Annotated in this window: 94 protein-coding genes, 1 tRNA gene and 3 pseudogenes (2 of these 98 running past the window's edge); 57 read left to right on the forward strand and 41 right to left on the reverse strand. The window is 63.4% G+C overall.

Features of this window, described 5'->3' with window-relative positions:
• The 3 genes from CJD35_RS11575 to CJD35_RS11585 form a co-directional block, all read left to right on the forward strand.
• Window positions 1–351 carry the final stretch of a phage Gp37/Gp68 family protein gene (locus CJD35_RS11575; RefSeq protein WP_095687077.1) on the forward strand. 795 nt of this gene lie to the left of the window's left edge, so only the last 351 of its 1,146 coding nucleotides appear in the window; the start codon falls outside the window, past its left edge; the stop codon is at window positions 349–351.
• Window positions 348–716: a hypothetical protein gene (locus CJD35_RS11580; RefSeq protein ID WP_095687078.1), complete on the forward strand. Its 369-nt coding sequence runs from the start codon at window positions 348–350 to the stop codon at window positions 714–716. The genes CJD35_RS11575 and CJD35_RS11580 overlap by 4 nt, the downstream gene beginning before the upstream one ends.
• Window positions 717–860: 144 nt before the next feature.
• Window positions 861–2,450 carry a recombinase family protein gene (locus CJD35_RS11585; protein WP_244917185.1) on the forward strand — a complete coding sequence of 530 codons (1,590 nt, stop codon included), beginning with the start codon at window positions 861–863 and terminating at the stop codon, window positions 2,448–2,450.
• A gap of 6 nt (window positions 2,451–2,456) precedes the next feature.
• On the opposite strand, the pseudogene CJD35_RS11590 reads toward CJD35_RS11585, so the two are convergent.
• Window positions 2,457–3,134: pseudogene (locus CJD35_RS11590) on the reverse strand (glycosyltransferase); the annotation flags it as partial.
• Window positions 3,135–3,232: 98 nt separating this feature from the next.
• Between CJD35_RS11590 and nhaA the strand changes: the two are divergent.
• Both nhaA and CJD35_RS22425 read left to right on the forward strand, forming a co-directional pair.
• The gene (nhaA, locus tag CJD35_RS11595) at window positions 3,233–4,429 is read left to right on the forward strand and encodes a Na+/H+ antiporter NhaA (protein ID WP_095687079.1); all 1,197 of its coding nucleotides are present in this window, start codon (window positions 3,233–3,235) and stop codon (window positions 4,427–4,429) included.
• Between the two features lie 121 nt (window positions 4,430–4,550).
• The gene (locus CJD35_RS22425; protein ID WP_140159554.1) at window positions 4,551–4,730 is read left to right on the forward strand and encodes a hypothetical protein; all 180 of its coding nucleotides are present in this window, start codon (window positions 4,551–4,553) and stop codon (window positions 4,728–4,730) included.
• A gap of 11 nt (window positions 4,731–4,741) precedes the next feature.
• Here CJD35_RS22425 and CJD35_RS11600 read toward each other — a convergent pair whose 3' ends face one another.
• Window positions 4,742–5,140, reverse strand: a complete 399-nt coding sequence (locus CJD35_RS11600) for a low affinity iron permease family protein (protein ID WP_026002083.1) — start codon at window positions 5,138–5,140, stop codon at window positions 4,742–4,744.
• A 74-nt stretch (window positions 5,141–5,214) separates the two neighbouring features.
• Here CJD35_RS11600 and CJD35_RS11605 point away from each other — a divergent pair, with 74 nt between their 5' ends.
• The 4 genes from CJD35_RS11605 (at window position 5,215) to CJD35_RS11620 (ending at window position 8,656) form a co-directional block, all read left to right on the forward strand.
• Window positions 5,215–5,538, forward strand: coding sequence for a hypothetical protein (locus tag CJD35_RS11605; RefSeq protein ID WP_017181340.1), 324 nt, complete (start codon window positions 5,215–5,217; stop codon window positions 5,536–5,538).
• Between the two features lie 146 nt (window positions 5,539–5,684).
• Complete coding sequence (gene sucC, locus CJD35_RS11610) at window positions 5,685–6,884, forward strand: ADP-forming succinate--CoA ligase subunit beta (RefSeq protein WP_017181339.1); 1,200 nt, start codon at window positions 5,685–5,687, stop codon at window positions 6,882–6,884.
• Between the two features lie 96 nt (window positions 6,885–6,980).
• Complete coding sequence (locus CJD35_RS11615) at window positions 6,981–7,730, forward strand: electron transfer flavoprotein subunit beta/FixA family protein (protein ID WP_026002082.1); 750 nt, start codon at window positions 6,981–6,983, stop codon at window positions 7,728–7,730.
• Window positions 7,727–8,656: an electron transfer flavoprotein subunit alpha/FixB family protein gene (locus CJD35_RS11620; RefSeq protein ID WP_017181337.1), complete on the forward strand. Its 930-nt coding sequence runs from the start codon at window positions 7,727–7,729 to the stop codon at window positions 8,654–8,656. The genes CJD35_RS11615 and CJD35_RS11620 overlap by 4 nt, the downstream gene beginning before the upstream one ends.
• A 60-nt stretch (window positions 8,657–8,716) precedes the next feature.
• On the opposite strand, the gene CJD35_RS11625 is transcribed toward CJD35_RS11620, so the two are convergent.
• The 6 genes from CJD35_RS11625 to CJD35_RS11650 form a co-directional block, all read right to left on the reverse strand.
• Window positions 8,717–9,076: a glycine zipper 2TM domain-containing protein gene (locus CJD35_RS11625; protein WP_017181336.1), complete on the reverse strand. Its 360-nt coding sequence runs from the start codon at window positions 9,074–9,076 to the stop codon at window positions 8,717–8,719.
• A complete protein-coding gene (locus CJD35_RS11630) occupies window positions 9,076–9,273 on the reverse strand; it encodes a hypothetical protein (protein ID WP_017181335.1) in 198 nt (65 codons plus the stop codon). The genes CJD35_RS11625 and CJD35_RS11630 overlap by 1 nt, the downstream gene beginning before the upstream one ends.
• Window positions 9,274–9,369: 96 nt before the next feature.
• Window positions 9,370–9,582, reverse strand: a complete 213-nt coding sequence (locus tag CJD35_RS11635; protein ID WP_017181334.1) for a hypothetical protein — start codon at window positions 9,580–9,582, stop codon at window positions 9,370–9,372.
• Between the two features lie 77 nt (window positions 9,583–9,659).
• Window positions 9,660–9,875 carry a cold-shock protein gene (locus tag CJD35_RS11640; RefSeq protein WP_006948571.1) on the reverse strand — a complete coding sequence of 72 codons (216 nt, stop codon included), beginning with the start codon at window positions 9,873–9,875 and terminating at the stop codon, window positions 9,660–9,662.
• 298 nt (window positions 9,876–10,173) lie between these two features.
• Window positions 10,174–10,250 (reverse strand) — tRNA-Met (locus CJD35_RS11645).
• Between the two features lie 97 nt (window positions 10,251–10,347).
• A complete protein-coding gene (locus CJD35_RS11650; RefSeq protein ID WP_241763572.1) occupies window positions 10,348–11,184 on the reverse strand; it encodes an alpha/beta hydrolase in 837 nt (278 codons plus the stop codon).
• Between the two features lie 139 nt (window positions 11,185–11,323).
• Between CJD35_RS11650 and CJD35_RS11655 the strand changes: the two genes are divergently transcribed.
• The 5 genes from CJD35_RS11655 to trxB all read left to right on the forward strand — a co-directional run bounded on the left by CJD35_RS11655 (window position 11,324) and on the right by trxB (window position 16,613).
• The gene (locus CJD35_RS11655; RefSeq protein WP_026002081.1) at window positions 11,324–12,733 is read left to right on the forward strand and encodes a circularly permuted type 2 ATP-grasp protein; all 1,410 of its coding nucleotides are present in this window, start codon (window positions 11,324–11,326) and stop codon (window positions 12,731–12,733) included.
• Window positions 12,734–12,878: 145 nt separating this feature from the next.
• Window positions 12,879–13,811: an alpha-E domain-containing protein gene (locus tag CJD35_RS11660; protein WP_017181331.1), complete on the forward strand. Its 933-nt coding sequence runs from the start codon at window positions 12,879–12,881 to the stop codon at window positions 13,809–13,811.
• Between the two features lie 21 nt (window positions 13,812–13,832).
• On the forward strand, window positions 13,833–14,705 hold the full coding sequence (locus tag CJD35_RS11665; RefSeq protein ID WP_017181330.1) for a transglutaminase family protein: 873 nt from the start codon (window positions 13,833–13,835) through the stop codon (window positions 14,703–14,705).
• Between the two features lie 24 nt (window positions 14,706–14,729).
• On the forward strand, window positions 14,730–15,467 hold the full coding sequence (locus tag CJD35_RS11670) for a proteasome-type protease (protein WP_017181329.1): 738 nt from the start codon (window positions 14,730–14,732) through the stop codon (window positions 15,465–15,467).
• 183 nt (window positions 15,468–15,650) lie between these two features.
• Window positions 15,651–16,613 carry a thioredoxin-disulfide reductase gene (trxB, locus tag CJD35_RS11675; protein ID WP_017181328.1) on the forward strand — a complete coding sequence of 321 codons (963 nt, stop codon included), beginning with the start codon at window positions 15,651–15,653 and terminating at the stop codon, window positions 16,611–16,613.
• 107 nt (window positions 16,614–16,720) lie between these two features.
• Here the strand turns inward: trxB and CJD35_RS11680 are convergent, their stop codons facing one another.
• Together CJD35_RS11680 and CJD35_RS11685 are read right to left on the reverse strand one after the other, a co-directional pair.
• Window positions 16,721–17,011 (reverse strand): phosphopantetheine-binding protein, encoded by a 291-nt coding sequence (locus CJD35_RS11680; RefSeq protein ID WP_017181327.1) that lies wholly within the window; start codon window positions 17,009–17,011, stop codon window positions 16,721–16,723.
• A gap of 28 nt (window positions 17,012–17,039) precedes the next feature.
• Window positions 17,040–18,056 (reverse strand): GNAT family N-acetyltransferase, encoded by a 1,017-nt coding sequence (locus CJD35_RS11685; protein ID WP_026002080.1) that lies wholly within the window; start codon window positions 18,054–18,056, stop codon window positions 17,040–17,042.
• A gap of 62 nt (window positions 18,057–18,118) precedes the next feature.
• On the opposite strand from CJD35_RS11685, the gene CJD35_RS11690 reads away from it, so the two are divergent.
• The 20 genes from CJD35_RS11690 to CJD35_RS11785 all read left to right on the forward strand — a co-directional run bounded on the left by CJD35_RS11690 (window position 18,119) and on the right by CJD35_RS11785 (window position 43,291).
• The gene (locus CJD35_RS11690) at window positions 18,119–19,639 is read left to right on the forward strand and encodes an acyl-CoA ligase (AMP-forming), exosortase A system-associated (protein ID WP_017181325.1); all 1,521 of its coding nucleotides are present in this window, start codon (window positions 18,119–18,121) and stop codon (window positions 19,637–19,639) included.
• On the forward strand, window positions 19,636–20,868 hold the full coding sequence (locus CJD35_RS11695; RefSeq protein ID WP_026002079.1) for a pyridoxal-dependent decarboxylase, exosortase A system-associated: 1,233 nt from the start codon (window positions 19,636–19,638) through the stop codon (window positions 20,866–20,868). Before CJD35_RS11690 ends, CJD35_RS11695 begins: the two co-directional genes overlap by 4 nt.
• 133 nt (window positions 20,869–21,001) lie before the next feature.
• The gene (locus CJD35_RS11700; protein WP_017181323.1) at window positions 21,002–21,649 is read left to right on the forward strand and encodes an XrtA/PEP-CTERM system exopolysaccharide export protein; all 648 of its coding nucleotides are present in this window, start codon (window positions 21,002–21,004) and stop codon (window positions 21,647–21,649) included.
• 2 nt (window positions 21,650–21,651) lie between these two features.
• The gene (locus CJD35_RS11705; protein ID WP_017181322.1) at window positions 21,652–23,172 is read left to right on the forward strand and encodes an XrtA system polysaccharide chain length determinant; all 1,521 of its coding nucleotides are present in this window, start codon (window positions 21,652–21,654) and stop codon (window positions 23,170–23,172) included.
• A gap of 14 nt (window positions 23,173–23,186) precedes the next feature.
• The gene (locus CJD35_RS11710) at window positions 23,187–24,101 is read left to right on the forward strand and encodes an AAA family ATPase (RefSeq protein WP_095687080.1); all 915 of its coding nucleotides are present in this window, start codon (window positions 23,187–23,189) and stop codon (window positions 24,099–24,101) included.
• On the forward strand, window positions 24,098–25,699 hold the full coding sequence (locus CJD35_RS11715; protein WP_086485472.1) for a hypothetical protein: 1,602 nt from the start codon (window positions 24,098–24,100) through the stop codon (window positions 25,697–25,699). The genes CJD35_RS11710 and CJD35_RS11715 overlap by 4 nt, the downstream gene beginning before the upstream one ends.
• Before the next feature lie 21 nt (window positions 25,700–25,720).
• Window positions 25,721–27,208, forward strand: a complete 1,488-nt coding sequence (locus CJD35_RS11720) for an XrtA/PEP-CTERM system-associated ATPase (protein WP_017181319.1) — start codon at window positions 25,721–25,723, stop codon at window positions 27,206–27,208.
• A 44-nt stretch (window positions 27,209–27,252) separates the two neighbouring features.
• Window positions 27,253–28,101 (forward strand): XrtA system polysaccharide deacetylase, encoded by an 849-nt coding sequence (locus tag CJD35_RS11725; protein ID WP_017181318.1) that lies wholly within the window; start codon window positions 27,253–27,255, stop codon window positions 28,099–28,101.
• Complete coding sequence (locus CJD35_RS11730) at window positions 28,098–29,168, forward strand: FemAB family XrtA/PEP-CTERM system-associated protein (protein WP_017181317.1); 1,071 nt, start codon at window positions 28,098–28,100, stop codon at window positions 29,166–29,168. Before CJD35_RS11725 ends, CJD35_RS11730 begins: the two co-directional genes overlap by 4 nt.
• Before the next feature lie 66 nt (window positions 29,169–29,234).
• Entirely contained in the window at window positions 29,235–30,308 is a 1,074-nt protein-coding gene (locus CJD35_RS11735; protein WP_086485473.1) for a FemAB family XrtA/PEP-CTERM system-associated protein, read from the forward strand.
• A complete protein-coding gene (locus CJD35_RS11740; RefSeq protein ID WP_017181315.1) occupies window positions 30,305–31,528 on the forward strand; it encodes a TIGR03087 family PEP-CTERM/XrtA system glycosyltransferase in 1,224 nt (407 codons plus the stop codon). Before CJD35_RS11735 ends, CJD35_RS11740 begins: the two co-directional genes overlap by 4 nt.
• Entirely contained in the window at window positions 31,525–33,060 is a 1,536-nt protein-coding gene (xrtA, locus tag CJD35_RS11745; protein ID WP_017181314.1) for an exosortase A, read from the forward strand. Before CJD35_RS11740 ends, xrtA begins: the two co-directional genes overlap by 4 nt.
• Window positions 33,061–33,070: 10 nt before the next feature.
• A complete protein-coding gene (locus CJD35_RS11750; RefSeq protein ID WP_017182552.1) occupies window positions 33,071–34,966 on the forward strand; it encodes an XrtA/PEP-CTERM system amidotransferase in 1,896 nt (631 codons plus the stop codon).
• A 123-nt stretch (window positions 34,967–35,089) separates the two neighbouring features.
• Window positions 35,090–36,421, forward strand: coding sequence for a sugar transferase (locus CJD35_RS11755; protein ID WP_174703657.1), 1,332 nt, complete (start codon window positions 35,090–35,092; stop codon window positions 36,419–36,421).
• Window positions 36,422–36,423: 2 nt separating this feature from the next.
• A complete protein-coding gene (locus CJD35_RS11760) occupies window positions 36,424–37,551 on the forward strand; it encodes a glycosyltransferase family 2 protein (protein WP_017182550.1) in 1,128 nt (375 codons plus the stop codon).
• A 62-nt stretch (window positions 37,552–37,613) separates the two neighbouring features.
• Entirely contained in the window at window positions 37,614–38,366 is a 753-nt protein-coding gene (locus tag CJD35_RS11765; protein WP_026002287.1) for a class I SAM-dependent methyltransferase, read from the forward strand.
• Between the two features lie 14 nt (window positions 38,367–38,380).
• Window positions 38,381–39,661 carry a hypothetical protein gene (locus tag CJD35_RS11770; protein ID WP_037514363.1) on the forward strand — a complete coding sequence of 427 codons (1,281 nt, stop codon included), beginning with the start codon at window positions 38,381–38,383 and terminating at the stop codon, window positions 39,659–39,661.
• Window positions 39,658–40,803 carry a glycosyltransferase family 4 protein gene (locus tag CJD35_RS11775; RefSeq protein WP_017182547.1) on the forward strand — a complete coding sequence of 382 codons (1,146 nt, stop codon included), beginning with the start codon at window positions 39,658–39,660 and terminating at the stop codon, window positions 40,801–40,803. Before CJD35_RS11770 ends, CJD35_RS11775 begins: the two co-directional genes overlap by 4 nt.
• Window positions 40,800–41,546, forward strand: coding sequence for an FkbM family methyltransferase (locus CJD35_RS11780; protein ID WP_017182546.1), 747 nt, complete (start codon window positions 40,800–40,802; stop codon window positions 41,544–41,546). The genes CJD35_RS11775 and CJD35_RS11780 overlap by 4 nt, the downstream gene beginning before the upstream one ends.
• Window positions 41,547–41,548: 2 nt before the next feature.
• Window positions 41,549–43,291, forward strand: coding sequence for a hypothetical protein (locus CJD35_RS11785; RefSeq protein ID WP_026002286.1), 1,743 nt, complete (start codon window positions 41,549–41,551; stop codon window positions 43,289–43,291).
• A 6-nt stretch (window positions 43,292–43,297) separates the two neighbouring features.
• Here the strand turns inward: CJD35_RS11785 and CJD35_RS11790 are convergent, their stop codons facing one another.
• Entirely contained in the window at window positions 43,298–45,019 is a 1,722-nt protein-coding gene (locus CJD35_RS11790) for an amidohydrolase (RefSeq protein ID WP_380823571.1), read from the reverse strand.
• Between the two features lie 14 nt (window positions 45,020–45,033).
• A complete protein-coding gene (locus CJD35_RS11795; RefSeq protein ID WP_026002285.1) occupies window positions 45,034–45,903 on the reverse strand; it encodes an NAD(P)-dependent oxidoreductase in 870 nt (289 codons plus the stop codon).
• A 96-nt stretch (window positions 45,904–45,999) separates the two neighbouring features.
• Between CJD35_RS11795 and CJD35_RS11800 the strand changes: the two genes are divergently transcribed.
• The 3 genes and pseudogenes from CJD35_RS11800 to CJD35_RS11810 all read left to right on the forward strand — a co-directional run bounded on the left by CJD35_RS11800 (window position 46,000) and on the right by CJD35_RS11810 (window position 50,825).
• A complete protein-coding gene (locus tag CJD35_RS11800) occupies window positions 46,000–47,247 on the forward strand; it encodes a threonine ammonia-lyase (protein WP_017182542.1) in 1,248 nt (415 codons plus the stop codon).
• 114 nt (window positions 47,248–47,361) lie between these two features.
• Window positions 47,362–48,180, forward strand: a complete 819-nt coding sequence (locus CJD35_RS11805; protein ID WP_017182541.1) for an arginyltransferase — start codon at window positions 47,362–47,364, stop codon at window positions 48,178–48,180.
• Window positions 48,181–48,327: 147 nt separating this feature from the next.
• Window positions 48,328–50,825, forward strand: a pseudogene (locus tag CJD35_RS11810) (sensor domain-containing protein).
• A gap of 51 nt (window positions 50,826–50,876) precedes the next feature.
• On the opposite strand, the gene CJD35_RS11815 reads toward CJD35_RS11810, so the two are convergent.
• Together CJD35_RS11815 and CJD35_RS11820 are read right to left on the reverse strand one after the other, a co-directional pair.
• Window positions 50,877–51,968 (reverse strand): RcnB family protein, encoded by a 1,092-nt coding sequence (locus tag CJD35_RS11815; RefSeq protein ID WP_095687081.1) that lies wholly within the window; start codon window positions 51,966–51,968, stop codon window positions 50,877–50,879.
• A gap of 165 nt (window positions 51,969–52,133) precedes the next feature.
• A complete protein-coding gene (locus CJD35_RS11820) occupies window positions 52,134–52,619 on the reverse strand; it encodes a GAF domain-containing protein (RefSeq protein ID WP_017182538.1) in 486 nt (161 codons plus the stop codon).
• A 100-nt stretch (window positions 52,620–52,719) separates the two neighbouring features.
• Between CJD35_RS11820 and CJD35_RS11825 the strand changes: the two genes are divergently transcribed.
• Window positions 52,720–53,685, forward strand: coding sequence for a phosphatase PAP2 family protein (locus CJD35_RS11825; RefSeq protein WP_216628942.1), 966 nt, complete (start codon window positions 52,720–52,722; stop codon window positions 53,683–53,685).
• On the opposite strand, the gene arfB is transcribed toward CJD35_RS11825, so the two are convergent.
• Window positions 53,682–54,107, reverse strand: coding sequence for an alternative ribosome rescue aminoacyl-tRNA hydrolase ArfB (gene arfB / locus CJD35_RS11830; protein ID WP_017182536.1), 426 nt, complete (start codon window positions 54,105–54,107; stop codon window positions 53,682–53,684). The genes CJD35_RS11825 and arfB overlap by 4 nt on opposite strands.
• Window positions 54,108–54,137: 30 nt before the next feature.
• Window positions 54,138–54,815 carry an RluA family pseudouridine synthase gene (locus CJD35_RS11835; protein ID WP_017182535.1) on the reverse strand — a complete coding sequence of 226 codons (678 nt, stop codon included), beginning with the start codon at window positions 54,813–54,815 and terminating at the stop codon, window positions 54,138–54,140.
• A gap of 73 nt (window positions 54,816–54,888) precedes the next feature.
• Between CJD35_RS11835 and CJD35_RS11840 the strand changes: the two genes are divergently transcribed.
• On the forward strand, window positions 54,889–55,857 hold the full coding sequence (locus tag CJD35_RS11840) for an acyltransferase family protein (protein WP_017182534.1): 969 nt from the start codon (window positions 54,889–54,891) through the stop codon (window positions 55,855–55,857).
• A gap of 3 nt (window positions 55,858–55,860) precedes the next feature.
• Here CJD35_RS11840 and aguB read toward each other — a convergent pair whose 3' ends face one another.
• Complete coding sequence (gene aguB, locus CJD35_RS11845; protein WP_019053233.1) at window positions 55,861–56,709, reverse strand: N-carbamoylputrescine amidase; 849 nt, start codon at window positions 56,707–56,709, stop codon at window positions 55,861–55,863.
• Window positions 56,710–56,826: 117 nt separating this feature from the next.
• The gene (locus tag CJD35_RS11850) at window positions 56,827–57,810 is read right to left on the reverse strand and encodes an agmatine deiminase family protein (protein WP_026002284.1); all 984 of its coding nucleotides are present in this window, start codon (window positions 57,808–57,810) and stop codon (window positions 56,827–56,829) included.
• Window positions 57,811–57,926: 116 nt separating this feature from the next.
• Here CJD35_RS11850 and CJD35_RS11855 point away from each other — a divergent pair, with 116 nt between their 5' ends.
• Window positions 57,927–58,361 (forward strand): DUF6265 family protein, encoded by a 435-nt coding sequence (locus CJD35_RS11855; RefSeq protein WP_017182531.1) that lies wholly within the window; start codon window positions 57,927–57,929, stop codon window positions 58,359–58,361.
• Window positions 58,362–58,458: 97 nt separating this feature from the next.
• Here CJD35_RS11855 and CJD35_RS11860 read toward each other — a convergent pair whose 3' ends face one another.
• On the reverse strand, window positions 58,459–60,147 hold the full coding sequence (locus CJD35_RS11860) for a M28 family peptidase (RefSeq protein ID WP_017182530.1): 1,689 nt from the start codon (window positions 60,145–60,147) through the stop codon (window positions 58,459–58,461).
• A gap of 173 nt (window positions 60,148–60,320) precedes the next feature.
• Here CJD35_RS11860 and CJD35_RS11865 point away from each other — a divergent pair, with 173 nt between their 5' ends.
• On the forward strand, window positions 60,321–62,279 hold the full coding sequence (locus tag CJD35_RS11865; RefSeq protein ID WP_095687082.1) for a S9 family peptidase: 1,959 nt from the start codon (window positions 60,321–60,323) through the stop codon (window positions 62,277–62,279).
• 123 nt (window positions 62,280–62,402) lie between these two features.
• Here the strand turns inward: CJD35_RS11865 and wrbA are convergent, their stop codons facing one another.
• Both wrbA and CJD35_RS11875 read right to left on the reverse strand, forming a co-directional pair.
• Window positions 62,403–63,002 (reverse strand): NAD(P)H:quinone oxidoreductase, encoded by a 600-nt coding sequence (gene wrbA, locus CJD35_RS11870; RefSeq protein ID WP_017182528.1) that lies wholly within the window; start codon window positions 63,000–63,002, stop codon window positions 62,403–62,405.
• 108 nt (window positions 63,003–63,110) lie between these two features.
• Window positions 63,111–63,830, reverse strand: coding sequence for a pirin family protein (locus tag CJD35_RS11875; RefSeq protein WP_017182527.1), 720 nt, complete (start codon window positions 63,828–63,830; stop codon window positions 63,111–63,113).
• 105 nt (window positions 63,831–63,935) lie between these two features.
• On the opposite strand from CJD35_RS11875, the gene CJD35_RS11880 reads away from it, so the two are divergent.
• The 3 genes from CJD35_RS11880 (at window position 63,936) to CJD35_RS11890 (ending at window position 66,829) form a co-directional block, all read left to right on the forward strand.
• Complete coding sequence (locus tag CJD35_RS11880) at window positions 63,936–64,829, forward strand: LysR family transcriptional regulator (RefSeq protein ID WP_026002282.1); 894 nt, start codon at window positions 63,936–63,938, stop codon at window positions 64,827–64,829.
• A gap of 208 nt (window positions 64,830–65,037) precedes the next feature.
• Window positions 65,038–65,745 carry a response regulator transcription factor CtrA gene (gene ctrA / locus CJD35_RS11885; RefSeq protein WP_017182525.1) on the forward strand — a complete coding sequence of 236 codons (708 nt, stop codon included), beginning with the start codon at window positions 65,038–65,040 and terminating at the stop codon, window positions 65,743–65,745.
• Window positions 65,746–65,881: 136 nt separating this feature from the next.
• Window positions 65,882–66,829: an alpha/beta hydrolase gene (locus CJD35_RS11890; protein WP_017182524.1), complete on the forward strand. Its 948-nt coding sequence runs from the start codon at window positions 65,882–65,884 to the stop codon at window positions 66,827–66,829.
• Between the two features lie 106 nt (window positions 66,830–66,935).
• Here CJD35_RS11890 and CJD35_RS11895 read toward each other — a convergent pair whose 3' ends face one another.
• A complete protein-coding gene (locus tag CJD35_RS11895; RefSeq protein ID WP_017182523.1) occupies window positions 66,936–67,562 on the reverse strand; it encodes a hypothetical protein in 627 nt (208 codons plus the stop codon).
• Window positions 67,563–67,661: 99 nt separating this feature from the next.
• The gene (locus tag CJD35_RS11900) at window positions 67,662–68,945 is read right to left on the reverse strand and encodes a S8 family serine peptidase (protein WP_017182522.1); all 1,284 of its coding nucleotides are present in this window, start codon (window positions 68,943–68,945) and stop codon (window positions 67,662–67,664) included.
• Between the two features lie 88 nt (window positions 68,946–69,033).
• On the opposite strand from CJD35_RS11900, the gene CJD35_RS11905 reads away from it, so the two are divergent.
• Together CJD35_RS11905 and CJD35_RS11910 are read left to right on the forward strand one after the other, a co-directional pair.
• On the forward strand, window positions 69,034–69,522 hold the full coding sequence (locus tag CJD35_RS11905) for an RNA polymerase sigma factor (protein ID WP_017182521.1): 489 nt from the start codon (window positions 69,034–69,036) through the stop codon (window positions 69,520–69,522).
• Window positions 69,519–70,208, forward strand: a complete 690-nt coding sequence (locus CJD35_RS11910; RefSeq protein WP_017182520.1) for an anti-sigma factor family protein — start codon at window positions 69,519–69,521, stop codon at window positions 70,206–70,208. The genes CJD35_RS11905 and CJD35_RS11910 overlap by 4 nt, the downstream gene beginning before the upstream one ends.
• Window positions 70,209–70,270: 62 nt before the next feature.
• Here the strand turns inward: CJD35_RS11910 and CJD35_RS11915 are convergent, their stop codons facing one another.
• The 7 genes from CJD35_RS11915 to CJD35_RS11945 form a co-directional block, all read right to left on the reverse strand.
• A complete protein-coding gene (locus CJD35_RS11915) occupies window positions 70,271–73,414 on the reverse strand; it encodes an amidohydrolase family protein (protein WP_017182519.1) in 3,144 nt (1,047 codons plus the stop codon).
• Between the two features lie 2 nt (window positions 73,415–73,416).
• Window positions 73,417–76,173 carry a TonB-dependent receptor gene (locus CJD35_RS11920; RefSeq protein WP_017182518.1) on the reverse strand — a complete coding sequence of 919 codons (2,757 nt, stop codon included), beginning with the start codon at window positions 76,171–76,173 and terminating at the stop codon, window positions 73,417–73,419.
• A 264-nt stretch (window positions 76,174–76,437) separates the two neighbouring features.
• Window positions 76,438–77,208 carry a metallophosphoesterase gene (locus tag CJD35_RS11925; protein ID WP_017182517.1) on the reverse strand — a complete coding sequence of 257 codons (771 nt, stop codon included), beginning with the start codon at window positions 77,206–77,208 and terminating at the stop codon, window positions 76,438–76,440.
• 21 nt (window positions 77,209–77,229) lie between these two features.
• Window positions 77,230–77,784 carry a dCTP deaminase gene (gene dcd / locus CJD35_RS11930; RefSeq protein ID WP_017182516.1) on the reverse strand — a complete coding sequence of 185 codons (555 nt, stop codon included), beginning with the start codon at window positions 77,782–77,784 and terminating at the stop codon, window positions 77,230–77,232.
• Window positions 77,785–77,791: 7 nt separating this feature from the next.
• Window positions 77,792–78,250 (reverse strand): cytidine deaminase, encoded by a 459-nt coding sequence (locus CJD35_RS11935; RefSeq protein ID WP_017182515.1) that lies wholly within the window; start codon window positions 78,248–78,250, stop codon window positions 77,792–77,794.
• Entirely contained in the window at window positions 78,247–78,915 is a 669-nt protein-coding gene (locus CJD35_RS11940) for a GH25 family lysozyme (RefSeq protein ID WP_017182514.1), read from the reverse strand. The genes CJD35_RS11935 and CJD35_RS11940 overlap by 4 nt, the downstream gene beginning before the upstream one ends.
• Window positions 78,916–78,944: 29 nt before the next feature.
• On the reverse strand, window positions 78,945–79,427 hold the full coding sequence (locus CJD35_RS11945) for a UPF0262 family protein (protein WP_026002280.1): 483 nt from the start codon (window positions 79,425–79,427) through the stop codon (window positions 78,945–78,947).
• A 169-nt stretch (window positions 79,428–79,596) separates the two neighbouring features.
• Here CJD35_RS11945 and CJD35_RS11950 point away from each other — a divergent pair, with 169 nt between their 5' ends.
• Window positions 79,597–81,084 carry a replicative DNA helicase gene (locus CJD35_RS11950; protein WP_017182512.1) on the forward strand — a complete coding sequence of 496 codons (1,488 nt, stop codon included), beginning with the start codon at window positions 79,597–79,599 and terminating at the stop codon, window positions 81,082–81,084.
• A 131-nt stretch (window positions 81,085–81,215) separates the two neighbouring features.
• Here the strand turns inward: CJD35_RS11950 and CJD35_RS11955 are convergent.
• The 8 genes and pseudogenes from CJD35_RS11955 to CJD35_RS11990 form a co-directional block, all read right to left on the reverse strand.
• Window positions 81,216–83,011, reverse strand: a pseudogene (locus tag CJD35_RS11955) (DUF885 domain-containing protein).
• A gap of 111 nt (window positions 83,012–83,122) precedes the next feature.
• Window positions 83,123–83,908 carry a phosphoadenylyl-sulfate reductase gene (locus CJD35_RS11960; RefSeq protein WP_017182510.1) on the reverse strand — a complete coding sequence of 262 codons (786 nt, stop codon included), beginning with the start codon at window positions 83,906–83,908 and terminating at the stop codon, window positions 83,123–83,125.
• Complete coding sequence (locus CJD35_RS11965) at window positions 83,901–84,341, reverse strand: DUF934 domain-containing protein (protein WP_017182509.1); 441 nt, start codon at window positions 84,339–84,341, stop codon at window positions 83,901–83,903. The genes CJD35_RS11960 and CJD35_RS11965 overlap by 8 nt, the downstream gene beginning before the upstream one ends.
• 119 nt (window positions 84,342–84,460) lie before the next feature.
• Window positions 84,461–86,092: a nitrite/sulfite reductase gene (locus CJD35_RS11970; protein ID WP_017182508.1), complete on the reverse strand. Its 1,632-nt coding sequence runs from the start codon at window positions 86,090–86,092 to the stop codon at window positions 84,461–84,463.
• 3 nt (window positions 86,093–86,095) lie between these two features.
• Window positions 86,096–86,392, reverse strand: coding sequence for a DUF2849 domain-containing protein (locus CJD35_RS11975; RefSeq protein WP_017182507.1), 297 nt, complete (start codon window positions 86,390–86,392; stop codon window positions 86,096–86,098).
• A complete protein-coding gene (gene cobA, locus CJD35_RS11980; RefSeq protein ID WP_017182506.1) occupies window positions 86,389–87,201 on the reverse strand; it encodes a uroporphyrinogen-III C-methyltransferase in 813 nt (270 codons plus the stop codon). The genes CJD35_RS11975 and cobA overlap by 4 nt, the downstream gene beginning before the upstream one ends.
• 72 nt (window positions 87,202–87,273) lie before the next feature.
• Entirely contained in the window at window positions 87,274–88,707 is a 1,434-nt protein-coding gene (astD, locus tag CJD35_RS11985) for a succinylglutamate-semialdehyde dehydrogenase (RefSeq protein ID WP_017182505.1), read from the reverse strand.
• Between the two features lie 45 nt (window positions 88,708–88,752).
• On the reverse strand, window positions 88,753–90,177 hold the full coding sequence (locus tag CJD35_RS11990; RefSeq protein ID WP_017182504.1) for a protein adenylyltransferase SelO family protein: 1,425 nt from the start codon (window positions 90,175–90,177) through the stop codon (window positions 88,753–88,755).
• A 37-nt stretch (window positions 90,178–90,214) separates the two neighbouring features.
• On the opposite strand from CJD35_RS11990, the gene CJD35_RS11995 reads away from it, so the two are divergent.
• From CJD35_RS11995 to CJD35_RS12015, 5 genes are all read left to right on the forward strand, one after another.
• Complete coding sequence (locus CJD35_RS11995; RefSeq protein WP_019053257.1) at window positions 90,215–91,084, forward strand: alpha/beta fold hydrolase; 870 nt, start codon at window positions 90,215–90,217, stop codon at window positions 91,082–91,084.
• Window positions 91,077–92,210: a glycosyltransferase gene (locus CJD35_RS12000; RefSeq protein WP_017182502.1), complete on the forward strand. Its 1,134-nt coding sequence runs from the start codon at window positions 91,077–91,079 to the stop codon at window positions 92,208–92,210. The genes CJD35_RS11995 and CJD35_RS12000 overlap by 8 nt, the downstream gene beginning before the upstream one ends.
• A gap of 93 nt (window positions 92,211–92,303) precedes the next feature.
• Entirely contained in the window at window positions 92,304–93,707 is a 1,404-nt protein-coding gene (locus tag CJD35_RS12005) for an NAD(P)H-dependent flavin oxidoreductase (protein ID WP_026002278.1), read from the forward strand.
• The gene (locus tag CJD35_RS12010; RefSeq protein WP_017182500.1) at window positions 93,707–93,919 is read left to right on the forward strand and encodes a DUF2093 domain-containing protein; all 213 of its coding nucleotides are present in this window, start codon (window positions 93,707–93,709) and stop codon (window positions 93,917–93,919) included. Before CJD35_RS12005 ends, CJD35_RS12010 begins: the two co-directional genes overlap by 1 nt.
• A gap of 359 nt (window positions 93,920–94,278) precedes the next feature.
• Entirely contained in the window at window positions 94,279–94,659 is a 381-nt protein-coding gene (locus CJD35_RS12015; RefSeq protein ID WP_017182498.1) for a VOC family protein, read from the forward strand.
• Window positions 94,660–94,729: 70 nt separating this feature from the next.
• Here the strand turns inward: CJD35_RS12015 and astD (CJD35_RS12020) are convergent, their stop codons facing one another.
• Together astD (CJD35_RS12020) and CJD35_RS12025 are read right to left on the reverse strand one after the other, a co-directional pair.
• A complete protein-coding gene (astD, locus tag CJD35_RS12020; RefSeq protein WP_017182497.1) occupies window positions 94,730–96,130 on the reverse strand; it encodes a succinylglutamate-semialdehyde dehydrogenase in 1,401 nt (466 codons plus the stop codon).
• Window positions 96,127–97,149, reverse strand: coding sequence for a 2-oxoadipate dioxygenase/decarboxylase family protein (locus CJD35_RS12025; RefSeq protein ID WP_017182496.1), 1,023 nt, complete (start codon window positions 97,147–97,149; stop codon window positions 96,127–96,129). The genes astD (CJD35_RS12020) and CJD35_RS12025 overlap by 4 nt, the downstream gene beginning before the upstream one ends.
• An 86-nt stretch (window positions 97,150–97,235) precedes the next feature.
• On the opposite strand from CJD35_RS12025, the gene CJD35_RS12030 reads away from it, so the two are divergent.
• Window positions 97,236–98,135 (forward strand): LysR substrate-binding domain-containing protein, encoded by a 900-nt coding sequence (locus tag CJD35_RS12030; protein ID WP_017182495.1) that lies wholly within the window; start codon window positions 97,236–97,238, stop codon window positions 98,133–98,135.
• A gap of 3 nt (window positions 98,136–98,138) precedes the next feature.
• On the opposite strand, the gene CJD35_RS12035 is transcribed toward CJD35_RS12030, so the two are convergent.
• Entirely contained in the window at window positions 98,139–99,167 is a 1,029-nt protein-coding gene (locus CJD35_RS12035; RefSeq protein ID WP_174703646.1) for an SPOR domain-containing protein, read from the reverse strand.
• Window positions 99,168–99,365: 198 nt separating this feature from the next.
• Between CJD35_RS12035 and CJD35_RS12040 the strand changes: the two genes are divergently transcribed.
• From CJD35_RS12040 to CJD35_RS12055, 4 genes are all read left to right on the forward strand, one after another.
• Window positions 99,366–100,085 carry a ParA family protein gene (locus CJD35_RS12040; RefSeq protein ID WP_017182493.1) on the forward strand — a complete coding sequence of 240 codons (720 nt, stop codon included), beginning with the start codon at window positions 99,366–99,368 and terminating at the stop codon, window positions 100,083–100,085.
• A gap of 11 nt (window positions 100,086–100,096) precedes the next feature.
• Complete coding sequence (locus CJD35_RS12045) at window positions 100,097–100,630, forward strand: hypothetical protein (protein WP_017182492.1); 534 nt, start codon at window positions 100,097–100,099, stop codon at window positions 100,628–100,630.
• A 19-nt stretch (window positions 100,631–100,649) separates the two neighbouring features.
• The gene (locus CJD35_RS12050; protein WP_017182491.1) at window positions 100,650–102,002 is read left to right on the forward strand and encodes an SPOR domain-containing protein; all 1,353 of its coding nucleotides are present in this window, start codon (window positions 100,650–100,652) and stop codon (window positions 102,000–102,002) included.
• Between the two features lie 574 nt (window positions 102,003–102,576).
• Window positions 102,577–115,343: the 5' portion of a putative Ig domain-containing protein gene (locus tag CJD35_RS12055; protein ID WP_095687083.1), read on the forward strand. 24,334 nt of this gene lie beyond the right edge of the window; the window shows 12,767 of its 37,101 coding nt (coding positions 1–12,767); its start codon is at window positions 102,577–102,579; its stop codon lies beyond the right edge, outside the window.

Raw genomic sequence — 115,343 nt, forward strand, 5'->3', positions numbered from 1 at the left:
GACGGTACGCTGACACGCAAAATAGATTGGGTCGTGGTCGGCGGCGAAAGCGGCCCCGGCGCGCGGCCGATGCACCCGGATTGGGCGCGCGATCTGCGCGACCAGTGCGCCGCTGCCGATGTGCCCTTCTTCTTCAAGCAATGGGGTGACTGGACGCCGGGCGAGAACGTGAAGCGACAGTCCGGTTGGGTGAACGGCGCGCACTGGTTCGATAACAGATGGCTATATGAGGAGCAGAATCTATCTGCAACAGACGGTCACGTTGATGACGAGCCTGACGTTTACCGCATCGGCAAGCGCGCCGCTGGTCGCCTGCTCGACGGCGTGCGCCATGACGGGATGCCGGGATGAACGCCGACCCCGCCCTGCTGTTCGCCACCGCGCGCGACGAACGCGCCCGCCGCAAGGCGGCGTGGAAGGCAGCGGGGCAGGGGCTGTCCGATCGGGCGGCATGGGACGACGCCGTCTGGTCGAACATAGAACAGCGCACCGGACTCGCGGCGGCTGACCCGGCCTGCCGCCAGCGCCAGCCGCAGTCCTGGCACCCCCCTGCCATGATCATGATGGCGCGCAGCGCATGGGCGACCGCGGTCAAGGCAGAAACCAGCCTGGACGCTACCGACCCCGCCAATGTCGCCAAGATCACGGCCCTCTGGACCCTCTTTCGCTGGCTGAAGCCCGCAGGCTGGTCCCCTTATTTCGAGGCAAAGGCATGAACGCCCCGGCCCGCATCACGAAGGCGTCCGACCCGGCGATGATTGCTTTTGCGCAAGCCCTTGCGCGTGCGCACGTTGCAAGAGACATTGCCGCCCTCCGTGCCGCGCGCCAGCAACCGGCCGCGCGCGGTCCGAATGGAGAAAATGATGCGGACGGTCATCTACGCCCGGTTCAGCAAGGAAAGCCAGAACCCCAGGTCCACCGCTGACCAGATCAGCCTGTGCCGCAAGCGGGCGGAGCAGGAAGGCTGGACGATCGTCGGCACGTTCGAGGATGCCGCCATATCCGGCGCGGCGGGTATCGGCGAAGATCAGCGCCCCGGCCTTAATGCGATGATGCGCATGGTCGAAGGGGGCGGCGTCGACCAGGTACTGGCCGAATCGACCGACCGCATCGCCCGCCATGTCGCCGACGCCCACAATCTGCGCGAACGCATGGAATTTGCCGGCGCGCGTCTCTTCACTCTCTTTGACGGCACCGTGACGCCCATGGTCAGCCTGGTCAAAGGCTTCATGGATGCGCAGTTCCGCACCGATCTGGCCCAGCGCGTCAGGCGCGGGCAGATCGGCACGGTCCAGCAGGGCAGGGCGTCGGGCGGCATCCCCTACGGCTATGTCCAGGCCAACAGGCTGGACGAAAAGGGCGGACTGGTGCGCGGCCTGCGCGATATCGATCCTGAAAAGGCGCAGATCGTCCAGCGGATCTTCACTGAATATGCCGGCGGCAAAAGCCCCTTCGCGATCGTCAGCGACCTCAACCGCGACGGCATCCCCGGCCCGCGCGGCAAGCTGTGGTACAGCACCTCGCTCCATGGGGAAAAGAACCACAAGCGCGGCATTCTGCGCAATGAAATTTATATCGGCGTCCTGACCTATGGCCGCAGCCGCCAGGTGGTCAATCCGCAGACCCGCCGGCGCCTGATGCGCTACAATGGGGAAGAGGAAGTCATGCGCGTGCCGGTGCCCGCCATGCGCATCATCGACGACGATCTCTGGCACCGGGTCCAGGCGATGCTGGAGGAAAAAAGCACGACTCAGCCGCATCGCGCGCGCCGGCCCAAACATATCCTGTCGCAACTGGCGACCTGTGGCGTCTGCGGCGCTGATTTCGTGCGGACGACGGGCTTTCACTGGGGATGCAGCGTCAGGCGCTATGGCGGGGCATGCGACAATAACCGGCTCATCCGCACGGACGATTTTGAACGGCGCGTCCTGGCCGATCTGAAAACGGGCATGCTCGCCCCGGACGTCGTCAGCGCCTATGTGCGCGAATACCATCGCGACTTCGCCCGCGCCTCCGCCGATCTCGGCCGCGATCGCGCCAGGATCGAGCGCAAGCTGGAGGAAACCGAAAGGCGGAAGGAACGGCTGCTGAAGGCGTTCGCCGATGGCGGCAGCGAATTCGAAGAGATACGCGACATGCTGACCAGCGCGCGAAAGACCGTCGATCAGCTGAGCCGCGAACTGGCGAACATGGACGCGGTGCCAACCGTGCTGACCCTCCACCCGCATATGGAGGAAGTCTATCGCCGCCAGGTCGAGGATCTAGAACAGGCCCTGGCAGCGCCCGAAGCGAAGCTGGAGGCCATCCCCCGCCTGCGCGCCATGATCGCCCGCATCATCGTAAGCCCGAACCCGGAAAAGAAGCGCGGCGTCATTGTGGAAGTGGTCCGCCAGATGGACGAAATCCTCGCCATGGCAACCCGAACGGACAAGGCCGCACAATTACGCTAATGCCCGATGAGTTTCTGCGAACTCGTCGCAATAGTGATTGGCGATGGCGCGGGAGAGCCAGTTGCCTTGGCCCGGCAGCGGCAGCATGGGCAATTGCACCAGTTGGAACCTGTCGATCATCACGTCGAACAGACGAATCTCATCGGCATGGACGACATCCTCTGCATCGTGGAGCACTATCGCCTTGTAACGGAATCCTTCGCGCGTCTCTTCGTCCAGCATCGCCTGCCATAGAAGATTGAGGCAATCGGCCTTGGTCGTGGGACCGGGATGGGGGGTGATGCCCAGCAGGATGCGCGGATCGCCCTGCGCAACGGCGGCGATGGCGTCGATCGTCGCGGGGTCGTTGGGATAGGCGCCGACGAAAATGCGATAATCCGCATCGCCCCAGCGCCCCAACGCATGGCGCAGCATCGGGCCGATCACGTCCGCTTCGCGCCAGGCGGGAACGAAAATGGCGATACGGCCGGGATTGGGCGATGGTGGCAGGGTTGCCGTCGTCATACGGTCATGGCGACCATATATGAACAGATCGCGCCATGCCTTGCGCGCCAGGAACAGCAGGTCGATCAGAAAATCGTCCACACCGCCGATGGCCAGTCCAACGGCGGCAAATAGCAGGATTTCATGATGAAGGAGCGCAAGGCCAGCGACCAAAATGTCCCCCAAAGCCTTGACCCCCATGCCTCGACAGGGGAGAGGATGGCATTGGTGTCAGCCGCTTCCAAGTCTTTTGCGCAAATTGCGCAAAAGGGAGGCAAAAAAACAGGAAGATCGAAAGAATGACAAAGCCACGCCCATCAGTATTACGCGAATTCCTTGCCAGTCAGGCGGGCAGCGCTGTGTTGCTGATGATCGCGGCGACGCTGGCCATGGTTCTGGCCAATCTGCCGGGTGGCGGCGGTCATCTCTATCACGACCTGATTCATGCGCAGCTTGGACCGGAACTGACCCCGAAGCTGGGGCCGATGACCTTTCATCTGTGGATCAACGATGGGCTGATGGCGATTTTCTTCCTGCTCGTCGGACTGGAGATCAAGCGGGAGTTTCTGGATGGCGGGCTGTCGACATGGGAGCGGCGGCGGCTGCCGATCATCGCCGCCGTTGCGGGCATGGTCGTGCCAGCGCTCGTCTATCTCTTGGTAACAGGTGGACAGCCGGAACTGGCCAATGGCTGGGCGATCCCTGCCGCGACCGACATTGCCTTTGCGATCGGCGTGCTGGCGCTGCTGGGTAATCGCGCGCCCGCCTCTCTCAAGCTGTTCCTGACGGCGGTGGCGATCGTTGATGATATGGGCGCGGTGGCGATTATCGCGCTGATCTATACGCAGGGTCTCGATATGGCCGCGCTTGCCGGGGCGGCTGCGGTGCTGGTTGTGATGTTCGGGTTGAACCGGGCAGGGGTGAAGTCGCTGATCCCCTATCTCATCGGGTTCGTGCTGTTGTGGTATTTGATGCTGCTGTCGGGCGTTCATGCGACGGTCGCTGGCGTCCTGGCCGCCATGACGGTCCCGATCCGCTGCACGCCGGGCGCGCCCGATGCGGAGGACAGCCCGCTGCACAAGCTGGAACATGGCGTGCATCCCTGGAGCGCCTATCTGATCGTACCGCTGTTCGGCTTTGCCAATGCCGGGCTGGCGTTGAACGCGCAGGTGTTCAGCGCGTTGCTGGACCCCTTGCCGATGGGCGTGGCGCTGGGCCTGTTTCTGGGCAAGCAGCTCGGCATATTTGGCAGCGTCTGGGCCGCGGCGCGACTGGGCATAGCGGAACGGCCGAACGGCGCGAACTGGGCGCAGATCTATGGCATGGCGATGCTGTGCGGGATTGGCTTTACCATGAGCCTGTTCATCGGCGCGCTTGCCTTCCCCGGATCGGCGCTGCTGGTCGAAGAGGCCAAGGGCGGCATCTTGATGGGGTCGATCGCCTCGGCTCTTGGTGGCTATGCCCTGTTGCGTTGGGCTGCGCCATCGCTGCGCTAGGTCGGTTCGCCAAGCCGATGTTCCTGTGCTATACCCATACTCGCTGCATGGCTGCGCGCGTCGCGCCATGCCGCCAATAATCGACCAATTCTTCTAGTCGCGATACCGGAGGAGGGCGAATATGAGTATGGAGACGGACATCAATTATCTGCTGCACCGTCAGCAGATCTCGCTGATCAAGGCGCAGGCCAGCCCGTCACGCGAAGGACGCATCGCCTATGAAGATATGGCGCAGCGCTACATCGAACAGGTCGATGCCTATCGGCAGGAAAATGAAAGGCTGATCGTCCGCGCCCATTGATGGTGCGGACGTCAGCGACGCTCCAGCAATCGCTCGATCGCGAGATGATGAGTCGCGTCGTCGCCACATTCCTTTTCCAGCACTGCCTTGATCCGCTGCAATTCGGCTTCGGTCAGATGTTCGATGCCGATAAAATCGTTGCGCGCATTGTCCACGGCGCGGATCAATTCGTCCAGCTTCGCCTGGATCGCTGATCCGTCCCGATTTTGCGCGTTCTGGATCAGGAACACCATCAGGAATGTGACGATGGTGGTGCCGGTGTTGATGACCAGTTGCCAAGTGTCGGAATAATTGAAGATCGGACCCGTGGCGACCCAGACCAGCACGACGGCGCTCGCCAGAATGAAGGCCAATGGTTGTCCGGCCCAGCTGGCGACCCGGTGCGACAGGGCGGCGAAAAATCTGTCCATCATGCTCTATTCCTTGGCGCGCCGCGCGGCGTGCATTTATGCTGCGTTCAGGCGCTAGTTGCCATGAAGCGCGCATGACAGCCATCGCTTTTCGCGCGCTTGCCTGCGCTCTCACCGCATCCCTGCTGGCGTCCTGTGCCACTGTTTCGCCCGAATCACGTCTGCGTGCCGGGCTGGTGGAAGCCGGATTGTCGCCCCGGATGGCGGGCTGCATGGCCGAACGCATGGTCGACCGGCTCAGCCTGACGCAGTTGCGCCGGCTCCAGTCGCTCGCATCGCTCCGCAAGTCTCACATGGGCGAAATGAGCGTGGATCGGTTCCTCTATAAGGTACGCGCGCTGGAGGATCCGGAGATTTTTCTGGTCACTAGCAAGGCAGCGATCAACTGCGCCCTCTAGGCGTTATTTTGCAATAATCCGCGCTGACGCTTCGCAAAGGTTTTGCAATTTTGCAAAGTCGTTTTGCGAAATCACTCTGGCCCTGCAATCCTGTCTGTGCTTTAGCCGTCGCCATCACGGTTCGATGGAAAAGGACGGCACGCTCCATGAATATTCATGAATATCAGGCGAAGGAACTGCTCGCGAAATATGGCGCGCCGATCGCCGCCGGTTATGCCGCTTTCTCGGTCGAGGAAGCTGTCGAGGCCGCCAAGAAGCTGCCCGGACCGCTTTATGTCGTAAAGTCGCAGATCCATGCCGGTGGCCGCGGCAAGGGCAAGTTCAAGGAACTGCCCGCCGAAGCCAAGGGCGGCGTTCGCCTCGCCTTCAATCTGGATGAGGTCAAGGCGCACTCGGCCGACATGCTGGGCAACACGCTGGTGACGATCCAGACCGGCGACGCGGGCAAGCAGGTCAACCGCCTCTACATCACCGACGGCGCCGACATCGACAAGGAATTCTACCTTGCCCTGCTGGTCGATCGCGCCAGCAGCAGGATCGCGTTCGTCGTATCGACCGAAGGCGGCATGGATATTGAGGAAGTCGCCCATTCGACCCCTGAAAAAATCCACAGCTTCTCCGTCGATCCGGCGACCGGCTTCATGCCGCATCATGGCCGTTCGGTGGCTGCCGCGCTGGGCCTGACCGGTGATCTGGCCAAGCAGGCGTCCAAGGTTGCAGGCTCGCTCTATGCCGCCTTCCTGGACACCGATGCCGAGCAGATCGAAGTCAATCCGCTGGCGCTGACCAAGCAGGGCAACCTGCTGGTGCTCGATGCCAAGGTCGGTTTCGATGGTAACGCCATGTTCCGTCACAAGGACATCGCCGAATTGCGCGACCTGACCGAGGAAGATGCGGCCGAAGTCGAAGCATCCGAATATGACCTCGCCTATATCAAGCTGGACGGCAATATCGGCTGCATGGTCAACGGCGCTGGCCTGGCGATGGCGACGATGGACATCATCAAGCTGAACGGCGAATTCCCCGCCAACTTCCTGGACGTCGGCGGTGGCGCTTCGAAGGAAAAGGTAACCGCAGCGTTCAAGATCATTCTGAAGGACCCGGCGGTCAAGGGTATCCTGGTCAACATTTTCGGCGGCATCATGAAGTGCGACATCATCGCCGATGGTATCGTGGCTGCAGCCAAGGAAGTTGACCTGTCGGTCCCACTGGTGGTTCGCCTGGAAGGCACCAATGTGCAGCAGGGCAAGGACATTCTCGCGGCTTCGGGCCTGGCCATCGTCCCGGCGGACGATCTGGGCGACGCAGCACGCAAGATCGTCGCAGAAGTGAGGAAGGCAGCCTGAGGCCGCTTTTCACCTGAACTGACACCATTTGGGTGCGGGTAGTCCGGTTTCGGGCTGCCCGCGCCCGTGTTGGCATTTATAATGGAGGATGTTGAAATGAAGATCCTTGTCCCCGTGAAGCGGGTGATCGACTATAACGTAAAACCGCGCGTCAAGGCGGACGGGACGGGTGTTGATCTGGCGAACGTCAAGATGAGCATGAACCCGTTTGACGAGATCGCGGTCGAAGAAGCCATCCGTCTGAAGGAAAAGGGCGTGGCGACCGAGGTGATCGCGGTGTCGATCGGCGTTGCCAAGGCGCAGGAAACGCTGCGCACGTCGCTCGCCATGGGCGCCGACCGGGCGATCCTGATCCAGACCGATGACGAGGTCGAGCCGCTGGGCGTGGCCAAGCTGCTCGCCAAGGTGCAGGAAGAGGAAGGCGCTGGCCTGATCATCCTGGGCAAGCAGGCGATCGACGATGACAGCAACCAGACCGGCCAGATGCTGGCGGCGCTGCTGAACCTGCCGCAGGGCACTTTTGCATCGAAGGTAGAGGTTGAAGGCGACAGCGTGTCGGTAACCCGCGAAGTCGATGGTGGGCTGGAGACGGTCAAGCTGTCCACCCCCGCGATCGTCACCACCGACCTGCGTCTGAACGAGCCGCGCTATGCGTCGCTGCCCAACATCATGAAGGCGAAGAGCAAGCCGCTCGCGCAGAAAACACCGGCCGATTATGGCGTCGACATCGGCGCACGGCTGGAAACGCTCAAGGTCGTCGAACCGCCCAAGCGCACCGCGGGCGTCAAGGTCGCCGATGTCGATGAACTGGTTGCCAAGCTCAAGGCTATGGGAGTTGCCGCATGAAAACGCTCGTTTGGGTCGAACATGACGGCGGTGCCGTCAAGGATGCCACGCTTTCCGCCGTCACGGCAGCGGCAAAGCTGGGCGAAGTGCATTTGCTGGTCGCTGGCGAAGGCGTCAGCGCGGTTGCCGAGGAGGCCGCGAAGATTGCGGGCGTTGGCAAGGTTCATGTCGCTGATGACGCGGCCTTTGGCCATGCACTCCCCGAAAATATCGCGCCGCTGATCGTGGAACTGATGGGGCATCATGATGCCTTCGTTGCGCCCGCCACCAGCAATGGCAAGAATATCGCGCCGCGCGTTGCCGCTCTGCTCGACGTCATGCAGATCAGCGACATATTGTCGGTCGAGAGCGAAGACACGTTCACCCGGCCAATCTATGCGGGCAACGCGATCGCGACGGTCAAGTCGAAGGACGCCAAGAAGGTGATAACCGTGCGTGGCACGGCGTTCGACAAGGCGTCGCGGGATGGCGGATCGGGAACGGTGGAAGCCGTGAGCTCGACTGGCGACAAGGGCATGTCGTCCTTCGTGGGTGCGGAAATCGCCAAGCTGGAGCGTCCTGAACTGACCAGCGCCAAGATCATCGTGTCGGGTGGCCGCGCGCTCAAGGATGGGCCGACGTTCGAGGAAGTTATCTTCCCGCTGGCGGACAAGCTGGGCGCGGCTGTCGGCGCGTCGCGCGCGGCGGTCGATGCAGGCTATGTGCCCAACGACTATCAGGTCGGGCAGACCGGCAAGATCGTCGCCCCGGAAGTCTATGTCGCGGTCGGCATTTCCGGAGCGATCCAGCATCTGGCCGGCATGAAGGACAGCAAGACCATCATCGCGATCAATAAGGATGAAGACGCGCCGATCTTCCAGGTGGCCGACATCGGCCTGGTCGGTGATCTCTTTAAGGTGGTGCCGGAACTGACCGGCAAGCTGTAATCGGGCAAACGCCAATGAAAAAAAAGGGCGCGGGTGGAAAATCCCGCGCCCTTTTTGATGTTATTCGCAGCTTACGTCGTTCCGATCGATGGCCCGTCCGGCAAGGGCGCCTGCGCCGCCGCCAAGGATCGTGCCGAGCGTCTTGGAACCGCCCGGAGCAATGACATTGCCCAACACGCCGCCGGCAATCGCACCGACTATCGTGCCGGTCGTGCCGTCGTCGCGCTTGCAATAATAGCGGCCATCGCGATCACGGTAAATCTGTTCGTCATCGCGGATCGGACGGCGCTGGTAACGGGGCGGACCGCGGCGATCGCCGGGGCGGTCATAACCATAGCCTCGGTTTCCGCCACCATCCGATACGCATGCGCCCAGCGGCAGCATCGCGACCATGGCTATGGCCAGGAGGGGTTTGCGCATCACGACACCAGCGGACTGGTGTTGTGGTTCACCTGCGTCACCGGCTTGCTGTCGGCGACGCGCTGGTCGGACAGGTCGGCCTTGGCCTGATTGTAGCGGGCGACGAGATCGTCGCGGAACTGGTCAAGCTTGCCGTCGTCATACAGCTTCTTGCCGACATAGCCGGCGATAGCGCCGAAAATCAGGGTGCGGATCATGGAGTGGCTCCTTTGTTGGTGTCCAAGATGTCGGCCGATCAACGGGCGGCGACGCCATGGGTTCCGGCGGTGCGGGCAACAAAGAGAGCGGGAAAGTTACTCGGCCTCGTCGGACAGCCGTTCGGCGCGAGCGTCGGCAGCGGCGGCTTCCCGGCGGGCGCGGGCCGTGTCGGTCAGATCCTGACGTTTGGCCATTGCCAGCCAGGCGGCTTCGGCGCGAAGGCAGCGGTCGCGGACATTGCTGAGCGTCGCGGCGTCAGCATCGGAGCGGGCTTGCGCGGCGAGGCTATGATAGTCGGTAACGGCCATTTGGCTCTCCTTGATGTCAAAGGATGAATGGGCCGGGCGCGAAGGAAGACCCCCGCGCCCGATCCGGGCCGTCTGAATTATTCAGCGTGGGCGATGTTCACCGCAGCCATCTTGCCGCGCTTGTCCTGCTCCAGGTCATAGGACACGCGGTCCTTTTCACGCAGGGTAGCCAGGCCAGCGCGCTCGACGGCGCTGATGTGAACGAATGCGTCTGCGCCGCCATTGTCGGGGGCGATGAAGCCATAGCCCTTGTCGGCGTTGAAGAATTTGACGACGCCAGTGATGCTGCTCATGTGGTATTCCTTCTTTCTGTGCGGCGAACCCCGTGTGGACGCGCCGGGTTGCTAAGGGGCAGGGAAAGAAGGAAGTAGGTGCCGCAAAGCGCCGAAGACCGTCGATTTGCGACTGTAGCAGCGCCCATGTAGGGCAGGCGACGGCAAATAGCAAATCACGCAACGATCCGCGGCCTTCCGCGCAACCCGATTCACCCGATCGGTCATCCGGCTTGACCGGCACGTCCTCCCGGCAATCGCGACAATTGATGCAGCGACGCTGCAACTGGGCGCTCGCGAATAATAAATGTTTGGAAAATGGTAGCGGAGGAGGGACTTGAACCCCCGACACGCGGATTATGATTCCGCTGCTCTAACCAGCTGAGCTACTCCGCCCCATGGGGCCGCGCGGGGCGTGTGGCCCTGCGGTGAGGCGGCGCTATACGCAGCAGGGACGGGTCGGTCAACGGGGGTAATGCGGGTAGAACGCAACTTATTTGCGACGCACGCTCCAGCCTGGCGGCAGCGTCGCGGGATAAGCCGCGATCGTGCCCGAATCGATCGCGCCGACGGCTTCGTTCACCAGCGGGCCAAGCTGGCTCATGTCGGGATTATGGCCCGCGCCCGGCATGGTCAGCAAGGTAGCGGGGGTGCCCGCGGCATCGAACAGCGCGTCGGCCTGGCTCAATTCCACCCGGTCGTCGGCAGTGCCCAGCATCATCACCAGCGGTGCATGGATCTTGGTCGCGGCATCCAGATTGTTCCATTTGTCTGGCAGCAGCAGGCCGACTGCGCCCGGTGCCGATTCCGCCAGCTTGTCGAAGGTCGACAGGGTGACCACACCCGTTACCGGCGCTGTCGCCCCGACATGCAGCGCCACCGCGCCGCCCAGCGAATGGCCGACCAGAAAGACATGGGCGTCCGTTCCGACAAGTTGCCGCGCCCGCGCGACGAAAGCGCGGCCATCGGCCACCAGTCCTGCCTGTGTCGGGCTGCCCGGATTGCCGCCAAAGCCGCGATAGGACACGACGATGACATGATCGCCATGCCCGGTCAGATGTTCGGCATAGCGCGCGGCGACCCCCTGGTTCGATCCGCGCCCGTGGAAGAAGAGGATGACGTCATGATCGCCGGGATCACCCGGCCAATAATAGCCGGTCAGTGACAAACCGTCCTCGGTCCGTACCGGCAAAGGCTGGGGCGGCGCCTTGGTCCATTGGGCGACGCTGATGGGCGTGGCGTCGGCCTTGTATATCTGTTCGCGTATGCCCGAAGCGCAGGACGCCAGCATCAATGCCGCCGCGACCAGCCATGTTTTTCTGCCCTGCATCATCATTCCCATGCCGTTTGGAGGCGGGAATAGCGTAATGGCGGGCGTCTGCGCGATTTTTCTGTTGCAATCTTTTTTGCGCCACGTCCTAATGTTGCAACGCACAACCAGCCATATTGGCTGAGGGAGGATCGACAACTTGCCCTTCCATGAAATGTTTGAGCCTGATGGTTCGATACGCCCCTGCTACGCTGAAGTGCAGAAATGGGTGGAGCGAACGGGCATTTCCGGGCTTAACCGTCGACTGGACGAGGCAGAGGCGATCTTCCGCCGCATCGGCATCACCTTCGCCGTCTATGGGGAGGGGGGCGATCCTGAACGACTGATCCCCTTCGACCTGCTGCCGCGCATCTTTACCGCGCAGGAATGGCGTGTGCTGGACAAGGGCATTCGCCAGCGCGCCCGTGCGCTCAACGCCTTCCTGCACGACGTCTATCATCGCGGGGAGATTGTGAAGGCCGGCATCATGCCTGCCGACATCATCTACCAGAACAGCGCCTATCTGGCCGAAATGGCCGACTTTTCGCCCCCCGGCAAAGTCTATAGCCATATCGTGGGCATCGACATCGTTCGCACCGGGCCGGGCAGTTTCGAAGTGCTGGAGGATAATTGCCGCACCCCGTCGGGCGTGTCCTACATGCTTGAAAATCGCGACATCATGACGCGCATGTTCCCTGAACTGTTCGCGCAGGGAATTGTCGCGCCGGTCGACGACTATCCCGCCGAGCTGTTGAAGAGCCTGAAAGAAGTCGCGCCACCCGCCTGCACCGGCGATCCGGTCGTCGTCGTGCTGACGCCTGGATCGCTTAACAGCGCCTATTATGAGCATAGTTTCCTCGCCGACCTGATGGGCGTCGAACTGGTCGAGCCGGCGGACCTGTTCGTCGATGAAGGCCGGGTGTGGATGAAAACCACGCTGGGACCGAAGGCCGTCGACGTCATCTATCGCCGTATCGACGACGAATATCTCGACCCGCTGGTGTTCCGCCCGGACAGCCTGCTGGGCGTGCCGGGCATTTTCAACGTCTATCGCAATGGCGGCGTGACGCTGGCTTCGGCACCCGGATCGGGCATCGCCGATGACAAGGCGGTCTATATCTACGTGCCCGAAATGATCCGCTTCTATCTGGGCGAGGTGCCGATCCTGGACAATATCCAGACCTGGCAATGCAGCAAGCCGGACGAATGCGCCTATGTGCTGGAAAATCTGCACGATCTGGTGGCCAAGGAAGTTCATGGATCGGGCGGGTACGGCATGTTGATCGGGCCGAAATCGTCGAAAGACGAAGTGGAGGCCTATGCCGCGCGCATCCGCGCCGATCCGGGAAAGTTCATTGCGCAACCGACGCTGGACCTGTCCACCGTCCCCACGCTCGGCCCCGCCAGCGTCGTGGGTCGCCACGCCGATTTCCGTCCCTATTGCCTGGTCGGCAAGCAATTGCGGCTGGTGCCGGGCGGCCTGACCCGCGTTGCGCTGACCGAAGGATCGCTGGTTGTCAATTCCAGCCAGGGCGGCGGCGTGAAGGACACATGGGTCATGCAGGATTGATGATGGCTCGTCACACACACCTACATCCGTTCGGGCTGAGCTTGTCGAAGCCCTGCACGTCTCTTGAAGAAAGAACAGCCGCCTTCGGCGAAGCTCAGGACAGGCTTCGACAGGCTCAGGGCGAATGGGGAAGGGGGTATCCCACATGCTGAGCCGGACCGCCGAAAATCTCTACTGGATGGCGCGCTATATGGAGCGGGCCGAAGCCACCGCCCGGCTGCTGACCATGGGGCAGCGCATGGCGATATTGCCCGGCGCGCATCATCGCGACGAATGGCGTTCCGTCGTGCGCGCGACTGGCAGCGGCCACCAGTTTCCCGAAGGGGTGCAGGTGACGGAAAGCGATGTCGTCTCCTTCCTGATGCTGGACCTCGACAATCCCAGCTCGATCCGCTCCTGCCTGCTCAAAGCCCGGTCCAACGCCAAATCGGCGCGCACCATGCTAACGCAAGATATGTGGGAAGCGCTCAACGACGGCTGGCGTAAGCTCGACAGCTATGATGTGTCCGAAGCGCGGCAGCAACTTCCGGCCCTTATCGACTGGGTCAAGACCCGCGTCATGACCTTTCGCGGCGCTACCCATTCGGGCCAGCTGCGCAATGAAGGCCATGATTTCCTGCGCTGCGGTTCCGCGCTGGAACGGGCGCAGATGACGCTACGGTTGCTTGACGTCAAATATTATGTCCTGCTGCCGGAAACCGAAGTCATCGGCGGCAATCGCGACCATTATCAATGGACATCGGTGCTGCATGCACTGTCAGGCAGCCGTGCCTATCATCATGTCTATGGCGGCACTTATACGCCCTGGCAGATCACCGATTTCCTGATGCTCAACCGCATGTTTCCGCGCAGCGTAGCCTATTGCTACGACCAGCTGGCCTATCGCCTGCACCGGCTGGAAGGGTGGCACGGCACGCGCAACCCCTGCCATGAAACGGTGCAGCAGATGGTGACTGCGCTCGAACAGCTCGACAGTGGGGAAATCTTCCGCTTCGGCCTGCATGAAACGGTGCAGCATGGCCTGCAAATGACCAACCAACTGGGCATGGAAATCGCCCAGGCCTATCATTTCGGCTAGAAGGGGGAAGGGGGGCCTTTCATGAAATTGCTTGTCCGCCACCAGACCGTCTATCGCTATGACGCATCGGCCGGGCGCGTGGCGATGCGGCTGAAGCTGATGCCGGTCGATACCCCGGCGCAGACCGTGCTGGATTGGCAGGTCAGCGTGAATGGCGATGTGCTGACGGATTTTCGCCCCAACAGCTATGGCGAGATGGAAACGATCTGGATTCGCCATGATCGGCAGGACAATGCCGTCATCGTCGCCGAAGGGCTGGTCGAAACCCGCGAGACTCATGGCGTCGTCGGTGCGCCGGTCAGCCGGGTCAATCCGCGCTATTTCCTGCGCGAAACGCCGCTCACCCGCGCGTCGGACGGTATCGCCGCCATGGCCCGCGCCACGCCAGAAGGCGACGGCCCGCTCGCCCGGCTGCACGCGCTGTCCGCCGCCGTTATCGATGCGGTAGGCTATCGCGCGGGCGTCACGACATCGGCCACCACCGCCGCGCAGGCCTTTGCGCTGGGGGCAGGGGTGTGTCAGGACCATGCCCAGATTTTCATTGCCGGGGCGCGATCGCTCGGCATCCCGGCGCGCTATGTGTCGGGCTATCTGCTGGCGGGTGACGGCAGCGAATTGCATGAAACCCATGGCTGGGCCGAAGCATTGGTGCCCGAACTGGGCTGGGTAGGCTTCGATCCGTCCAACCGCGTCTGCGTGACCGAACGCTATCTGCGCGTCGCCAGCGGGCTGGACGCGGATGAGGCCGCGCCGATCCGGGGCACGATCACGGTTGCGGGCGATATCTCGATTGACGCGGACGTCCGTATCGCGCAGGCGGTTGATGGCGTCGAGGAACGGCAGTTGCAGCGGCAACAGCAGCAGTCTATCCCGCCGTCCAACGCGCAGCTTTGATTCAGCTTTCGGGGACGGGGACGAATGACCTATTGTGTGGCGGTGCGGGTTGACCAGGGGCTGGTCATGCTGTCCGACACCCGCACCAATGCGGGCATGGACAATATCGCCCGCTTTCGTAAGAGCTTCACCTATCTGGTCGAGGGCGAACGGGCGATCACCCTGCTTTGTTCAGGTAACCTGTCGATCACGCAGGGGGTGAAGGCCACGCTCAGCAAGGCGATCAAGGACGCCAAGCTCGACCCCGACATCGAAACCATCCTCAATTGCAGCACCATGCACCGCGTCGCGCAGATCGTGGGCGATGCGATGCGCGCCATGCAGACGCGATACCGCGAAAGCATCGAAATGGGCGGTTCGGGCGCCAGCGCCTCAATCATGATCGCGGGCCAGCGCCGGGGCGGCAAGCCGCGACTTTACCTCGTCTACAGCGCGGGCAATTTCATCGAAGCGACCGAGGACACGCCTTTCTTCCAGATCGGCGAGCATAAATATGGCAAGCCGATTCTGGACCGCATCATCACGCGCGACACCACGCTGGAAGACGCGACGAAGGCGGTGCTGGTGTCGATGGATTCGACCCTGCGCTCCAACCTGTCCGTCGGCATGCCGCTCGACCTGACGGTCATCCCGACCGACAGGTTCGACTTCCGCGTCCGCACCCGCATCGAAGCCGACAATGAAGAATTCGCCATGATCTCCCAGGGCTGGAGCGCCGCGCTGCGCAAGGGCTTCGAGGATTTGCCCAACGTATTGGATTGAGCAGGGCCGGAGGGGGAGGCGACGCGGCCCCGTTTGCGCCACAGGGCTGCGCCGATCGACGGCGGCGGATCCCTTGCGCTACCCACACCCCCGCTTCGCACCGCCCAAGCAAATCCTTCGCTTGCCTGCGCGCCGTCACCGCCTATCTCTCCCATCAACACGAATCGCATCTGAAAGCCTGATATGACCGCCACCCATTCGACCCGTATGCTCATCCTCGGTTCCGGCCCTGCTGGCCTGTCCGCCGCCATTTATGGCGCGCGTGCGGGACTGGCGCCGATCGTGGTGCAGGGGATGCAGCCGGGCGGGCAACTCACCATCACCACCGACGTCGAAAATTACCCCGGTTTCAAGGATGTGATCCAGGGGCCATGGCTGATGGAGCAGATGCAGGCGCAGGCCGAGCATGTCGGCGCGCAGATGATGTATGACCAGATTGTCGATGTGGACCTGTCGCAGCGGCCCTTTCGCCTGACCGGGGACGGCGGTGTCGTCTATGTCGCCGATACGCTGGTCATCTGCACCGGCGCGCAGGCCAAATGGCTGGGCGTAGAAGGGGAAGAGCATTTGCAGGGCAAGGGCGTCAGCGCCTGTGCCACCTGCGACGGCTTTTTCTATCGCGGCAAGAAGGTGGTGGTCATCGGCGGCGGCAATACTGCGGTCGAGGAAGCGCTGTACCTCACCAACCACAGCCATGACGTCACCCTGATCCATCGCCGCGACACGCTGCGCGCCGAAAAGATTTTGCAGGAACGGCTCCACGCCCATCCGAATATCAAGGTGCTGTGGAACAAGGCGGTCGATAAATTTGTCGGCGGCGGCACGCCTGAAGGGCTGGTCGGCGTGGACCTTGTCGACACGGTAACCGGCGAAAAGTCGCATGAGCCTACCGACGGCGGCTTCGTTGCGATCGGCCATCATCCCGCAACCGAACTCTTCACCGGCAAGCTGCCGATGGATGAGGGCTATCTGCTGGTCGAAAAGGGCACCACCCGCACCTCGATCCCCGGTGTGTTCGCGGCAGGCGACGTGACCGACAAAATCTATCGCCAGGCGGTGACCGCGGCCGGCATGGGCTGCATGGCGGCGCTGGACGTGGAGAAATTCCTGGCCGAGGCGGATTTCGAGGCGATGGTCGAGACGTGACTACTTGCCGTTCGGGCTGAGCGAAGTCGAAGCCTTCCACTGAGCGGAGCGAAGTGCCATCACTACGTTCAGGCGGACCCTTCGACTTCGCTCAGGGCGAACGGATATTACTGCGCCACCTTGCTCCGCGCAAAGGCGACCAGCGACCCGAACGTCTCGAACGTGTCGCCGTCGATGTCGTCATCCTCGATCAATATGTCGAAACGATCTTCCATCTCGGTCAGCAAGCCAGCAACCGCCATCGAATCCAGCTCCGGCAGCGCGCCGAACAAGGGCGTGTCAGCCGCAAACCCGTCGACCTGATCCTGCGAAAGGCCCAGCACGTCGCGCAACAGCGCCCGCGTCAGAAGCTCGATGTCATCGGTCCGGTCGACCGGCTGAGGAGATTGCGCCCGCATGATGGGCGTCGTCCTAGTCATTCCCGCCCTATCCGACAAGCGCGGAAATGGCTGTCCGGGCCGCAGGCAGCCAGTTGGACGCATGGCGCGGGTTGAAGGCGTCGATGCGGTGGAGCGGTACTCGCTCCTCCATCCAGTCGCTCTTGTAGGGATTGTCGCCCGTGCCATAGTCTATCGTCGCGACCCGATCGCCATCGATCGCTTGGGCAAACATCGCATGGCTCAGCAGCGTGCCGGGCGATCCCGCGTCGTGGGCGCGATCATGGGACAGTTTGTGGATGAGCGCGACGCCATTTTCCACCGTCCATAATTGGGTGGCGACCGCGCGGCCCCTGTTCCCCTCGGCCTCCCGCGCAAAGCCCAACCGCAACGTCCCGGCATCACTTTCCTGCTCGACCAGCGCGCGCAGGAAATTCAGACCGGGTTCCGCCTCCTTCCAGCTGCGCCCATGCACATCGACATAATCGCGCCACAGATCGTCGGTCAGCCGGTCGCTGATCGACAGGTCATAGCGGTTGGCCCGCGCCCGGCGCCTGACGAGCGTGCGCAGCCGACCGGGGCGGCTGGCCCAATAGGTCGCGAAATTCCGCCCGGCGACCGCCAGAATATGCCGCCCGCCCATTGGCCGCGACAGCGCAAACCATCCGGTCCGGCGCAGGCTGGCCAGCAGTTCGACGCTCGATTCGACCGGATAGAGGTCGATCTGGCTGGCGGTGCGCAACAGGTGGCGGCTCAGCGTGTCGAGCAGGTGCGCCCGCTGCACAGCATCGGGGTCGCCCGTGAACAGCGGCGACCAGTCGAAACTATACCAGTTGGCCAGCGCAGACAGACGACGGCTTTCATGTTCCAGCAGGAACAGCCAGGCCTGTGCGCCATTATCCTCTGACATGACCACCCGAACCGGGACATCGGCCAGACAATGACGATGCAGCAGATCGAACCAGTCGAACCGGCCAAACAGGCCGGGCACGGCGTCGCGATCAAGACCGCCTTGCAGCGCGTCCCGCACTTGCGCGAGGCTGTGATATTCCCTTGTCGTCGGCAACCGACTATCTCCGCATGCGTGAAGGTGAGGCTTAGGGGCAAAGTCTGGAAATGGAGTTAAGCATGCGCCAGACAGACCAGACCATGGCGATCCTGCCGATCGACCATCTGCTGCTGCGTGGCGATCGGGACCGGGCGGCGCTGGACGGGCGGTCGGGCAGCTATAATTTTGCCGAGCTGGAAGAAACGCTGGGGCGGCTTGCAGGCTGGCTGGCGGGGTTTGGACTGGAACCGGGCGCACGGGTGGCGAGCTGGATCGCAAAAGGGCCGGTGGCGGCGCTGATGCCGCTCGCCGCGCCGCGTGCGGGTTTTGTCCATGTCCCGGTCAATCCGCTGCTCAAACATGCGCAGGTGGCGCATATTCTGGCCGATAGCGGCGCGGCGCTGCTGATCGGCACGACGGCGCGACTCGCGACGCTGGCACCGGGCGATGTGCCGCAGGGGTGCCAGTTGCATCGGGAGGATGACGCCGCCTGCGCCATGAGCGGGGGGGCGGCGCTTGCACCATCGACCGCGGCCCCGGACGATCTCGCCGCCATCCTCTACACCAGCGGATCGACCGGGCGGCCCAAGGGAGTGATGCTCAGCCACGCCAATCTCTGGCTGGGCGCGGTCGCGGTGGCCGACTATCTGGGTCTGACGCCGCAGGACCGCACAGCCTGCGTCCTGCCGTTCAGCTTCGATTATGGCCAGAATCAGCTGCTCTCAACCTGGTTTGCCGGCGGCTGCGTTTATCCGCTCGACTATCTGACGGCCCGTGACGTCATGAAGCTGGTCGACCGGCGCGACATCACGACGCTGGCGGGTGTGCCGCCGCTGTGGGGGCAACTGACCGAACTGGATTGGCCGCCGGAGGTCGCGGCCAAGCTCAAACGCCTGACCAACAGTGGCGGCGCGCTGACCCGACCTTTGGTATCCCGGCTGCGCGCGCTGTTTCCCAAGGCCGATCTTTATCCCATGTACGGCCTGACCGAAGCTTTTCGCTCCACCTACCTGCCGCCCGCCCTGGTTGAGAGCCACCCCGACTCGATGGGGTCGGCGATCCCCTTTGCCGAGATATTGGTGGTCCGTCCCGATGGCAGCATCACTGACGATGACGAACCGGGCGAACTGGTCCATTGCGGCCCCCTCGTCGCCCAGGGCTATTGGCGCGACGTGGCCCGTACCGCCGAGCGCTTCAAGCCCGCGCCATCCGCGTCCCGCTATGGCGGCATGGCGGTCTGGTCCGGCGACACGGTGCGGCGCGATGCCGATGGCCTGCTCTATTTCGTCGGGCGCGACGATGCGATGATCAAGTCGGCGGGCAACCGGATCAGCCCGACCGAGATAGAGGAGGCTGCGGTGGCGGTGCCGGGCGTCGCCGAAGCGGTGGCACTGGGGGTGAAGGATGAACGGCTGGGGCAGGCGGTCAAATTGCTGATCCGCTCCGCCGACCCGGACGTTGCCCAGGCGGTCGCCACGCACATCAAGGCGGAACTGCCCAATTTCATGCAACCGCGCGAAATCCTTGTGCTGGCGGCATTTCCCCGCAATCCCAACGGCAAGATTGATCGAGTCGCGCTGGCGCGGGAGTATGGCATTTGAAACCGATGGGACCAATCCCGGCGTGGTTTGCGGGCGAAGAGGGGATGCTGCTGATCGGCGGCTATGGCGCGGCGAGTCTGGTCGACGAAGTGGGCGATACGCCGCTCTTTGCCTATGACATGGACATTGTCCGGGCGCAGATCCGCCGTTTTCGCGAAGCCATGCCACAGGCGCTTCACCTCCATTATGCGATCAAGGCGAACCCCTATGCGCCGCTGCTGACGGCGATGGCGGAGCAGGTGGACGGCTTCGACATTGCGTCGGGCGGTGAACTGGAGATGGCGCTGGCGGCGGGCATGGACCCGGCACGGATCAGCTTTGCCGGGCCGGGCAAGCGCAATGACGAACTGGAAGCGGCGATCTTTGCCGGGGTCACGCTGAACCTTGAATCCGAAGGGGAGGGGCGGCGCGCGCTCGCCATCGGCCAGCGGATAGGCAAGACCCCGCGCGTCGCCGTGCGGGTGAACCCGGACTTTGATCTCAAAGGATCAGGGATGCGGATGGGTGGCGGGGCCAAACCCTTTGGCGTCGATGCCGATCGCGCCGCCGCGCTCGCGCGCGCAATGATCGATGGCGGTGCGGACTGGCGCGGCTGGCATATCTTTGCCGGCAGCCAGAATCTCGATGCGATGGCGATCATCGAAACGCAGGCGGCGACGATCGCGCTGGCCGCCCGCCTGTCCGAAGCGGTGGGCGTCACGCCGCCGCTGGTCAATCTGGGCGGCGGCTTTGGCCTTGCCTATTTCCCCGGCGACGTGCCGCTCGACATCCGCCCCATCGGCGTCGCGCTCGACACAGCGTTCGAATCGCTGCCGGATATTCTCAAGGGCAGCGCCTTTGCGATCGAACTGGGCCGCTGGCTGGTCGGGGAGGCGGGCGTCTATCTGACCCGCGTGATCGATGTGAAGATCAGCCAGGGCGAAACCTTCGTTATCGTCGATGGCGGGCTGCATCATCAACTGGCGGCCAGCGGTAATTTCGGCACGGTGGTTCGCCGCAACTATCCGATCGCGCTCGCCAACCATTTCGGCGCGCCGCCAGCCGCCGATCCCGCGACGGTTGTTGGCTGCCTCTGCACGCCCATCGACCGGCTGGGTGACAGGATTGCGCTGCCACCAGTGCAGGAAGGCGACCTGATCGCCATTTTCCTTGCCGGTGCCTATGGCGCATCAGCCAGTCCGGCGGCATTTCTTGGTCATCCAAGTCCTCGCGAAGTTTTACTTGGCTGAGTTGTTGGTGACTTAACTCCTAACGGTATCTTTACCCTTTCCCGGCAAGAAGAGCTCGGAAGCCCTGTGCTGACCGGCCCGCCTTGCCCTCTTTGGCGGCTGGTCGCGCATGGCCGCACAAAGAGGTGAGATTATGCGTTTCGTGTCGGTTTCCAGGCTCCTGATCGGTGCATCGCTGCCCGCGCTTGTCCTGTCGGGCTGCGCTGCGGGTGGCGCCAGCGGACCGCAATTGCCGCCAGCCTCTTTCGTGTCGACCCGCGAAGGGCCGGGCGAGGAATATGTGATCGGCCCGCTCGATGATCTCACCATCTTCGTGTGGCGCAACCCCGAACTGGGGGCAAAGGTTCAGGTGCGCCCGGATGGCCGCATCACCACGCCGCTGATCACCGACATGCCGGCGGTGGGCAAGACACCCAAAATGCTGGCCGATGACATCAAGCTGGCGCTGACCCAATATATCGAAAACCCTCTGGTTTCGGTGATCGTCAACAATTTCAGCGGTACGTTCAGCCAGCAGGTGCGGATCGTGGGCGCGACGGAAAAGCCCGCCTCCATCCCCTATCGCGCCAATATGACGCTGCTCGATGCGATGATCTCTGTCGGCGGCCTGTCGGAATTTGCAGCGGGCAACCGCGCGCGGCTGGTCCGCTTCAACAAGAATACCGGCAAGCAGCAGGAATATCAGGTCCGCATCAACGACCTGCTGAAGAAGGGCGATACGAAGGCGAACGTCATGCTCGCGCCCGGCGACGTCATCATCATCCCTGAAAGCATGTTCTGATCATGGCCGGTCTCTACGAAGAATTGCTGCTGCTGCTCCACGGCGTCTGGAGCCGACGCTGGATCGCGCTCGGCGTGGCCTGGGGCGTATGCATGCTGGGCTGGCTGGGCGTCGCCCTGATCCCCAACAGCTACCAGTCGAAGGCGCGGGTCTATGTAAACACCCAGTCGCTGCTGGAGGACAAGGTGGGCATCACCCAGGTCCAGTCGCAGCAGGATCTAGACCGGGTCCGCAATACGCTGGCCAGCGCGGAAAATCTGGAAAAGGTCGTGCGTAACACCGACCTGTCGCAGAGCGTGTCCGGCCCCCGCGACATCGCGGCCAAGATCACGAAGCTGCGCGAGAATATCACGGTGATGGCGCAGGCTGACCCCAGCATGATCGACATCAGCGCGATTTCCGCGGACAGCAGCCTGTCGGACGGCGCGAATGCGCGGATTTCGCAGCAGATCGTGCAAAAGCTGATCGATATTTTCCAGGAGGAAAATCTCTCCGGCGACCGCAATGAAACCAAGCAGAGCCTTGCCTTCCTGGATCAGCAGATCGCAGCGCGGGGCAAGCAGCTGGAAGCCGCCGACCAGCGCCGCGTTGAATTTGCGCAGCGCTATGTCGGCCTCTTGCCCGGTGCTGGCTCGATCAGCCAGCGGATGGATGCCGCGCGGCAGGAAATCAACACGATCGATTCGCAACTGGTCCAGGCGCAAAGCGCGCTCAGTGCCATGAACGGCCAGTTGGCGGGCACGCCGCAAAGCCTGCCGGGCGTCGGCCCTTCGGGCGGCCCTTCGGCGCTGGGTCAGGCGCAGGCCAATCTGGCCGCAATGCGCGCGCGCGGCTGGACCGCGCAACACCCCGACGTGATCGCTGCCCAGCGTGAAGTGGACGCCCTGCGCAAGTCCGGCGGCGGCGCCAGTTCGGGCGGTGGCGGCACACCCAATCCTGCCTATCTGTCGATCAAGTCGATGCAGGCTGAACGCGCCGCCACGGTGCAGGCGCTTTCGACCCGCAAGGCGCAGCTACAGGCCGATCTCAACACGATGATGGCCAAGCAGGTCGATGAACCGGGCATCGCGTCGGAGCAGGAAAAGCTGGACCGCGACTATGAGGTTCTGAAAACCCAATATGACAAGCTGCTGGCCGATCGGGAGGAGATCCGCCTGCGTGGCGAGGTAAAGACCGAGACCGGCTCCGTCCAGTTCCGCGTCATCAACCCGCCCAGCATGCCGACCGCGCCTGCCGCGCCCAACCGGCCGCTGCTGTTGCTGGCTGTGCTGGTCCTGGGGATCGGTGCAGGCGTCGGCGTGGCTTTCGCCATGGGGCAGCTCAAGGGCACATTCCCCACCGCCGCGCGGCTGGAGCGGGCGATCGGCCTGCCGGTCGCAGGCTCCATCAGCCAGACGATCAGCGCCGCGCAGGTCGCCATCGACAAACAGCGGATGAAATGGTTCGCAGGCGCCAGCGGTGGTCTGGCCGCTGTCTGCCTGCTGCTGATCGTCGTCGAATTCGTCCAGCGCGGTATGGCGTGAAGGAGCCAGGAACCATGAACCAGCATAGCTCCATCCAGGGTGGATCGCTGATCGAGCGGGCGACGGAGATTTACGATTTCTCGGCTGCCCTGCGCGGTCGTGCCGCCCCGGCCGTCGACGTTCCGGCGGACCTGCCACCAGCGCCGGTCATGGCCGACCCTGTGTCGCCTTCACCGTCGGCCTTTCGCGCCCTGCCCTGGACCGGCCCGGTCCAGCCGATCGATCGCATCAAGCTGGAGGAGGCCGGTTTCCTGCGCCCCGACGGCGCAGTCACCGCGATGAGCGAGGAGTTCCGGCTGCTCAAGCGCGACCTGCTCGCCCAGTTACAGGGGCAGGAGCGCGGCAATCGCATCCTCATCTGTTCGGCCCATAGCGGCGATGGCAAGACATTCTGCGCCATCAATCTGGCGCTCAGCCTGGCGGCGGAGAAAGACCGCGAAATCCTGCTGGTGGATGCGGATTTCGGCAAGCCCGGCATCCCCGAAACGCTGGGTCTGGAAAGCGGCCCCGGCCTGATGGACGCGCTCGCCGATCCGATGATCGCGATAGAGGATATCATCATCCGCACGGACCTGCCGTCGCTGTCAGTGCTGCCTGCCGGGCAACGCAGCAATGCCGACACGGAATATCTTGCGTCCGCGCGCACCGAACAATTGCTGTCGCGGCTGACCGAAGGACGGCCCGAACGCATCATCATTTTCGATTCGCCGCCGTTGCTGGCGGCATCGCCCTCCGCCGTGCTGGCCAGCCATGTCGCGATCGCGCTGCTGGTCGTGCGCGCCGACAGCACATCGGAAAGCGCGCTGCGCGATGCTGCCGGGATGCTCAAGGGCGGCGCACAGGTTCAGCTTCTGCTCAACGCGGTCCGCTTCAACGGCGGCGGTCGCCGGTTCGGCAGCTATTATGCCAAGGGGAAGAGTTCGTCATGACTGTCCGTCAGTGGATCAGCGGCGCATCGCTCGCCGTGCTGGCCGCGGGGAGTGCGCCTGCGCTCGCCCAGACGACCAGCGCGGACCGGCGCGTCAATGTCACGCCCTATCTGGGCGTTGATCAGGTGGTGATGGCGCCGCTCAAGGGCGATGGCGATGTGCTGACCTACACCAATGTCACCGCAGGCGTGACGGCGCAGGTCCAGACCCGCCGGGTCGAAGCCGCCGTCGATCTGCAATATAATCACAGCTTCAGCTGGAGCAACCAGATCGGTGACCAGGATGTGCTGAGCGGCATCGCCAACGCGACCGTCAATGTCGCGCGCGGCCTGTCTATCCATACCGGCGGGCTGGCATCGCGGGTGCGGACGGATGGACTTTCGGGCGCATCGACGCTCAACGACAGCTACACCAGTCAGGTCTATGCCGGTTATATCGGTCCGGCCTACACGACGCAGATCGGTGACATCACCGTCAACGCGTCCTATCGGCTCGGCTATGCGCGGGTCGAGGACGATCTGGACTCCAACCTCTCCAACGCTCCTGTCAGCGGATCTTTCGCGGACAGCTGGACGCATAATCTGATGGGATCGGTGGGCTTTGGCCCCGGCACCTTGCTGCCTGTCGGCTTGACCGCCAGCGCAGGTTATGACCGTGAGGATGCCAGCCAGCTCGATCAGCGGTTCGAGGACAAATGGGGCCGCGTCGACGCCACGCTGCCGGTATCGCGCACCGTCGCGCTGATCGGTGGTCTTGGATATGAGCAGATCGAAATCAGCCAGCGTTCGCCGCTGCTGGATTCAACGGGTGTGCCCGTCATCCGCAACGGTCGCTATGTCACTGACAAAAGCTCGCCGCGCGCGCTGGTCTATGAATTTGACGATATTATCTGGGACGCGGGCGTGTTGTGGCGGCCCAGCCGTCGCACGTCGCTTCAGGCGCAGGTCGGTCAGCGCTATGGCGGCATGACCTATCAGGGCAGCTTTACCTGGCAGGGCGCGAACAGCAGCTTTGCCGTCATCCTGTTCGACGGTATCGACAGCTTCGGTCGTCTGATCACCGCCAATGCCGCCGCGCTGTCGGGCAGCAGCTTCGACGTGGCGCGCAACCCCTTCACCGGCGACATTACCGGTTGCGCCTTCTCCACCACCGGCGGCGGGCAATGTTTCAATGATGCGCTGTCGGGCATCACCGACGCCAATTTCCGTTATCGCGGCGTTTCGGCGCAATATTCGCTGCGCCGCGGCCAGTGGGGCTGGGGCGTGGGCGCCGGTTATTCGCAGCGCAAGTTTGTCACGCCGCAGGGACAGACTGTCCTGGTGCGCGGGTCGAAGGACGAGAACTGGTATGGCAATGCGTCGATGACCTATATGTTGGGCAATCGCGACAGCATCGATACCGTTGTTTACGTCAATTATTTCGACGCCAGCGACGCGCGCCCAGATGTTCTCAACTATGGCGGGTTCACCAGCTATTACAAGGGTTTGACCCGTCGTCTTTCGGCGTCGGCGTCGGTCGGTGTGGACGGCGTTAAGGCGGATGATCTCGACACGGTGATCAGCGCGATGGGGCAGGTCGGCCTGCGTTACAGTTTCTAACGGGTCGGTTGGAGAATTTTGATGTACGATCAATATTATGGATTGCAGAGCCGCCCGTTCCAGCTGACGCCGGACCCGCATTATTATTTTGAAAGCGCCACCCATCGCAAGGCCTTGTCCTATCTGGGCTATGGCTTGGCGCAGGGCGAAGGCTTCATCGTCATTACCGGCGACATCGGCGCGGGCAAGACGACGCTGGTCGGCCATCTGATGCAGACGATCGACCCGGCGCGGCTGACGGCGGTCAAGATCGTGTCGACCCAGGTGGGCGGCGATGACATGCTGCGCCTCGCCGCGCAGAGCTTCGGTCTGGCGACCGATGGCTTGTCCAAGGCCGTGACGCTGCAAAAGGTCGAAGCCTTCCTCCATGGCCAGGCGCGCGCCGGACGGCGCACGCTGCTGATCGTGGACGAGGCGCAGAACCTGCCGGTGTCCGCGATCGAGGAATTGCGGATGCTGTCCAATTTTCAGCTTGGCGGACAGTCGCTGCTCCAGATTTTTCTGCTGGGCCAGCCGGAATTTCGCGACCTGCTCAAATCGCACCAGCTTGAACAATTGCGCCAGCGCGTCATTGCCACCCATCATCTCGAACCGATGATGGCCAAGGAGGTCGAGCCTTACATCATCCATCGCCTGACGGTCGCGGGATGGGTGGGCAACCCGACATTCACCCCCGCCGCCTTCGACGCGCTCTACGCTGCGACAGGTGGCGTACCGCGCCGCCTGAACGCTTTGGTGAGCCGCGTGCTGCTGATGGGCGCGATCGACCAGTTGCGCGAGATTGACGCGGATGTAGTGCAGGCTGTCGTGGCCGATATGGGGCTGGACGTCGATGTCGCACCCGAACCGGTCGCGCCGTCGCCGCTCGATAGCGTTGCGGAGGTAGAGGAGGCACCCGCCGCTGAGATCGCAGATGAGGCCGACAGCGAGGCTGTCGTCGAGCAGGAAGAGGCGGAAGCTACCGCGCCTGCGCCTTTCGCGGCACCCTTTGCCGCGCCGCAGGTCGATGAGTCGCCGGTGGCAGAGGCATCCCCGGACGCTGTAATCGGCGAACCCTTCTACACGGCATTCGATGCTGTCGAGGAGCCGGTCGAAGCTTGGGACGCGCAGGAAGCGGAGGAGGAGCCAGAGATAATGGAACCAGAGATGGTGGAATCGGCGACCTTCGAACAGTCACAGCCTGAACAGATCGAGCCGCAACCCGTCGCCACGATCGACGCGGATCAGGTCGACGCCCTGCGCCACGACATGCTGGCCGAGATTGAAGCGCTGCGCGCGGAAATTTCCTCGCTGCGGGCAGTGCAGGCGCATGTGCCTTTCACGCCGGCACAGACAGTCGATCCCGAAGCGCTCAAGGATTGCTTCACCCTGATCGAGGAGCGGTTGCAATCGCTGGAATTTCGCGCCGAGGAACAGGACACGGCGCTGCGCCGGGTGCTGACCCTGCTGGTCGATTGGGTCGAGCGGGAAGAACGAATGGCGGCGCCGCGCGACAGCGCTGCTGCCTGACACATGGCTTGCCCCGTGCGGGCAGCCCGGCCAAGGTGCGCCATATGATACAGAACGCCCTGTCCGTCGATGTCGAGGACTGGTTTCAGGTCGGCGCGTTCGAGCGCACGATCCGGCGCGCCGACTGGGACGGCCTGACGCACCGTGTCGAGCGCAATACCGATGCGGTGCTGGACCTGTTCGCCCAAGCGGGTGTGACCGGCACCTTCTTCACGCTTGGCTGGGTCGCCGAACGTTATCCCGCATTGATGCGCCGCATTGCCGACGCGGGGCATGAGGTCGCCAGCCACGGCTATGATCATGCGCGGGTGTTCACCTTCACGCCCGATCAGTTCCGCGCCGACCTGCGCAAATCGCGCGCGATTTTGGAGGATGCCAGCGGGCAGGCGGTCACCGGCTATCGCGCGCCCAGCTTCTCCATCGACCCACGCACGCCATGGGCGCATACCATATTGGCGGAGGAGGGCTATCGCTACTCCTCCAGCGTCGCGCCGATCCGGCACGATCATTATGGCTGGCCCGATTCGCCGCGCTTTGCATGGAAGCCGGTGACCGGGTCCGATCTGGTCGAGCTGCCCGTGACGACCGCAAAGCTTGGCAAGCGGACTCTGGCGGCGGGGGGCGGGGGCTTTTTCCGGCTGCTGCCCTATCAATTTTCCCGCTGGGCGATCCGGCAGGTCAATGAGCAAGCCGGGCGACCCGCGATCATCTATTTCCATCCATGGGAGATCGATCCCGGCCAGCCGCGCCGCGCCGACGCGCCGCTGCGCTCACGGCTGCGCCATTATACCAACCTGTCGGTCATGGCGGCCAAGTTGCGCCGCCTGACCCGCGATTTCGCCTGGACACGGGTGGATGCGCTGGCTGACGCGCAGGCGGCGCTCGCGCCATGATGCTGGGTAATGGGGCTGACCTGGCCGTCATCCTGATGGACCTGAATGATCCGGCGCAGGCGCGCGCGGTCGATGTCTTCGTGCTCGCGCATGCCGACGGATTGCCTTTCCATCGTCCCGCCTGGCTGCACGCGACCGAGCAGGCGACCGGCAATCGCGCGCTCCTGCTGGCAGCGGTCGGGCCATCGGGCCAGATCAGGGGCATCCTGCCTCTGCATCATGTGCGCAGCCGCCTGTTCGGCGCCGCGCTCGTGTCCACGGCTTTCGCGGTCGGTGGCGGCATATTGGCGGAGGATGATCGCGCCATCGCCGTGCTGGCGGCGGCGGCGCAGGGGCTGGCGGGCGAACGCGGCGGCCTGTCGCTGGAACTGCGGGGCGGTCCCGCGCCCGGCGACAGTTGGCAAAGGCTGGATGGAGCGCATGTCGGCTTCGTGCGCCCGCTGGCCGTGGACGATGATGCGGAACTCCTCGCCGTCCCGCGCAAGCATCGCGCGGAACTGCGCAAGGCGCTCGCCAATCCGGCGCTCAGCGTAGAGATCGGTCGTGATGCGCGCCATTTGCGGGACCATTATCATATTTACGCCACGAGCGTCCGCAACCTTGGCACGCCGGTTTTCCCGCGACGCCTGTTCCGCGCCGTGCTGGACCAGTTTGGCGCGGATGCCGATATTCTGATCGTCCGGGAAGGCGACCGACCCGTTTCCGCGGTGCTGACGCTTTACCATCAGGGGCGGGTCATGCCCTATTGGGGCGGTGGGCTTGCCGATGCACGGCGGCTGCGCTCCAATGAACTCATGTATTATCGCCTTATGACCCATGGCCGAGCGCGCGGCATGACACTGTTCGACTTCGGCCGGTCGAAGGCGGGCAGCGGGCAGGCGGCGTGGAAAAAGAGTTTCGGCTTTTATCCCTTGCCCCTCGTCTATCACGCCTGGTCGGCGGATGGCGCGCAGCGCGACATCGATCCGGGCAGCGCCCGGTATCAGCGCCGCGTCGCGCTCTGGAAAAAATTGCCGCTACCGATCGCCAATTTCATCGGCCCGTTCATTTCGCGCGGACTGGGTTGAAACGGATACGAAATGTTCAGCCTCCACGCGTAGATCGGTGGCGGGGCGACAATAGGAATAACGTCGATGAATATGATGAGCGGACTGACAGTCATCGTCGAGCAGGCGCGGCTCACGGATGCAGCCTGCGTCGCCGAACTGGACGCATGGGTCTGTGCGCATCCCGATTCGACGCCCTTTCAACGCCCCGCCTGGATCATGGGCGTAGAGGCCGGGACGGGCCAGAAGGCGAAGATGCTGGTGGCGCGCCGGGCGGGCGGCGACATTGTCGGCGTGCTGCCGCTCACCTATATCCGTTCCGCCCTGTTTGGTCGTGCGCTGGTCGGCAGTGGCTTTGCGGTCGATGGCGGACTGCTGACCACGCATCGCAAGGCTGGCCCCGCGCTTGCCGACGCGGCCTGGACGCTGGCGGAACAACTGGGCTGTTCCACGCTGGAACTGCGTGGGGGCGAAGCGCCCGATGGCGCGGTGTGGCAGGAAAAGGCCGACGCCTATCTGGGCTTCTCCCGACCGCTCGCCGCCGATGACGAAGCGGAGTTGAAGGCCGTGCCCAAGCGTCATCGCGCCGAAATCCGCAAAGGGCTGGGCAACGACCTGACCTTTGAATGTGGCCGGGACAAAAGGCTGCGCGACATTCATTACCGCCTCTATGCGCACAGCGTGCATAATCTGGGCACGCCGGTATTTCCCCGTGGGCTGTTCGACGCCATGCTCGACCATATGGGGAAGGATGCCGACATCGCGATCGTATCGAAGGACGGCAAGCCGCTGTCGGCCGTCATTAGCCTCTATCATCACGGCGCCTGCATGCCCTATTGGCATGGCGCGGCGGAGGGCGCACGGGCGATGCGCTCCAACGAAGTCCTCTATTTCCTGCTGATGCGGCAATCGCGCGAACGTGGCCTGACGACATTCGATTTTGGCCGATCAAAGGTCGGCACTGGCCCGGCGGCCTGGAAAAAGACCTGGGGCTTTGCCGGTGAACCGCTCGGCTATTATTTGCGCACGGCGCCCGGCAAGGAGACGCGCGATGTCAATCCGCTCTCGCCGCAATATCGGCGCAAGGTGGAGCTTTGGAAGAAGCTGCCCGAAGCGATCGCGACCTTGATCGGCCCGCACATCGCGCGGGGGCTGGGATGACCGGCGACATATTGTTCCTGTGTCACCGTATCCCGTTCCCGCCGGATCGCGGCGACAAGATCCGTTCCTATCATTTGCTTCAGCGTCTGGCCCAGATTGCGCCGGTCCATGTCGGCTGCTTTGGCGATGACGATCGCGACATGGACTATGGGGGCGATCTGGCGCAGCTGGCCGCCAGCCAGTGCCTGTTGCGGCGCGATCGGTCGAAAGTCGTGGCCGGGCTGACCGGCCTCGCCAAAGGCCAGTCGTTGCTGGTCTCCCTGTTCGACCATCCCGGCCTGCATCAATGGGTGGCGCAGACATTGTCGCAGAGGCCGATCGCGGCGGTGGTCGCCTATTCGGCGCAGATGGCGCATTTCGTGCCCCAACTTGCCCCCCAGACCCGTTTTCTGATGGATTTTGTCGATTTCGATTCGGCCAAATATGCCGCCTATGGCGCGGAAGGCGCTGGCCCCATGGCCTGGATCAACCGGCGCGAGGGGCGGGTGCTGCTCGATTTCGAACGCGCCATAGCCGCTCGCGCCGACGCCTGCTCCTTCGTCAGCGAAGCCGAAGCCGCGCTGTTCCGCACTGCGTCCGGGCTGGGACCGGACCGTATCGTGGCACTCGAAAATGGCGTGGCGCTCGATTATTTCGATCCCGCCGCCGCCTTTCCCGCCATTGACCATGGCGCTGGCCCGCTGCTCGTCTTTACAGGGCAGATGGATTATCGCCCCAATATCGAGGCGGTGGAAAGTTTCGCGCGCCAGACCTTGCCTGCCATCCAGACCGTCCACCCGCAGGCGCGCTTCGCCATTGTCGGGCGTAACCCGACCAAAGCGGTCGAATCGCTGGCTGATCGGCCCGGCGTTATCGTCACCGGCGGCGTGCCCGATGTGCGCGGCTGGCTGGCGGCGGCCGATATTGTCGTCGCCCCGCTACGGATCGCGCGCGGTATCCAGAACAAGGTGCTGGAAGCCATGGCGATGGCCCGGCCGGTCGTGGCCTCGCCACAGGCTGCGGAGGGGATCGACGCAGCCGACGACACCGAATTTCTGATTGCCGCCAACCCGGCTGAAGAGGCCGCGAAGGTCATCGCCCTGCTTGCCGACCCCGCCCGCGCCGCCCGGATCGGTCTGGCTGGCCGCGCCCGGATGGAGGCGCGCTACCGCTGGTCGGCAACACTTGCCGGATTGCCCGATCTGCTGTTCGGCCACGACGCGGGGTCGCAGGCGGCATGAGCGTTCGGGCGCTTTCGCTTGGCCGGGTGCCGCTGATCGACCGGACCGGATGGCGCGGCCATCTGACCGCGCTGGGCATCGTTGCCTCTGCCATATTGGCGCTGTTCCATGCCGATCTCTGGTCGATGGTCACCATCTGGTGGACGGCCTCCACCTTTGGCCATTGCCTCTTCATCCCTTTGCTCGTCGCCTGGCTGGTGCAGCAACGTCTGCCCGGCCTGCGCCAACTGGAGCCGGTGGCATGGCCGCCGGGGCTGGTCTGGCTGGCGCTGGGAGCGCTGGCCTGGCTGGTTGGCGCGGCGGCTGGCGTGGCGATGGTTCGCCATGGCGCGCTCGTCATGATGTTGCAGGGCGTGACGATCGCGCTGCTCGGCCCGGCGGTCGCGCGCGCGCTCATCTTCCCGCTCTTCTATGCCTTCTTCATGGTCCCCTTTGGTGAGGAGATCGTTCCGCCGCTTCAGCTGGTGACGGCCCGCCTTGCTATGTTCTTCCTCGACCTGTCGGGGGTGCCTGCCCATATGGAGGGCATCTTCATCACGACGCCGACAGGCTATTTCGAGGTGGCCGAGGCCTGTTCCGGGGCAAAATTTCTGATCGCGATGACGGCCTATGGCGTGCTGGTGTGCAATGTCTGCTTCCGCACATGGCCGCGCCGCATCATCTTCATGACCGGCGCGCTGGGCCTGTCGGTGCTGGCCAATGGCGTGCGCGCCTTCGCCACCATCCTCGTCGCCCATCTGACTAGCGTGGACGCGGCGGTCGGTTTCGACCATGTTGTCTATGGCTGGATATTCTTCGCGATCATCATGATTGTCGTGATGGCCACCGCCTGGCCCTTTTTCGATCGAAAGCCGGGCGATCCATGGTTTGATCCGGCGCAGTTGCAGGGGGCGGTGCGGCATCGGACGTCGGCTGGCACCGTGGCCGGCATCGCCCTGGTGCTGATTATCGCTGCGCCGCTCTGGCTCGCCGCAACCGCCGCCACCGCCGATCCGCTGCCTTCGCGAATCGATCTGCCGCTGGTCGATGGCTGGACCCGCACCGCTTCTGACCAAAGCTATCCCTGGACACCCCGTTTCGACGGTGCGGATCATCGCGTCACTGGCCATTATCGCAATGACAAGGGGCAGGTCGTCGACCTGACCATCATTGCCTATGCCCGGCAGGATGAAGGCCGCGAACTGGTCGGCTTTGGTCAGGGCGCGGCGGACCCGGACAGCCAATGGGTCTGGTCCTCGCCCGCCCGCGCACCCGCCAATGCGCGCGGCGAACAGATCACGGCGCCCGGCCCTGTGGTCCGTCATGTCGTAAGCTTCTATGTCGTGGGGGCAGGAAACCCCACGGGCAGCCGCCCTGCGGTCAAGATCGAAACGATGAAAGCGCGCCTGTTGGGACAGGATCAGCGCGCCGTCGCCATCCTCATTTCCGCGCAAGAGGGCGAAGGCCAGTCCGCCGACGCTGCCATCAATGCTTTCCTGGACGATATGGGTGACGTGAAGCTTTTGGCTGACCGCGCGATGGGCTTGCGCTAGGGCGGTCACCATGTGCGGCATAGCAGGTATCTTTCATCTCGAAACGGCCAAGCCGGTCGATCCCGCGCGCGTGCGCGCCATGCTCGACGCGATGCCGCATCGCGGGCCGGACGGCAGCGGCATCTGGACCGCGCCCGGCGTGGGCCTTGGCCATCTGCGCCTGTCGATCATCGACCTGGAGGCCGGTGCGCAACCCATGCTGACCGAGGATAAAAGCCTGGCGGTCATATTCAACGGCGAAATCTATAATTTCGGCGAAGTCCGCGCGGAACTGGAGGCCAAGGGCCACATCTTCCGCACCCATAGCGACACCGAAGTCATCCTCCACGGCTATCGCCAATGGGGCGAGGATTGCGTCCACCGCTTCAACGGCATGTTCGCCTTCGCCCTGTTCGATGCGCGGGCGCAATCGCTCTGGCTGGTACGCGACCGGCTGGGAGTCAAACCGCTCCATTATGCCCTGCTGTCCGACGGCAGCCTGATCTTCGGATCGGAACTGAAAAGCCTGCTCGCCCATCCGTTGCTGCGCCGCGCGCCGGATCTGAGCGCGGTCGAGGATTATATGGCCTATGGCTATGTCCCCGACGACGCCTGCATGGTCGCTGGCGTGCGCAAGCTGGGCGCAGGCGAAACGCTGCGGCTGGTGCGCGGTCGCCCTTTGCCCCAGCCCCAACGCTATTGGGACGTCAGCTTCGCCGATCGGACCAAGGCGAAACCGCAGGAACTGGAGGAAGAACTGGTCGCCCTGATGCGGCAGGCCGTCCGGTCCCGCATGGTCGCGGACGTGCCGCTGGGCGCCTTCCTGTCGGGCGGGGTGGACAGTAGCAGCGTGGTCGCGCTGATGGCGGAAGCTTCGTCCCAGGCGGTCAAGACCTGCACCATCGGCTTCGATGTCGCCTCGCTCGACGAAACCGCCTTTGCCGATCGCATCGCCCGCCGCTTTGCGACCGACCATCGCACCCGTATCGTGTCGCCAGACGACTACGGCCTGATCGACCGGCTTGCCTTCCATTTTGACGAACCCTTTGCCGACGCCTCCGCCTTGCCGACCTTTCGCGTGTGCGAACTGGCGCGGGAACAGGTCACAGTGGCGCTGTCGGGCGATGGCGCGGATGAAGCATTTGCAGGCTATCGCCGCCATCGCTTCCAGATGCAGGGGGAGCGGATACGCGGCCTCATCCCGGCTTCCGTCCGTCAGCCCCTGTTCGGCGCGCTCGGCAAATATTATCCCAAGGCGGACTGGGCGCCGCGCGCGCTGCGGGCCAAATCGACCTTCCTTGAACTGGCGGGGGAGGGCGGGGCTGCCTATGCCGCGTCGGTCGGAGTCACGCCGCATGCGCTGCGCCACCGGCTCTACGATCAGGACATGAAAAGCCGTTTGGGCGCCTATCGCGCCGAAGATCGCTACATCAAGGCAATGGCCGATGCCCCTGCTCGCGATCCGCTCGACCGCGCCCAATATGCCGACATCCGCATCTGGCTGCCCGGCGACATCCTCACCAAGACCGACCGGATGAGCATGGCCGTCAGCCTGGAGGCACGCGAACCATTGCTCGACCATCGCCTCGTCGAATTTGCCGCGCGCCTGCCGGTCAATCAGCGGATCAGGGGCAATAGCGGCAAATATCTGCTGAAAAAGGCGATGGAACCCTATTTGCCGCAGGACATACTCTATCGCCAGAAAATGGGCTTCGTCACCCCCATCAGCGCCTGGTTCCGTGGCGCGCTTGCGGGCGAGGCGACGGCGATCGCAGGCGGATCGTCGCTGGCGCGCACGGGATGGTTCGATCCCAAGGCTTTGGCCAAAATCGCGGCGGACCATAAATCCGGCATGGCCGATCATGGGCGGCTGCTCTGGCAATTGCTGATGCTCGACAAGTCGCTGGAACGGCTGTTCGGGATTTAACCCGAATAGTGCATGTCTTACGAACGGATGGGGTGCTGACTCTCCCCCTTGCAACCGATCGCGCCCGGTGCCAACGGGGCACATGGCGATAAGCAGGGCGCATCAGTGACAGTCTCCAAGGAAATGGTCCGGCTGCGGCTCTATGCCCTGAGCCTGGCTGGCGACATGGCAGGGCTGGTGTGTGCGTTTCTCGCGGCCAACTGGTTCGTGCTGGGCGCGCTTTGGGGGGAACCGGGCAAGCCGCACGGCCTCGTCATGTTCGCGATGATCGCGCCGCTCTATGCGCTGCTTGGCGTGCAGGGCGGCGGCTATGGCATCCACAGCCTGGAAAATGTCCGGCGCGGCATTTCGCGCGCGCTGCTGGCGCTGGCGCAGGCGGCCTTGCTGATGCTGCTGATCGTCTATCTGGGCAAGATCGCCGAACAGCTTTCGCGCCTGACCTTCATTGTCGGGCTGGGATTGGGCGCAATAGCGGTCGTGCTGGTGCGGCTTCTGGTTGTGCGGCTTGCCAAGCGCTTGCTGGGCGAAGTGCCGCACCTGACCGCCGTCATCATGGACGGCGTCGCTGTGGAAACCGGCCCCCACATGCTGATCATCGAAGCGGCCGCCGCCGATCTGCGCCCCGAACGGCATGACGCCGACATGGCGGCGCGGCTGGCGCAAGCGGTCGGCATGGCCGAACGGGTCATCGTCGCCTGTCCGCTCGACCGGATGGATGGATGGTCAGCGGCGCTCAAATCCCTGTCGGCGCGGGGCGAAATCATCGTGCCCGAACTGCTCCGCTTCGCGCCTGCGCGGGTCGATGAATTTGACGGCCAGCCGACCATCATCGTCGCGGGCGGCCCGCTCCAGTTCCGCGACCGCCTGATCAAGCGCCTGTTTGACGTCATCGTCGCGGGCGCGGCGGCGATCATCCTGTCGCCAATTCTCGTCGTCGCTGCGCTGGCGGTGAAGCTGACCAGCCCCGGCCCCGTCATCTTCCGCCAGCCGCGCATCGGCAAGGACGGGCGGTCCTTCCAGATCTACAAATTTCGCTCGATGCGCGCCGAGGCGAGCGACAGCAGGGCGGAGACTTTGACCGCGCGCGACGACAATCGGGTTACCCGCGTCGGTGCCTTCCTGCGCAAGTCCAGCATCGATGAACTTCCCCAGCTTTTCAATGTATTGAACGGCGACATGAGCATTGTCGGCCCGCGTCCTCATGCCGCAGCGGCGAAGGCAGGCGACACGCTCTATTGGGAAGTCGATGCCCGCTACTGGGCGCGTCATTGCATCAAGCCGGGTATGACCGGCCTGGCGCAGGTGCGCGGCCATCGCGGATCGACCGATCATCATCAGGATCTGATCGACCGGCTGCAATCGGACCTTGAATATGTCACCGCCTGGTCGGTCTGGCGCGACCTGCGGATCATCGTCGCGACGCTGGGCGTGCTCTTCCATCACAAGGCCTATTGAGCATGACCGACCTCTGGCTTGGCGCGCTCCTTCTCGTCTCGCTGGTCGCTGTGCTGTGGCCGTTCCTCTTCTATCCGCTCGTGTTGCGCGCATTGCCGACACAGCCCGAACGGCCCGTCGCGGGACCGACGCCCAGCGCCTCGCTGCTGTTCTGCGCCTATAACGAGGCGGATGCGATGCCCGAAAAGCTCGCCAATCTGGCCATGCTCAAACGCCAGCACCCCAGCCTGGAACTGCTGGCCTTCGATGACGGATCGTCCGACGGCACGGGCGATCTGATCGCGGCGCAGGGCGATCTCGTCACGCTGATCCGTGGCCCCGGTCGCAGCGGCAAGGCCCATGGCATGAAGCAGCTCGCGGCGCGTGCGCGCGGCGACATATTGATCTTCACCGACGCCAATGTGCTGCTCGATTCCGAAGCGATCGACAATCTGCTCGCCCGCTATGCTGACCCGGACATTGGCGGCGTGCTGGGGTCGCTCCATTATGTCGGACAGGGCGAAAGTGCGACCGCTTCGGTCGGATCGCTCTACTGGCGGATCGAGGAGCGGTTGAAGGACGAGGAATCGCGCACCGGCAATGTGCTGGGGGCGGACGGCTCGATCTTCTCGATCCGCCGCAGCCTCTATCCCGATTTCCCCGACAGCGTGCTCGACGACCTCACCGTCTCCATGGCGGTGGTGTTCGCGGGAAAACGGTTGGTGAAGGCAAAGGATGTGATCGCGCGCGAACGGCTGGTCACGGCTCGCAAGGACGAATATCGGCGCAAGGTACGCATCGCTGCCCGCGCCTGGCACACGCACAGCCATCTTGGCCCGCAATTGCGCCGCATGGCCGCGATCGACCGCTTCAAATATGCCTCTCGCAAGATTGTCCGCTGGTTCGGCGGGCTGTTCATCCTGACCGGCGCGATCGCGGCGGGCGCATTGGCGCTGCGCATATCGCCGATGCTCTATCTGATCGGCGCGCTGGTCGTCGCCTTGGTCATCTGGCGCGGCATCCGTGCCCGAAGCGGCCCCTTCGCCGCACTGGTCGACGTGCTGATCGCCTATGCCGCGACCCTGCAAGGCGTGGCCAAGGCGATGACCGGACGCACCGTCACCATCTGGAATCCGGCCAAGTCGCGCTGACCCTCTCGTCAAAGCCGTGCGATCTTGTATAGCGCCAATGCTGTTCCCCATCGGAGAATGACGTGATTACTGTTCAGCGGGTGGCCAAGGCTGTCGGCAAGCATCTGACCCGAACCGCGCTGAAACTGCGCAAGGCGCTGGGCGCGCGGGCTAACCGCGGCTGTCCGGCCTGTGGCGCGACGGTCGTCGGTTTCTTTCGCTATGGCGACAATGGCGAATGGGGGTGCCCGGAATGCGGCGCATCGCCGCGCGAGCGGCTGATGAACTGGCTGATGGCCCAGGGGACGCTGACGGTGCCGACCGACGGCGCGATCCTGCATATGGCGCCCAATGAAGCCAGCCTTGTCCGCCGCTTTGCCGCCGCTGCCGACTATATCCCCGCCGATCTCGACCCGTCGCGCTACACCGTGCCGAACATGCACCGCGTCGACCTGATGGAACTTGCCGATACCGATCGCTACGACCTGTTCTACGCCAGCCATGTGATGGAGCATGTGCCTGACGACATGGCCGTGCTGCGTAACATTTTGCGCGCGCTGAAACCCGGTGGCGAAGCCTGGCTGATCGTGCCTTTATGGGAAAAGCCGACCGAGGATGGCAGCTTCGCCATGCCCCCGCGCGAGCGGGAGCGCCGCTTTGGCCAGTGGGACCATGTCCGCCAATATGGGCCGGATTTTGCCGATCGCATCCGCGCGGCGGGTTTCGATCTGGAGGAAATCGACGCCGCCAGCATCGACGTCGCGACCCGCCATTTCTATGCGCTGGACGACCGGCTGTTTCGCGCCCGCAAACCCGGCGGGGCCGCCGCGCGGTGAGCAGCCTCGCGCGGATGGAGGCGTCCGCCCGTATCCTTGCGCTGGTGAAGCTTGCCAATGTCGGCCTGATCCTCATCTGGGGTTTCGCCGTCACCTTCGTGTTCGTGCGCGCCCTGCCGCTGGCCGAATTCCAGTCCTTCCTGCTGCTCGTCGCCTTCGGCAATTTCACCATTTCGGCCGAATTCGGGTTGACCAGCATCATCTACGCCCGGCTGCGACGCCACTGGCTGGGCGGCAGTGAAGGCGACATAGGCGCGTTCCGCCTGGAGGAAATGGGGGTGCTGTTCCTGTTCCTTGGCCTGATCGTCGCGGGCGGTACGATCATCCTGCTCGTCGCGCTGGCGGCGGGATGGATCGGCACGGCCATGCCCTTGCTGTTCATCCTCTTTTTCCTGTCCGCCTGCCTCAACCTGCCGGGCCTGCTGGCCAAGCGGGCGTTGGCGGCGGTGGACGGCAATTTCCTGTGGGAAGCGCTCGATTGCGGGCGGCGGGTCGTCACCATCGCGCTGCTGCTGTCGATCCTGGCCGGGCTGGACCCGCGCCTGTCGCTTGCCTTGCAACTCCTGGTCAGCCTCCTCGTCATCGGCTGGGCGATCGCCCATGTCCACCATCGCCTTGGCATGCGGCCGCGCCACTGGATCGCCTTCCGCGTGGGCGGTGGCCATGTCCGCACCCATTATCTGCGCGACATAGGGGCGTCGGCGGCTTTCACCGTTTCCGACATCATCGCCTATAACGCCCCCTATTTCACGATTGCGCTGGCGACCAGCGACGCCCGGCCGATGCTGCTGTTCGATTTCTTCTTCAAGATGTCGAGGTCACTGTCGATGTTGGTCCGCGCGCTGGTGGAAGCCGCGCTCCCCCGCATCACCCGGGCCTATCATGCGGGCGACGCGGTACGGCTGCGCCAGTTGCTTGGCCGGGCGCTGGGGGCTGCGATGGTCTTCGCCCTGGCGCTGTCCGCCCTGCTCTTGGGCGCTGGCGACCGGCTGTTCGCCATATTGTTCGACGGTCGCGCCAGCATCGATCGCGCCGATCTCATCCTTATCGTCGTCGCGCTCCTCGCTCTCGCGCTGCTGTGCGTGTCGGTCTATGTGCAGGCGGCGCTGGGCCGCTTTTCGCATCTGCTCGCCCGTTCGCTTCCCTTCCTCGCCGGGTCGCTGCTCAGCGTCCCGCTCGCCCGCCTGCTCTGGCCGGAACGTTTCGATCTTGCCTTCCTTGGTCTCTATGCGCTGACGCTGCTGCTGGCCGCGGCCCTGCATGCAGTCTCGCTGCGCCGGTTGGTGCGGCGATGAAGGTCGCGATGCTTGATCCCTCGCTCTTTACCGGGCGCTATGACGACAGCCTCTGCGCGGCGCTGGCCGGGGCGGGGGCGGACGTGACCCTGCTTGCCCGCCCGATGCGCGCGACCGACGCGATCGACCCGCAGGGCTATCGCTATGTCCCGCATTTCTTCCGCCATAGTGAGGCGCTGCGCAAGCGGATCGGCGAAGGCCGCCCCTTCCGCGTCGCCAAGGCGATGGAATATGGGCTGTCCTGCGCGCTCGGCGACATGGGGCCGCTTGCGCGCGCCGATGTCGTCCATGTCCAGTGGCTGCCGCTGGCGCCTGCCGACCGATTGATGCTGCGCCGGTTGAAGGGCCGCACCGCGCTGGTCCACACCGTTCACAATGCCGACGCCTATCATGCCGATGCCGGGGTGCAGGGCAGGGGCTATCGGGCGTTGCTCGATCAGTTCGACGCGCTGGTCGTCCATGGCGACACCACGCGCGCCGCGCTGGTGGGGCAGGGGATCGATCCCGCGCATATCCATGTGACGCCGCACCCGCCGATGCAATTGATGACGGCCACTGCCGCAGACCTTGCCTCCGTTCTCGATCCAGCCGTGCCGCGCATCCTCTTCTTCGGGACGATCCGTCCCTATAAGGGCGTCGATCTGCTGATCGATGCCTGCCTTCAGCAATGGCAGGCGGGCCACGCCTTTGAACTGGTGCTGGCGGGCAAACCCTTCATGGATGTCGCGCCCTTGCTCCAGAAGGTCCGCGCCGCTGGCTTTGCCGATCGTCTGCTGACCGATTTCGGCTTCCTGACCGAAGGCCGTCTCGACGCGCATATGGTCAAGTCCGATGTCATCGCCTTCCCCTATCGCCATATCGATTCCAGCGGCGCGTTCCTGTCCGCGCTGCACCATGGCAAGGCGATGGTGACGTCGGACGCAGGCATGTTCGGCCAATTGCCCGAAGGCGTAGCGACCCGCTTTCCGGCGGGAAATGCATCGGCGCTCGCCCAAGCCCTCTTGCCGCTGGTACAAAGCGCCGCCATCAGGCAAAAACAGGGCGGCCAGGCGCGCGCCTATGGGACGATAATGGGGGATTGGAAGGACATGGCGGTGGCGACGATCGGCATCTACAACGCAGTGCTGGCCGCGCGCGCATGAACCGCTATGTTCGTGAGGCCGCCGATCGCCTGCTTGCGCTGCGCCTGGCGCTGGCCGGTCGCGTGCATCAATATCCCGAAATTCAGGCGTTGAAGCGCTTTCTGTCGGGGTTCAAGGTCGACTGCCTGTTCGACGTCGGCGCCAATCGCGGCCAATATGCGACGATGGCACGCAAGGATGCGGGCTATCGCGGCCTGATCCTTTCCTTCGAGCCGAACCCGGCCGTGTTCGCCGAACTGCAAATGCGCGCGGCTTCGGACCGCCGCTGGCATGTGTTCAACATGGCGCTGTCGGATTTTGACGGCACCGCCGATTTCAACATCATGGCCGCCGATCAATTTTCCTCGCTCAAGGCGCCGTCCAGCGCACAGGACGATATTTTCGCGCGCCGTAACAAGGTGACGCAGACACTCGCCACACCTTGTCGCCGCCTAGATACGCTGTTGCCTGAATTGATCGCGCAGCATGGTTTTTCCCGACCGTTCCTGAAAATGGATACGCAGGGACATGACCTGTCGGTTTGCGAAGGAGCGGGCGCGGCACTGGCGCAGATGACGGGCGTGCAGACCGAACTGGGGGTGCGACCCATTTACGAAGGCGGCACCGGCTATCGCGCGATGATCGAGTGGCTGGACGCGCGCGCCTTCATCCCTTCGGCCTTCTTCGCCAATAATAAGGGGCATTTCCCGCTACTCGTCGAAATGGACGGCATTTTCGTCAACCGGGCGCTGGTTCAGGATTGATCATGGAGTCGCCCGCGTCCTTTTTCAGCGCGCGCCGCCTGTTCCTGGCGGGGGCGATCGGCCTGACATTGTGGCTGGGCGCGACGTTCCTGTGGCACGTCACCTATCGTCAGGGGATCAGCCTGGCGGTCATCCTGTTTCTGGATCAGGATTTCCCCGCCCTGATCATGCCCTTGCTGCTGATGGCGCTCGCCGCACCCTTTGCCGAAGGGCGCGGGATCATCCTGCCGCGACCCACCGCGCGGATCGTCGTGCCGCTGATCGTGCTGATGGGGCTGGCGGCCTGGGCGGGTCATTACGCCCTGTTTCAGGATTACGCCATTTCCCGCGATGAGGAGGTCGCCCGTTTCGCCGCCGCCTATATGCGTGAGGGGCTGTTCGCCCGGCCGATCCCGATCGAATGGGAACCCTATCGCCGCGCGATCATGCCCGAATTCTTTTCCCCCTTCGGCGCTGCGGATTATTGGACGGCGGCTTATCTGCCGGTGAACAGCGCGATCCAGGCGCTATTCTGGCAATTGGGGGATCCCAACATGGCGGGCCCGGTATTGCTGATCACCGGCCTGTTCGCCCTCTGGCGCGTCGCGCTGCACCTGATGCCCGATCGGCCCGATGCGGTGTGGGTGACTGTCCTGCTGGGTTGTTCGTCCAGCCAGTTGTGGATCACGGCGATGACGCCCTATGCCATGACCGGGCATTTCGCGCTCAACATGGTGTGGCTGGCGCTGGTGCTGCGGGGCGGGGTGCTCGGCCATGTCAGCGCGGGTGTCGTAGCGCTGGTCGCCGCCGGGCTGCATCAATGGCATTTTCCGCCCATCTTCATCGCGCCGTTCATCCTGTGGATGCTGCTTGCTCGTCGCTGGACGGTGGCGGCCTTCCATGCGCTGACCCTTGTGGCAATCGTCATCGTCTGGGCCAAGATCTGGCCGGCCTTCCTGCTCGATATGCTCGGCGCGCCAGCGGACGTCCGTCCCTCCGCCGGCGTTGCGGACAAGGTTGGCAGCCTGTTCCAGCGGCTGGGCGATCGCTGGCAGCCGCTGGTCAATCTCAGCCGCTTCGTCGCCTGGAATAATATATTGATGGTGCCCCTGGCTGCGCTCGGCATCGCCGCAATGCGGTGGAAGCGGGCGATCAGGGGGCAGGAAATCGCGCTGCCGCTGGCGCTTGGCTGTCTGGCCGGATGCGCGCTGGCGCTGGCGCAGGGCTATGGCTGGGGCTTTCGCTATGCCCATGGCTATATCGGCCCCTTCTGTCTGCTGGCCGGGCTTGGCTGGGCGCGTTTCCGGCCGCGCGATGCGCTCAGGCCGCTGATCATCGGCCTGTTCATCACTGGCCTTGCCAGCATCTTTCTGGTCTGGCGCACCCATGCATTCGTCGCGCCCTACGCCGCCAGCCATCGGCTGATCGATTCCAGCCAGGCCGATGTCGTGCTGGTCGATCCGCGTGGCGGCCTTTACGTCACGGATCTGGTGCGCGGCCGCAATGGCGTGCCGGGCAAGCCGATGGTCATGAATATGGGGATGCTGACGCTCGATCAGGTCGATGAGCTATGCCATAATTATGTCGTCGAACTGTTCGATCGCGCCGAATTCCGGCCCCTCGGCGTGCCGCTGGCGCGGTGGAACCTGGGCCGCATGGACGCCCTGCGCGCGCATATGAAGGAAGAAGGCTGCGACAAGCCGGTCCAGCCGCCGCTCCCCGAAACATTCGAGGATGCATTGGAAGCCGCCGACAATGCCATGTGAAGCGGGCTATTGCCCCTTCACATAGACCCGCTTGCCGCCAATCCATGTTTCCAGCACTTGCGTCGCGCGAATGTCGGCCGGGCGGGCGGTGGCAATGTCCCGATCAATCAGCAGGAAATCCGCCCGCTGCCCCGGCACCAGACTGCCAAAGCGTTTTTCCGCGAAACCGGCATAGGCGGCCTGGCGGGTGAAGCCGTCCAGTGCCGCCTCGAAACTGATCTTTTGCTGCGGCAGCCATCCGCCGATCGGTTCACCCTTACCATCCTCGCGGCTCATCGCGACGGCGATGCCGACAAAGGGATTGGAGCTTTCGACCGGCACGTCGGAGCCAAAGGCCAGCGGCACCCGGTTATCCAGCATCGCCTTCCACGCATAGGCACCCGCCAGTCGTGCCTCGCCCAGCCGCGCGGTCGCCATGCGCCAGTCGGACGCTTCATGCACGGGTTGCATCGATGCGATGATGCCGAACTGCGCGAAGCGCGGCAGGTCGGAAGGGCTGACAATCTGCGCATGTTCGATCCGCCAGCGCCGGTCGCCCTTATAGGTTTCCGACAATTCCTGGATCGCGTCCAATATCTCGCTGTTCGCCGCGTCGCCGATGGCATGGGTGGCGATCTGGAAATTGTCCATCGCCGCGCGGCTCATGATGTTGCGCAGTTGCGTGTCGGGGATCATCGGCAGACCGCGTTGCCCCGGCGCGTCCGCATAGTCCGCCTTCAGCCACGCGCCGCGCGATCCCAGCGCCCCGTCCAGCACCAGCTTGATCCCGCCCAGCCGCAGCCGGTCGTCATACAGCCATGGTGTCGGTTCCGGCCCGGCGATCAGGGTCATATTGCCGATGCCCGCCGCATAGGCCATGATCCGCACGCGCAATGCGCCCCGGTCGGCGGATCGGCGGAATGCCTGCCAATCCTCTATGCTCGTCCCCATGTCGGCAATGCCGGTGATCCCGGTCGCCAGCAACGCGCGTTGCGCCTTTTCAAAGGCGATGTCGCGGTCTTTCGGCGCAGGGGCGGGGACGACCTTTGCGATCAGGTCCATTGCCTTGTCCACGAACACGCCAGCAGGCTTGCCCGCCGCCATTTCGATCCGGCCCCCGACAGGCGCCTTGGTCGCCGCCGTCACGCCCGCCGCGCGGATTGCGGCGCTGTTGGCCCAGCCCGCATGGCCGTCCACCCGCTCCAGCCATACCGGAATATCGCTGACCGCCGCGTCCAGATCCGCCGCTGTCGGGAATCGGCCCAGCCCCCATTGTTCCTGATTCCAGCCCGTGCCGATGATCCATTTGCGGCCAGCACCATCCTGCGCATAGGCTCTGATCTTGGCCTGCGCCTCCGCCAAAGACTTGGTATCTGACAGGTCCAGCGTGATGAGCGCCAGGCCCAGCCCCATGACATGACCGTGCGCGTCGATCAGGCCGGGGATCAGCGTCTTGCCCCCCGCATCCATGCGGAAGGACAACCCTTTGGGCCGTTCGGGCCAGGGTTGGCCCTTTTTGGGCTTTTTGGGCTTATATTCCGGCTCCTGATAGCGATCAGGCAGCAATTTTTCGACCTTGCCGTCATCGTCGATCAGCAGCGCGCGAAAATGCACGATCTTGCCATCGGGATCGACCGCCATGCCGTTGACGTTATCAATGACCCCGGACGCGAAGGCGGGGAGGGTGGAGGCGGTCAGAGCCGCGATCGTCAAGCAACCTGCGCGGGCCAATGCAGCAGCGCGAACCATAGGAATGTCAGCCTTCACGCCCGCGTAATCCTTCGCACCAGCGCGCTCGTGTCCTGCCGGCTGCCGCCCAGCGCCTGCACGTCTGCGTAAAATTGATCGACCATCGCCGTCACCGGCAGGGTGGCGCCGTTCGCCCGCGCCTCTTCCAGTGCCAGCCCCAGATCCTTGCGCATCCAATCGACTGCGAAGCCGAAATCGAAACGGTCCTGCGCCATCGTTTTCCAGCGATTGTCCATTTGCCAGCTCTGCGCCGCACCGCCGGAGATCGCTTCAAAAACCGCGTCCAGATCCAGTTCCGCCGCCTGCGCAAAGCGCAGCGCTTCGGCCAGCCCTTGCAACACGCCGCCGATGCAGATCTGGTTCACCATCTTGGTCGTCTGGCCAGCCCCCGCGCCGCCGACATGGACGATCCGCGCGGCATAGGCGTTCATCACGATCTTCGCGGCGGTGACCGCCGGTTCGCTGCCGCCGCACATGATCGACAGTCGGCCATTTTCCGCGCCTGCCTGACCGCCCGATACCGGCGCATCGACGCTGTGGATGCCCCGGCTTTCGCCTTCGACGAACAATTGCCGCGCGATTCGGGCCGATACCGTTGTGTGGTCGATGAACAGCCCGCCCGGCTTCATCGTGCGAAATGCGCCCTCGCGCCCCAGCGTCACTTGGGCCAGATCGTCGTCATTGCCCACGCAACTGATGACGATGTCCGCTTCCTCGGCCGCCTTGGCCGGGCTGATCGCCACCGTGCCGCCATAGGCTTCCGCCCAGCTTTTCGCCTTGCCGATGGAGCGGTTATAGACGGTGAGGCTGTGCCCCGCCTTTGCCAGATGGCCTGCGATCGGGCCGCCCATGACGCCCAGGCCGATAAACGCGATATTAGCCATATGCCCCGTATATTTAGTGCGCCAGACCAAGCCATAGGGCCAGTTTTCCGACAGTGCCAGTTTCTTCACGCGCAATTTTCCGCTAGGGGGCGGGCCATGAACAGCTTAGCGAAGATAGAGAGCGCCTTGCCGCTGCCGATCACCGTCGATGACATTCTTGCCGCGCGGACCCGGATTGCCGGTTCGATCGTCAAGACGCCGACGCTGATCAGCCAGACTCTGTCGACGATGCTGGGCTGCAAGGTCTATCTGAAGTTTGAAAATCTTCAATTCACCGCAGCCTATAAGGAACGCGGCGCCCTCAACCGCCTGTTGCAGCTGGACGACGCGGCCAAGGCCAAGGGTGTCATAGCCGCGTCGGCGGGCAATCATGCGCAGGGGCTGGCCTATCATGGCAAGCGGCTGGGCGTGCCTGTCACCATCGTCATGCCCACGACGACGCCTACGGTGAAGGTCACCCAGACCCAGGGTCATGGCGCGACCGTGGTGCAATATGGCGAAAAGTTCGATGACGCCTATGCCCATGCGCGGCTGCTGGAGGTGGAGCAGGGGTTGACCTTCATCCATCCCTTTGACGAGCCGGACATTATGGCGGGGCAGGGGACGGTCGCGCTCGAAATGCTGGAGGATGCGCCGGAGATCGATACGCTGATCATTCCGATCGGCGGTGGCGGGTTGTTTTCCGGCATGGCGACGGCCGCACGGGCGATGAAGCCGGATATAAGGCTGGTCGGCGTGCAGGCCGAACTTTATCCGTCCATGTATGATTTCATCAAGGGCGCGGACCTTGCCTGTGACGGCGACACGCTGGCGGAAGGCATTGCCGTCAAGCAGCCGGGCGAATTGACGCGCCGCTTTGTCGAACGGTTGGCGGACGATGTGCTGCTGGTCGACGAACGACGGCTGGAGGAGGCGCTGAGCCTCTTGCTCCAGATTGAAAAGACCGTGGTGGAAGGGGCAGGGGCGGCGGGCCTTGCCGCGCTGCTGACCTATCGCGACCAATTTGTCGGCCGCAATGTCGGGCTTATCCTGACCGGCGGCAATATCGATACCCGACTGCTGGCCAATGTTCTGCTGCGCGATCTGGCCCGGTCGGGCCGTCTGGCGCGGTTGCGTATCATTCTGCAGGACCGGCCGGGCGCGCTGTTTCATGTGGCCAAGATTTTCGATCAGGAAGCGGTCAACATATTGGAACTGGCGCATCAGCGTATTTTCACGAACCTGCCGGCCAAGGGGCTGAGCCTGGACGTGGAATGCGAGACGCGCGATCGCGCCCATCTCCAGCGGCTCATCGCGGCACTGGGCGAGGCTGGCTATGAGGTTGCGCCGATCGAGGTTGCGTGACGCGCGAACGATCTCTTAACATTTCGTGGTAAACGCTCTTTTCATAGGCGCGTCGCAACGGCATAGTCGCGGCATGATCCACCCGCGCCGCCGCCACGAAGGGGATATTGGAGCGTGACTGCACCTTTTCGTTTTCCCCGCTTTTTCGTGACCAATCCGTCGCCCTGCCCCTATCTGCCGGGGCGCAGCGAGCGGAAGGTGTTTACCGAACTGAACGGGGACAACGCCGCCGAACTCAACGATGCGCTGGGCCGCATCGGCTTTCGCCGCAGCCAGAATGTCGCCTATCGCCCCAGTTGCGCCGATTGTTCGGCATGTGTTTCGGTGCGTGTCGTCACGGACGAATTTCGCCCCAACGCGACCCAGCGCAAGCTGATCCGCCGCAACAGCGACCTGACGGTCACCGCCTGCAAGCCATGGTCGACCGAAGAACAATATGCGCTGCTCCAGCGCTATCTGTCGGCACGTCATCCCGGCGGCGGCATGACCGAGATGGACGAGATGGATTTTGCCGACATGGTCGAACAGACCCCGGTCGACAGCCATGTCGTTGAATATCGCGAACCCGGCGTCGACGGGCGCGTCGGCAAGCTGGTCGGCGCTTGCCTGACGGATCGGCAGGGCGATGGCCTGTCGATGATCTACAGCTTCTTCGACACAGAGTTGGACAATCGTCCGGGGCTGGGTAATTTCATCATCATGGACCATATCCTGCGCGCTTCGGCGGCGGGCCTGCCCTATGTCTATCTGGGTTACTGGGTCGACGGTTCGGCGCGGATGCAATATAAGGTCCGCTATCGACCGCTCGAAAAGCTGAGCCGGGCCGGCTGGGTCCGGTTCGATCCTGATGAGCAGGATCAGGCTATTCGTCACGTTGCGCAGCGTGACGAGCCTCCGCTGCCAATCGAACTGGCGAGCATGTTTCGCAAATAGCGGCCCTATTCCATAGATTTGCTATTATTTTCGCGCGCGCGGCAAGTAAATCCGACCAGAATGACAGAGTGTGAGGAGGTTGTTTAACTTTCTCGGCTAGTCCTGCCATGATGAACGCAATGATGGCGACATGGGCGGAGGCTGGCGATGGATCGCTTTGCTGAACGCCGATTCGATGATTTCCGGCGAGCGCTGGATGACGGTCAGCGGATCGACATTTCATTACATGATCGAAATGAAATACTGTTTTCGCCGGTCTTTAATCATTTGTCGCCTTCCTTGTCGCGTTGGATCGCCGATGCACGGGGCCGGATATTGGCGACTGACCAGGATGCTGGTTTGGCCGGCAAGACATGGCGCGCATTGCTGGACCGCGCGGACCGTCGCGTCCTGCTGAAGGCCGCGATCGCGGAGGAGCAGCCGCAGCCCCTGACCGTGCGATTGCCGGGCACGGACGGCCAGCGGCGGTGGTGCCTTCTTCGAATGCGGCGGATGACCAGCACGGATGGCCTGGTCCGCTATTATGGCACGTTGGAAGATGTGCACGATCGCCACGATAGCCAGGCTCGCGCGCTGGAAAGGGCGTTGGCCGAAAGCCGGGAACATTATCGCTGGTCAGTCGAACTGAGCCCGCAGGTACCGTGGACCGCTGCCCCCGATGGCGCGATTGAGGAAGTTGGACCGCGCTGGCTGAACCTGACCGGCATGGTCGCGAAGAAGGCGCTGGGAACCGGCTGGCTTGTCGCGCTCCACCCGGACGATCTGCCCCGGACTATCACCATTTGGACCAAGCATCTGGCATCCGGCGCGCCGATCGACATCGATTATCGTATCCGGCTGCGCGATGGCGGCTATCGCTGGATGCGTGCCCGCGCGGCGGCGCGCCGCGACGAGCAGGGGCAGATTGTCCGCTGGTATGGCACGCTGGAGGATGTGCACGCGCAAAAGCTCGCCCTGCGCGCGCTGGCGGACAGCGAGGAACGTTCGCGTCTGGCGGTGCAGGCGGCGCGGCTGGGCATTTGGGATTTCGACGTCGCAACTGGCGAACGCCGCTGGTCGGCTGAATTTCGCGCGATGCTGGGTCTGAGCGAGGATCAACCTGCGACCAGCGAACTGGCGCTGTCGATCGTCCATCCTGACGATCGTGAGACCCTGCGGGTCATGCTGGACGCAGTCGCTTCCGGCGCCGTTCCGCCCCATTTCGAGGCGACATTGCGGGTCCACCGCGCCAGTGATGGCGCCTTGCGCTGGATCAGGAGCAGCGGCTGGACCACACGATCTGAATCCGGACGGGCGCAGCGCGTCATCGTGACATTTCTGGACGTGACCGATCAGCGTGATGCCGAGGACCGCATCCGCTGGGCCGCAACGCATGATCCCATGACTCGCTTGCCAAACCGCGCCTTATGGCAGGCGACGCTCGACGATATGGCCGAACGACAGGGGCAAACCGGCAAACGCTTTGGCCTGCTTCTGCTCGATATTGACGATCTTAAACGCACGAATGATTCGCTGGGCCATGACGCGGGCGATGCCTTGCTATGCGCCTTTGCCGGACGCCTTGCGGCGATTGCCCCGCCGGACGCGCTTCTGGGACGGCTGGGGGGTGACGAATTCGGCCTGATCGCGCCGTCATTGACCGATGGCGCGGCACTGGAGGCGTGGAGCGCGAAGCTGATCGAAAGCCTGCGCACGCCCCATGTCCATAATGGCCGTTCGATCGATTGCGGGGTCAGCATCGGCGGCGCGGTGTTTGGCGATCATGGTGATCGGGCGGAGGATCTGCTTAAAGCGGCGGACCTGGCGCTCTATGCGTCGAAAGCCGCCGGCCGTGGCCGCCTGACCCTGTTCCATTCCGATCTGCGCGCGCAGGCACAGCAGCGCAGTTCAATGATCGGCATGGCCCGGAGCATCATCGCCGATCGGCTGGTGACACCCTATTATCAACCCAAGGTTGATCTGCGTAATGGCCAGGTATTGGGTTATGAAGCGCTGTTGCGCTGGCATCATCCGCGTTTGGGCCTGCAATTGCCCGGCAGCATAGCGGCTGGTTTTGAACATGCCGAAATTGCCGTGGCGTTGACCGAACAGATGCTCGACAGCGTTTTGCGCGATGTGCGCGGATGGTTGCAGGCCGGTCATGATCCCGGTCGCGTCGCGATCAATGCGTCCGCCGCCGATTTTGCGCGGGGGACTTTGCGGATCGGGTGCTGGAACAACTTGCGCTGTTCGCCGTGCCGCCGGAACATCTGGAAATAGAGGTGACCGAGACTGTTTTCCTGGGCCGCGGCGCCGGGCAGGTGGAGCGGGCATTGCAGCATTTTTCAGAGGCGGGGGTGCGCGTCGCGCTGGACGATTTCGGCACCGGCTTTGCCTCGCTCAGCCACCTCAAACAATATCCGGTTGATATATTGAAGATCGATCGCAGCTTTGTCTCGAACATCGAAGAGGATGCGGGCGACGCGGCCATTGTCGACGCCATCGTCAAGCTGGGCGGCAGTTTCGGCATGGATGTCGTCGCCGAAGGGGTGGAGAGCGCAGCGCAGGCCGACCGGCTTCTGGCCCATGGCTGTATCATCGGCCAGGGCTTTCATCTGGGCCGTCCGCAGCCCCGTGCCGCCATCACGCCACCTCTGGCAAAATGACAGGGCCGCGCCCGTTGCAAGGCGCGACCCCGATGTGCTGCCCCCAAATGCTTATTTGCAGCGACACGCCCGGCGCGCTGGCTTGCGATGGCCTACGCGCTGGGTGACATAGGTGGTCGTCGTTGTCGTCGTCACCTCCGGCTCGATCGTCACCGTGGTCACGATCGGTGCGGGGTAATAATAGCCCCCCGATATATAGCCACCCCCGCCCTGGGTCGTAACCTGCACCGGCCCCTGCGACCAATGCGGCTGGCCCATATAGGCTGGCGGATCATAGTCGACGCCCGCGCCGCGCACTTCCCCCTCGAAGCGGCCTTCATATGTGCCGCTGGTCCGCTTGCCATCGGCCGTCGTCCAGGTGCCGGTCCAGCGCCCTTCATAGTCGTTCTGCGTGGTCACGCTGTCGTCGGCATAGCCATAGCCATAATCATAGCCAGCGCCCGGACGACGCGGCGGCGGCGCAGCGCCGCGTCGGGGCGCATCCTCCGCCTTGTCGATCATCGCTCCAGCCACTGCGCCGACGCCAGCGCCGATCAGCGTGCCAGCGGTGCGGTTGCCGCGTCCGGCGATCCGGTTGCCCGCCACGCCGCCGACTACCGCGCCGATCGCTGCGCCGCCAAGGCCATTGTCGGGACGACGATACCCATCGCGATCGTCATAATAGCCATCGTCGCCATAGCCGCCCTCATAACGGTCCCACGCGATGTTGCTGCGACTGTCATAGACCCGGCCATAACGGTCGGTCATCACCGCATCGTCATAATAGCGCGACCAGCCATATCCGGCCGCCGGGGCGGGCAGGCCATAGGCGCCATAATTGCCGATATAATAAGCCGGGCTGATCCAGTAGCGCGGCAGGACATAGCCATAGACCGGGCGCTGATAGCCATTCCAGCCACCCGGCGCGCGCCAGCCCGCATACCAGCGACCGTTCTGACGCAGACCCCAGCGATGCCCGCCATTCCAGGTCATGCCGGGTCGGGGGGCGTGGGTCATCGGTCGGCCGCCACCCTTCCATCCGCCGCCAGACCAGCCGCCTTTGGCACCATGGCTCATGCCGGGGCCGTTGCCTGCCAGTGCCGGGCTAGCCGCGCCCGCCAGCGCGATGCTCGCGCCCAGAAGGAGAAGGCCGGATGTCCGCATGGTTAACGCTCCCTGTTTTCCCACAGCGGAAAGGCGCCGCGCGGGTCAAATTGCTAACGCTCTGTTTAGCATGGTGATCCGGGGCTATCCATGCGTGCGAGGGTTAAATCCTGTCCCGAAACGGGGCGAAACAGGCGACCCTGGCGGGAAGGAGGGTTAACGCCTTCAGCAGATCCGGGCGGCAATCCGAGCGACCAGTGCTTGCAACCCGTGCGCGTCGTCCGAGTCGAAGCGCGCGGGACGCGGGCTGTCGAGATCCAGCACACCGATCACCGCGCCATCGCTGAGGATCGGCACGACGATTTCCGAGGCGCTGGCAGCGTCGCAGGCGATGTGGCCGGGAAAGGCGTGGACGTCCGCCACAAGTTGCGTCTCGCCCGTCGCCGCCGCGGTGCCGCATACACCGCGACCCAGGGGGATACGGATGCAGGCAGGCTTGCCCTGAAACGGCCCCAGCACCAGCTCGCCCTCCACCATGCGATAAAATCCCGCCCAGTTGAGGTCGGGCAAAAATTGCCAGAGCAGCGCGGCGACATTGGCCATGTTGGCAACATGGTCCGCCTCATCGCGCGTCAACGCATCGGCGGCGGAGAGCAGGTCGGCATAGAGCGTCGCCTTGTCGGCGGTATCGGTGGGCGCGAAGTCGAACATGGAGCGGATATAGGCTTGGTGATGGGGCAGGGCCAGAGGCTGAATTTAGACATTGGTAACCTTGTTTTGCTAGCGCGTGCTGAGCTAGCGGAGCAGCAGCATGAATATATTGAAATCCAACCTACCGCCGGAGATCAGTATTTCGCTATTGATGATCACGGTGATGGTCGCTTTTGCTGCAATTTTTCAATTGCCGATAGTGTATCCCACAGGTGAACGTGCTGCATTTGTTGGCATACATTATCTATATCCGCTCATGGGTGTCGGGGTTTGGGGTGCATTTGCTTTTTACGGGCAAAGACGCGCGATAGCGCGAACATTTCTGATCGCGCTTCCATGCTATGTTGTTGTTTTGATTGTTTATTTTAACATAAAGCTATGGATACCGCATATCAATCCATATTTATTCGACGAATTTTATTGGGAAATAGATCAAAAATTTAGGCCATTGGTAGACATATGTATGGTCTTGCGCCGATCGATGACGGTATTTATTCCCTATGAAGCCAATTTCTATATGATTGGCTATATTGCGATGTTCTATGGAAGCTTTTGCTATCATGCATTTCGCACGCCGGACAAATTTTCGGAATTGGTTATTGCCGCGCTGCTTCTGCAAGGCTTAGGAACATTAGCCTATCTTGTTGCGCCTGCGATCGGTCCATTCATCTATGAAGCCGGGTTGAATCCAATGGTGACGGCGGGCCAGCATAGCATGTTGGACTTCTACAATCAGTCGATCGCGGAAGGGCCAATTTGGCTGGCGCGCAATGGGGGGAAAGCCTTCACTGTAGGCTTGGCCGCCATGCCATCGCTCCATTCCGCAGCGGCGTTTCTGTTTCTGAGCTTCGCCTGGAAGCACGGACGAATTCTGGTGCCGCTTTATGCCTTCATCACCTTCTTCATTTTCGTGACCGCTGTCGCTACCCGCTGGCATTATCTGATCGACGTGCCAATCGGTGTCTTGATTGCGTGGGTGAGCCTCAAGGGAGCGGAGCGCTTGTCGCGGACCCCCTCTATGGAAACCGCGACACTGTCTCGACTCTTGGCGGAACAACCCGCCTAATCCACCCGCACCTTGCCGCGTCCCTGTTTGATGGTCGCGCGTTTTACCTTGCCCTCTACCCTGCGTTTTTGCGAGGCTTTGGTGGGTTTTGTCGGGCGGCGTTTTTTGGGGACGATGGTGGCTTCGCGTATCAGCGCGATCAGCCGGTCGCGCACATCCTGGCGGTTGAGCAGTTGCGACCGCGCGCCTTCGCTGCGCAGGATCAATATGCCCTCGCGCGTCATGCGTGTTCCTGCAAGGTCCGCCAGACGATTTTTCACAGCGTCTGGCAGGCCGGGCGAATTGGCGACATCGAAGCGCAGCATCACTGCGCTGTCGGTTGTGTTGACGTGCTGGCCGCCCGGACCCGATGCGCGGGTGTAGCTTTCGATAATCTCGTCGCTATCGATGGAAATCGAGCGTGTGATGGCGATGGCGACCATGGCGTGACTGTATCGGCTCGATCGTGCTCGTCAAAGCCCGGCTTGGTCCAGCAATTCCTGTCCGAACCCGGCCGCAGCAAAGGTGGCGGGCAAGGGGGCGGTCGCCTCCGCCGCTGGCTTGTCGCCGCGCGGGATGCTGAGAAAGCGGCTGTGGAGCAGCATCGGCACGCCGCCTGTCCCATAGACCGGATCGCCCACGATGCCAAAGCCCAGGCCATGGAGCGCGTGGACGCGGATTTGATGCGTGCGCCCGGTCTGCGGCGTGAAGGCGATGAGCGCGCGGCCGTCCTTTTCAGCAACCTTGCGCCAGCGGGTGACGGCGACCTTGCCTGCCTTGGCCGGGATCATGCGCCAGCCTTCGCTCGCGCTGCTGATCTTCGACAGCGATAATTCGATCGTGCCGCCCTCTTCCGCAGGGATGCCGTCAACGACCGCGACATAGCGTTTGGCGACAGTCCCGGCCTCGAACGCGCCGGCGAAGCGCTTATGCGCCTTGGGATTGCGGGCAAGCAGCAGGCAACCGCTGGTGTCGCGGTCCAGCCTGTGGACGGGCAGCGGCCAGCGGGCAAAGCCGAAGGTCAGCGATTGCAGATGGTTTTCGAGCGCGATGGACCCGTCGCGCGGCGCATCGACCGGCAGGCCCGCTGGCTTGTCTAGAATGATGGCCTCGCCATCGATGAAGAGGACATGGTCGGTAAGCAGGGCCAAGGAAAGGGTCCGATCGGGAAACAGGGCTGGGGCGCATTGACGCGCGCGTCCCGTCCTATAGGGCGTGGAGGCTATGGAGCATAGAGGGGAGAATGGCGGCGGCAACAAGGCCGCCGGGGATCGGCTCGATTGGGTCGATGTCGCGCGCGGCATTGGCATTGTCGCGGTCGTTGTCGGCCATGTATGGACGCGCGGACCGTTGCGCGATGCGCTCTACAGTTTTCATATGCCGCTCTTCTTCCTGCTGTCCGGCATGCTGTCGCGGCCACAGCCGATCGGCGCTTTTACCCGCCGCCAACTGGCCGCGCAGATGCGGCCCTATGCCATCTTCCTGACGCTGCTGATCGTCGCGGATCAGATTATCGAGCCGCTAAAGGGTGGTCGTCCGATCTTTCACCAATGGCCAGGCGATCTGTTGCCGATCCTGCTGGGTGGCTCCTGGCTGCGCGGGCCTTATACGATCTTCTGGTTCATTCCCTGCCTGATGGTCGCCCGCATCCTGTTCAACGTCGCGTTGACGCGCTGGCCCGATGCGCTGGACCGGCGCTGGGGGATGCTGCTGATTCCGATGACGGGTATGGCCTATGGGCTGGGCTGGGCAACGCAGGCGTCGCCGCTGGGACTGCTCAGCGTCCCGATGGCGCTTGTGTTGCTCTGGATCGGCGCGGCATGGGGGCGGGTGGGCTGGCGCAACGGCTTCATTGCGCCGCTGGCCATCCTGTCGATCGCGGGACTGGCGGGCTGGTTCCCGACGCTGAACATGAAGATCGCCGATTATGGCTGGCCGCTGCTGTCGATCGGGTCGGCAATCGCCACATCACTGCTGATCGTCGTTATCGCCCGTCGGATCGCGCCCCATGCCGCGCCGCTGGCATCGCTGGGCCGGGCGTCGCTGGTGATCATGTATCTGCATGTGGCGTTCATCCATTATCTCTCGCCCTATCTGGGCAAGCCATGGCTGACGGCGATAGCATTGCTGGTGCCGTTTGCGATGTTCTGGCTGATCCGCCGATCGCCGCGCGCGACCCGGCTGCTGCTTTAGCGGTCAGACGTCCTGCGCGATCCGCCCGTACAGGTCGGGCCGCCGGTCGCGAAAGAAGCCCATGCCCGCCCGGTGCGTCCGCGCCTGCGCCAGATCGAGCGTCGCGACGAGCGCGCCCATATCCCTGGCGTCGGCTTCGGCAGCGAAATCACCCCATTGGTCTGTGATGAAGCTGTGGCCGTAAAAGCTCTGGCCATCCTCTTCGCCAATGCGGTTGGCGGCGATCACGGGCATGCAGTTGGATACGGCATGGCCGATCATCGCCCGCCGCCACATCCGGCTGGTATCGAGGTCCGCATCATAGGGCTCGGAGCCGATCGCGGTCGGGTAGAACAGCATCTCCGCACCCATCAGCGCCATGATCCGCGCGCATTCGGGATACCATTGGTCCCAGCAGATGCCGACGCCGATCGTGCCATATCTGGTCGGCCAGACCTTGAAGCCGCTATTGCCGGGGCGGAAATAATATTTCTCCTCATAACCCGGCCCGTCGGGAATATGGCTCTTGCGATAGACGCCCATGATGTCGCCCTGATCGTCGATCATAGCGAGCGAATTATAATGATGCTGCCCGTCGCGCTCGAAAAAGCTGGTTGGGATATAGACGCCCAGATCCTTGGCCAGCTTGCGCATTTCCTGCACGGCGGGATGCTCGTCCACCGGCTGTGCCCGCGCGAACAGGGCCTCGTCCTCGACGCGGCAGAAATAGGGGCCTTCGAACAGTTCTGGCGGCAAGATGATCTTCGCCCCGCGCGCGGCGGCCTTGGCCACATGGGTCGCCACCCGGTCGATATTCTCGCTCATATCGTCTGTGAAGGCGAGTTGGAGCGCGGCAACGGTAACTTTGGTCATGCTGTTCGTTTCTCCGTTCGCCCTGAGCCTGTCGAAGGGCTCCATCGAGCGATTGCGAGGTGCCTTCGCTTGCGCTCGGTCGCGGGCTTCGACGTCGCTCGGCCCGAACGGTTGAGGTTAGATACTCGGCATTTGCTGGCTGCAACAATGAAAGCTGCCGCCGCCTGACAATATGGCATCGCTGCGCAGCCCGACAATATCCCGACCTGGAAAGAAGGGGCGCAGGGCATCGAGAGCGGCCTGATCATTAGGCTGGCCATAGATGGGCACGATGACGGCTGCGTTGCCGATATAGAAATTCATGTAGCTGGCGGGGATCGCTTCTCCATCCACGATCACCAGCCCCGGCGACGGGATGTCCACGACCTCTATGCCATGGGCCTTTGCCCGCGCCCGTGCATCGGCGTAGATCGCCGCATTGGGATCGTCGTCCGTCGTTGCGATCGGCAGCGCCAGCAGGCCATCGCCGACGAAGCGCGCCAGATTGTCGACATGGCCGTCGGTATGATCGTTCAGCAACCCGTCGCCCAGCCACAGCATGTCGGAAAGGCCAAGGCTTCCGGCAAGCAGAGTCTCGATCTTGCCGCGATCCAGATCAGGGTTGCGATTGGGGTTCAGCAGGCATTGCTCCGTCGTCACGAACAGGCCGCTGCCATCGGTATCCACCGCGCCCCCTTCGAATATCCAGTTCTGGGCCGAAGTCGGCAGGCCGGTCGTGGCCGCCAGCCGCGCGCCAATATCCTCGTCGCCGGGCATCTGATATTTGCCGCCCCAGCCATTGAATCCGAAATCGACGAGCGCCCGCGCCTTGCCGTTCAGCACCGCGATGGGCGCAGTGTCGCGCAGCCAGACGTCGCCCAGCCGGTGCTCGATGATCGTGACGCCCGGCGCGACCAATGCCCGTGCGGCCTCCGCATCTGCTGCATTGGCGGCGACCAGCCGAACCTCTTCCCCCTGTCCCCCGGCATGGAGTGCGCTGGCAAAGGCGGCGATTTGCGTCCGCGCGGCTTCGAAAGCGCCGGGCCATTCGGCCGGGTTCGTCGGAAAGCCGATCCAGGTCCAGTCGTGCGGCGCCCATTCGGCGGGCATACGGAATGTCATGATATGGTCCTTGCTCGGCAGCGGCGCCGATCCGTGATAGCGGGCGTTATGCGCGCTCCATAGCGTGCCGGATCGGGTCTGGACAGAGGGCGAAAGCCGTGAAGAGAAGAGTTTCGATGGTTGCTGCTGCCCTTTTGCTGGCATTGTCCGCAACAGCGCGTGCGGGCGAATTGCCCGACTGGCTGACGGGCGAATGGCTGCAAGTGCGGGACGATCGCTGGACCGAGGAGGTGTGGACACTCCCGCGCGGGGGCGTGATGATCGGCGTGGGGCGGACCGGGCGTGGTGGCGTGCTGCGATCGTGGGAAGTCATGCGGATCGTGCGGGCGGCTGACGGATCGCTCGCCTTCCACGGCGCACCCGAAGGCGGGACAGCGACGATATTCCCGGCCATTGCAGAAGGCGTGCGGGACATCAGCTTCGCCAATCCCGACCATGATTATCCGCAACGCATCCGCTATTGGCGGGAGGGGCGGCTGTTGATGGCCGAAACGGCGAAAATGGATGGCAGCCAGACACAAAGCTGGACATATGCGCCGATGGGCGAGTGAATGACCAACCGCCGCTCGCTTCGAGCATCGTCGAGAAGCCGCCTACACAAATGCAGCGCTTATCGACTTCGCTCGATACGAACGGAGGCGGGACGGATTACTTCCCCGCCCGGTCCTTGTCCCGAATGGCGCGGAACTCGTCGCCTTCCACCCAATTGGGCCAGTCGCTGCCGGTCGCCAGATCGCGGCCGACAGTATAATAGAGTTTCAGGTCGGCCAGCACCCCGGTCCAGTCCCAATTGGGATCATATTCGTCCTTGGGGCCATGATAGCGGTTCTTGGTATAATCCTCCGCAGCGGCGTTACCCGCTGCCGTGCCGCCGTTGACCAGATCCTCGCCCCCCTCGAAATAGAGCATCGGCAAGCCATGCTTGGCAAAGCTGAAATGGTCGGATCGGTAATAATAGCCCTTCTCCGGGGTAGGCTCCAGCGTCGCGACGCGCCCCTGTGCGCTGAGCGCCCGGTCGAGATAGGCATCAAGCTGCGACTTGCCCTTGCCGATCACCACGACATTTTTGGCGAGGCCCGCGACCGAGAGGGCGTCCATATTCACGCCGCCCACGGTCTGTGCGAAGGGGAACACCGGGTTGCTGCCATAATAGGCCGATCCAAGCAGCCCCGATTCCTCTGCCGTCACCGCCAGAAACACCTGGCTGCGATCGGTCGGCCCCGCCTTCACATTGGCTTCCGCCAGGGCCACCAGCGCCGCAGTGCCGGTCGCATTGTCGACGGCGCCGTTGCAGATGTCGTCGCCGTCCGGTGCAGCCTGGCAATGGCCCAGATGGTCCCAATGGGCGCTGTAAAGCACATATTCGTCGGGTCGCGTCTTGCCGGGCAGCAGCGCCACGACATTTTTGGACATATGTTTGCGCAGGTCATTGTCGAACGACACCGACGCCTTGACCGCGCCCAGCGGCACGGCCTTGAAGCCCGGCTTCCTGGCCGCTGCCATCTGCGCATCAAGGTCCATCCCCGCGCTGGCGAACAGGGCCTTCGCCTTGTCCTTCTGGATCCAGCCGATCGCGGCGGAAAGGCCGGCATTGCCGTCCGCACTGTCGGCGACATGCTGCGCGCCGGTCCAGCTCGACTGCACCACATTCCAGCCATAGGCGGCAGGCACCGTATCGTGCACGATGATCGCGGCGGCCGCGCCCTGTCGCGCCGCTTCCTCATATTTATAGGTCCAGCGGCCATAATAGGTCATCGCCCGGCCATTGAACGGCCCGGTCAGTCCCGGCGTTTCATAATCGGGATCATTGACCAGGATGATGACCGTCTTGCCCTTCACATCCACGCCGGCATAATCGTTCCACCCTTTTTCAGGGGCGTTGATGCCATAGCCGACAAACACGACCGGGCTGTCCTTGACCGCGATTTTCGGCTGCGTGGTGCGATAGGTGCCGATCACCATTTCCGGGCCATAGGTCGCGCTGACCGGGTTCTTGCCGCCCGTGAAGCTGAGCGGCGACACATTTTTCGCGGTAATCTCGACCAGCGGGACATCCTGAAACCAGCTGCCCTTGTTGCCGGGTTTCAGGCCCAGCTTGCCGAATTCGGCCGCGAGCAGGGCCAGCGTCTTTTCCTCGCCGGCCGAACCGGGCGCGCGGCCTTCATAGGCGTCGGACGAAAGCTCCTGCACCAGCCGTTTCATCGTGTCGATCGACGGTTCGACCGCAGCCGGAGTCGTCGCCGATGCCGAAGCGGGCGGCGCGTCGGTACCGTCGCTGGAACAAGCGGCGAGCGGGAGGGCGAGGGCGGCCGCAATGGCCAGCAGCGACGTTCGCATCAGGGCATATCCCCTATCTGAGAGTTGTTATTATACGATTGTAATGCCCCGTGATGCCATTGTGAGAGAGCAAGGGCAAGCAAGGCAGTTGCGCGCGACATCCGCTTCGCTTAGCCCCTGAACCAACAGGAAAATTTGGGGGGAATTCGGGCATGGTCCGTTTCGGTAAAGCAATGATGTTGGCGCTGCTGGCGGCGGGGACAGCGCAGGGCGCGCTCGCCCAGACGCAACCCGACGCGCTGGCCAAAGCCTTTGGCGCGCGCGAGACAGTGATTTCCGCCAGCCTCTCGCCGGATGGCTCGAAAATCGCGCTGGTTTCCGCAGGGCCGGGGCGAAGCAGTCGCGCTTATGTGCTTGAGGCCAGGGAAGGCGCTGAACTGGTTGCGGCCGCGACGACGTCCGGCAATCCGGATTATATGTCCCGCTGCGACTGGGTCGCTGCCGCCCGACTCGCTTGCCAGATTTATAGTGAAACGCGCTACGCTGACGATGTGTATGGATCCAGCAATGTGTTCGCGGTCGATGCGTCAGGCGGCAATACCAAGCTGCTGAGCCAGCGGCGCGGCCAGAACGCGCTATCCTACGACTTTCGCGGTGGTGACATCGTGGATCTGCTGCCGGGAGAGGACGGCGCGATCCTGATGACCCGTTCCTATGTTCCGGAAGCCAAAATCGGCAGTCTTATCGAAAAACGCCTGGAGGGCCTGGGGGTCGACCGAATCGACACGCGCAGCGGCAGCGGGAAGCGGGTCGAGACACCGGCCAAATTGGCGATCGATTATATCTCCGATGGCGTCGGTAACGTTCGCGTCATGGGGATGCAGGAGATCAAGGGAACGGGCTATTCCAAGGGGACCTATAAATTCCTCTATCGGCCGCAGGGAAAGTCGGGCTGGAGCGATCTGTCCACTTACGACGTGCGCGACAATAGCGGCTTCTATCCGCTCGCTGTCGATCCGCAGAAGAACATCGTCTATGGCTTTGAAAAGACTGACGGGCGCGATGCGCTGATGTCGATTTCGCTGGACCCGGCGCTTGAAAAGAAGGTCGTTTTTGCCCATCCGCAGGTGGACGTTACCGGGCTGATCCGCGTCGGGCGTGACCGGCGGGTTGTCGGCGCGAGCTACGCGCTCGACCATCGCGAAGCCATCTATTTTGACCCGACGGTGTCATCGCTGGTCACATCGCTGGGCAAGGCGCTGGGCGGCAAGTCCATCCATATCGGCGACATGAGCAGCGACGGCCAAAAAGTGTTGGTGTGGGCGGGTAGCGACATCGATCCGGGCCAATATTATCTGTTCGACCGCACGGCGCGCAAATTGTCGCCGCTAATGCCCGATCGTCCCGAATTGGCAGACCGCCAGTTGGCGAAAATGCAGTCCGTTAGTTTCAAGGCGGGCGATGGCGTCACGATCCCGGCCTATCTGACGCTGCCGCCCGGCAAGGAAACGGCCAAGGGGTTGCCAGCAATCGTGATGCCGCATGGCGGCCCGGAGGCGCGCGACGAATGGGGCTTCGACTGGATGGTGCAATATTATGCCGCGCGCGGCTTTGCCGTCATCCAGCCGCAATTTCGCGGGTCGGCTGGTTTTGGCGAGCAATGGCTGATGCGCAACGGCTATCGCTCGTGGCGCAAGGCGATCAACGACGTTGTCGATGCCGGACGCTGGCTTGTCGCGCAGGGCATTGCCGATCCCGCCAGACTGACGATCGCTGGCTGGTCCTATGGGGGCTATGCCGCGCTACAGGCGCAGGTGATCGATCCTGATCTCTTCAAAGCTGTCGTCGCGATTGCCCCCGTTACCGATTTTGGCGATCGGCTGCGGCGTGCCCAGTTTGATAGCAGCTATCTGGTGCAGCAGCAGCGCATGGGCACGGGAACGGAAGCCGAGGAAGCGTCCCCCTCCAGCCACGCCGCGCAGTTCCGCGCGCCGGTGCTGATGTTCCACGGCACCGCAGACGGCAATGTCGACGTCACCCAGGCGAAGATCATGCAGGGCAAGCTGGAAGGGGCGGGCAAGCGCAGCCGTCTCGTCATTTATGACGGGCTTGCACATGGTCTGAACGATAGTGATGCCCGCGCCGACATGCTGCAACAGAGCGCTGACTTCCTGCTCGCCGCCGGGAAATAGGCGATGGAAAAGGAGGCTGGCGCACAGTCCTTACGCACCAGCCTCCGCGGCTTGCCTTCACCCTGGTACGACCCGGAGGCTCGGCAGCTGCAACTTACAGACGATGTGAGCGGCCGATAACCGTCAGCCGTGCAGTTTGATCGCGGTTTCCGCGATCCGGCGGCCCTGATAGCGCGCGCCGTCCAGTTCCTCTTCGGACGGCTGGCGGCTGCCGTCGCTGTCGGCCAGCGTCGTCGCGCCATAGGGCGATCCGCCGCGCACCTTGTCCACGCCAATCTGGCCCTGGAAGCCATAGTCCAGACCCACGATGGTCATGCCGAAATGCAGCAGGTTGGTGATGATCGAAAACAGCGTGGTTTCCTGTCCGCCATGCTGGCTGGCGGTCGAGGTGAACGCCCCGCCTACCTTGCCATTGAGCGCGCCGCGCGCCCACAGCCCGCCGGCCTGGTCCAGGAAGGCCGCCATCTGGCTGGATATGCGGCCAAAACGGGTGCCGGTGCCGACGATGATCGCGTCATAGCCCGCCAGTTCTTCCACGCTCGCGACCGGGGCGTCCTGATCCAGTTTGAAATACGCGTTCTTGGCGACTTCGAGCGGTGCGGTTTCGGGTACGCGCTTGATGTCGACCTGCGCGCCCGTGGCGGCAGCGCCTTCGGCGACTGCCTTGGCCATCGTTTCGACATGCCCGTAGGAAGAATAATAGAGAACCAGAACCTTAGCCATGATGTGCTCCTTGGTTGAAGGGGAGAAGGGGTGCCGCCCGCGCAAGGGGAGGGGGAGAGTGCGCGGGCGGCGGCCAGCCCGTCCGGGGGGAAGGACGGGCCGGAAAGCCTAGATGCTGTCGACCAGGACGATTTCGGCATCCTCGATCGCGGTGATGGTGATGGGCGCGCCGCCAATGATCGCCGCGCCATCGCGTGCTTCAAACGTCTCGCCATCGATAGTGATCCGTCCCGTCGCGGGCACGAGATAGAGATGGCGTCCTTCCGCACTGTCATAGGTCACGCTCTCACCCGCACGGATGGTGCCGCCCAGCAGGCGCGCGTCGGCGCGGATACGCAGGGCTTCCGCGTCCTCGTCATAGCCGCTGGCCAGCACGATCAGCTTGCCCGACCGCTCGCCACGCGGAAACGGCTTGGCGCCCCAGCTTGGGCTGCCGCCGCGTGCGCGCGGGATGACCCAGATCTGGAACAGGGTGGTCGTTACGTCCTCCAGATTATATTCGGCGTGCCGGATGCCGGTGCCGGCCGACATGACCTGAACATCGCCCGCTTGCGTGCGGCCCTGATTGCCCAGGCTGTCCTTGTGCGTGATCGCGCCGGTGCGGACATAGGTGATGATTTCCATGTCGGCATGGGGGTGGGGCGGAAAGCCCGAACGCGGGCCGATCTCGTCATCATTCCATACCCGGATCGCACCCCAGTGCATGCGATCGTCGTCATGATAATCGGCGAATGAAAAATGGTGGCGGGCGTTCAGCCAGCCATGATCGGCATGACCCAGCGACGCGAAGGGGCGGCGCTCGATACGGTTTGCGGTATGCGTGTTCATATCCTTGCCTTTCCAGATATCGACCGGACTTCCGGCTTGCTTTCCGCCAATCTAGTGATCAGGATCGTTTCCGAAACACGCAGCATCGAAACGGATTGTTTCCCCATGCGACTACCTGATTTTGAGGCCTGGGCGATGTTCGCCGCCGTGGTCGAACATCGCAGCTTCACCGACGCGGCCAGGGCGCTGAGCGTGTCGAAAGCCACTGTGTCCAAGGCCGTGACCCGGCTGGAAGAGCATCTGGATACCAGCCTTTTCAACCGCACCAGCCGCCGTCTGGCGTTGACCGAAAGCGGCAAGAGGCTGGCTGACCATGCCCATCGCATATTGGCCGAAGGGCAGGCGGCGGAGGAAGCCGCGCGCGAGGAAACTGCCGACCTGTCGGGTGTCGTCCGGCTTGGCGCGCCGATGAGCTTTGGCCTGTTGCGCATCGCCCCGCTGATCGCCCGCTTCACGCAGGAACATCCGCTGGTCGATATCGACCTGCATCTGTCCGACGCGCATATCGACCTTATCGAAATGGGACTGGATGCGACCATCCGCATCGCCGACATGCCCGACAGTTCGCTCCGCGCCCGCCGTCTGGCCGACGTGGATATTCATGTCGTCGCGTCACCCGCCTATCTGGGGGCGCGGGGACGGCCCATGCATCCGTCCGATCTGAGCGGTCATGACTGCTTCTGCTATTCCAATGTCACTACGCCGGACGTGTGGCGCTTTGCCGGACCGGGGCAACAAAATGTGGTGGTGCAGGTCCGATCGCGCCTGACCGTCAATAGCGGCGACGCGATGTTGCCGGCCCTGCGCGCCGGCGTGGGCATCGCCCGGCTGCCCGATTTCATCGTGGGTGAAGCGCTGGCCAGCGGCGAACTGGAAGAGGTGCTGGTCGATTGGCGCGCGCCGCCCTTTGGCCTCCATCTCGTCACGCCGCCGTCGCGATTGCGCCCCGCCCGCGTCGATGCGCTGCTGGATTTCATCACCCGGCACCATGGCTGCTGATGCTCGTTTCGCAGGTGAATCATTCTTGACTCGCGGAGAATCGTTTCGGCCTCAACTCTTTGTAAATAGATTCGTTTTTTGGCGACTCGTGGATTTCTGCGGGTTAGCGAAAAATTAACCTTTGTCCTTCAGAAGTTTTTTGGTTAATGAATTGGAGTAGATGCCGTTCTGGTGGGGTGAACGGACCTGCGACGCAAAGGGGCTTCACATGCGCGTGCTGCTGATTGAGGATGAACCGACCACCGCCAAGGCGATTGAGCTGATGCTCACGACCGAAGGTTTCAATGTCTACACAACCGATCTGGGCGAGGAAGGTCTCGATCTCGGCAAGCTGTATGATTACGACATCATCTGCCTGGATCTCAACCTGCCCGACATGCACGGCTATGACGTGCTGAAGAAGCTTCGCGCTGCCAAGGTGCAGACGCCGGTGCTGATCCTGTCGGGTATTGCCGAAATGGACAGCAAGGTCCGCTCCTTCGGCTTTGGCGCCGACGATTATGTGACCAAGCCCTTCCATCGCGAAGAGCTGATCGCCCGTATCCACGCCGTGGTGCGCCGGTCGAAGGGCCATTCGCAATCGGTCATCCGTACCGGCAAGCTGGCCGTCAACCTGGACGCCAAGACGGTGGAAGTGGACGGCAACCGCGTTCACCTGACCGGCAAGGAATATGCCATGCTGGAGCTGCTCTCGCTCCGCAAGGGCACGACCCTGACCAAGGAAATGTTCCTCAACCATCTTTATGGCGGGATGGACGAGCCGGAACTCAAGATCATCGACGTGTTCATCTGCAAGCTGCGCAAGAAACTGGCGCTGGCCTGCAACGGCGACAATTATATCGAAACCGTCTGGGGCCGTGGCTATGTGCTGCGCGATCCGGAAGAGGCGCTGGAAGAACAGGCCAAGGTCGCCTGACGCTTTCGCGCGTCATGCGCTAAACGGGGGTGTAAAGGCCGGTGATCCGACAGGATCATCGGCCTTTTCCGTTGTGACGGGGCCGGGCCTGCCATAGGAGAATGTCCGCCAAGGATATAATTTCCCAGGAGAGGCCATGACGACCCGCCATCTGATTGATCCAGAAATCGTCCCCGTGCTCGATTTTCTGCCAGATCTGGACCTGAGCCACGATGCGCTGCCGATCATGCGGGCGGGCATGGCTGCGATGGAACGGCCTGGGCCGGTGGCAATTCCCGACATTCGCATGATCCCCGGTCGCGATGGCGCGCCGGATGTGCCGCTTCATATCTTCAATGCCGATCCTGCCGCTCGGCCCCGTCCAGCCATATTGCACATCCATGGCGGTGGCATGGTGATGGGGACGGCTGATGCGGCGAGCCGCTCGATCGGGCCGATGGCAGAGGCCATGGGGTTCGTCGCCGCCTCCGTCGATTATCGACTGGCGCCCGAAACAGCCTTTCCGGGGCCACAGGAGGATTGCTACGCCGCGCTCGCGTGGCTGGTCGCACAGGCCGATACGCTTGGCATCGATCCGCAGCGCATCGTCGTGTTGGGGGAAAGCGCCGGTGGCGGGCTGGCGGCGGCGCTGGCGCTGATGGTGCGGGACCGGGGCGACATGGCGCTGGCGGGACAAATGCTCATCTATCCCATGCTGGACCATCGCACCGGCGGAGCGGAATGCCGCTGGCAATCGGCAGGCACCGGCGAATTCATCTGGACACGCGCTTCCAACCAGTTTTGCTGGGACGCATTGCGCGGCGATTATGGCTGCGACGATGCGCGCAAGGGCTGGTTCTCTCCGGCGCTGGCGGATGATCTGGCTGGATTGCCGCCGACCTATGTGGCGGTCGGGGCGCTCGATCTGTTTCTCGACGAGGATCTGGATTTCGTACGGCGTCTGGCCGGGGCAGGGGTGCCGGTGGAATGTCATGTCTATCCGGGCGCGATCCATGCTTTCGACATCGTGGCGACCGCGCGCGTCGCGCAGCAATCGCGCAATGACCTGACCGGCGCAATCCGCCGGATGCTTGCTCTCGATTGATGCAAAAATGGGCCGACGATCCGGTCTGGATCGTCGGCCCGGTCAGGCGACGGGGCGGGATATGACGGCTTGGAACTTGGCCGCCATCCCCCTTTCCCCTGCGGGGTCAATCTTCCGCCTGACTTTCAGGAGCGGCGCTGGTCGAACCAGCAGTTTGTCCACCCCCTGAAACCTGGCCGCTGGCGTCGATCGATGCAGCGCCGTTTACAGCGCCGGTTGCGCTGCCAACGGTCGATCCTGCCCGATCACGAACCGCGCCAACGGCCTGTCCAGCCCGGTCCTTGGTTGTACTGACGGCACCGTTCGCACGATCCCGTACTGCCCCGACGCCATTGGCGGCCCGATCACGCACATTGCCCACGGCATTGCGCGCATCGCTGGTACCCAGCGTGTCGACCGCCAGACTGCCACCCGCCGATCCGCTGGCCGAACCCGACGCGCTGCCGCTGCGGCTCTTGTCCCGGCGGGTCAGTGAACCGCTGGCATTGCCATCGGCCCGGCCATTGCCCGATCCGTTCGCGCCGACCCGGCCATTGTCGAGGTCGATGCTGCGGTCGAGGCCGATGCCACCGCTGCCCGACCCGCCCAGCGTGCCGCCCAAGCTGCCGCCTACGCCGCCGATCGACCCGCCCAGCAGACCGCCACCGCCACCGCCGCCCAGCAACTGGGCCGATGCGGGAACCGCGGTCAGCGTTGCGATACAGGCCGCCACGATCATGAACTTGCTCTTCATCGCTTGTCTCCTTGTTGACTGTCGATGCAATGCAGGGACAACGGGAGGAGACAGGCGTTTAATCCCGCGCTGGCGGAAAAAATCGTAACCGATTAAAAATTAGTCATTATTTCTGCATGTGGCGCAAATGATCCCCTTGCCGAAGCCGCGCGCCTTGCCCTTTGGCGCCTCCACTTCAGCCAGCAGCGCATTCAGGCTGCCCCGCACCAGCAGCCGCCCCGCGACCAGCGGCGCGGCAAAGCTGGTGCCGCGCACCGCGCCCTTGCCGCCGTCACTGCGCGCTGCGTTCATGTCCGCGCCCGGTGCGGCAAAATCGACATGGGCGGCGCGGCCTGCTTCAGGCAACAGGCGTCCGCGTCCGTCAATGCCGGTGACGGCGACCACATCCGTATAGGAAGCGGGGTAGGCGGGCGGTGCTGCCGGGCCGTCATTGCCCACCGCTGCGACCACCGTGACGCCCTTGTCGCGCGCCAGCCGGATCGCCCCCGCCAATAGCGGATTGTCCGGTCCGACCAGGCTGACCGTGACGACCGGCACGCCGCGCGCTGCCATCCAGCCCAGCGCGCGCACGATCGCAAAGGCGCCGCCGCCCGCCGGATCATCGCCATAGACGTCCGCGACCAGCAAGGGCGCGCCCGGCGCCGCGCCGCGCACGCTGCCTGTCCCGCTGATCAGCGAAGCGACCGCCGTGCCATGGGCGCTTGCGCGCGGCGCGCCACGCGCGAAGCCACGCTGTTCGACCGGCCCCGTCAGCGCCGGATGGCGCGCGACGCCGCCGTCGATCAGTCCCGCTGCGCCGCGTCCGACCGTACCGCCTCCAGCCAGTACCCCCACTGCCGCGCCATTGGCCGACCCGCCGGGGAAATAGAGATTGTCGGCGCTGGCCTGCGCCCTGGGCGCGATCCTGCGCACATCCTTCAGCGCCCGCGCCAGACTGCGGCCCTGCGGCACCTGCAACCGCGCAATGGTCAGGTCCAGCCCGTCCACCGCCTCGTTATCCACGCCAAAACCCGCGGCTTTGAGCGCGTCGAGACTGGCGGCATCCGCGCCGGTCAGCAATATCACTCCCCGCCGCGCGGGTTCGCGCCGGTCGTCCAGTTCGACCCTATCGCCATGCCGCCGCAGCAGATCGCCCACCCGTGTCGCGCGCGCCGCCACCAGCCGATCGGCCAGCCGCGCCGGGGACAGGCGCTCCAGTCCGCTGCCCTCGACCAGCCCGTCGACCCGGTTCAGCACATCGGGCACCACCTGCCCGACGGGCCCGCTGCCGCCCAGCAGTTGCGCCTGTGCGCCCGGCGCAATCAGCATCAGCCCGGCGATCATCCAGGGGCGGGTCAATTTCATGGCGTCGTCACCGGTCCTTTCGGGTGCATGATAAACCATCGCACGAATATTTCCGTTTTTTCCTCGGCTGTGGGATGAAACGACCGGGCAGGCACGTTTCATCCCAGGAACATTGTACGGAGGCCCGATGTCGTTCGAGCATGATTTGCTGGCGATCCTGCCCAGGTTGCGGCGCTTTGCCGCCAGCTTGTCGCGCGATCGTGCCGATGGCGACGACCTGTGCCAGGCCGCGCTGGAGCGGGCGCTCAAGGCGCGCGACCAATGGCAGCCGGGCACTCGCCTCGACAGCTGGATATATCGGATCATGCGCAACCTGTGGATCGACGAAGCCCGCGCGCGCCAGCGGGCGGCCAGGACATTCGCGCCGGAGGAAGCGGGCGAGCATGTCGGTCATGCCGGCGATCATGACATAGAAACGCATATGCGCCTGTCCGACGTGGATCGGGCGATGCAGGCGCTGCCGGATGAACAGCGCGAAGCCATCGCGCTCGTGCTGGTGGAGGGCCTGTCCTACAAGGAGGCCGCCGCCGTGCTGGGGGTGCCGATGGGCACGCTGACATCGCGGCTGGTGCGCGGGCGCGGGGCGCTCATTGAACTGATGGGGGAAGCGGCATGACCGATATTGACGAAGCCATGCTGATCGCACTGGTCGATGGCGAACTGGATGATGTGACCCGCCGCCGCGTCGAACGCGCCATGGCGGAAGACCCTGCACTGGCCGAGCGCGTGGCGATGCACCGCCGGTTGCGGGAGCGGCTGGCGGGCCATTATGCGCCGATCGCGCAGGAACCGCTGCCTGAGGCAATGCGCGCTCTGGTGGAGGATAGCGCCAGGGTCGTGCCTTTGGCGCGTCCTGCGCCGCGCTGGCGGGGATGGGTGACGGGTGGCGCGATCGCCGCAAGCCTCGTGCTGGGCCTTGGCCTTGGTCGCCTGAGCGGCGGGGAGGGCGGACCGATCGGCGTGCAGAATGGCGTCATGATCGCGCAGGGCGGGCTGGCGCAGGCGCTCGACACGCAACTGGCCTCGGCACAGGGCGATGGCGAGATCCGCATCGGCCTGACCTTCCAGCGCAAGGGCGGCGGCTGGTGCCGCAGCTTCGACGGGACACTCGCGGGCGTTGCTTGTCGTGAGGGCGATGGCTGGCAAGTGCAACAGGCGCTGCCCGGCGCGGGGCAGGCGCATGGCTATCATCAGGCGTCGTCAGCGGACGTGCGGGTCATGGCGACGGTCGACGCGCTGATCGAAGGCGCGCCCGTTGACGCGGCGGGGGAGAAGGCCGCGAAGGCGAAGGGCTGGCGTTAGGGACCACCGCCCGTTCGCTCTTCGCGTCGCTATTCCTGATGGCGTTTCAGTCCGCCGCCAGCCTAGACATGCTCCACCGCATGGCCCGCACAACATGCGGCCCGGCTCGATTCCACATATTCGGCATCGTGCCACCAGAAATGCTGGTGGGCGTCGGCCAGCATCGGTAGCACCGGCGTCAGGTCCGCTTGCGGCTTGGCACCCACGAACGGGGCCATCAGAGCATCGGGTGTATGGACCACGCCGTTTGCCACCACCTGCCGGACATTGGCGACGGCGCTGACGTCCCTCAACGGATCACCCTCCACCAGGATCAGGTCCGCCAACATGCCGCGTTCGATCCGGCCGATCTGCTCGTTCAGAAATTCGCCCGACCAGCGCGTCGTCATCATCAGCGCGTCGAACGGAGACACGCCATATTTCACCATGCCCCGCAGGTTGAGGTGCAGGCTGATCGCGGTAAGATCAATCGGCGCGTCGGTGCCGGACAGGGGGTGCCATCCCGCCGCCAGCATCTGCTTGATCTGTGCCACCTGCCGTTCCAGCGAGGCCAGCATCACCGCGCCGCCTTCGCCCGACATGGCCTTGACCCGTCCGGTCAGCTTGGCGAACTCCCAGTCGGGATAGAGGGTGGTGATCCGGGGATCGCGGGTGAAGCTGTCGTCCAGCCCCAGCAGCGCAGTCGCGGCGAACAATGTTGGCGTCCGTCCGGCCCTGGCGGCAGAGAACAGATCATTGACGTCATGATAGCCACCGCCCAGCCCCGTGACGGTGCGCGAATAGCCATAGCGGTTGGTCGCGCCGATATGCTCCATGCAGTCCATGCCGCTGTGAAGCGCGGGATAATGATAGTGGGATGACAAGGGCATCCCCATCCGGTGCGATGCGTCGACCACTTCCTTCTGCGTGTCGTGGCGCAGCCGGACATAGGTTTTGACCATGTCATAATCGAGCAGGCGCGCCCGCTCCAGTTCCAGCGTCATCTGCCCCGGTTCGGTCACTGGCCGCATGAAATTGTAGAAGATGCGCCCGCCATCGATTGCTTCGCCCGTGGCGTAATGGCGCGCGGCGATCCGCTTGCCGCTCTGGATTGCCTCGCGATCCTCGACCATGTGATAGGCCGGACAGCCCGGTGATCGCGTCGCGGTGATACCCATGGCGAGCCAGAGACGCCCCATCCGGTCGCCATAGCCATAGCCCGCCATCTGCCGGTGGGTGTGCATGTCGATAAGGCCCGGCATCAGCGTCAGGTCCGGCGCGTCGATAAAGCGGGCATTGGCGTCGGACGGCGCGCCGCCATCATGCGGCGTGACCGCGGTGATGACGTTGCCGTCGATCACCACGTCGACGCCGCCCTTGTAGGCCGGGGACAGCGCGTCCCAGACTTTGCCAGCCCTGATGACGGTGCGACCCGAAGGCTTGGCATTGGCCCATGTCAGGCGGCAAGGCACGGTCTGCGGCTTGCCGCCTGAGACCGGGACGAGCCGCAATTTTCCGCCGCTCAGATACAGGAGTGACCGGGAATCCCCGCTCCAGCTTGGCGCATCGGCTAGTTCGGTGCTGACCTGGCGCGGCGCGCCGGTGAAGCTGCCGTCCGGTGCGACGGGCGCGACCCAAAGCGTGCTGGCGAAGACGAAGGCCATTGCCTTGCCATCGGGCGACCAGACCGGCCCGTCATGGCCGCGCGTGCCGAGCGACTTGCCGTCGAACACCGGGCGATAGGTGCCTTTGCCGGTCGCCAGATCGATCGACAATATCTGGCTCGCCCCTTCGCGATAGCGGCCCGTCACCGGCTTGAAGGCGGCATAGGCGATGGTCTGGCCATCGGGACCGAAACTGGGCCGCCCCGGTTCCCAGATCGCGTCGAAGCGCTTGCGCACTGTGCCGCTCGCGACTTCGACGGTATGGAGCGCGCCTTCCTGATCCAGAAAGGCAATCAGCTTTCCGTCCTGCGACCAGCTGCCCCAGGCGACGGCCTTGTCCGGGATGTTGGTCAGTTGCCGTTCCTTGCCAGTGCTGACGTCATGCAGCCACAGGTCCAGCGTGCCGCCCCGGTCGCAACTATAGGCGATCGTCCCGCCGTCTGGCGACCAGGCCGGATCGCATTTGTGGAAGGCGTCGCCCACGATGATGCGGGGCGTCCCGCCGACCGGCATTAGATAAAGATCATTGAGCGCGGCAAAGACGATCTGCTTGCCGTCAGGCGACAGCATCGGCGCGGCAATGCCCATGACGGGTTTTGGTGTCGTGGAGGTGAAATCGCGCGCCTTCTTTTTGTAATCGGGCGTCGTTACCGGGATCTCCGCAGTGAAGGGCACGACCGTCGCCTTACCGCCCTGCCACCGCCGCAACTTGCCGCCGGAGCCATAGAGGATCGCACCATCCGCCGTGAAAGCGGGGCGGAAAGGGTAGAGATCTTCGCCCTCGACAACACTCTCGCCGTCCACGACCAGCGTTACCGAGCCGGGCTGGACGCGCGTATAGGCGATACGGCCGTCCGGCGCGAAGGTCGGGGCCATGATCGCCGACGGATTGAAGCGATCGGGGGAGGGGGGCACTGATGCCGCCTCGCTGACCGCGCCGGTTGCCACATCGGCGATAACCAGTTTCGTACCGCCCGCCACATAGGCGATCCGCTGACCATCGGGCGACCAGCACGGTTCGCTGTCATTGCTCGTTCCGCTGGACAGCGGCGTCACCCGACCCGACGCCACATCCAGCAGATAGATGGCGTAGCGCCCGTCCGCCCGATCGCTGGAAAAGGCGATGGTCCGGCCATCGGGCGACCAGCGCGGTTCACGATCGTCCAGCAGCCCGTCCGTATGCTGGCGCATGTCGCTGCCATCGGCCGCGACCGACCAGATGTGGAAATTGCCGCTGCGATAGGATTGGAACGCAATGCGCTTGCCATCGGGCGACCAGTCGGGCTGGGCCAGATCGTCAAAATCGCCGGTCAGCCGTTTCAGCGGTCCGCCAGCGACCGGCATCGTCCACAAGATGCCGAGCAGGTCGAAGGCGATCCGGCTGCCATCGGGCGACAAGGAGAGTGCGACATTGGTGGCGTCCTCTACACGCACCATCGTTTCCTTGCCTGCCCCCGGCGCGCCGTCCGATTGCGCGACCGATGCAACGCTGCCCGCCGCCAGCAAGCCGATCCCACTCGCCGCAATCGCCTCGCGCCGGCTCACGCCCGGTTCGTTCTTCATGCCTAGAACTCCAGATTCAGGCGGCCATAATAAAAGCCCCCGCTAATGCCATAGGGGGCATAGCTGTTGTAGAGAAAGCCGACGAACTGGTTTACCGGCTTCAACTTGTTGGGATAGGTATTCAGCAGATTGTTCGCGCCAACCGAAAGCTTGATCCCCTTGGTCAATTTATACCCGATCTCCAGATCGACGATGACCTTAGGCTTCAATTCTTCGTCCACAAAATCGCGGAAGCAGACAGGGCTCACGACATTGACTGCGCACGCGGTAAAGTCGGCCGTGTGAAAGGCGGTGGCATTCGCGCGCTGCGTGATCTTGCCAAAGCGCGTGGCACGCAGGTTCATGTTGAAATCATCCTTTTCCCAAAGGACGTTGGCGATGAACTTGTTGCGTGGAGTGCCCTCGGTCAGGTCGCCCTGCTTGGTTCGGCCGATCAGCGCCAGGCCGGATGCGGCAATCGGTCCGGGGACAGGATCGATATGGGTGAAAATGGTCTTGTTGAAATTGGCCGACAGGCTGATCGTCGCCAGGCCCATGTCACCAAGCCCCGCCCGATAGGTACCGACAATGTCCAGGCCGCGCGTCCGCGTGTCGGCGGCGTTGGAGAAGATCAGGCCACCGGCAATCCCGTAAATGCCGGCCGCTTCCAGCGCATTGATGACTACCGGGCCGCTCAGCGTTTCGCTCAGCAGGATGCGGTCCTTGATCTTGATCTGATAGGCATCGACCGTGATGTTCAGGTTCGGCGCTGGCGTCAGCACGATGCCCGCAGAGAAGTTGACGGACTTTTCAGGCTTGAGCGGCACCGCGCCCAAAGCCTTGGCCGCCGCACCCTCGACCGGCAATGCCTGCACCGGCAACAGGACGCTGACGCCGTTCTGGATCACGCCGATGGTGGAGGATGACGCGTAATGCTGCTGTTGCAGGGTGGGTGCGCGAAAGCCGGTGCTGGCCGTGCCACGGATGGCGAAGCCGCGCATCGGTTCGATGCGCAGTGACGCCTTGCCGGTGTCGGTGGTGCCAAAGTCGGTATAATCCTCGTGCCGCCCGGCGAGGCCGAATTCCAGCCCTTCGACGATCGTGCCTTCCAGGTTGAGATAGGCGCTCCAGTTGCTGCGGCTCCAGCTTCCCGTGCCTTCGGGAACGAAACCCGTCACGCCCTGCGCGCCGACGCCGGTGCGTTGCCGACCTGCGAGCCAGGCACCCGGCGGCGACACATATTTGCCGTCGATATAGGATTCCGGATCGCCAGCGCCGATCATGAACTTGTTTTTCTTATATTCCGCCCCGACCGCGACAGACAGCGGCCCGGCCAGGCCGACATCCAGTTCCTTGCTGAAATCCAGATTGTTGGTCCATTCGTCGAACCGGATCTTGCCCAGATAAAAGTTCGTCGGACTTGCCGTGCCCATGGACGGGTTGAGCGACGTCGTCTGCTTATACTTCACCTCATTCTGCGAATAGGTGGAACTCAGGTCGAAATGCACGCCGCCGCCGATTTCCCCGCGCACGCCCAGCGCATATTGGAAATCCTCGTCATAGACATGGATGCGCGGGATATAGCCTTCGGGATAGATTTCGATGATATTGTTGAGCGCGGCGGGCGTGCGGTAGGTCAGCCAGCCTGCGGCGTGGCGCTTGGAATAGGTGCCAAAGCTGTAGGCTTCCACGCTGCCACCGATCGGCAGCATGGCGTCATAGCTGACATTGCCGCCGATGACTTCGGGCTGGCCGGCCTTGCCGCGGTAGCGGTCGAGGGCAGGATTGTCGTTCCGCGGATCGCCGGTGGGATAATAGGTGCCAGCGATCGGCGAGCCCTTCACGATCGTCCCGGCCTGTAGGACGCCATCCGCCGCAAGGTGAATATAGCCGCCGTCCGGGCCGATCGCGAAGCCGTTGTCCAACTGCCAACGCCCCTGTTCGCCGCCATTGTCCATCGTGGTGCCCAGCGTCAGCGCCGCACCCCCGGCCGTATCGTTTTTAAGGATGATGTTGACCACACCGGCAATGGCGTCAGAACCATATTGCGCCGATGCGCCATCGCGCAGCACCTCGATCCGCTGGATCGCATTGCCGGGGATCAGGTCCAGGTCCGGCGGCGACTGGCCATTCTGCACTGACCCGTTGATGAACAATGTCGCCGAATTATGCCGCCTTTTGCCGTTCACCAGTACCAGCAACTGGTCCCCGCCAAGGCCGCGCAGCGACAGGGTACGCACCGCCCAACTGGCGCCCGCACCATTGTTCGACACGTTGATGGACGGAACCAGTGTCCCCAGCAGGTCGCGAACCGACTGTTTGCCGCTCGCTTCCAGATCCTTGGCGCCCAGAACGTCGATCGGCGCCAGGCTGTCGGCGACAGTGCGGTTGGTCGCGCGCGTGCCGGTGACGATGATCGGCGTTGAATCCTCGATCGGTTCGGGGGCGGGGGCGAGCGCGGCCGGGGCGACGCTGCCCGCTGTCCCAGCCTGCGCGAACTGGAGCGAGAGCGGACTGCGCCGCGCCGCGCTGCGATTGGCCGGGGCAGCCAGCGCGATCACGCCTGCGCCCGCCTGTTCCATTTTCAGGTCAGTGCCCGCCAGCAGACGCCCCAGCGCCTCCTGCGTCGACAGCCAGCCCTGGATGCGGCGACTGCGGATCGCGGCCACCTCGTCATAGGGGAACAGGATACGCACGCCCGATTGCGTGGAAAGCTGGCGCAGCGCGCTGCTGAGCGGCTGGACATGAATGTCGAACTTGTGACGCTGAGTGAGCGCCAAGTCCTGTTTTGCAGCTGCGAAGGCTTGAGATGAAGGCACGAGGCATGAGGCCAGGCAAAGCCCGGTTAACGCATGAATAGCACGCATGATCTGTTCCCCTGGATGGCAGCATCTGGGCCGCTCTGTCTTTTAGAAACGAAGCAAAGGTAGCAATCCGCTATGGATTTTCCTGGCCGCGAATCGGCGCCCGACTTTCAACAGCTTATGGCCGCCAACGCAGTATCATCGGCATGCTGCGACGCAAAAAATAACGAGTGAAGCCAGTCAGTCGTTGGTCTGGAGAAACCAGCGCTCCGTACCTTGCAGGCCGATCGCCGTCAGTCGCCCCGAATAATAGGCGCCCGTGTCGATGCCGATCCGGTTGGGGTGAAGATCGACATCGTCAGTGATACTATGGCCATGCACGACCATCTTGGGATGTGCGCCTTCATGATCCAGAAATTCGCGTCTTATCCAGCGCAGATCGGCCCCGTTCTGCGCGTCGATCGCCACGCCCGGCCGGATACCGGCATGAACGAACAGATAATCGTCCATTTCGACCTGATCGGGCAGGACGTCGAGAAAATCGACATGCTCACGCGGAACATTGTTCAGCATCCATGCCACGACCTCTTCATCGGTCATGACGCCGAACAATAATGGGTCAAGCCCGTAACTGGCCAGAGTCGCCGCACCCTCCATCCGGCGGAAAACAGGCACCGCCCGGACTTCGCCTCGCGCCGCCAGGACGAAAATCTCCTCATGATTGCCTTTCAGGCAGCGCACGTCGCCGCCTGAAGCGACCATGGCCATCACCCGGTCGATCACCTGCCGGGATGATGGGCCGCGATCGACCAGATCGCCCAGCAGGATGATGTGCGGGGGCATCGCGCCCCGTTGGGCGTCATCCTGCGCAATCAATATAAGCAGCGCGTCGAGCAGGCTGGCGCGGCCATGCACATCGCCAATCGCGTAAACGCGGCGGTCGCCTATGCTCGGCGGGGGCAACGCCTCAGTCGGCGTTCCGCGTGCCAGCCATGTCCGCAACCATTTCATGAGCCATAGTCTGGCACGTCGTCACAGGCGGGGCAACGTCACGCCCTGCTGCCCCATATATTTACCTGCCCGGTCGGCATAGCTGACCTCGCACGGTTCATTGCCCTTCAGGAACAGGAACTGGCATGCGCCTTCATTGGCGTAGATCTTGGCGGGCAGGGGCGTCGTGTTGGAAAATTCCAGCGTAACATGCCCCTCCCAGCCCGGTTCCAGCGGGGTGACGTTGACGATGATGCCGCAGCGGGCATAGGTCGATTTGCCCAGGCAAATCACCAGCACGTCGCGCGGTACGCGGAAATATTCGACCGTGCGGGCCAGCGCGAAGCTGTTGGGCGGGATGATGCAGCAGTCGGTCTTGCGATCGACAAAGCTGTTGGTGTCGAAATTCTTCGGATCGACGATGGTGCTGTCGATATTGGTGAAAATCTTGAACTCGTCCGCCACCCGCGCGTCATAGCCATAGGATGACAGGCCATAGCTGATGCAATTGTCGCGCCGCTGGCTCTCCACGAACGGCTCGATCATGGCGTTGCTCAGTGCCTGCTCGCGAATCCATTTATCCGACAATATCGACATGGGCAGTTCAGTTCTTCCTGACAGGAGTGATGCCAAGGTCCGCCGGACCAAAGGCATGGGGCAGCAATGCCGCGACGCTATGTTCGACTATCTGTCCGCCATCGGGCGTCGCGCAATAGATGGCCAGCGGGCGTCCGGCCATCTGTTCGGCTTCGTTCATGACCTGGCGGCAGCGTCCGCATGGGGTGACGATCGCCTGGCCAGCGCCATCCATGGCGCCACCAACCACGGCGATGGCGGCGACACCGGCGAAGCGGCCCTGCGCATTGACCGTCGCCAGTGCGACCGTTTCGGCGCACAGCGACAGGCCATAGCTTGCATTTTCGAAATTGCAGCCGGTGACGATGCTGCCATCGGTCAGCCGCACCGCAGCGCCCACGGCAAAGCGGCTATAGGGTGCATGAGCGTTGGCCATCGCCGCGCGCGCAGCCGCCACCAGTTCCGCAATTTCCGCCTCGCGCGTCATGGCGCCACCACATCCCATCTGACCGGACCGTCGATCCCGTCGATATGCCGCATGTCGCTGGCTGTCCACATCACCCAGCGCCTGGTGGCGTAATCGGGCGGGAAGAAATTGCCGTCCAGCCACAGCGTGCGGTTGATGCCAGAACCGATGTCATAGCTTTTGTCGAAATCCTCGGTCACGTTGAGCAGCACCGTCTTGCCCGCATGGCTTTCGACCAGATTGACCAGCGTATTGAGTTCCGACAGCAATAGGTCGCGCCCCGGCCGCGCGGTGCAGCTAGGGTCGAACGCCAGGCGGATAACCGGGGGCAGGGCGGCATTGTCGCGCGGCACCGTGGTCATGAAGCGGGTCGCCTGATCGCTGGCCAGCCGACACAGGCTGAATTCCAGCATCGCGCCATAACGCATCCCGGCGGTGCGCGCGCCGCGCCAGTTGACGGCAAAGTCCGGGTCGCGCCAGTCTGCGCCCTTGGCCGCGCGGATATAGGCGAAATCCGCCCCCTGCGCCGCCAGCGTCCCCCAGTCGATCGGGCCATTGTCGGAACTGACTGTCAGCCCCTGCACGGGATAATCGTCCCGGCTCGGCGCCCAGTTGCGCGCATAGAAGAACAGCGCCAGCGCCAGCACGGCGACCAGCGTGAGCGCCAGCGCGACACGGACCAGCAATCCCCCCAGAGTCAGTCGCCCGATTGTCCCTACCCCTTGATATGCAGCACGCAGATCAGCGTGAACAAGCGACGCGCCGTATCGAAATCGACCTCGATCTTGCCCTCCAGCCGCTCACGCAGCATTTCCGCCGCGTCATTGTGAATGCCGCGCCGGGCCATGTCGACCGTTTCGATCTGCGCGGGCGAGGCATTGCTGATCGCCTGATAATAGCTGTCGCATATGGCGAAATATTCGCGAATCGGTCGCCGGAACCGGCCCAGCCCCAGGATGACGGCTTCGAGCGGGCTGTCATCGTCGCGGTTGATCTCTATCACCAACCGGCCTTCCTCGACCCGCAGCACGACCTTGTAAGGCCCGGCATAGCCGTCGGGATGCACGCGCTGGGGCGCGAACATATTATCCTCCAGCAGGTCGAAGATCGCGATGCGCCGTTCCTGTTCGACGTCGGCATTGCGCCACAGGATCGTCCGCTCGTCGAGCTTGATGTCTATGATGCGCGGGTCGGCCATATTGCGATCAGCCTCAGTGCGGCGACGGCCCGCGAAATGCAAGCAGGACTTGGCGATCATGCGCAAATGCGCGGCGGCCATCGCAGGGGCGGGCACTTATCCACAGCTAGCCATCGTCGTTTCAACCTTGGGCCTTGCACGCGGGCGGCGGGGGGAGGAATAGAGGGGCATGGTCGAACTCGTAAAAATGAACAATGCCGCCGAAACCGGCGCGCCTGAACTCCCCCGCAATGTGGAGGCGGAAGCAGCCCTGCTCGGCGCGCTGATGATCGACAACCGGCTGGCGGAGGATGTTCAGCTCAAGATCAAGGCCGAGCATTTTTTCGAGCCGATGCATGGCCGCATCTATGACGCGATCATGAAGCTGCTGGACCGCGACATGGTCGCCAATCCAGTGACGCTCAAACCCATGCTGGATCAAGACCCGGCGCTCAGGGAACTGGGCGGGGCGGGCTATCTGGCGCAGCTGACCGGCAATGGCGCTGCGCTGATCGGCGCGCGCGATTTCGCGTCGCAGATCTACGACCTGGCCCTGCTGCGACAGCTTGTCAGCGTTGGCCGGGAACTGGTTGAAAATGCAATGGATACGAGCGAGGATGTCAATCCCCGCGAACAGATAGAGGCGGCCGAAGTCGCGCTCTATAAAGTATCCGAAGGGGAAGGTGAGGGCGGATCGGTCAAGAGCTTTCTGGCCGCCTCTACCGCCGCCGTGCAGGTTGCCGAACGCGCGCTCAACAGTGGCGGCCATGTGTCGGGCATCACGACCGGCATCAACAGCCTGAACGCGAAAATCGGTGGTCTGCACAATTCGGACTTGATGATCCTGGCCGGTCGCCCTGGCATGGGCAAGACCTCGCTCGCCACCAACATTGCCTATAATGCCGCGTCCCGCTGGCTGCGCGACAATGCGGACGGCATCCCGCCCGAAAAGAATATGGGGGCCAAGACTGCCTTCTTCTCGCTCGAAATGTCCGCCGATCAGCTGGCGACCCGCGTGCTGGCGGAGCAATCGGGGATCAGCGGCGAAGCGCTGCGCATGGGCAAGATCAGCCGCGCCGATTTCCAGAACCTGTCCCGCGCCGCGCGGGAATTGCAGGAACTGCCTTTGTTCATCGACGATACGCCGGGCCTGACCATCGCGGCCCTGCGCACCCGCGCGCGCCGGTTGAAACGCCGCCACGATGTCGGCTTCATCGTCGTCGATTATCTTCAGCTGTTGCAGGGCACGGGGCGCGGCAACGAGAATCGCGTCAACGAAATTTCCGAAATTTCCCGTGGTCTCAAGACCTTGGCGAAGGAACTTCATGTGCCGGTGCTGGCCCTGTCGCAGCTCAGCCGCGCGGTCGAACAGCGCGAGGACAAGCGGCCGCAACTGTCCGACCTGCGCGAATCCGGCTCGATCGAGCAGGACGCGGACATGGTCTGGTTCGTGTTCCGCGAAGATTATTATGAAGCGGCCAAGGAACCCAAGGTCGAGGATGAAGCGGCCTATGCTGTCTGGCGTGAGAATATGGACCGCATCTACGGCCTGGCCGAAGTCATCGTCGCCAAGCAGCGCCACGGTTCGACCGGCCGCATCCGCATGAAGTTCGACGCGCGCATCACACGCTTTTCCGACATCGCTGACGATAGCTATCAGGATCTGGACTACGAATAATTCCTCCCCGGCACGGGGAGGGGGACCGTTTGCGTAGCAAATGGTGGAGGGGTGTCGCCCTATCGTTGGGGTGACACCCCTCCGTCTGACCTTTGGTCAGCCACCTCCCCTTGCAGGGGAGGATTTAGAAGTTATCCCATCTTCGCCCGCGCCGCGACGCGCGCTTCCAGCATCGACAGCGGCATCGCACCTTCCTCAAGGATGGCGTGGAACTGCTTGATATCGAAGCGGTCGCCCATGGCCGCCTGCGCCGCGGCGCGCGCTTTGGTCCATACGCCATGACCAACCTTGTAGCTGGTTGCCTGGCCCGGCTGCGTGCAATAACGTTCGACCTCTCGCTGGCAACGCGCCTGGGTGAAGCCTGTCTTTTCAACCATATAGGCGGTGGCCTTTTCACGGCTCCATTGCTTCGAATGAATGCCGGTGTCGACCACCAGCCGCGCTGCGCGGAACAGGAAGGATTGCAGATAGCCCGCCCGGTCGAGCGGGGTGGCGTAGCCTTTCAACTCGTCCGACAATTGCTCGGCATAGAGCGCCCAGCCTTCGCTATAGGCGCTCATGAAGGCGGTCTTGCGCAGCATGGGAATGTCGCCTGCCGTCTGCGCGGTCGAAATCTGCAGGTGATGCCCCGGCACCCCTTCATGATAGTTGAGCGCGGGCAGCGTATATTTGGGCCAGTCACCAATCGCCTTCAGATTGATGAAGAAGATGGCCGGGCGTGACCCGTCCAGCGCCGCGCGGTTATAATAGCCGTTCGATGCGCCATCCTGAATTTCGACCGGCACTGCGCGGATTTCCAGCGGCGTGTCGGGGATCGTGGCAAAGGCCTGCGGCAATTTCGCCTGCATCAGCTTGGCTTCGGCATTGAGTGCGGCGATCAGGTCGCTGCGCCCCTGCGCGGTATCGGGATAGAGCTGCGACGGGTCGGCATTGAGCGCGGCCAGCCGCTCGCCGACGCTTCCCTTGCTATAGCCCGCACCTTGCAGGATCGTGTCAAGCTGCGCGCTGATGTCGGCCACCTGTTCGACGCCCATGGCGTGAATCTCCGCCGCCGACAGGTCGGTCGTGGTCGCGCTCTTTAAGGCGGCGGCATAAATCTCCTCGCCGCGCGGGGTGCGCCATACCCCGTCGCCGGCCGCCGTCCTGGGCCGCAGCCCCTCGATCATCGCAATCTGTGCGTCGAGCGCGGGGTAGATGCTCTTTTCCACGGTCGCCGCCGCCGGGCCCTGCCAGTCGCCGCTGATGCCCTTCGCCGCCGCGCGCTTGACCAGCGACTGGACCAGGCTGCTGCTCGCGGCAGGCTGGTCGCGCAGTTTCTTCATCTGCACCAGCGTCAGGTCGAGCGACCAGCCAGGCGCCAGATAGCCGCGTGCCGCCTCGTCCCTTTGCATCGCGCTGTCGGTACGCAGGTTGCGGGCAAAGGCCTCCAGCCGCGCCAGATAGGCGTCGCAATCGGCGGCTGCATTGATGGTGTGGGCCGTGTTCAGGAAATCGGGCGTCGAAAAATAGCTGCCGCCCTGCTGAAAGATGCGATAGGGGCGCACCGCGCTATTGAGGCCGAAGGTCGCGGGAGCAACCGTCTGCTGCCCCAGCGAATAGAGGATCACGTCCAGGTTAAGCTGCTGCGGGGCGGACAGATTGGCTGTTTTGAACCCCTCCAGTTCCTTGATCGCCGCCTGCGTCATCGCCAGCCGCTTCATCATCGCCGACTTGCTATTGTCGTCCAACTGGCTCTTCGCCCCGGCCCGCGCGCCCTTGTCCAGCCCCAGGCTGGTCACGAAGGCAGGCGACAGGTCCAGTTGCCGATCGAAAATGGCAGTGAAAGCCGCCGATAGCCGCGCATCGTCGCTGCCTTGCGCAAGGGCGCGGGGGCAGCGACAGCAATGGCGACGGCGCCGGAGGAGAGCAGAAAATCACGACGGTCCATAGCAGAGGCTCCCTTATCTTTGAATAGGGGAGACTCTTAAGCCGCAGATGCGATCCCTCCAGAGGCTTGTAATAAAGTTACGCAGCCACAATGGAAGATTACGCAGCGCCGTCAGAATACCGGCATATTGGCGGGGTCTTCCGGGTCCACCACTGGGATCGGCGTGACGGGCGAGTGGATCCCGCATTCCACCTTGTCCCATCCACGCCAGCGCCCCGCGCGCGGATCTTCACCCGGCAGTACCTTCGACGTGCAGGGTTCGCAGCCGATCGACAGATAGCCTTGGGCCTCCAGAGGGTGGCGGGGCAGGGCATGTTCGGCGAAATAGGCCTCCAGATCATCCTTGGTCCAGTCGCCCAGCGGATTGATCTTGAGCCGCCCGTCCTCGACCTCGAAGCGGGGCAGGTTCTGCCGTGTCACCGACTGGAACGCCTTGCGCCCGGAAATCCAGGCGTCCAGCCCATCCTTGGCGCGCTTCAACGGCTCCACCTTGCGGATGTCGCAGCAGCCATCGGGATCATAGGACCAGCGCAGGCCGGTCTCGTCCTTCTTCGCGATCACATCGGCAATCGGCGTTACCGTGCGGCTGTCGGTAAAACCGAAAGCGTCGATCAGCGTGTCGCGATAGGCCAGGGTTTCGGCAAACATCTTGAGCGTATCGACGAAAATGACCGGCACGCTCTTGTCCGCCTCCGCCACCAGATGCAGCAGCACTGCGCTTTCGGTGCCAAAGGAGGAAACGACCGCGACATTGCCCGCCAGCCCTTCGGCAAAGACGGATTTGAGCATGTCCAGCGTACCCACACCCTCAAACCGTGCATTGAGCGCGTCCGCATCGGCCTGCGTAAAGGCGGGGCGGGCGTCGATGATGTCGAGCGTGCGGGCGGCTTCAGCCATTGTGTGTCTCCGGGTGCCGCTTTGCCCAAATGGGCGTGCGGCCATCGATCGCCTTTTGATAGACGTCGTCATAGCGGTTGAGGGCGCGATCGACGGCGGCATCGTCCAGCGCCTTGGCGGGATGAAAGCTGTCAAAGCCGCAGCGGCGCATGGCGACGATCTGGTCGACCAGCACATCGCCTACCGCGCGCAATTCGCCGGTATAGCCCGCTTCGCGCAGGATACGCGCCGCCGAATAGCCGCGTCCGTCGCCAAAACCGGGGAAATTGACCTCGACCAGCGAAAGGCGGTCCAGATGCGGCAGCAATTCGCGCGCATCCTCGCCCGGTTCGATGCGGACGGCGGTGGCGTTGGACTGGCCGGTGAAGGATTCCACCGTCACGGCGGGTTCCTGCGTGGACTCGCCGTCGCGGAAGGAGAGAAATTCAACCATCTTACAATTTCCGTTCGGGCTGAGCGAAGTCGAAGCCTTTGCCAGAGCGAAGCGAAGGCGCTTCACTACGTTCAGCGGAACCCTTCGACAGGCTCAGGGCGAACGTCTGTTGTGTATAATCAACCATAGATCGCCTCCTTGAAGGGCTTCATGCCGATGCGGCGATAGGTGTCGAGGAAGCGTTCGCCGCTTTCCCGCTCGGCCAGATAGATGTCGGTGACCTTCTCGATCGCATCGACCACGCCGTCCTCGGAAAAGCCCGGCCCGGTGATCTGGCCCAGTGACGCATCCTCCGCGCCCGATCCGCCCAGCAGCAACTGGAAATTTTCCACGCCCCTGCGGTCCACGCCCAAAATGCCGATATGCCCGGCATGATGATGGCCGCAGGCATTGATGCAGCCGGAAATTTTGAGCTTCAATTCGCCAATCTCCGCCTGCCGATCCGCAGCGGCGAAGCGGGACGCGATCTTCTGTGCCAGGGGAATCGACCGCGCATTGGCCAGCGCGCAATAGTCCAGGCCAGGGCAGGCGATGATGTCGGTGATCAGGTCCAGATTGGCCTCTGCCAGGCCCGCCGCGACCAGCTTCTGCCAGATGGCACGCAGGTCCGCCTTCCTCACATGCGGCAGCACCAGATTCTGCGCATGGGTTACGCGCAGTTCATCGAAGGAATATGTCTCGGCCAGATCGGCGACCAGCGCCATCTGCTTCGCCGACGCATCGCCGGGGATGCCGTCAATCGGCTTCAGGCTGATGTTGACGATGGCATAGCCGGGCGCCTTGTGCGCCGCGACCTGCCGGTCGACCCACAGCGCGAAAGCCCGGTCGCTCCGGTCGATCTCGTCGGACAGGCCGCTTTCATAAGCGGGCGCGGCGAAGAAGTCGCGGATGCGCGCCAGTTCCTCGACCGGCGGATTGAGGCCCAACGCACGCATATGCGCAAATTCTTCCTCGACCTGCCGCTTATACTCTTCGACGCCGATTTCATGGACCAGGATCTTGATCCGCGCCTTGTACTTGTTGTCGCGGCGACCATAGCGATTATAGACGCGCAGGCAGGCTTCCAGATAAGAAATAATCTCATCTTCGGCCACGAAGTCCCTGATAAGCGGGGCAACCATTGGCGTGCGCCCCATGCCGCCGCCGGCATAGACTTCCGCGCCGACCACACCATCGCGCTCGACCAGTTTCAGCCCGATGTCATGCAGCCGCATCGCCGCGCGATCATCGTCCGACGCGATCACCGCAATCTTGAACTTGCGCGGCAGATAGGTGAATTCCGGGTGGAAGCTGGACCATTGGCGCAGCAGTTCGGCCCAAGGGCGGGGGTCCGCGACTTCATCGGCGGAAACGCCCGCATATTGATCGGAACTGATATTGCGGATGCAATTGCCGCTGGTCTGGATGGCGTGCATCTCCACCGTCGCCAGTTCGGCAAGGATGTCCGGCGCATCGGCCAGCTTGATCCAGTTATATTGCAGATTCTGGCGCGTGGTGAAGTGGCCGTAGCCCTTGTCATATTTGCCAGCAATCTCGCCCAGCTTGCGCATCTGCTTGCCCGACAGCGTGCCATAGGGGATGGCGACGCGCAGCATATAGGCGTGCAGCTGGAGATAGAGGCCGTTCATCAACCGAAGCGGCTTGAACTGATCCTCGGTCAGCGCGCCGGTCAGGCGGCGCTGGGTCTGGTCGCGAAATTCCTCGACGCGGGCGTCGACGATGGCCTGGTCATAGCTGTCATAACGATACATGGTTCAGATCACCCACTTGCCGATGTCGGCTTCGGTTGGTTGTTCGACAAGGTCGGGGCGCACGGTCGGTCCGAACGCGCGGATGCGGTCCTTGATATGCGCCGGGCGGACGCCATCCTCGTCACGCGTCGCATCGATCACATAGGCGCCCACGACGCGCAGAGCGGCCTCTTCCGCGCGCGCCAGTTCATCGCCATGCGTCCCGACATCGGTCGCATCGCTCACCTGCCGTGACCAGCCGTCGCCAGCCCACCAGATGACATCGCCCGACGCCAGATCATTACCCGTCAAAATCTTCACGAACGCGTCTCCGCCCCATATTCCTGTCTTTGCGCCCACCCCGCCAGCACATCGCGTGCCAGCGCATAGCGCGCCACTTCACCCACGACGATCAGCGCCGGGCTGACCACCGCTTCACGTTTCACCATGTCGCCAAGGTCGGCGAGCAAGGTGCGCAGCGTGCGCATGTCTGCGCGCGTGCCATTTTCCAGCACTGCGACCGGCAAAGCCGGTGACACGCCATCGGCGATCAGCTTGTCGGCGATCTGCGCCGCGGTCGCCACGCCCATATAGATGACGAGCGTGCGGCCCTTGCCCGCCAGCCCGGACCAGTCCTGATCGCTCAGTCCCTTGCACTGGCCCGCCACGAAACTCACTGCGCTGGATGCATCGCGATGGGTCAGCGGCAGTTGCGCCTGCGCCGCGCTGCCGATCGCGGCGCTGACGCCCGGTACGATTTCCACCGGCACACCTGCCGCGCGGCATGCTTCCAATTCCTCGCCACCGCGCCCGAAGATGAACGGGTCGCCGCCTTTCAACCGGACGACGCTTTCGCCCGCCAGCGCAGAACGCACCAGCAGCGCGTTGATCGCATCCTGCGGCATCGAATGGCGACTGCGCTGCTTGGCGACGCTGATCAGTTCCGCGTCAGGCGACGTCAGCGCCAGAATCTCGTCCGACACCAGCCCGTCATGTACGATCAGTCGCGCGTCGCGGATCAGCCGCACCGCCTTGATCGTCAGCAGTTCCGGGTCGCCCGGTCCCGCGCCGACCAGATGGACGGTGGCGGGGGTGGCAGGATCGGATGGTTGGTCAGCCATGGTCGCCATGTGGACAAGGCGCAGGCGAAGTTCAATTCAGAATGGGTATGCGGGGGACTAGGAAATCTTGTCGGGGCGGGGTCAATCGCCCATCGCACTGACATCAATGTCCTTCAGCCCGACGCCGATCGAGGCGCGCGGCTGCTCTATTTCGGCCGACACGACCGGATAGGCGCAATAATCGGCGGCATAATAGGCGCTTGGCCGGTGATTGCCCGAAATGCCCACGCCTCCGAACGGGGCGGAGGATGACGCGCCATTGGTCGGGCGGTTCCAGTTGATGACGCCCGCGCGAACATTGGCCCAGAACTGGTTATATTGGTCGGGCGTCCCGCCGATCAGGGAGGCGGACAGGCCGTAGCGCGTATTGTTGGCCTCCGCGATGGCATCGCCAAATTCCGCGACGCGGATTACCTGGAGCAACGGCCCGAACAGTTCGACATCGGGCCGTTCCGTCATGGCGGTCACGTCTATGATCGCGGGACTGACAAAGGGCAGACCCTTTTTGGGCCGCACCATATGCTTGATCGGCTTGCCGCCATTGCTCATCAGCCACAGGAAACTCTCGGTCAGCCCGTCGGCGGTCGCATTGTCGATTACCGGACCCATATAGGGGGTGGGATCGGCATGGGGATGATCGACGATCAGCCGGTCGGCCAGCTTCTTGACCTCGGCGATGACGGCGTCGGCTATGCTTTCCTTCACGATCAGGCGGCTGGCCGCCGTGCATCGCTGCCCGCCCGACAGAAAGGCCGACTGCACCACCAAGACGGCGGCAGCATTGATTTCCGGCGTATCCCACACGACGATAGGGTTGTTGCCGCCCATTTCGAGCGCCAGAATCTTGGATGGCTGCGCGGCAAATTGCCGGTTGATCGCAATCCCGGTCTGCGCGGACCCGGTGAATAATATGCCGCCCACATCAGGATGTGCCGCCAGCGCCTTGCCCGCGTCCGGCCCGCCCAGCAGCAGCCGCATCGCATCCACCGGCAAGCCCGCCTCATGGTAGAGCTTCACCAGCATCTCGCCCACCGCCGGGGTTTTTTCCGACGGTTTGAATACGACCGCATTGCCCGCCAGCAGGGCCGGGACGATATGGCCGTTGGGCAGATGGGCAGGGAAATTATAGGGGCCAAGGACGGCCATGACGCCATGGGGCTTGTGCCGCACCGATTGCCGCGCACCCAGCGCCGCCTCCAGCCGCTTTTGCCCGGTGCGTTCGGAATAGGCCGCGACCGAAATATCCACCTTGCCCATCACGCCGGCGACTTCGGTGCGCGCGTCCCATAGCGGCTTGCCGGTTTCACGCGCGATCAGGTCGGCCAGCGCATCCTCGTTCCGCCGCACGACATTGACGAAGCGCCGCAGCGTCTCGATCCGGTAAGCGATCGGTTGCGCCGCCCAGCGCGGCCAGGCCCCTCGCGCCCGCGCAACCTCTGCTTCCACATCCCCCGCCTCGCCCTGCCAGAGCAAGACGCCGGTGGCGGGTTCATGGGATGTAAGCGGTGCGACCATTTGGTGTGAACCATGGCAGAAATTGGTTAAGGAAACAGCTATCAATCATGGTCGGCGCTCCAGTCCCGGCGATTCCGCCGATGACCGGAGCGAGCCATATGCTTCGCCCATCCGCCGGATCGCCGCGACCTTGGCGTATAACGGCCCCCAATCGTCTCTTTCCGCAATTGCGGCCCAGATCGCCTCGACCTCGTCAATATGCATGGAGCAGGGCGCGTCGTCCGACCAATAGTCATGATCCCGCGCGCCCGGCACAGGCGCGCATCCCACCAGCGCCTCGCGAAATGCGCCCCAGGCCGTGTCGCTATAGTCCGCGCCTTCGCGCTGCACCCCGCCGCGCCAGTCATGGAAGAAGCGGTCTATCCCGGTGCCGCTCGTCACCATGCCGCGCACCGCCGCCTCGACCATCGCATTGACGCTGTCCCCCGGCACAACCCCCAGCCGCCAGCAAAAGCGGCGCGCCATCGCCTCGCCGTATAAAGCCGGAAACCGCTCCAGTTCCGCGATCAGCGGCTCGGCCTCGACCAGCGCGCGCAGCGACACGGCCAGTTGCGCCACGTCCCAATGGATCGCCTCGGCCTGTCGCCCGAAGGCATAGAGACCCTGATGGTCAAAATAGGCGGCGGTAAAGCCTGCGTCCCACAAGGGCGTAAAGCGCCACGGCCCATAGTCGAAACTCTCGCCCGTCACGTTGATATTGTCGCTGTTCAGCACCCCATGCACGAAACCGGCTACCATATAGCTAGCCGCCAGGTCGGCGGTCCGCTCGACCACCCGGCCCAGCAGTTGCGCGGGCGGATTGTCGCCCGGCTGCTCGTCATAGAGCCGCGTCAGGGCATAGTTGGTCAGCCGCTCCAGCAGCGCCTTGTCCTCATGAAAGGCCGCCCGCTGAAAGCTGCCGATGCGAATGTGCGAATGGGACAGGCGCACCATCGCCGCGCCGCGCGTGGGTGATGGCTCGTCGTTACGCTCCAGCGCTTCGCCGGTTTCGATGATCGAGAAGGTGCGTGATGTGGGCACGCCCAGCGCCTCCAGCATCTCGGTCGCCAAAATCTCGCGCACCCCGCCTTTCAGCGTCAGCCGCCCATCGCCAAAGCGGCTGTAGGGCGTCTGGCCAGACCCCTTGGTGCCCAGGTCCATCAAGCGCCCCGCGCCATCGCGCAACTGCGCGAACAGGAATCCGCGCCCATCGCCAATGTCGGGATTATAATGGCGGAACTGATGACCATGATATTTCAGCGCCAGCGGCCGGGGCAGCGACCCGTCCAGTGGCGCAAACCGTCCGAAATGGGCGATCCATTGGTCATCGCTCAGCCCGTCCAGGCCGACGCTTGCCGCCGCCCGATCATTGCGAAAGCGCAGGATCGTCTGCGGAAAGTCCGCAGCCGTCACCGGATCGGCTATATCGGGCATCAGCAGGTCGATTTCGCGGACGGGGCTGAATTTGGCGGCTTGCGGGATATGGATCATAAGGCGATATGGGGGTGCGACACCTGAAGGATCAAGCTTGGTCGACTATAGCGACGGATATTGGTGGTCCCCCGACGGGCTGCGGCTACACTATCGGGATTATGCCGGGGGGCATGATGGCCGCCCGCCGCTGCTCTGCCTGCCGGGGCTGACGCGCAACGCCCGCGACTTCGAACCGCTCGCCGCGCGGCTTGCCGGGGACTGGCGGCTGATCTGCCCGGACATGCGGGGCCGGGCAGGGAGCGCTCAGGCCAAAGATCCCATGACCTATGTGCCGCTCACCTATTTGCAGGATATCAGCCGGTTGCTGGCGGACCTTGCCATCACCCGTTTCGTTGCGGTCGGCACGTCGCTGGGCGGACTCATCACCATGCTGGTCGCGGCTACGCATCGCGAGTGGCTGGCGGGCGCGCTGCTCAACGATGTCGGACCGGAACTGGACGAGGCGGGACTGGCGCGCATCCGCACCTATGTCGGCGTCAATCAGTCGCACCCCAGTTGGGTTCATGCCGCCCGCGCGCTGGAGGAAGCCAATCGCGACGTCTATCCCGCCTACGGCCTGGATCAATGGCTGGCCATGGCCAAGCGCCTGTATCGCCTGAACAGCGCCGGGCGGATCGTGCTGGACTATGACATGCGCATCGCCGAACCGATCCGGGCGATGGGCAGCGAGGCGGGCGTCGATATGTGGCCAGTCATGGCGGCCTTTCGCGATATTCCCACTTTGCTCCTGCGCGGCGAACGATCAGACCTGCTGAGCGCGCAAACGGCGCAGCGCATGGTGGCGGACATTGGCGCAAAGGCGGAACTGGCAACTATTCCCGACGTCGGCCATGCGCCCGCACTGGATGAGCCGGAAAGCATCGCGGCGATCGATCGGTTGCTGGCCCGCGTCCTGCATGGCTGACAATCAGCCGCACATTCTCCACGTCCATGGCAGCTTCACCCTGGGGGGCAAGGAAGCGCGCGCCATTCGGCTGATGAACATCTGGGGTGACAAGGCGCGCCACGCGATCGTCAGTGCCGATCGGGAAGCGCTGGGCGCCCGCGCGGCGATCGACCCGACGGTGCGGGTGGATTTCCCGGCATCCCCTCCCTTTGCCGGTCGTCCGCGGGTGGGGCGCTTTCGCGATATAGCTAACTTCTTGAAAAAATACGATTTAATCCTGACATACAATTGGGGCGCGATGGACGCCGCGATGGCGCACAGAATGTTCAGCTTAGTGTCGGCCATGCCGCCGCTCATCCATCATGAAGATGGTTTCAACGCTGACGAAGCAAGCGGCCTCAAGCCGCAGCGCAACCTGTATCGCCGCGCCGCTCTGGGCCGCGCCCATGCACTTGTCGTCCCCTCGGTCCGGCTGGAAAGCATCGCCCGGCAGGTCTGGAAACAGCCTGTGGCGAAGGTGCACCTGATCCGCAACGGCATAGATACCGCCCGCTATGCCGAACCGCCATCGCCCGACGCGATTCCGGGCCTGCGCCGGTCGCCCGGCAAGCTGCTGGTGGGGACTCTGGCGGGGCTGCGCCCGGTCAAGAATATCCCCCGCCTGGTCCGCGCCGTCGCCGCCCACCGCGACCGGCTGCAACTGGTCGTCGTGGGGGAGGGGCCGGAGCGCGACGCCATAGTGGCGCAAGCCGATGCGCTTGGCCTAGACGATCTCCACATGGCCGGTTTCATGGACCAGCCGTGGCGCTTCGTCGGCCTGTTCGACATTTTCGCGCTTTCTTCCGATAGTGAGCAATTCCCGATCTCGCTGGTGGAGGCGATGGCGGCGGGCGTTCCGGTCGCGTCGATGGATGTCGGCGATGTCATCAACATGGTGGCCCCGGAAAATCGCAGCTTCGTGGTGCCGGATGAGGCGGGCCTGGCGCAAGCGCTCGGCACGCTTGCAACCGACCCGGACTTGCGCGCCCGGCTGGGCGCGGCCAATCGCGATCGCGCGGTTCGCGATTATGCGGAACAGGCGATGGTCGATGCCTATGCCAGCCTTTATGGGGAGGCTCTGGCCAGCCCTGACATTTTGCGCTAAGGCGCGCGGAAATTCGTCAATCAGTGCAAAGGCTGCTATAGCAGTGGTCTTTGCCCGGTCGAGCCGGGTGTCGCTTTTTCGCGGGAGATGTCGTTGTTCAAGGGGTTGAAGCCTATCGTCTATGGTGGCCGTGAAGTCTGGCCGCTGGTCGAGGGCGGCAAGGGTGTTGCGGTATCCAACCATGCCAGCTCCGGCGCCTGGGCGGCCGCTGGCGGCATCGGGACAGTGTCGGCGGTCAATGCCGACAGCTACGACAGCTTCGGCAATGTCATTCCCCAAATCTATCATGGCCGCACCCGCCGCGACCGCCATGAGGAACTGGTCGCCTACGCCATTGACGGCGCGGTGGAGCAGGTCAAACGCGCGTACGAGATCGCCGGGGGCAAGGGCGCGATCAATATCAACGTCCTGTGGGAAATGGGCGGTGCGCAGCGGGTGCTCCACGGTGTCCTGGAAAGGACCAAGGGCATGGTTGCAGGCGTTACCTGCGGTGCGGGCATGCCTTACAAGCTGTCCGAAATCGCTGCGTCCTACAATGTCAGCTATCTGCCGATCGTATCGTCGGGCCGCGCCTTCCGCGCGCTGTGGAAGCGCGCTTATTCCAAGGCGGCGGAATGGCTGGCGGCGGTGGTCTATGAAGATCCCTGGCTGGCCGGGGGCCATAACGGCCTGTCCAACGCCGAAGATCCCAAGGCGCCGCAAGACCCCTATCCCCGCGTGCGCGACCTGCGCGCGACCATGCGTGAAGGTGGCATTTCGGATGACGTGCCGATCGTCATGGCGGGCGGCGTCTGGGCGCTCAAGGACTGGAACGACTGGATCGACAATCCCGAACTGGGCGCCATCGCCTTTCAGTTCGGCACCCGTCCGCTGCTGACGCAGGAAAGCCCGATCCCCCAGGCGTGGAAGGAGTTGCTGACGCAACTCAACCCCGGCGACATCCTGCTCCACCGCTTCTCGCCGACCGGCTTTTACAGCTCGGCGGTGCGCAACCCCTTCCTGCGCAGCCTGGAAGCGCGCTCCGAACGGCAGATCGCGTTCAGCACCGAACAGGCTGGCGACCATACCCACCAGCTCGACGTGGGGGTGAAGGGCAAGCATTTCTGGGTGACGCTGGGCGACCTGAACCGCGCGCGCGAATGGTTCGGGCAGGGCTTTACCTCGGCGCTCAAGACGCCGGACAATACGCTGGTGTTCGTCGGTGACGAGGAGCGGGCGGTGATCCGCAAGGACCAGACCGACTGCATGGGCTGCCTTAGCCAGTGCGCCTTCTCCAGCTGGATGGACAGTGAGACCAACTCGACCGGTCGTCTGGCCGATCCGCGCAGCTTCTGCATCCAGAAGGCGTTGCAGGAGGCGGTTCATGGCGGCGACCTCGACCAGAATTTGGTCTTTGCCGGCCATGGCGCCTACAAGTTCAAGCAGGACCCATTCTATTCCAACGGCTTCGTTCCGACCGTCAAGCAATTGGTCGACCGTATCCTGACGGGCGACTGATGGCGGATATTCAAGGTCTGGCGGTGCTGCATTACGACACACCGCATTTCGACGTCGTGCGACCGGGACAGTTCGTCCTTTGCGCCGTGTCCGGAGAGAGAATCGATCTGGAAGATCTTAAATATTGGAGCGCGGAATTTCAGGAAGCCTATCGCGGACCGCAGGAGGCAACTGATTCTTTTCTGCGTCATCGCGGGCCGGACTTTCGCTAATCTGCCGGGGTCTGCGATTGGAATGATCGTTCAAGGGGCGTAAAAAGCGATCCGTCGCGCCCCCGCGCGGTTTCGTCGCAATTTTGCTATTCCCGCAGGGTAAAAACTGATGTAATCTTTCCATCGAGGCGACGGAGATCGCCCTTGTTGGAAGGATGTTTGTGATGTCTCGTATCGACGTCTTTGGTGATCGTATCTGCATCGTGTCGAGCCTGCTGATTGTCGGCTGGTTCCTCTACAGCACGATCTTCTGACACCCACGCGCTTTGGCGACGCGGGTTCGGCTGGTGTAACTGGCCCCATCCGTTTGTCCGGCGCATAGCGATACGCTCCGCTAATCCTGCAAACAGGGAAATCTCATGTTCAGTCACGTCATGGTGGGCGCCGACGATATCGATCGCGCCAGGATATTCTACGATGCGTTGTTTCAGGCGATGGGCGGCAAACCGGGTTTCACGGATGACCGTGGCCGCTTGATCTACATGCATAATGGCGGCCTGTTCCTCGTGACCAAGCCGATCAATGGCCAGCCGGCGACATGCGCCAATGGCGGAACCATCGGCTTTAGCATGGCCACGCCTGCAGAGGCTGATGCCTGGCACGCTGCGGGCGTTGCGGCTGGCGGTACGACTTGCGAAGATCCGCCAGGCATTCGCGAGTCCGGCTTTGGCCCGCTTTATCTGGCCTATCTTCGCGATCCGTCCGGGAACAAGCTCTGCGCGATGCACCGCGCCGGTTAAGCGAAACGGGGCGCTCCACCGCGATCCCACTTCACAGCCCTCAATTCCGGTGCTGGCCTGCGATTCCGGGTCAGGCCAGCCCGTTGATGGGGACGGGTTGCACCCCGTCCGCCTCGAAACTGGCGATCGGATAGGCGCAATAATCCGCGGCATAATAGGCGCTGGGGCGGTGATTGCCCGACGCGCCCAGGCCGCCAAAGGGCATGTTGCCCGCCGCGCCCGTGGTTGGCCGGTTACGATTGACCACGCCCGCGCGGCTTTCCTCCACCATCCGCTCCCACAGGGCCGCGTCCTGAGAGATTAATCCGGCGGACAGGCCAAAGGCGGTGGCGTTGGCGACCTTCATCGCCGCGTCGAAATCCGGCACCCGGATCACCGACAGCAAGGGCGCGAAAATTTCTGCATCGGGTCCGTCCATGCCGGTCATGTCGATGATGCCCGGTGTAACAAAGGCGGCGCTGCGCCCGTCAACTGCTGCGAAGGGTCGGATGACCCGCGCGCCCCGTGCGACGAGGTCGCTGACGGCGCGATGGGCCGCAGCGGCGGCCTGATCGGACACAAGCGGCCCCATGAAGGCATCGCCCGGCTCGTTCCATGCCGCGATCGGCAGGCGCGCCGCCAACCCATCCACGGCAGCGACAATCCGATCGCCAACTACGCCTTCCGGCACGATCAGCCGCCTTGCGCAGGAACAGCGCTGGCCAGTGGTGATGAAGGCGGAATTGATGATGATCGACGCGGCTTCGTCCGGGCTATCCCATGCGATCAGCGGATTATTGCCGCCCAGTTCCAATGCCATGATGACATGGGGCCGGTCCACCAGCGCCCGTCTGAGCGCCGCGCCAGCACCGGCCGATCCGGTAAAGAGCAGCCCGTCAATGTCACCGGCTACCAACGCCTCTCCGGTCGCCCGGCCGCCCTGCACGACGTTGAGCAGCCCGTCGGGCAGCCCCGCTGCGGCCCAGGCGTCAGCCATCGCTGCGCCCGTGGCTGGTGCGATTTCCGATGGCTTGAATACCGCCGCATTGCCGGCGATCAGGGCGGGGACGATATGGCCGTTGGGCAAATGGCCGGGGAAATTATACGGACCCAGCACCGCCATCACGCCATGCCCGCGATGGCGCAGCACCGCCCGGCCAAAGTTCATGGCGGCGGTGCGTTCACCAGTGCGTTCGGCATGGGCAGCGATCGACACCTCGACCTTGGCGATCATGGACCCGATTTCGGCGTCGCTCTCCCACAGCAATTTGCCGGTCTCGCGCGAAATCAGCTCTGCAAGCGCTGCCCGCCTTTCTTCCAGCACCAGCGCATAGCGCCGCGCGACGGCGATCCGCTCCTCCACGGCGCGCGCGCGCCAGCCGGGCAGGGAGGCGCGGGCCGTGGCGATCGCCCGGTTGCAGGCGGCGGCATCGGCGACCGGGCCTTCCCATATCAACGCGCGTGAGGCGGGGTCGAAGGATTGCAGCATCATGCGCTTGCGCCCGCGCTGGTCATGGCGAAAATGCCGGTGGCGTTGCCCGTGTCAAAGGCAAGGTCCAGCCTGCCTGTCGCCGGATCAACCTCCCGGCTGATAAATTCGTAAAAGGAGCCCGGCACGTCGCGCAACGCCCCATCACCGAACAGCCGCTCGACGCTATCGGCCCTGAATGCGGTCTGCCGTATCCGGCCGGTTGCAGAAATCTCCAGCCGTTCCTTGATCGGCTGACCTTCCGTCTTCAGCCGATCCGCCAAAGCGGCGACATCGGCCACACGGTCGGTTGCATGGTTGAAGGCGTTACCTTCGGTCGCGATCCAGGCCGCCTCGTTGGACCGGGACAGGAGCAGCTGATAATCGGCAAAGCTGGGCATCTCGTGCTGCCGGTCGAACGCGGCGACGATCCCCGGCAATGCCGCTACCGCCTCATCCAGCGCCACTGGTTCGCCAGCGCCATAGCGCGCCAGCACGGCTTGCTCCGCATCGCCCAAAGGATCGCGCGAGGTGCCGAATATCCGGGCGGCCACCGCGCCGAATTCCGCATCGAACCGGTCGACATGCAGTTCGGACAGGAAGAATTGCGGGATGGCTTCGGGCCGGTCGGCATGCACATAGGCGCGCCCGGTCATGCGCAGCCGGTCGAGCGGATAGATGGCCGCCATCTGATAACCCAGCGGCTGCAATATCCGGGTGAAGGCATCCTCGCCGCCTGGCAGCGCGCCGGTTGGTCCATGCGGCAGGCGGATCGTCCGCAGCGCGCCATGGTCGAACGTCACCCGGCCGCCACGCGCGACAGTATCGGCGACATAGGCCGCGCCGCTGCGCACCCTTTTCAACAGATCATCGAACAGGGCGATGTTCATCGCCATCGCAAAGGCCGCGCGCGACACCGTAGCGCCTTGCTCCGCCAGCAAGGCAGGATCGATCGCCAGCGCATCGAGCGTCCGCCGTGCCGCCACTTCGCCCAGCGTCGCCAGCGTTAGTGCGACGACATGGCCATCATTCTCGTTCGACATAGATTGCTCCCGGTGACAGCCACCTTATCTCAGCCTATGTGGTATTTTCCAAATGGTGACCTGTCATCTGTTGATGCGAGAATGGAATGAATGACGATCGCAAATGGCTGCCATCCATGACCGCGCTGACCAGTTTCGAGGCGGCGGTGCGTCATGGCGGCTTTTCGCGGGCTGGCGAAGCGATCGGCCTGACGCAAAGCGCGGTCAGTCGTCAGATCGCGCAATTGGAGGACTGGCTGGAAACGCCCTTGTTCGACCGGGTCGGTCGGCGGGTGCGGCTCAACGAAGCAGGCCGTATCTATGCCGATGACTTGCTGCCAGCGCTGGATCGCATTCGTCGGGCCACGTCGCGCATGACCATGCGCCGCTCACCGGGGGCGCTGCGGATAGCGACCCTGCCCAGTTTCGGCATGCGCTGGCTTGCGCCGCGCCTGCCGCATCTGAGCGCCCTGCATCCCCAACTGGTGGTGGATTTCGCCGCGCGGTCGCAACCGTTCGATTTCGCGCAGGAGGAATTTGATGCCGCCATCCATTTCGGCACACCCGACGAATGGCCTGGCGCCGCGATGGATTTCCTGTTTCGCGAAGAGGCGGTGCCGGTCTGCGCGCCGGCCTGGTTGGCCGCGCACCCCTTGCGACAGCCTGCCGATCTGCTGACGGCTCCGTTGCTCAGTCAGAGTTCGCGGCGCGATGCCTGGGCGCGCTGGTTCGCATCGGCGGGCGTGGAGGCCGGGACGCTGCCGCCCGGTCCCGCGTTCGAACATTTCCTGATGCTGGCGCAGGCCGCTGCGGCGGGGGCAGGGGTGGCGCTGATCCCCAGCTTCCTGATCCAGCCGGAACTGGATGCAGGCACTTTGGTCATCCCGTTTGCCCGGCCATTGTCGAGCGAGCGAGCCTATTATCTCGCCCGCCCGCTGGAAACACCTGTCCATCCGGCGCTCAGCCAGTTTGGCGACTGGATTGTGGATCAGGCCAGGATGGCCTGATGCTCACATCTTCTTGGGAATGCAGTCTGCGCCTGCCGCCTTTATCCGGCTGCACAGGCGGCTGGCGTCATTGCTGCTGGCAACCGGCCCGGCTTGCAGCCGTGTCACCGCGCCAGCCTTGACTAGATAGGGTTGATAGGCGGACAGGCCGCTGACCTTGCCCGTCAACTGGCCCCACAAAGCGCGAGCGCGCCCGTCTTCGCTGAACGCACCCAGTTGGACGCGCCAGCCGCCCGATGCGGCGGGCGCAGGGACCGGGTTGGCGGGACGGGGTGTCGGCTTGGGCTTGGCGACGGCGATCTGCGGCGCAGGCTTGGGCGTAACCGGGGCCGGCTTGGGCGCTGGCGGGGTGACGACGGGCTGTGCGACGGGTTGGGCGACGGTCGATGGCGGCAAATCGGTCTTGCGTATGCCGGATGGCGCGGGCCGGGGCGGGGCGGGGCTGGCCGACGCCAGCGCGCCACCCTTTTCGGACTGTTCCAGTGTCGCTGCCAGAGCCAGACCCTGTTTGCGCTGATCTTCCGGGATGAACTTGTCCATCTGCTCCAGGCTGGTGGTCGCCTGCGCCAGTCCGGATGTGGAGGCGCGGGTCATCAGCGCATAGGCGCGTACCCAGTCCTTGCCGATCAGATCGCCGTTGAACAGCGCCGTGCCGACAATATATTGCGCGCGCGGTTCGCCCCGCGTGGAGGCCCGCTGGAGGTAAGGCATCGCCCCTGCGCGGTCGCCCTGCTGGAACATCAACAGGCCCAGATTATCCTCTGCCCGCAAATGCCCCTGCGCCGCGGCTTTCCGATACCAGTCCATCGCGGCGTTGAGATCCGGCTGTACGCCGCGGCCCAGCTTATAGGCCTGGCCCAGATTGAACTGCGCGTCAGGATCACCATTTTGGGCCAGCGGCCGCCATTCGCCGATCGCCTTGGCATAGTCGCCCTGCTGCCAGGCATCGACGCCGGTTTTCACATCGGCCATGGCTGGTGCCGCGATGCCGATCATGGCGCCGACAGCGACAGTTCCCCATATACGCTTCATATGCACATGCTCCTGCGCCAATAGATTTGCAGCGGCTATGATGAAACAAGGTTAATGTCTGATTATCACAGGCTCCTCATGCCTGAAACGACCTTAACCCTGTTGACCTTTCGTCAATCAAACTTCCTCGCCCATTAACCGAATTTTAGGCGCGGTCATGGCAAATCCTGAACGGAACTCGATTTCTGGGGGATTTGCGTGCGGATTTTGGCTTTGGCATCGCAGAAGGGCGGATCGGGCAAGACCACCCTGTCTGGCCATCTGGCCGTGCAGGCGCAGAACGCGGGTGCGGGTCCAGTTGTGCTGATCGACATTGATCCGCAGGGATCGCTGGCCGATTGGTGGAATGAGCGCGAAGCCGAATTTCCCGCTTTTGCCCAGACGACCGCGGCGCGGCTGGCCGCCGACCTGGAAATCCTGCGGCAGCAGGGCTTCAAACTCGCCGTCATCGACACGCCGCCCGCCATCACCATGGCAATCCAGAGCGTCATTTCCGTCGCCGAACTGATCGTCGTGCCGACCCGTCCCAGCCCCCATGACCTGCGCGCCGTCGGCGCAACGGTCGATCTGTGCGAGCGCGCGGGCAAGCCACTGATCTTTGTCGTGAACGGCGCAACGCCCAAGGCGCGGATCACGTCGGAAGCCGCCGTTGCCCTGTCGCAGCATGGCACCGTTGCCCCCATCACCCTGCATCACCGCACCGATTTCGCGGCCTCCATGATCGACGGTCGCACCGTGATGGAAGTGGACCCCAAGGGACGGTCTGCGGCGGAGGTCGTGGCGCTATGGTCCTATATCTCCGACCGGCTTGAAAAGAATTTCCGCCGCACGGTCTTTTCCGTGCCCCAGGGCAGCGTCGGTACCGTCGCAAGCCGTCCGGTCGGCGGGGGCTTCGGTCGCCGCGTGATCGGCCAGTAAGGGGACGCATCATGGGTGAACCCAAACCACTCGCATCACTCACCTCCGGTCTGCTCGCCCGCAAGGGCGCGGCCCAGCCTGCCATGCGCCGCCCGATGCTCGGCTTTGGCCGCACGGCTGGCGCTGCCCTTCAGCAGGATGATCTGGGCTGGAATGACATGGGGTTCGACGTCGAACCAGCGCCGTTGCCAACGGACGAGCCGCCGGTTGCGATCGGCCTGACGCCGATGCCTGCAGCGCTCCCCGTTTCAGCCCCGGTCCCGCCCGTCGTCATCGAGCGCGAGGAACTGGTCGAACGTTTGGCGGGCAAGCCTGCGCCGCGCAAAGCGGCGGCCAAGGCAAGCGCGAAAGCCAAGGCCAGCCGCAAGGCGGCCTTCACGTTGCGGATCGACGCGGATCGTCATCTCAAACTGCGGCTCGCCTGCGCCATCACCGGCCGCTCGGCACAGCAGATCATTACTGAATCTCTCGACAATTTTCTCAACGACCTGCCGGAAATTGACCGGCTGACACAGCAGTTGCCGCACATGCGCGGCAACCAGTGAAAGAAGGGTGGGTAGGACTATGAAGCGCAACACATTTGCAAAGGCGGCGATTTCATCGTTGCTGGTCGCCACGACGATGGTTGGCTGCACCGGGGCGGCCTTCCGTCCTTCTGCATCGGCTGTCCAGCAAAAGGGCAATCCGGCAAAGCTCGCCATCGCCGCCGAAAAGGCGCTGGCCGATCGCAACGGTGACAAGGCGATCGCGGCGGCAGAGGCCGCGGTGCAGCTCGCGCCGCAAAACGCCGCCTATCGACAGATTTTGGGCCGCGCCTATGTGCTGGCGGGACGTTTCGCATCCGCCGAAGCCGCGCTGACCGACGCGATGACGCTGGGTGACAACGATGCGCGCACGATCGTCAGCCTGGCGCTGGTGCAGGTCGCGCAGGGTCGCGCCGATAGCGCGCGCAGCCTGTTGCTGGCCCATGCCGATACGGTGCCTGCGGGCGATTATGGTCTGGCGATGGCCATGGCCGGCGATGCACCCGAAGGCGTGCGTGTCCTGTCCGAAGCCATTCACGACCCGTCCGCCACTGCCCGGACCCGCCAGAATCTGGCCTATGCCTATGCGCTGGCTGGCCGCTGGAAGGATGCCCGCATGATCGTGGGCATGGACCTTGATCCATTGGCCGCGAACAAGCGTATTTCCGACTGGGCGCAGATTGCCGAACCCTCGCTCGCGCCGCAGCGCGTCGCCGCGCTGATGGGCGTCACGATTGATGCCGCCGATGCCGGCCAGCCAGTCGCTCTCGCGCTCGCGCCAGCCGGTCCAGCGCCAGTCGAAATGGCCGCTGCGCCGTCCGATGTTGCGCCACCCTTGGCAGAGCAACCGGAAACGCCGGTGCAGACCGCCATGGTCGAGGCCGCTCCACCTGTCGTCGAAGCCGCGCCGGTCGTTCAGCCCGCGCCTGTGCGCGTCGCGGCCCGCGACTTCATCATCGAAGATCATCGGGCCAAGCCAGTGGGCGCAAAGGCCCATGCCAAGGCGCAGAATGCCGTCGCGTCCGCGACGCAGCCAGCCGCGCGGATGCAACAGGTCGCCTTCATCAAGCCGGTCAGTGCTGGCGCCAGCAATTGGGTCGTCCAGTTGGGCGCCTATGACACGGCGGCGATCGCCAAGGAAAAATGGATGAACATGGCTGGCCGCAGCAGCGCGCTGGCCGCTTTCCCGGTCCTCACCAGCCAGGCGACGGTCAAGGGCAAGTCCTTCCACCGTCTCGCCATCAGCGGCTTTGGCAGCCGGGCCGACGCGGTAACCGCCTGCCGCACCATTCAGTCGCAGCACGGCCAGTGTTTCGTGCGTGAAGGCGCGCCGGGCGCGACGCCGCAGCGCTGGGCCATCGCGACCAAGGGCCGCCAATTCGCTTCGCGCTAAACTCCCTCTCCCATAGCGCAACCTTGAAGCGCGCGAGGCCGATGGCTTCGCGCGCTTTTTCTTGCGGGTTTGCGACCGACCCCGATTGACTGACAGGCTGAAACGGGGATGAGTGGAAGACTGCATCAGCCCGATGGGCCGCAAAACGGCCAACGCGCAGCGTCGCTGAGTAGCGCTGCGGCGACCTGTTATCAGCTTGCGATAAGTTGCAAGGTTTGACAGACTAGTTAGGTTGATTCGAAGATAACTATGCCGCGCAAATCAGCGGTCAGATTTATACGAAAAAGTCGGAAATAAGCGGGTCGCGTCGCTCACGTTCTAGTCATCCCGGTTCAAACTGCCGGTGTGACATGAACGGTCGTCCGCGTTGCCGGTTCCGCTGTTCGACGGTCCGACCGGTTCAACGGAGGGAATGTTCGACCCTCTTGTCCCAAAGCAGGACAGCAGACGATTCTGTCAGTCTGGATGCCGTTTTGGGGGGGCTATGGAGCACGACGTAAAAGCACTTCGCAAGCTGGGCGAATTGCTAGCCCGCGGGCGGCGCTCTTTGGATCGATTGCCCGGTGATTGGCGCATGCGTCGCCGCACAGCCTTGCGAAACTCCTCCAGTCTGGCGAACCGGCTCCATTTCGAAGCGGTGGAACCGCGCCTGCTGCTGGCGGCGGACGTGCCTCCGGTCATGGGCACGATCGAGGTGCCGGGCGAAACCGACCGCTTCGCGTTCACGCTGACCGAACCCAAGAAGGTCGTGTTCGATTCGCTCACCGCCACCAACAACATGTTCTGGGCGTTGGCCGACCAGAAGGGCAGCATCGTTTCGAACCGCAATCTGGCCCAGTCGGATTCCTATGATTTTTCGGGCGGCAACGTTCTGGACCTGCAAGCGGGCGAATATACGCTCAGCATCGATGGGCGAGGCGACGCGACGGGCAATTACGCCTTCCGCCTGCTTGATATCGCCAATGCCGATGCGTTCACGCCCGGTGATGTCGTCAACGGACAGCATAAGGCGAACGAAACCGCGCTCTACAAGTTCGACGCCCTGGCAGGGGACAGTTTCTTCTTCGATGCGCACAGCTATCCCGCCGAATCCACGGCATGGCGGCTCATCGGCCCCGATGGCGAATATGTTACGGGGCCAAATTCCTTCGATGATTCCGGCGCCTATCTGCTGAACCGCAGCGGCACCTACATGATGGAGATTGAAGGTCGGGTCTATAATTCTGCCACCAACGACATCAGCTACGCCTTCACCTTCGGCAAGATCACGCAGACCAGCGTCGCGCTGACGATCAATGAACGGACGCAGGGCCGCCTGGCTACCGCAGGCAGCAGCACGGTGTTCGATTTCGATCTCGCCAGTGACAGTAAGTTGCTGTTCGACAATCTGATACGCCGCGACAGCCTCAAATGGTCGCTCACCGGGCCGCGCGGTCAGGTGGTCAACAACCGCAGCATGAACAGTTCGGATTCCTTCAATGGCGATCCGCTGCTCAATCTTGTCGCGGGGCATTATGAGTTGACGGTATTCGCCGATGGCGATGCGACCGGGGATTTTGCCTTCCGCCTGCTCGATTTTTCGACAACTGCCACGGCGATCAGCGCGGGGGATGAGTTTGGCGCGACGATCGAGGATGGCGGCGCGCTGGCCAATATCGCCCACGCGGCTGGCGCGCCGCTCGACTATTCGGGGCAGGGCGGAACAGTCAACCGCAGCTGGGACGTCGCGACGCTTGGGGAGCTTGAAGTCGCCAACGACGCGGCGCTCAACCCGGCTGCGATCACGGTCGAGGCATGGGTCAACGCACGCAGCGGCGGCGGCTTCTATCAGGGTATCGTCAGCAAGGTGAACGATACCGGATGGAGCAATGGCTATGGGCTGATGCGCGTTGGCGGCAATGTCCGCTTCTTCGTCAACAATTGGAACGACGGCTTTGTCGAGGCATCGCTTTCGACCGATCAATGGAAGCATGTCGCCGGCGTCTATGACGGCACGAAATTGCAACTATATATTGATGGCGCGCTGGTTGCCGAGAAGGCCTATGACGCAGCCATCAACCACAGCGGCAATGCGCTCAACTTCGGTGCGGCGCCGACCGGCAACTATCAGTTCGACGGGCAGATCGACGATATACGCCTGTGGGGCATGGCGCGCAGCGCGGCCGACATCGCCAGCGGTTACCAACGCCCGCTAACGGGCAGCGAAAGCGGCCTAGCGGGCTATTGGCGTTTTGACGAGGCGACGGGGCAAACCGCTGCCGACCTTGCGCCGGGCGCTCTGGTCGCCAGTGGCGTCCTGCGCCGGGGGACCGAAACAAAGCTGTTTCGGTTCGATGGCGTGAAGGATGACCATTATTTCCTCAACCTGCTGAGCGCGAGCAACAATCAATATATACGGATATACCGGCCCAATGGAGCATTGCTGCTCAGCGGTTCGGGACTGGGCGACATCGACCTTGGCGTACTGCCCGAAACGGGCGAATATCTGATCGCGATCGAAGGCTATCTCTTCAATCAGGGCAGCGCCGCCTTTACCGCCGAACTGCTCAAGGTGTCGGACGACACGAGCGCTCTGACGCTGAACGCGCTGACCAGCGGACGGATCGATGCAGGCGAAGCCGACCGCTTCACGTTTACGCTGAGCGAAGCGACGAAGCTGGCCTTTGACTCGCTGACGGCGAACTCTGCATTGTGCTGGTCGCTGACCGGGCCGTTTGGCGCGGAGATCACCAATCGCAATTTCTATTATGCCGATTCCGCCGAAATCGACACCAACAGCAATTTGCTGCTCAACCTGGCGCCGGGCACCTATACGCTTACCGTCGACGGTGCAGGCGATGTTGCAGCCGATTATCAGTTCCGGCTGCTGGCCCTTGCCAGCGCAACGCCACTGACCCTTGGCGCAGAGACCAGCGGCAGGCTGGAGCCGGGCAATGAGACCGACATGTTCGCGTTCACCGCGCAAGAGGGCGACGCGATCACGATCGAACGGATATCCAGTACGAACCTCAATGCATACTGGCGGCTATATGATCCGCTCGGCCGTCTCGTCACATCCGCGCGCCAGTTCAATGATTCGGTTCCGCTTAGCCTTGACTATGATGGCACCTATGTCCTGATGCTCGAAGGACGGGTGTGGGAAGGCGCGCCGGTCGACTATGTGCTCAAGGTCAGCAGCACCGGCAACACGCCGCCGCCGGACAGGGGAACGGGCACCGTCTTCACCCTTGGCGCGGCGGTCAGCGACACGCTGAGCGCGGCGGATGAAATCGATCTTCACAGCTTTACCATTGCGGGGCCCACCCGGGTCTATTTCGACAGTCTGACGCCCGACACGGAAAAGAGCTGGGCGCTGTTCGGTCCGTCGGGGCGCATCACGCCGGATCGCGCTTTCTATTACACCGACAGTTTCGAGAATAGCGCCAATACGTTCATCGATCTGACCCAGTCGGGCGACTATCAGATCCGGGTGCAGGGCAGCACGGGGGCCTATGGTTTCCGCCTGCTCGATTTCGCAGGCGCGACGCCTGTGGCGGCAGATGGCAGCGTCACCGCGTCCACGCTCACGCCCGCGCGCGCGACGAACATTTTCAGCTTTACCGCAAGCGCTGGCGAGAAAATCATTCTCGACGTGCGCGACTATCCCAGCAATGCAAGTTGGCGCATCTTTTCGAGCAACGGGCGTCAATTGTTCGGTCCGGCCAGTTTCGACTATCGCGAACTCATTCTGCCGGTTTCGGACACATATTATTTTGTCGTAGAGGGCCGGGTCTGGGATAACCGGGCGTCCGACGACTATGCCTTCATCCTCAATCGCCCGGCTGATCCCGCACCTGTCGATCTGGCATTGAACGACATAGTGGAAGGCACGATCGCCAAGACCGGCGATGTCCAGCGCTATCAGTTCACCGTCGATACGCAGAAGCTGGTGATTTTCGACAGCTACAGCCCATCGGTCTATCTCGAATGGGCGCTCAACGGGCCGAAGACGTCGCTTGGCAACCGTTTCTATTATTCCGACAGCTACGAACAGCAGAACCGCACGCCGATGCTGCTCGAACCGGGCGATTATGAACTGGTGGTCCGGGGATCGCAGCAGGTGGAAACCGGCGGCGGGACGCTGGGCGACTATAAGTTCCGCCTGCTGGACGCGGCCGCCGGAACAATGCTGGCGGTCGATGGATCCACTACGTCCGGCACGCTCGATCCGGGCCGGGAAACAGATGTCTATCGCTTCACTGCGACGGAGGGCGAAAAGGTCTTTTTCGATGGCATCCAGGGGGCGGGCAGTGGATCGCTCAAAATCCTCGATGCCTTTGGCCAGATCGTTTACGGCCCCATCGATTTCCGTGATGCCGCCATCACCACGCCGCGCACCGGCACCTATACATTGCTGGTCGAAGGGCGCCCGTGGGACAATGCCGCGACGATCAATTATCAGTTCGCACTGTCACGGATCGAGGCGGACCCGGCCCCCATTGCGCTCAATTTTGGCGAGCGGACCACTGCGACGATCGCCAAGCCGACGCAAAAGCAGCGTTATACGTTTACGCTGACCGCGCCCAAATCCTTCTATTTCGACAGCTTTACGCCGGATTCCGAGATTTCATGGGCGATTTCGAGCGCTGGCCTCAGCCTGGTCGGCAGCAATTTCTACAATAGTGATTCCTACGAAAATAACGGCGAGCGCATTTTCACGCTTCCCGCTGGTGACTATAATCTGGATGTGTCCGCCAATGCCGGAAAGACGGGCAGCGCTGAATTTCGCCTGATCGACACCGCATCAGCAACGGCGCTGATCTTTGGCCAGCCGGTTCGTTCCGACCTGACGCCGTTGCGCGAAACCGATCTCTACAGTTTTGAGGGGACGGCGGGCGAAACGATCTTCTACCAGAATCTGCAAAACCAGCCCAACGCCTCCTTGCGGATCATCGATCCGGACGGGCTTCAATTCGTCGGCCCGACGAACATGGACAATCGCGAGATCGTGCTGCCCAAGACGGGACGCTATCTGATCCTGCTGGAAGGACGGGTGTGGGACGCCAGCGCCAGCCAGAGCTATGGCTTTACCCTGCAAAAGCCGACCAACCCGACCCAGACAATCGCCATTGACGGTACAACCAACGGAGCACTGACGCGGCCGGGCAAGGTCGGCAACGCCCTTGCCTTGTCAGCCCATGAGCAGATTCAGATCGTCGATCCCGCACTCGACCTGCGGCAGGACGTGACGATCGAATTCTGGATCAATCCCGATCGACAGGCGGATGCATGGTCGCCGATCGTGTACAAGGCCAATGAGGCGGGACAGCGCGACTATTCCGTGTGGTTCAACTCCAGCGGCTTCATTCATTTCTCGACGATGCGGGGTACGGCGAACGACACGCTGGAGACCGCGAGCAACTCGGTTCCCTATGGCGAATGGAGTCATGTCGCCGCGGTGCTGGAGCGCAGCACCGGCACGATGAAAATCTATGTCAACGGCGTGCTGGCCGCGTCTCGATCGGTCAGTACGGCGCTGTCGAACGGTTCGCCCGATACGCCTTTGATCATCAGCGGCACCAGCGAATATAACGAAGCCTACCGCAAGTTCGAGGGCGGGCTGGACGAAGTACGCGTCTGGAGCGGGGGACGCACGGAAGCGCAGATCGTCGACAATATGAATGCTGGCGCGCCCGCCGACAGCGCAGGTCTGGTACTGCGATTGGGGCTGGATAATGTGACCGCGGGCGCTGTGACGAACAGCGTCAACGGTGCGACGATCCCGGTTCTGCGCGACCTTGCCAATGTGAAGGGCGTGGTGGAAGGGCGTCTGGACACGCCGGGCGACAAACGGACCTACACTTTCACCGTTGCCGAACGCACGATGATGGCGTTCGACAGTCTGCACGACAATGACCAGATGGTCGTTTCCGTAACCGGGCCGGGTGGCTTTTCGATATCGAAAAATCTGCGCAACGGCGACAGTTATGAACTGGGCGGGAGCAACCCCGTTTTCACCGTCGAGCCGGGCACCTATACGATCGTGGTCGACGGTACAGGCGCTGCGACCGGCGCTTTTGCCTTCCGCTTGCTCAACCTGTCGGCGGCGCCGCTGATGCCGTTCGATACCGCGATTTCGCAGACGGCGAGCGGCTCTTCGGAAAGCTATGCCTATCGTCTGGACGTCAATCCCGGCGACAATCTGCTGTTCGATGTCCAGCAATTGACCAATTCGAGCAGCCGGGTGTCGTATCGGCTGATCGATCCCTATGGCCGCCAGATTTTCGGCCCCGTCGATTTTTCGTCGCGCGAAACCGGGGCACTGGCGATTGGCGGCGTCTACACGCTGATCGTCGAACCGCGGGTCTGGCGCGAATGGCCGGTAGATTTCCGTTTCGCGGCATATAAGGTCGCGGCCACGCCGCCCATAGCGATCACGCTGGACGGACCCAATCCCCAGGCGCCACAGGTTCAGCCCGGAAAGAGCGGCAATGCGTTGACGCTGCGCGGGGTCGACTATGTCGAAGTGCCGAGCAGCCCGGCAGTGTCGCCCAGCCGCAACCTGACGGTCGAAGGCTGGTTCAAGCTGGATCGCTTCACCAACAGCTGGACATCGCTGGTCGCCAAATCAACCCATGGCACGTCACCCTATCGGATCGCGGTCAACGCCAACGGCTCGGTCTGGGCGGCGGTGCGCGATGCATCCGGGGTGCAATCGATCCAGACCGGGGGCGGCCTGATCGCGGCAGGCGAATGGGCGCATATCGCGCTGGTTGCCGACCGTGACGGCGGCGCGATGAAGATCCTTGTCAACGGTGTGGAGCAGGCGTCCGGAACCATCAGGATCAACAACAATGCTGATGCGGGCGAACCGCTGCTGATCGGTCAGTATGAGGAAGTCGAGACCAGTTACGGTCAGTGGGAAGGTGCGGTCGACAGCTTCCGCATATGGGATATTGCGCGCAGCGAGGCCGATGTCGCCGCTGGCATGACCAATCCGCCCGCGTCGGGCACCAGCGGTCTGCTCTATGCGCTGGATTTCGAAAGCACGGCATTGAGCGACGGCGCGCTGTTGCGCACCACCAACGCGAATGGCGTTTCCGGCCGCATCGCGCAGCCGGGCGAAAGCGACGTCTACAGCTTCAGCCTGACGGCCGAAACACTTGTCATGCTGGACAGCCTGACAAATTCGGCTGACATCAACTGGACGCTGACTGGCCCGCAAGGCGAGATTGTGAGCGCCCGGCGCTTGAGCGACACCGATTCCGCCGATTTCAGCGCCTCGCCCGTCCTGAGGCTGGGCGCGGGCGATTATACGCTGAAGATCGACGCGACCGGCAGCGTGACAGGCCATTATAATTTCCGCCTGCGCGATCTCTCGCTCGGCACGCCGCTTACGCTCGGTTCGCCGGTTTCGGGAACGCTCACGCCGACGAGCGAGACGGACATCTATCGCTTCGCTGCGAATGCGGGTGAAAAATTCTTCTTCGACGGCGGCACGGTGCATAACGACATGCGCTGGCGGCTGATCGATCCGTTCGGCAACGAAGTGTTCGGCCCGAATTCGATCGGCAATATCGACGGGCAGGAGCTTGGCATTAGCGGCGTCTATTCGCTGCTTATCGAGGGGCGCGTCTATACCGCGACGGTCGCCGACTATCAATTTGGCGTCTATCCCATCACCACGCAGACGGCGGCGCTGACCATCGGATCGCGTGTGGACGGGGCGATCGGCGCGGTGGGGGAAAGCGACGCCTACAGCTTCACGCTGAGCGAAGCGACGAAGCTGGTGTTCGACGCGCTGACGACCGCGACCATATTCAACTGGACGTTGCGCGGTCCCGATGGCGTTGAAGTCGACAGTCGCAACGTGCATGATTCCGACGGGTTTGATTTTGGCGGCAATCCTGTCCTCAACCTTGGCGCGGGCAGCTATACGCTGACGATCGACGCGACGGCCGAAAATACGGGCGACTACAGTTTCCGCCTGCTCGACCTTGCATCCGCCGAGGAACTGGCGCCCGACGGGACATTCAATCGCACGATCGGTCAGAATGGGCGGGAAACGGACATGTTCCGCTTTACCGCGACGCCCGGCATGCGCTTCGGCTTCGACGTGATCAGCAATTCCTCCGGCAATAATAGCTGGCGTCTGATCGACCCGATGGGGCAGGTGATTTTCGGCCCCGTGGGGCTGAACGATACGGACCTGATGACGGCGGCGATGGCCGGCACCTACACCTTGCTGGTGGAAGGTCGGCGTTCCGCCACGACGGACGGCAGCTACAGCTTCATCTACAATCAGCCGACCATCCTGCCTGCTGGTGGCCAGACCAGCCAGGATTTCGACGTTGCGGGCCTGCCCTATGTCTTGGGCAATCATCGTGGAGCGGCCGCGCAGATATTGTCCGACGGCGGGGACAACGTCATCAGACTGACAGACTCGCTGCAAGTGAACAGCCAGAATTCGATTGCCTTTTCCGCCACGGGCAGCGGGCGGCAGGACGCTGTCGACATCGGGTTTGATTTCCGCCTGACCCGCCGCGCTGGCCAGGCGAGCGATGCCGACGGCTTTGGCCTGCTCTATCTGCCGGTCAGCCAATATGGCAATGGCGGGCCGGGGCTGCTGGTGACGCCGGAGGCCAATCTGGCTGGTGCGCTGGGCATTGGTTTCGACACGCTGAGCAATGGCGAAGTCAATGCCAATCATATTTCCATCCATTATAACGGCGTCAAGCTGACCGACATCGCCGATCCCGGCCTGACGCTGGCCAGCGGCGATTGGGCGCGGGCGCGTATCCTTGTGGAACGCACCGATGGCGGGTCGCTGCTGACGATCGAACTGACGCCGCAGGGCGGGGCAACCGTCGCTGCCGTCACCGATTTCTTCGTACCCGGCATGGAGTTGGAGGCGGGACGTCTGGTGCTGGGCGCCAGCCAGGGCAATGCGACGGCCGATCAGGATTTCGACAATTTCGCTATCGCCATGACCCCCGCGGCGCAGCCGATGACGCCCCTTGCGCTCAACGACGCGGTCAGTGGCTCGATTGCCTTGGCTGGCGCTGTGGAGCGCTACGAATTTACCCTGACGGAAGAAACCGCCGTCATTTTCGATGCGCTGACCAACAACAGCGCGCTGCGCTGGCAGATTAGCGGCCCGACACAGACTCCGGCCGTGCGTAGTTTCAACAGCACCGATTCCGCCGAATTTTCGGGCAATCCGGTCATGACGCTTGCGCCGGGCACCTATAGCGTCGCTATTTCAGCGACCGGAGCCAATACCGGCAGCTATTCATTCCGCCTTGCGTCGCTGGCAGATGGCACGGCGATCAATCTTAACGAAACGCAGGATATTACCCTCACACCCGGCAATCTGACCGCGATATACCGGTTCGACGCCACCGCCGGGCAAGCTCTGTTCCTCGACCTGATCAGCGGGTCGAACGATCCCTTCTGGCGGCTGATCGACCCGGCCGGCAATCTGGTGTTCAACACGCGGCGTCTCGGCGATCTTGAGGAGCCTGTGTTGCCGCTCGACGGCACCTATACGCTGCTGATCGAAGGGCGCGTCGGCACCTCAGCGCCCCAGACGCTCAGTTTCCGCGTAGTTGACATGGTCGACAGCACCGCGCCGCTGACGATCGGCGAGACCATAAACGGCACCATCGCGGCACCAGGGGCCAAGGCGCGCTACAGCTTCAGCGTCAGCGAACCGCAATATCTGATATTCGACAGCCTGATCAACACGACCCAGTTCGGATGGACGCTGGTGGGTCCGTCCGGCACGATCCTGTCGCGCAATTTCCAGAATTCTGATGCCCATTCCAGCGCATCCACAGGCGTCATGTTCTTCGAGCCGGGCGATTATACGATCACGGTCGATGCCAATGATGACCTGACCGGCGATTTTGCTTTCCGCCTGCTCGATACCGCGCTGGCGAGCGATCTGGTGCTGAACGCGCCGACCACGGGCCGACTGGAGCCGGGCAACAGCAGCAATCTCTATAAGTTCACCGGCGCCGTCGGGGACGAGATATTCCTTGATTTCATCGCCAGCGCCGGATCGGGCCAGTGGCGGCTGTTCGACCCCGATGGCCGGGTGGCGATGAGTGCCAATTACCGCACGGATACCGGCTTCATCACGCTTGAAAAGTCAGGAATCTATACGCTGGCCTATGAAGGCCAGATCGGTGAAGGCGGCCCGGTCGACTATCAGTTCCAGGTCGACAAGGTGGTGCATAAGAGCCGCACGATCGATCTGGGCGAGACGATCAGTTCGACGCTCGATCAACCTGGTCAAAAGGAAGACCTGCTTTTCACCCTGACCGAGGAAACGCTGGTCTATGTCGACGCGCTGGCGCCGCTTGGCGATGTCAGCTGGCGGCTGACCGGCCCGGCTGGTGATTTTGCCGCGCTGCCCTTCACCCAGACGGACAGTTACGACCGATCCAATGCGCAGGTGGTTTATCGTCTGCCAGCGGGCGATCATGTCCTGCGGATCGAAAGCAACACGACGGCGGACCGGGACTATTCCATCCGGTTGCAAAAGCTTGCCGATGCGCTGCCTATCACGCCCGGCGTTCCGGTGAATGGGACACTCAGCCCCGGCTCCGAAACCGATATGTACCGCTTCGATGGTGAAGCGGGCGACCGTTTCTACTTCGACAGGCTCAGCTATGCCGGCGTGTCCACCCATTGGCGGCTGATCGCGCCTAACGGTCGGCAGCTATTTGCCGGCGACATGAACGATGTTGATACGCTGGTTCTTCCCGACAGCGGCACCTACACGCTGCTGATCGAAGGCTATGTGCAACAGGCGGCATCGGTCGGGACATATAGTTTCAACGTGATCGAAAATACCTTGATCGCGCCTATCCGCATTTCCTCGCTGGAAGTGCGTCCATCGCCCGACCTGATCCCGATCGCCCTGGCGGTCAGCAGCAGCGGCACGATCAGTTCTGGCAGCGAGATCACCATCAGCTGGAAAACCCGTAATCAGGGCACGCTTCCGACCGATGGAGCGTGGCAGGACCGGGTGCTGCTGCGCAATCTGGATACCAACGAGATTATCGGCAACATCCTGCTGGATGACAGCGGCACGGTGATCAGTCCGGAAGGGGAACGGCAGCGGCAGACCACGCTGACATTGCCGACGGGCAATCGCGGCGTTGGCCGGATTGGCGTGACGGTGACGAACGACGTCGCCAACACGATCAATGAAGAAAATATCCCTGGCACGGCGGAAACCAACAACGCCGCGACGCTGGAGTTCACGTCGCAGCTGGCCCCGTTCCGCGACCTCGTCGTTTCCGACGTCTCTGCTGACCCGGCTGGCGGCTGGAACCCCGGCGATACCGTGACGGTCAACTGGACCACGACCAACGCAGGCAATAGCGCGACGACGGCGGACTTTAGCGAACGGCTGTTCGTGCGCAACGTCATGACCGGCCAGCAGGTCCAGGTCGCGACCGTGGCCTTCACAGGGGCGCTGGGCGCGGACGAGGCTGCGCAACGCTCGACGCAGATCATCTGGCCCAACGGCATATTGGGTCAGGGCATTTTCGAATTTTCGGTGGTCACCGATATTTTCGATCAGGTGGCCGAAGCGAACACCGCGGCGACGGGCGAGACCAACAATAGCACAGCGGTAACGATCACCTCCGCGCCCGACCTTCAGATCCGCAATCTGGCGATCACCAACAGCGCGCCCGCATCGGGCGATGTCATCACGCTGACTTGGGATGAAAGCAATCAGGGCAATGTCGGCACCCTCGCAGGGTTCGACAATCGCCTGCTGGTGCAGAATCTGACCACTGGCGAAACGCTGCTCAACAGCACGATCGTGACGACCAGCGCTCTGGCGGCTGGGGAAAGCCGCGCGCGTACGGCCAGTTTCACGTTGCCGGAAGGACAACGCGCAGTCGGCGACATCCGCGTCACCATCATTGCCGATAGTAACGCAAATGGGCAGACCAGCGTGCGCGAGGCCGCCGCCGGGGTCGCTGCCGAGGGGAATAACAGCGCGCAGGCCGCGATCGCCGTCACCGCACGGCAATATGCGGATTTGCGCGTCAGCAATGTCAGTGCGCCCGCCAATGGGCTGGGCGGGGGCAACATCACGGTCAGCTGGACCGTGACGAACGCTGGCGTGGCCATAGCGGACGGCGTCGACTGGTCGGACCGGGTGATATTGAGCAGCGACGCCGTCATCGGCAACGCCGACGATGTCATACTCGGCAATATCGCCAGGACCGGCGGGCTGGTTGCGGGTGGCAGCTATAATGGTTCGGGCACGCTGGCCCTGCCCAACATCAACTCCGGCGACTATCGCATCTATGTCGTGGCCGATGCCGCGCAGGACATCGTCGAACCCGATACGCGGGCCGACAATGTCGGTGGCCCCGCAAATGTCGCCATTACCAGCCGCGCGCCCAATCTGGTGGCAGAGGCGATATCCGGTCCGACGGCCACCGTCCTCGGCGGCGATCCCTTCACGGTGTCATGGCGCGTGCGCAACACTGGCGACGCTGCCGCTGCGGGCGGGCATGTCGACCGGCTGCTATTGTCGGCTGATGGTGTCGCCGATGCGGGCGACCTGCTGCTGGCCGAAGTGCCTCGCGAGGCGGGGCTGGCGATCGGCGACAGCTATACGGTGTCCGTACAGGCGCGCGTGCAGGACGGGCGCAGCGGCGATTACCGCCTGATACTGGTCACCGACGCCGGAAGCACGGTGTTTGAAAACGGGCTTGAAGGCGACAATGCGGGCGTCTCTACGCCTGTCCGCTTCGCTGTCGCGCCCTCAGGCAATCTGGTCGTCGAAAGCGTCACCGCACCTGCCGGCGCGCGGCCGGGTGAAACGGTAGAGGTCAGCTATATCGTCCGCAACAGCGGCACGGTGGCCGCGAATGCGCCCTGGACCGACCGCATCTATGTGGATGACGACACGACTGTTTCGGGCGCGACGACCCTTGCCAACATCGCGCGCACATTCGATCTTGCGCCCGGTGAAGCCTATGAGGTGCATCAGACGGTCACACTGCCGGTAAACCTGGCCGATGGTTCCTATAGCATCCTTGTCCGCGCCGATGTCGGCCAGCAAGTGTTTGAAGGCGGCATAGAAGCGGACAATGACGGCGCTTCGGACGCGCTGGTCCTGACCCATCCCGATCTGGTGCCGCTCAACGTCACGCTGCCCGGCGGCGTCAATCCGCAATCGAACAGCGACATTGCGGTGACATGGCAGGTGCGCAACGATGGCACCGGGGCCAGCATCGGCGGCTGGACCGACAGCCTCTGGCTTTCGCGCGACGGCACGGTCGGCGCCGGGGACATCAAGCTGGGCGAAGTCGTGCGCGGATCTAG

Source organism: Sphingobium xenophagum, from assembly GCF_002288285.1.
Lineage (GTDB): Bacteria > Pseudomonadota > Alphaproteobacteria > Sphingomonadales > Sphingomonadaceae > Sphingobium > Sphingobium xenophagum.

What these genes read in the sequence shown, in the direction of transcription:
- CJD35_RS11580 (WP_095687078.1), top strand. Translation starts at nt 348, where the DNA reads ATGAACGCCGACCCCGCCCTGCTGTTCGCCACCGCGCGCGACGAACGC.
- CJD35_RS11585 (WP_244917185.1), top strand. Translation starts at nt 861, where the DNA reads ATGATGCGGACGGTCATCTACGCCCGGTTCAGCAAGGAAAGCCAGAAC.
- nhaA (WP_095687079.1), top strand. Translation starts at nt 3,233, where the DNA reads ATGACAAAGCCACGCCCATCAGTATTACGCGAATTCCTTGCCAGTCAG.
- CJD35_RS22425 (WP_140159554.1), top strand. Translation starts at nt 4,551, where the DNA reads ATGAGTATGGAGACGGACATCAATTATCTGCTGCACCGTCAGCAGATC.
- CJD35_RS11600 (WP_026002083.1), bottom strand. Translation starts at nt 5,140, where the DNA reads ATGGACAGATTTTTCGCCGCCCTGTCGCACCGGGTCGCCAGCTGGGCC.
- CJD35_RS11605 (WP_017181340.1), top strand. Translation starts at nt 5,215, where the DNA reads ATGACAGCCATCGCTTTTCGCGCGCTTGCCTGCGCTCTCACCGCATCC.
- sucC (WP_017181339.1), top strand. Translation starts at nt 5,685, where the DNA reads ATGAATATTCATGAATATCAGGCGAAGGAACTGCTCGCGAAATATGGC.
- CJD35_RS11615 (WP_026002082.1), top strand. Translation starts at nt 6,981, where the DNA reads ATGAAGATCCTTGTCCCCGTGAAGCGGGTGATCGACTATAACGTAAAA.
- CJD35_RS11620 (WP_017181337.1), top strand. Translation starts at nt 7,727, where the DNA reads ATGAAAACGCTCGTTTGGGTCGAACATGACGGCGGTGCCGTCAAGGAT.
- CJD35_RS11625 (WP_017181336.1), bottom strand. Translation starts at nt 9,076, where the DNA reads ATGCGCAAACCCCTCCTGGCCATAGCCATGGTCGCGATGCTGCCGCTG.
- CJD35_RS11630 (WP_017181335.1), bottom strand. Translation starts at nt 9,273, where the DNA reads ATGATCCGCACCCTGATTTTCGGCGCTATCGCCGGCTATGTCGGCAAG.
- CJD35_RS11635 (WP_017181334.1), bottom strand. Translation starts at nt 9,582, where the DNA reads ATGGCCGTTACCGACTATCATAGCCTCGCCGCGCAAGCCCGCTCCGAT.
- CJD35_RS11640 (WP_006948571.1), bottom strand. Translation starts at nt 9,875, where the DNA reads ATGAGCAGCATCACTGGCGTCGTCAAATTCTTCAACGCCGACAAGGGC.
- CJD35_RS11650 (WP_241763572.1), bottom strand. Translation starts at nt 11,184, where the DNA reads ATGCAGGGCAGAAAAACATGGCTGGTCGCGGCGGCATTGATGCTGGCG.
- CJD35_RS11660 (WP_017181331.1), top strand. Translation starts at nt 12,879, where the DNA reads ATGCTGAGCCGGACCGCCGAAAATCTCTACTGGATGGCGCGCTATATG.
- CJD35_RS11665 (WP_017181330.1), top strand. Translation starts at nt 13,833, where the DNA reads ATGAAATTGCTTGTCCGCCACCAGACCGTCTATCGCTATGACGCATCG.
- CJD35_RS11670 (WP_017181329.1), top strand. Translation starts at nt 14,730, where the DNA reads ATGACCTATTGTGTGGCGGTGCGGGTTGACCAGGGGCTGGTCATGCTG.
- trxB (WP_017181328.1), top strand. Translation starts at nt 15,651, where the DNA reads ATGACCGCCACCCATTCGACCCGTATGCTCATCCTCGGTTCCGGCCCT.
- CJD35_RS11680 (WP_017181327.1), bottom strand. Translation starts at nt 17,011, where the DNA reads ATGCGGGCGCAATCTCCTCAGCCGGTCGACCGGACCGATGACATCGAG.
- CJD35_RS11690 (WP_017181325.1), top strand. Translation starts at nt 18,119, where the DNA reads ATGCGCCAGACAGACCAGACCATGGCGATCCTGCCGATCGACCATCTG.
- CJD35_RS11700 (WP_017181323.1), top strand. Translation starts at nt 21,002, where the DNA reads ATGCGTTTCGTGTCGGTTTCCAGGCTCCTGATCGGTGCATCGCTGCCC.
- CJD35_RS11705 (WP_017181322.1), top strand. Translation starts at nt 21,652, where the DNA reads ATGGCCGGTCTCTACGAAGAATTGCTGCTGCTGCTCCACGGCGTCTGG.
- CJD35_RS11710 (WP_095687080.1), top strand. Translation starts at nt 23,187, where the DNA reads ATGAACCAGCATAGCTCCATCCAGGGTGGATCGCTGATCGAGCGGGCG.
- CJD35_RS11715 (WP_086485472.1), top strand. Translation starts at nt 24,098, where the DNA reads ATGACTGTCCGTCAGTGGATCAGCGGCGCATCGCTCGCCGTGCTGGCC.
- CJD35_RS11720 (WP_017181319.1), top strand. Translation starts at nt 25,721, where the DNA reads ATGTACGATCAATATTATGGATTGCAGAGCCGCCCGTTCCAGCTGACG.
- CJD35_RS11725 (WP_017181318.1), top strand. Translation starts at nt 27,253, where the DNA reads ATGATACAGAACGCCCTGTCCGTCGATGTCGAGGACTGGTTTCAGGTC.
- CJD35_RS11730 (WP_017181317.1), top strand. Translation starts at nt 28,098, where the DNA reads ATGATGCTGGGTAATGGGGCTGACCTGGCCGTCATCCTGATGGACCTG.
- CJD35_RS11735 (WP_086485473.1), top strand. Translation starts at nt 29,235, where the DNA reads ATGAATATGATGAGCGGACTGACAGTCATCGTCGAGCAGGCGCGGCTC.
- CJD35_RS11740 (WP_017181315.1), top strand. Translation starts at nt 30,305, where the DNA reads ATGACCGGCGACATATTGTTCCTGTGTCACCGTATCCCGTTCCCGCCG.
- xrtA (WP_017181314.1), top strand. Translation starts at nt 31,525, where the DNA reads ATGAGCGTTCGGGCGCTTTCGCTTGGCCGGGTGCCGCTGATCGACCGG.
- CJD35_RS11750 (WP_017182552.1), top strand. Translation starts at nt 33,071, where the DNA reads ATGTGCGGCATAGCAGGTATCTTTCATCTCGAAACGGCCAAGCCGGTC.
- CJD35_RS11755 (WP_174703657.1), top strand. Translation starts at nt 35,090, where the DNA reads ATGGTCCGGCTGCGGCTCTATGCCCTGAGCCTGGCTGGCGACATGGCA.
- CJD35_RS11760 (WP_017182550.1), top strand. Translation starts at nt 36,424, where the DNA reads ATGACCGACCTCTGGCTTGGCGCGCTCCTTCTCGTCTCGCTGGTCGCT.
- CJD35_RS11770 (WP_037514363.1), top strand. Translation starts at nt 38,381, where the DNA reads ATGGAGGCGTCCGCCCGTATCCTTGCGCTGGTGAAGCTTGCCAATGTC.
- CJD35_RS11775 (WP_017182547.1), top strand. Translation starts at nt 39,658, where the DNA reads ATGAAGGTCGCGATGCTTGATCCCTCGCTCTTTACCGGGCGCTATGAC.
- CJD35_RS11780 (WP_017182546.1), top strand. Translation starts at nt 40,800, where the DNA reads ATGAACCGCTATGTTCGTGAGGCCGCCGATCGCCTGCTTGCGCTGCGC.
- CJD35_RS11785 (WP_026002286.1), top strand. Translation starts at nt 41,549, where the DNA reads ATGGAGTCGCCCGCGTCCTTTTTCAGCGCGCGCCGCCTGTTCCTGGCG.
- CJD35_RS11790 (WP_380823571.1), bottom strand. Translation starts at nt 45,019, where the DNA reads ATGGTTCGCGCTGCTGCATTGGCCCGCGCAGGTTGCTTGACGATCGCG.
- CJD35_RS11795 (WP_026002285.1), bottom strand. Translation starts at nt 45,903, where the DNA reads ATGGCTAATATCGCGTTTATCGGCCTGGGCGTCATGGGCGGCCCGATC.
- CJD35_RS11800 (WP_017182542.1), top strand. Translation starts at nt 46,000, where the DNA reads ATGAACAGCTTAGCGAAGATAGAGAGCGCCTTGCCGCTGCCGATCACC.
- CJD35_RS11815 (WP_095687081.1), bottom strand. Translation starts at nt 51,968, where the DNA reads ATGCGGACATCCGGCCTTCTCCTTCTGGGCGCGAGCATCGCGCTGGCG.
- CJD35_RS11820 (WP_017182538.1), bottom strand. Translation starts at nt 52,619, where the DNA reads ATGTTCGACTTCGCGCCCACCGATACCGCCGACAAGGCGACGCTCTAT.
- CJD35_RS11825 (WP_216628942.1), top strand. Translation starts at nt 52,720, where the DNA reads ATGAATATATTGAAATCCAACCTACCGCCGGAGATCAGTATTTCGCTA.
- arfB (WP_017182536.1), bottom strand. Translation starts at nt 54,107, where the DNA reads ATGGTCGCCATCGCCATCACACGCTCGATTTCCATCGATAGCGACGAG.
- CJD35_RS11840 (WP_017182534.1), top strand. Translation starts at nt 54,889, where the DNA reads ATGGAGCATAGAGGGGAGAATGGCGGCGGCAACAAGGCCGCCGGGGAT.
- aguB (WP_019053233.1), bottom strand. Translation starts at nt 56,709, where the DNA reads ATGACCAAAGTTACCGTTGCCGCGCTCCAACTCGCCTTCACAGACGAT.
- CJD35_RS11850 (WP_026002284.1), bottom strand. Translation starts at nt 57,810, where the DNA reads ATGACATTCCGTATGCCCGCCGAATGGGCGCCGCACGACTGGACCTGG.
- CJD35_RS11855 (WP_017182531.1), top strand. Translation starts at nt 57,927, where the DNA reads ATGGTTGCTGCTGCCCTTTTGCTGGCATTGTCCGCAACAGCGCGTGCG.
- CJD35_RS11860 (WP_017182530.1), bottom strand. Translation starts at nt 60,147, where the DNA reads ATGCGAACGTCGCTGCTGGCCATTGCGGCCGCCCTCGCCCTCCCGCTC.
- CJD35_RS11865 (WP_095687082.1), top strand. Translation starts at nt 60,321, where the DNA reads ATGATGTTGGCGCTGCTGGCGGCGGGGACAGCGCAGGGCGCGCTCGCC.
- wrbA (WP_017182528.1), bottom strand. Translation starts at nt 63,002, where the DNA reads ATGGCTAAGGTTCTGGTTCTCTATTATTCTTCCTACGGGCATGTCGAA.
- CJD35_RS11875 (WP_017182527.1), bottom strand. Translation starts at nt 63,830, where the DNA reads ATGAACACGCATACCGCAAACCGTATCGAGCGCCGCCCCTTCGCGTCG.
- CJD35_RS11880 (WP_026002282.1), top strand. Translation starts at nt 63,936, where the DNA reads ATGCGACTACCTGATTTTGAGGCCTGGGCGATGTTCGCCGCCGTGGTC.
- ctrA (WP_017182525.1), top strand. Translation starts at nt 65,038, where the DNA reads ATGCGCGTGCTGCTGATTGAGGATGAACCGACCACCGCCAAGGCGATT.
- CJD35_RS11890 (WP_017182524.1), top strand. Translation starts at nt 65,882, where the DNA reads ATGACGACCCGCCATCTGATTGATCCAGAAATCGTCCCCGTGCTCGAT.
- CJD35_RS11895 (WP_017182523.1), bottom strand. Translation starts at nt 67,562, where the DNA reads ATGAAGAGCAAGTTCATGATCGTGGCGGCCTGTATCGCAACGCTGACC.
- CJD35_RS11900 (WP_017182522.1), bottom strand. Translation starts at nt 68,945, where the DNA reads ATGGTTTATCATGCACCCGAAAGGACCGGTGACGACGCCATGAAATTG.
- CJD35_RS11905 (WP_017182521.1), top strand. Translation starts at nt 69,034, where the DNA reads ATGTCGTTCGAGCATGATTTGCTGGCGATCCTGCCCAGGTTGCGGCGC.
- CJD35_RS11910 (WP_017182520.1), top strand. Translation starts at nt 69,519, where the DNA reads ATGACCGATATTGACGAAGCCATGCTGATCGCACTGGTCGATGGCGAA.
- CJD35_RS11915 (WP_017182519.1), bottom strand. Translation starts at nt 73,414, where the DNA reads ATGAAGAACGAACCGGGCGTGAGCCGGCGCGAGGCGATTGCGGCGAGT.
- CJD35_RS11925 (WP_017182517.1), bottom strand. Translation starts at nt 77,208, where the DNA reads ATGAAATGGTTGCGGACATGGCTGGCACGCGGAACGCCGACTGAGGCG.
- dcd (WP_017182516.1), bottom strand. Translation starts at nt 77,784, where the DNA reads ATGTCGATATTGTCGGATAAATGGATTCGCGAGCAGGCACTGAGCAAC.
- CJD35_RS11935 (WP_017182515.1), bottom strand. Translation starts at nt 78,250, where the DNA reads ATGACGCGCGAGGCGGAAATTGCGGAACTGGTGGCGGCTGCGCGCGCG.
- CJD35_RS11945 (WP_026002280.1), bottom strand. Translation starts at nt 79,427, where the DNA reads ATGGCCGACCCGCGCATCATAGACATCAAGCTCGACGAGCGGACGATC.
- CJD35_RS11950 (WP_017182512.1), top strand. Translation starts at nt 79,597, where the DNA reads ATGGTCGAACTCGTAAAAATGAACAATGCCGCCGAAACCGGCGCGCCT.
- CJD35_RS11960 (WP_017182510.1), bottom strand. Translation starts at nt 83,908, where the DNA reads ATGGCTGAAGCCGCCCGCACGCTCGACATCATCGACGCCCGCCCCGCC.
- CJD35_RS11965 (WP_017182509.1), bottom strand. Translation starts at nt 84,341, where the DNA reads ATGGTTGAATTTCTCTCCTTCCGCGACGGCGAGTCCACGCAGGAACCC.
- CJD35_RS11970 (WP_017182508.1), bottom strand. Translation starts at nt 86,092, where the DNA reads ATGTATCGTTATGACAGCTATGACCAGGCCATCGTCGACGCCCGCGTC.
- cobA (WP_017182506.1), bottom strand. Translation starts at nt 87,201, where the DNA reads ATGGCGACCATGGCTGACCAACCATCCGATCCTGCCACCCCCGCCACC.
- astD (WP_017182505.1), bottom strand. Translation starts at nt 88,707, where the DNA reads ATGGTCGCACCGCTTACATCCCATGAACCCGCCACCGGCGTCTTGCTC.
- CJD35_RS11990 (WP_017182504.1), bottom strand. Translation starts at nt 90,177, where the DNA reads ATGATCCATATCCCGCAAGCCGCCAAATTCAGCCCCGTCCGCGAAATC.
- CJD35_RS12000 (WP_017182502.1), top strand. Translation starts at nt 91,077, where the DNA reads ATGGCTGACAATCAGCCGCACATTCTCCACGTCCATGGCAGCTTCACC.
- CJD35_RS12010 (WP_017182500.1), top strand. Translation starts at nt 93,707, where the DNA reads ATGGCGGATATTCAAGGTCTGGCGGTGCTGCATTACGACACACCGCAT.
- CJD35_RS12015 (WP_017182498.1), top strand. Translation starts at nt 94,279, where the DNA reads ATGTTCAGTCACGTCATGGTGGGCGCCGACGATATCGATCGCGCCAGG.
- astD (WP_017182497.1), bottom strand. Translation starts at nt 96,130, where the DNA reads ATGATGCTGCAATCCTTCGACCCCGCCTCACGCGCGTTGATATGGGAA.
- CJD35_RS12025 (WP_017182496.1), bottom strand. Translation starts at nt 97,149, where the DNA reads ATGTCGAACGAGAATGATGGCCATGTCGTCGCACTAACGCTGGCGACG.
- CJD35_RS12030 (WP_017182495.1), top strand. Translation starts at nt 97,236, where the DNA reads ATGAATGACGATCGCAAATGGCTGCCATCCATGACCGCGCTGACCAGT.
- CJD35_RS12035 (WP_174703646.1), bottom strand. Translation starts at nt 99,167, where the DNA reads ATGAAGCGTATATGGGGAACTGTCGCTGTCGGCGCCATGATCGGCATC.
- CJD35_RS12045 (WP_017182492.1), top strand. Translation starts at nt 100,097, where the DNA reads ATGGGTGAACCCAAACCACTCGCATCACTCACCTCCGGTCTGCTCGCC.
- CJD35_RS12050 (WP_017182491.1), top strand. Translation starts at nt 100,650, where the DNA reads ATGAAGCGCAACACATTTGCAAAGGCGGCGATTTCATCGTTGCTGGTC.